Source organism: Halanaerobium saccharolyticum, from assembly GCF_003259895.1.
In the GTDB taxonomy this organism is placed as follows: Bacteria; Bacillota; Halanaerobiia; order Halanaerobiales; family Halanaerobiaceae; genus Halanaerobium; species Halanaerobium saccharolyticum_A.
Map to the genome: position 1 here is coordinate 1 of NZ_QLME01000006.1, position 115,343 is coordinate 115,343.

At 37.4% G+C, this 115,343-nt stretch carries 101 protein-coding genes and 1 pseudogene (1 of these 102 running past the window's edge); 8 read left to right on the forward strand and 94 right to left on the reverse strand.

Translation table 11 applies throughout. The features are described 5' to 3' along the window. Positions 1-282: 282 nt before the first annotated feature. The 21 genes from C7958_RS05635 to C7958_RS05735 form a co-directional block, all read right to left on the reverse strand. Complete coding sequence (locus C7958_RS05635; RefSeq protein WP_243834270.1) at positions 283-1,290, reverse strand: TRAP transporter substrate-binding protein; 1,008 nt, start codon at positions 1,288-1,290, stop codon at positions 283-285. Positions 1,291-1,452: 162 nt separating this feature from the next. After that, entirely contained in the window at positions 1,453-2,742 is a 1,290-nt protein-coding gene (locus C7958_RS05640; protein WP_111571695.1) for a lactate racemase domain-containing protein, read from the reverse strand. Positions 2,743-2,796: 54 nt separating this feature from the next. After that, positions 2,797-3,942, reverse strand: a complete 1,146-nt coding sequence (gene dgoD / locus C7958_RS05645) for a galactonate dehydratase (RefSeq protein ID WP_111571696.1) — start codon at positions 3,940-3,942, stop codon at positions 2,797-2,799. A gap of 284 nt (positions 3,943-4,226) precedes the next feature. Next, entirely contained in the window at positions 4,227-4,853 is a 627-nt protein-coding gene (locus C7958_RS05650; RefSeq protein ID WP_166668476.1) for a GntR family transcriptional regulator, read from the reverse strand. 221 nt (positions 4,854-5,074) lie between these two features. Further along, complete coding sequence (locus tag C7958_RS05655; RefSeq protein ID WP_111571698.1) at positions 5,075-6,007, reverse strand: phosphoglycerate dehydrogenase; 933 nt, start codon at positions 6,005-6,007, stop codon at positions 5,075-5,077. Between the two features lie 39 nt (positions 6,008-6,046). Further along, the gene (locus C7958_RS05660) at positions 6,047-7,339 is read right to left on the reverse strand and encodes a TRAP transporter large permease (RefSeq protein ID WP_111571699.1); all 1,293 of its coding nucleotides are present in this window, start codon (positions 7,337-7,339) and stop codon (positions 6,047-6,049) included. Beyond that, positions 7,339-7,818, reverse strand: a complete 480-nt coding sequence (locus C7958_RS05665; protein ID WP_208320733.1) for a TRAP transporter small permease — start codon at positions 7,816-7,818, stop codon at positions 7,339-7,341. Before C7958_RS05665 ends, C7958_RS05660 begins: the two co-directional genes overlap by 1 nt. A 110-nt stretch (positions 7,819-7,928) precedes the next feature. Continuing rightward, positions 7,929-8,933, reverse strand: a complete 1,005-nt coding sequence (locus C7958_RS05670; protein ID WP_111571700.1) for a TRAP transporter substrate-binding protein — start codon at positions 8,931-8,933, stop codon at positions 7,929-7,931. 237 nt (positions 8,934-9,170) lie between these two features. After that, the gene (locus tag C7958_RS05675) at positions 9,171-9,788 is read right to left on the reverse strand and encodes a GntR family transcriptional regulator (protein WP_166668477.1); all 618 of its coding nucleotides are present in this window, start codon (positions 9,786-9,788) and stop codon (positions 9,171-9,173) included. Positions 9,789-9,870: 82 nt separating this feature from the next. Beyond that, the gene (locus tag C7958_RS05680) at positions 9,871-10,389 is read right to left on the reverse strand and encodes a GrpB family protein (RefSeq protein WP_166668711.1); all 519 of its coding nucleotides are present in this window, start codon (positions 10,387-10,389) and stop codon (positions 9,871-9,873) included. A gap of 33 nt (positions 10,390-10,422) precedes the next feature. Next, positions 10,423-12,273 carry an excinuclease ABC subunit UvrC gene (gene uvrC / locus C7958_RS05685; protein WP_111571703.1) on the reverse strand — a complete coding sequence of 617 codons (1,851 nt, stop codon included), beginning with the start codon at positions 12,271-12,273 and terminating at the stop codon, positions 10,423-10,425. 80 nt (positions 12,274-12,353) lie between these two features. Continuing rightward, positions 12,354-15,773, reverse strand: a complete 3,420-nt coding sequence (locus C7958_RS05690) for a PAS domain S-box protein (RefSeq protein WP_432207103.1) — start codon at positions 15,771-15,773, stop codon at positions 12,354-12,356. 86 nt (positions 15,774-15,859) lie between these two features. Beyond that, positions 15,860-16,438: a transposase gene (locus C7958_RS05695; protein ID WP_111571705.1), complete on the reverse strand. Its 579-nt coding sequence runs from the start codon at positions 16,436-16,438 to the stop codon at positions 15,860-15,862. Between the two features lie 151 nt (positions 16,439-16,589). Then, positions 16,590-19,400: an excinuclease ABC subunit UvrA gene (uvrA, locus tag C7958_RS05700; protein ID WP_111571706.1), complete on the reverse strand. Its 2,811-nt coding sequence runs from the start codon at positions 19,398-19,400 to the stop codon at positions 16,590-16,592. Positions 19,401-19,477: 77 nt separating this feature from the next. Beyond that, the gene (gene uvrB / locus C7958_RS05705; RefSeq protein ID WP_111571707.1) at positions 19,478-21,505 is read right to left on the reverse strand and encodes an excinuclease ABC subunit UvrB; all 2,028 of its coding nucleotides are present in this window, start codon (positions 21,503-21,505) and stop codon (positions 19,478-19,480) included. 324 nt (positions 21,506-21,829) lie between these two features. Next, the gene (locus C7958_RS05710) at positions 21,830-22,375 is read right to left on the reverse strand and encodes a hypothetical protein (protein WP_111571708.1); all 546 of its coding nucleotides are present in this window, start codon (positions 22,373-22,375) and stop codon (positions 21,830-21,832) included. A 55-nt stretch (positions 22,376-22,430) separates the two neighbouring features. Further along, positions 22,431-23,213: a PRC-barrel domain-containing protein gene (locus C7958_RS05715; RefSeq protein ID WP_111571709.1), complete on the reverse strand. Its 783-nt coding sequence runs from the start codon at positions 23,211-23,213 to the stop codon at positions 22,431-22,433. A gap of 200 nt (positions 23,214-23,413) precedes the next feature. Continuing rightward, on the reverse strand, positions 23,414-24,145 hold the full coding sequence (locus C7958_RS05720; protein ID WP_111571710.1) for a glycerophosphodiester phosphodiesterase: 732 nt from the start codon (positions 24,143-24,145) through the stop codon (positions 23,414-23,416). 155 nt (positions 24,146-24,300) lie between these two features. Further along, complete coding sequence (locus C7958_RS05725) at positions 24,301-25,143, reverse strand: carbohydrate ABC transporter permease (protein WP_111571711.1); 843 nt, start codon at positions 25,141-25,143, stop codon at positions 24,301-24,303. 20 nt (positions 25,144-25,163) lie between these two features. Next, the gene (locus tag C7958_RS05730; protein ID WP_111571712.1) at positions 25,164-26,051 is read right to left on the reverse strand and encodes a carbohydrate ABC transporter permease; all 888 of its coding nucleotides are present in this window, start codon (positions 26,049-26,051) and stop codon (positions 25,164-25,166) included. Between the two features lie 95 nt (positions 26,052-26,146). After that, entirely contained in the window at positions 26,147-27,484 is a 1,338-nt protein-coding gene (locus C7958_RS05735) for an ABC transporter substrate-binding protein (RefSeq protein WP_111571713.1), read from the reverse strand. A gap of 311 nt (positions 27,485-27,795) precedes the next feature. On the opposite strand from C7958_RS05735, the gene C7958_RS05740 reads away from it, so the two are divergent. The 5 genes and pseudogenes from C7958_RS05740 (at position 27,796) to C7958_RS05760 (ending at position 33,340) form a co-directional block, all read left to right on the forward strand. Next, on the forward strand, positions 27,796-28,953 hold the full coding sequence (locus C7958_RS05740; RefSeq protein ID WP_111571714.1) for an MFS transporter: 1,158 nt from the start codon (positions 27,796-27,798) through the stop codon (positions 28,951-28,953). A gap of 135 nt (positions 28,954-29,088) precedes the next feature. After that, positions 29,089-29,976 (forward strand): carbohydrate ABC transporter permease, encoded by an 888-nt coding sequence (locus C7958_RS05745; RefSeq protein WP_111571715.1) that lies wholly within the window; start codon positions 29,089-29,091, stop codon positions 29,974-29,976. Between the two features lie 15 nt (positions 29,977-29,991). Next, positions 29,992-30,819, forward strand: a complete 828-nt coding sequence (locus tag C7958_RS05750) for a carbohydrate ABC transporter permease (RefSeq protein WP_111571716.1) — start codon at positions 29,992-29,994, stop codon at positions 30,817-30,819. 298 nt (positions 30,820-31,117) lie between these two features. Then, positions 31,118-32,311, forward strand: a pseudogene (locus C7958_RS15895) (ABC transporter substrate-binding protein). Between the two features lie 195 nt (positions 32,312-32,506). Beyond that, positions 32,507-33,340, forward strand: a complete 834-nt coding sequence (locus tag C7958_RS05760; RefSeq protein ID WP_111571717.1) for an HAD-IIA family hydrolase — start codon at positions 32,507-32,509, stop codon at positions 33,338-33,340. A gap of 160 nt (positions 33,341-33,500) precedes the next feature. On the opposite strand, the gene sdaAA is transcribed toward C7958_RS05760, so the two are convergent. The 16 genes from sdaAA to C7958_RS05840 form a co-directional block, all read right to left on the reverse strand. Then, a complete protein-coding gene (gene sdaAA / locus C7958_RS05765; RefSeq protein ID WP_111571718.1) occupies positions 33,501-34,370 on the reverse strand; it encodes an L-serine ammonia-lyase, iron-sulfur-dependent, subunit alpha in 870 nt (289 codons plus the stop codon). A 10-nt stretch (positions 34,371-34,380) separates the two neighbouring features. Next, the gene (gene sdaAB, locus C7958_RS05770; protein WP_111571719.1) at positions 34,381-35,043 is read right to left on the reverse strand and encodes an L-serine ammonia-lyase, iron-sulfur-dependent subunit beta; all 663 of its coding nucleotides are present in this window, start codon (positions 35,041-35,043) and stop codon (positions 34,381-34,383) included. 49 nt (positions 35,044-35,092) lie between these two features. Beyond that, positions 35,093-36,325, reverse strand: coding sequence for a S41 family peptidase (locus C7958_RS05775; protein WP_111571720.1), 1,233 nt, complete (start codon positions 36,323-36,325; stop codon positions 35,093-35,095). A gap of 93 nt (positions 36,326-36,418) precedes the next feature. Continuing rightward, entirely contained in the window at positions 36,419-37,261 is an 843-nt protein-coding gene (locus C7958_RS05780) for a YitT family protein (RefSeq protein ID WP_111571721.1), read from the reverse strand. Between the two features lie 69 nt (positions 37,262-37,330). Then, positions 37,331-38,065: a WecB/TagA/CpsF family glycosyltransferase gene (locus C7958_RS05785; RefSeq protein WP_111571722.1), complete on the reverse strand. Its 735-nt coding sequence runs from the start codon at positions 38,063-38,065 to the stop codon at positions 37,331-37,333. Continuing rightward, on the reverse strand, positions 38,053-39,123 hold the full coding sequence (gene csaB, locus C7958_RS05790) for a polysaccharide pyruvyl transferase CsaB (protein ID WP_111571723.1): 1,071 nt from the start codon (positions 39,121-39,123) through the stop codon (positions 38,053-38,055). Before csaB ends, C7958_RS05785 begins: the two co-directional genes overlap by 13 nt. Then, positions 39,123-41,084, reverse strand: coding sequence for a DUF5693 family protein (locus C7958_RS05795; protein ID WP_243834271.1), 1,962 nt, complete (start codon positions 41,082-41,084; stop codon positions 39,123-39,125). Before C7958_RS05795 ends, csaB begins: the two co-directional genes overlap by 1 nt. Positions 41,085-41,123: 39 nt before the next feature. Further along, positions 41,124-42,231, reverse strand: a protein-coding gene (gene prfB / locus C7958_RS05800) for a peptide chain release factor 2 (RefSeq protein ID WP_375669760.1) whose coding sequence is annotated in 2 segments (ribosomal slippage) — positions 41,124-42,161 and positions 42,163-42,231 — 1,107 coding nt in all. Because the reading frame shifts where the segments join, the coding sequence is not laid out codon by codon here. Continuing rightward, a complete protein-coding gene (gene secA, locus C7958_RS05805) occupies positions 42,228-44,795 on the reverse strand; it encodes a preprotein translocase subunit SecA (RefSeq protein ID WP_111571726.1) in 2,568 nt (855 codons plus the stop codon). Before secA ends, prfB begins: the two co-directional genes overlap by 4 nt. A 310-nt stretch (positions 44,796-45,105) precedes the next feature. Next, a complete protein-coding gene (hpf, locus tag C7958_RS05810; protein ID WP_111571727.1) occupies positions 45,106-45,693 on the reverse strand; it encodes a ribosome hibernation-promoting factor, HPF/YfiA family in 588 nt (195 codons plus the stop codon). 180 nt (positions 45,694-45,873) lie between these two features. Then, positions 45,874-46,620 (reverse strand): ComF family protein, encoded by a 747-nt coding sequence (locus tag C7958_RS05815; RefSeq protein WP_111571728.1) that lies wholly within the window; start codon positions 46,618-46,620, stop codon positions 45,874-45,876. Positions 46,621-46,622: 2 nt separating this feature from the next. Next, entirely contained in the window at positions 46,623-47,249 is a 627-nt protein-coding gene (sigH, locus tag C7958_RS05820; protein ID WP_111571729.1) for an RNA polymerase sporulation sigma factor SigH, read from the reverse strand. A 126-nt stretch (positions 47,250-47,375) separates the two neighbouring features. Further along, positions 47,376-47,861, reverse strand: coding sequence for a D-glycero-beta-D-manno-heptose 1-phosphate adenylyltransferase (gene rfaE2, locus C7958_RS05825; protein ID WP_111571730.1), 486 nt, complete (start codon positions 47,859-47,861; stop codon positions 47,376-47,378). Next, positions 47,851-48,861: a bifunctional heptose 7-phosphate kinase/heptose 1-phosphate adenyltransferase gene (locus C7958_RS05830; RefSeq protein ID WP_111571731.1), complete on the reverse strand. Its 1,011-nt coding sequence runs from the start codon at positions 48,859-48,861 to the stop codon at positions 47,851-47,853. The genes rfaE2 and C7958_RS05830 overlap by 11 nt, the downstream gene beginning before the upstream one ends. A 9-nt stretch (positions 48,862-48,870) precedes the next feature. Further along, positions 48,871-49,398 (reverse strand): hypothetical protein, encoded by a 528-nt coding sequence (locus tag C7958_RS05835; protein WP_111571732.1) that lies wholly within the window; start codon positions 49,396-49,398, stop codon positions 48,871-48,873. Positions 49,399-49,446: 48 nt separating this feature from the next. Beyond that, entirely contained in the window at positions 49,447-51,642 is a 2,196-nt protein-coding gene (locus tag C7958_RS05840) for a phosphodiester glycosidase family protein (RefSeq protein WP_243834273.1), read from the reverse strand. Positions 51,643-51,931: 289 nt separating this feature from the next. On the opposite strand from C7958_RS05840, the gene C7958_RS05845 reads away from it, so the two are divergent. Then, positions 51,932-53,572 carry a radical SAM protein gene (locus tag C7958_RS05845; protein ID WP_243834274.1) on the forward strand — a complete coding sequence of 547 codons (1,641 nt, stop codon included), beginning with the start codon at positions 51,932-51,934 and terminating at the stop codon, positions 53,570-53,572. Between the two features lie 6 nt (positions 53,573-53,578). On the opposite strand, the gene galU is transcribed toward C7958_RS05845, so the two are convergent. The 7 genes from galU to C7958_RS05880 all read right to left on the reverse strand — a co-directional run bounded on the left by galU (position 53,579) and on the right by C7958_RS05880 (position 63,083). Further along, positions 53,579-54,448: a UTP--glucose-1-phosphate uridylyltransferase GalU gene (galU, locus tag C7958_RS05850; protein ID WP_111571734.1), complete on the reverse strand. Its 870-nt coding sequence runs from the start codon at positions 54,446-54,448 to the stop codon at positions 53,579-53,581. Between the two features lie 126 nt (positions 54,449-54,574). Next, on the reverse strand, positions 54,575-56,455 hold the full coding sequence (locus C7958_RS05855; protein ID WP_111571735.1) for a patatin-like phospholipase family protein: 1,881 nt from the start codon (positions 56,453-56,455) through the stop codon (positions 54,575-54,577). Positions 56,456-56,597: 142 nt separating this feature from the next. Next, positions 56,598-58,343: a phospho-sugar mutase gene (locus C7958_RS05860; protein ID WP_111571736.1), complete on the reverse strand. Its 1,746-nt coding sequence runs from the start codon at positions 58,341-58,343 to the stop codon at positions 56,598-56,600. Positions 58,344-58,453: 110 nt separating this feature from the next. Next, positions 58,454-59,155, reverse strand: a complete 702-nt coding sequence (locus tag C7958_RS05865; protein WP_243834275.1) for a hypothetical protein — start codon at positions 59,153-59,155, stop codon at positions 58,454-58,456. A 134-nt stretch (positions 59,156-59,289) separates the two neighbouring features. Further along, entirely contained in the window at positions 59,290-61,062 is a 1,773-nt protein-coding gene (locus C7958_RS05870; RefSeq protein ID WP_111571738.1) for an LPS-assembly protein LptD, read from the reverse strand. An 85-nt stretch (positions 61,063-61,147) separates the two neighbouring features. Beyond that, positions 61,148-62,080, reverse strand: a complete 933-nt coding sequence (locus C7958_RS05875; protein ID WP_111571739.1) for a hypothetical protein — start codon at positions 62,078-62,080, stop codon at positions 61,148-61,150. A 16-nt stretch (positions 62,081-62,096) separates the two neighbouring features. Further along, a complete protein-coding gene (locus C7958_RS05880) occupies positions 62,097-63,083 on the reverse strand; it encodes a hypothetical protein (protein WP_111571740.1) in 987 nt (328 codons plus the stop codon). 162 nt (positions 63,084-63,245) lie between these two features. On the opposite strand from C7958_RS05880, the gene C7958_RS05885 reads away from it, so the two are divergent. Then, a complete protein-coding gene (locus tag C7958_RS05885; RefSeq protein WP_111571741.1) occupies positions 63,246-63,938 on the forward strand; it encodes a cytochrome c biogenesis CcdA family protein in 693 nt (230 codons plus the stop codon). A gap of 239 nt (positions 63,939-64,177) precedes the next feature. Further along, positions 64,178-65,893: a methyl-accepting chemotaxis protein gene (locus C7958_RS05890; RefSeq protein WP_243834276.1), complete on the forward strand. Its 1,716-nt coding sequence runs from the start codon at positions 64,178-64,180 to the stop codon at positions 65,891-65,893. Positions 65,894-65,988: 95 nt separating this feature from the next. On the opposite strand, the gene C7958_RS15615 is transcribed toward C7958_RS05890, so the two are convergent. From C7958_RS15615 to C7958_RS06135, 50 genes are all read right to left on the reverse strand, one after another. Then, a complete protein-coding gene (locus C7958_RS15615; protein ID WP_166668479.1) occupies positions 65,989-66,138 on the reverse strand; it encodes a hypothetical protein in 150 nt (49 codons plus the stop codon). A gap of 135 nt (positions 66,139-66,273) precedes the next feature. Beyond that, the gene (locus tag C7958_RS05895) at positions 66,274-66,672 is read right to left on the reverse strand and encodes a hypothetical protein (protein ID WP_111571742.1); all 399 of its coding nucleotides are present in this window, start codon (positions 66,670-66,672) and stop codon (positions 66,274-66,276) included. A 118-nt stretch (positions 66,673-66,790) separates the two neighbouring features. Beyond that, a complete protein-coding gene (locus tag C7958_RS05900) occupies positions 66,791-68,695 on the reverse strand; it encodes an S-layer homology domain-containing protein (RefSeq protein WP_111571743.1) in 1,905 nt (634 codons plus the stop codon). Between the two features lie 317 nt (positions 68,696-69,012). Next, positions 69,013-69,426 (reverse strand): Holliday junction resolvase RuvX, encoded by a 414-nt coding sequence (ruvX, locus tag C7958_RS05905; RefSeq protein ID WP_111571744.1) that lies wholly within the window; start codon positions 69,424-69,426, stop codon positions 69,013-69,015. Then, a complete protein-coding gene (locus C7958_RS05910; protein ID WP_111571745.1) occupies positions 69,419-70,729 on the reverse strand; it encodes a DUF3084 domain-containing protein in 1,311 nt (436 codons plus the stop codon). Before C7958_RS05910 ends, ruvX begins: the two co-directional genes overlap by 8 nt. A gap of 21 nt (positions 70,730-70,750) precedes the next feature. Continuing rightward, positions 70,751-72,505 (reverse strand): AAA family ATPase, encoded by a 1,755-nt coding sequence (locus C7958_RS05915; protein ID WP_111571746.1) that lies wholly within the window; start codon positions 72,503-72,505, stop codon positions 70,751-70,753. 81 nt (positions 72,506-72,586) lie between these two features. After that, complete coding sequence (locus C7958_RS05920) at positions 72,587-73,687, reverse strand: LptF/LptG family permease (RefSeq protein WP_111571747.1); 1,101 nt, start codon at positions 73,685-73,687, stop codon at positions 72,587-72,589. A 15-nt stretch (positions 73,688-73,702) separates the two neighbouring features. Beyond that, on the reverse strand, positions 73,703-74,422 hold the full coding sequence (gene lptB, locus C7958_RS05925) for an LPS export ABC transporter ATP-binding protein (protein WP_111571748.1): 720 nt from the start codon (positions 74,420-74,422) through the stop codon (positions 73,703-73,705). 4 nt (positions 74,423-74,426) lie between these two features. Then, positions 74,427-75,080: an LptA/OstA family protein gene (locus C7958_RS05930; RefSeq protein WP_111571749.1), complete on the reverse strand. Its 654-nt coding sequence runs from the start codon at positions 75,078-75,080 to the stop codon at positions 74,427-74,429. 36 nt (positions 75,081-75,116) lie between these two features. Further along, positions 75,117-75,686 carry an LPS export ABC transporter periplasmic protein LptC gene (lptC, locus tag C7958_RS05935; protein WP_111571750.1) on the reverse strand — a complete coding sequence of 190 codons (570 nt, stop codon included), beginning with the start codon at positions 75,684-75,686 and terminating at the stop codon, positions 75,117-75,119. Then, positions 75,679-76,824: a lipid-A-disaccharide synthase gene (gene lpxB, locus C7958_RS05940; RefSeq protein WP_111571751.1), complete on the reverse strand. Its 1,146-nt coding sequence runs from the start codon at positions 76,822-76,824 to the stop codon at positions 75,679-75,681. Before lpxB ends, lptC begins: the two co-directional genes overlap by 8 nt. Continuing rightward, positions 76,812-77,648 (reverse strand): LpxI family protein, encoded by an 837-nt coding sequence (locus C7958_RS05945; protein WP_111571752.1) that lies wholly within the window; start codon positions 77,646-77,648, stop codon positions 76,812-76,814. Before C7958_RS05945 ends, lpxB begins: the two co-directional genes overlap by 13 nt. Positions 77,649-77,657: 9 nt before the next feature. Next, positions 77,658-78,476, reverse strand: coding sequence for an acyl-ACP--UDP-N-acetylglucosamine O-acyltransferase (gene lpxA, locus C7958_RS05950; protein WP_111571753.1), 819 nt, complete (start codon positions 78,474-78,476; stop codon positions 77,658-77,660). A gap of 21 nt (positions 78,477-78,497) precedes the next feature. Next, positions 78,498-78,947 carry a 3-hydroxyacyl-ACP dehydratase FabZ gene (fabZ, locus tag C7958_RS05955; protein ID WP_111571754.1) on the reverse strand — a complete coding sequence of 150 codons (450 nt, stop codon included), beginning with the start codon at positions 78,945-78,947 and terminating at the stop codon, positions 78,498-78,500. Between the two features lies 1 nt (position 78,948). Next, entirely contained in the window at positions 78,949-79,806 is an 858-nt protein-coding gene (lpxC, locus tag C7958_RS05960; protein ID WP_111571755.1) for a UDP-3-O-acyl-N-acetylglucosamine deacetylase, read from the reverse strand. 69 nt (positions 79,807-79,875) lie between these two features. Further along, a complete protein-coding gene (lpxD, locus tag C7958_RS05965; protein ID WP_111571756.1) occupies positions 79,876-80,940 on the reverse strand; it encodes a UDP-3-O-(3-hydroxymyristoyl)glucosamine N-acyltransferase in 1,065 nt (354 codons plus the stop codon). 77 nt (positions 80,941-81,017) lie between these two features. Then, on the reverse strand, positions 81,018-81,371 hold the full coding sequence (locus C7958_RS05970) for a hypothetical protein (protein WP_133960275.1): 354 nt from the start codon (positions 81,369-81,371) through the stop codon (positions 81,018-81,020). 14 nt (positions 81,372-81,385) lie between these two features. After that, positions 81,386-82,273, reverse strand: a complete 888-nt coding sequence (locus C7958_RS05975) for a hypothetical protein (RefSeq protein ID WP_111571758.1) — start codon at positions 82,271-82,273, stop codon at positions 81,386-81,388. Between the two features lie 77 nt (positions 82,274-82,350). After that, complete coding sequence (locus tag C7958_RS05980; RefSeq protein WP_111571759.1) at positions 82,351-82,809, reverse strand: OmpH family outer membrane protein; 459 nt, start codon at positions 82,807-82,809, stop codon at positions 82,351-82,353. 135 nt (positions 82,810-82,944) lie between these two features. Then, positions 82,945-84,675 (reverse strand): BamA/OMP85 family outer membrane protein, encoded by a 1,731-nt coding sequence (locus C7958_RS05985; protein ID WP_111571760.1) that lies wholly within the window; start codon positions 84,673-84,675, stop codon positions 82,945-82,947. A gap of 51 nt (positions 84,676-84,726) precedes the next feature. After that, a complete protein-coding gene (locus C7958_RS05990) occupies positions 84,727-89,148 on the reverse strand; it encodes a translocation/assembly module TamB domain-containing protein (protein WP_111571761.1) in 4,422 nt (1,473 codons plus the stop codon). A 30-nt stretch (positions 89,149-89,178) separates the two neighbouring features. Beyond that, on the reverse strand, positions 89,179-91,101 hold the full coding sequence (locus C7958_RS05995; RefSeq protein WP_111571762.1) for a SpoIVB peptidase S55 domain-containing protein: 1,923 nt from the start codon (positions 91,099-91,101) through the stop codon (positions 89,179-89,181). A 23-nt stretch (positions 91,102-91,124) separates the two neighbouring features. After that, a complete protein-coding gene (gene mreB / locus C7958_RS06000; RefSeq protein ID WP_111571814.1) occupies positions 91,125-92,165 on the reverse strand; it encodes a rod shape-determining protein in 1,041 nt (346 codons plus the stop codon). Between the two features lie 105 nt (positions 92,166-92,270). Beyond that, positions 92,271-93,542: a cation:proton antiporter gene (locus C7958_RS06005; RefSeq protein WP_111571763.1), complete on the reverse strand. Its 1,272-nt coding sequence runs from the start codon at positions 93,540-93,542 to the stop codon at positions 92,271-92,273. Positions 93,543-93,652: 110 nt separating this feature from the next. Continuing rightward, complete coding sequence (locus C7958_RS06010) at positions 93,653-94,933, reverse strand: cation:proton antiporter (protein WP_111571764.1); 1,281 nt, start codon at positions 94,931-94,933, stop codon at positions 93,653-93,655. Positions 94,934-94,999: 66 nt separating this feature from the next. Continuing rightward, complete coding sequence (locus C7958_RS06015) at positions 95,000-95,464, reverse strand: CBS domain-containing protein (RefSeq protein WP_111571765.1); 465 nt, start codon at positions 95,462-95,464, stop codon at positions 95,000-95,002. A 3-nt stretch (positions 95,465-95,467) separates the two neighbouring features. Then, on the reverse strand, positions 95,468-96,421 hold the full coding sequence (locus C7958_RS06020) for a 1-phosphofructokinase family hexose kinase (protein ID WP_111571766.1): 954 nt from the start codon (positions 96,419-96,421) through the stop codon (positions 95,468-95,470). 83 nt (positions 96,422-96,504) lie between these two features. Beyond that, complete coding sequence (locus C7958_RS06025) at positions 96,505-97,785, reverse strand: UDP-N-acetylglucosamine 1-carboxyvinyltransferase (RefSeq protein WP_111571767.1); 1,281 nt, start codon at positions 97,783-97,785, stop codon at positions 96,505-96,507. Positions 97,786-97,844: 59 nt separating this feature from the next. Next, the gene (locus C7958_RS06030) at positions 97,845-98,405 is read right to left on the reverse strand and encodes a YueI family protein (RefSeq protein WP_111571768.1); all 561 of its coding nucleotides are present in this window, start codon (positions 98,403-98,405) and stop codon (positions 97,845-97,847) included. Positions 98,406-98,625: 220 nt separating this feature from the next. Then, a complete protein-coding gene (locus tag C7958_RS06035) occupies positions 98,626-99,057 on the reverse strand; it encodes a F0F1 ATP synthase subunit epsilon (RefSeq protein ID WP_111571769.1) in 432 nt (143 codons plus the stop codon). Between the two features lie 3 nt (positions 99,058-99,060). Beyond that, positions 99,061-100,473: a F0F1 ATP synthase subunit beta gene (gene atpD / locus C7958_RS06040; protein WP_111571770.1), complete on the reverse strand. Its 1,413-nt coding sequence runs from the start codon at positions 100,471-100,473 to the stop codon at positions 99,061-99,063. A 24-nt stretch (positions 100,474-100,497) separates the two neighbouring features. After that, positions 100,498-101,418 carry an ATP synthase F1 subunit gamma gene (gene atpG, locus C7958_RS06045; RefSeq protein ID WP_111571771.1) on the reverse strand — a complete coding sequence of 307 codons (921 nt, stop codon included), beginning with the start codon at positions 101,416-101,418 and terminating at the stop codon, positions 100,498-100,500. A gap of 2 nt (positions 101,419-101,420) precedes the next feature. Beyond that, entirely contained in the window at positions 101,421-103,001 is a 1,581-nt protein-coding gene (atpA, locus tag C7958_RS06050; RefSeq protein WP_111571772.1) for a F0F1 ATP synthase subunit alpha, read from the reverse strand. A gap of 1 nt (position 103,002) precedes the next feature. Then, positions 103,003-103,563, reverse strand: a complete 561-nt coding sequence (gene atpH / locus C7958_RS06055) for an ATP synthase F1 subunit delta (RefSeq protein ID WP_111571773.1) — start codon at positions 103,561-103,563, stop codon at positions 103,003-103,005. Further along, complete coding sequence (gene atpF, locus C7958_RS06060; protein WP_111571774.1) at positions 103,560-104,060, reverse strand: F0F1 ATP synthase subunit B; 501 nt, start codon at positions 104,058-104,060, stop codon at positions 103,560-103,562. The genes atpH and atpF overlap by 4 nt, the downstream gene beginning before the upstream one ends. Before the next feature lie 199 nt (positions 104,061-104,259). After that, positions 104,260-104,517: an ATP synthase F0 subunit C gene (gene atpE / locus C7958_RS06065; protein WP_111571775.1), complete on the reverse strand. Its 258-nt coding sequence runs from the start codon at positions 104,515-104,517 to the stop codon at positions 104,260-104,262. A 38-nt stretch (positions 104,518-104,555) separates the two neighbouring features. Next, positions 104,556-104,963: an ATP synthase subunit I gene (locus C7958_RS06070; protein ID WP_111571776.1), complete on the reverse strand. Its 408-nt coding sequence runs from the start codon at positions 104,961-104,963 to the stop codon at positions 104,556-104,558. Between the two features lie 40 nt (positions 104,964-105,003). After that, entirely contained in the window at positions 105,004-105,261 is a 258-nt protein-coding gene (gene atpE / locus C7958_RS06075; protein ID WP_111571777.1) for an ATP synthase F0 subunit C, read from the reverse strand. 21 nt (positions 105,262-105,282) lie between these two features. After that, positions 105,283-105,942: a F0F1 ATP synthase subunit A gene (gene atpB / locus C7958_RS06080; RefSeq protein WP_111571778.1), complete on the reverse strand. Its 660-nt coding sequence runs from the start codon at positions 105,940-105,942 to the stop codon at positions 105,283-105,285. Between the two features lie 95 nt (positions 105,943-106,037). After that, positions 106,038-106,259 (reverse strand): AtpZ/AtpI family protein, encoded by a 222-nt coding sequence (locus tag C7958_RS06085; protein ID WP_111571779.1) that lies wholly within the window; start codon positions 106,257-106,259, stop codon positions 106,038-106,040. Positions 106,260-106,453: 194 nt separating this feature from the next. Continuing rightward, positions 106,454-107,494, reverse strand: coding sequence for a glycosyltransferase family 4 protein (locus C7958_RS06090; protein WP_111571780.1), 1,041 nt, complete (start codon positions 107,492-107,494; stop codon positions 106,454-106,456). A 108-nt stretch (positions 107,495-107,602) separates the two neighbouring features. Next, positions 107,603-108,214, reverse strand: coding sequence for a uracil phosphoribosyltransferase (upp, locus tag C7958_RS06095; protein ID WP_375669762.1), 612 nt, complete (start codon positions 108,212-108,214; stop codon positions 107,603-107,605). Positions 108,215-108,277: 63 nt separating this feature from the next. Continuing rightward, positions 108,278-108,796: a low molecular weight protein arginine phosphatase gene (locus C7958_RS06100; protein WP_111571781.1), complete on the reverse strand. Its 519-nt coding sequence runs from the start codon at positions 108,794-108,796 to the stop codon at positions 108,278-108,280. Continuing rightward, positions 108,762-109,895 (reverse strand): L-threonylcarbamoyladenylate synthase, encoded by a 1,134-nt coding sequence (locus C7958_RS06105; RefSeq protein WP_111571782.1) that lies wholly within the window; start codon positions 109,893-109,895, stop codon positions 108,762-108,764. The genes C7958_RS06100 and C7958_RS06105 overlap by 35 nt, the downstream gene beginning before the upstream one ends. A gap of 37 nt (positions 109,896-109,932) precedes the next feature. Next, positions 109,933-110,817: a peptide chain release factor N(5)-glutamine methyltransferase gene (gene prmC / locus C7958_RS06110; RefSeq protein ID WP_111571783.1), complete on the reverse strand. Its 885-nt coding sequence runs from the start codon at positions 110,815-110,817 to the stop codon at positions 109,933-109,935. A 1-nt stretch (position 110,818) separates the two neighbouring features. Then, positions 110,819-111,901, reverse strand: a complete 1,083-nt coding sequence (prfA, locus tag C7958_RS06115) for a peptide chain release factor 1 (RefSeq protein ID WP_111571784.1) — start codon at positions 111,899-111,901, stop codon at positions 110,819-110,821. A 40-nt stretch (positions 111,902-111,941) separates the two neighbouring features. Continuing rightward, positions 111,942-112,520: a thymidine kinase gene (locus C7958_RS06120; protein ID WP_111571785.1), complete on the reverse strand. Its 579-nt coding sequence runs from the start codon at positions 112,518-112,520 to the stop codon at positions 111,942-111,944. A gap of 151 nt (positions 112,521-112,671) precedes the next feature. Further along, the gene (gene rpmE / locus C7958_RS06125) at positions 112,672-112,911 is read right to left on the reverse strand and encodes a 50S ribosomal protein L31 (RefSeq protein ID WP_111571786.1); all 240 of its coding nucleotides are present in this window, start codon (positions 112,909-112,911) and stop codon (positions 112,672-112,674) included. Positions 112,912-113,075: 164 nt separating this feature from the next. Next, positions 113,076-113,330, reverse strand: coding sequence for a BsuPI-related putative proteinase inhibitor (locus C7958_RS06130; protein WP_166668480.1), 255 nt, complete (start codon positions 113,328-113,330; stop codon positions 113,076-113,078). Between the two features lie 286 nt (positions 113,331-113,616). Further along, positions 113,617-115,343 carry the 3' portion of a hypothetical protein gene (locus tag C7958_RS06135; RefSeq protein WP_111571788.1) on the reverse strand. 43 nt of this gene lie beyond the right edge of the window, so only the last 1,727 of its 1,770 coding nucleotides appear in the window; the start codon falls outside the window, past its right edge — the gene reads right to left on this strand; its stop codon occupies positions 113,617-113,619.

Consider the following 115,343-nt stretch of genomic DNA (forward strand, 5'->3'; position numbering starts at 1 on the left):
GATTCTATTTTTTTATTCAAAAAAATTTGAACTAGATTTACTGTTTAAAGACTATCATAACTGGATTCGGTATTTTTACTTGCCGAATTCAAGTTAAAGTTAATAAAATAAGAATATATTTATAAATGCTAGCAAAAATTGAACTAAAACTTTTATCTTTCATAATCCACACCCCTTTAAAACTCTACTAAAATAAAATATTTACAAAATAGTTTTAATAAAATTAAAGGGGGAGTAAACTCCCCCCATAATTACAACATAAATTTTAATTTATTATGTTAATTACTGCTGAGCCTGAAATTCTTCTACCTGTGCCTGCACATCTTTGATTAATTCAGCCCCAATTTCGTCTTCAAACTGTTCGTAAACAGGCTGAACTGCTTCTTGGAATGCTGCTTTTTGTTCTGGAGTTAAGATTGTAACAGTCATAACTTCTTTTAAATCTTCTAAGTAAGCGGCATTCATTTCTCTATTGATTCTTCTATTGTGATGTTTAGCTTCTTGAGCTGCATCTCTAACTACCTGCTGTAAGTCTCCAGGTAACTTGTCATAGAACTTCTTTGACATCATAAGTACGAATGGAGAATAAACATGGCCTGTATCTGTTGTATATTCCTGAACTTCATAGAAGTTCTGAAGATAAATTGTACCCCATGGGTTTTCCTGACCATCAACAACACCCTGCTGCATAGCTGAGAATAATTCACCAAATGCCATAGGTGTAGGGTTAGCTCCCATTTCTCTCCAGGCTGCTAAGTGCATTGGGTTTTCCATAGTTCTGACTTTCAAACCTTCAACATCTTCTGGACTTTCAACAGCATTTCTACTATTTGTTAACTGACGGTATCCATTTTCCCAGAAAGCAAGACCAACCAGGCCTTCATCTTCTAACTGCTTAAGTAGATCCTGACCAACTGGTCCATCGAGAACATAGTCTGCTGCTTCATGAGTTGGGAATAAAAATGGTAAATCAAATACTTTAAATCCATTTACAAAGGGAGCGATTGGAGCTGTAGATGGACAGGTCATTTCCTGGACACCCATCTGTAAAGCTTCCATCATTTCTCTATCATCACCAAGCTGGCTGGAGTGATATAAGTTAACTTCGATCTGGCCGTCACTGTTTTCTTCAACTAATTCTTTAAAGAACTCTAAAGACTCATACTGAGCTGATTTGTCGTTAAGTCCAATACCAGCATTAATAGTATATTCAGCCGCCATTGATGATACAGAAAAGGTTAAGACTAATAAAAGAGCAAGTGATAAGTTGATAATTAATTTTTTATTCAAGATAATTTCCTCCTGTAAGGTTAATTTTAGTTTTTTTGAAATAACTAATAAAAGTCTTTAAAATATACACAACAAAAATTCTTAAACCTCGGTTTTTACTACCACCTCCAGCTCAATTTTTTTAAAAGGGCTTATAGGATTATAACCTTGCTCCTGATTTACTTATTTATCTTGATATACCCATAACCCTGTAGCAGGATTATCGATATAAAAGATCTCTTCTCCATTTACTGTGTTAAATCCATTTTTCAATTCATCTATTTTATATTCTGCAATAGTCTGCTGATAATCTAGATAATTAAAATTAACAGCTTCAACTTCTTGGCGGCTCAATTTTGGTGAAGCCAGCGAAATCTTAAATCTGCCTTCAGAAGAACCATGAATTAAATGAGCTGCTGCTGATAAATCTTTCTGTAAATCCTGATTTTGATGGAGATTTTTGAGTGTGTTTTCTGTACCCTGATAACCATATTTGCGAAGCAGCTGGTCAATATTCTGATCTTCTCCAAATTTATGAATACCAGGAGCAATAATAATTAACTCTCCTCCATCTGCAACAGCCATTCTGGTTCTGTAAATAGCCTTGCCACCAATCCAGGTGCTTCTAAATTTATCTTTTTTTAGAAAAACTACAACTTTTTTTAAAGGCTTTTTTACATATATAATATTTTCTTTTTGACTTAAAGCAACTGCTTTTTCGAAACTTTCTCTGCTGCTGCCTGTAAAAATACCTTTAATCTCTGTCAGTCCTGTTTTTTTATCACTGACCGGAGAATTAACTGTCATCAGATAGATTAGAGGCAGCTGATCTAAAAATTCCTGCTGACAGTAATCATAAAGTTCTCTCACAGGTGAATGATCTCTGCCCATTATTTTTTCCATACCTGCCAGAGCACCTAAAAAATGTGATTTATTAATAATCTGATTTCCTCCACAGCCAACAACTATATTTTTTGTATAATTGGCCATTCCCACAACTTCATGCGGTATTACCTGGCCTAAAGAAATTATCAGATCATATTTATCAGAAAATATATTTTTGTTGATTTCTAAAGGGAGTGCTTCAGTTAACTCACCTTCTGAAAACTCCTTCATTTTAGCTGCTGGAATTTCTCCAACTTTTATTGTTTCAGTTCTCCAGTTGTGTTCCAGGAATTTATCAACTGGAATAGTTCCAAAAACTGACTTCAGACATTCAGCATCCATCGGATCATGAGTTCCTGAAGCAGGTAAAATGTCTATATTTTTAATCTCTGCTTCTAATTTGAAATATAGCTTTTCAGTTATAACTCCCAGAGCAGATGACTTGCGTGTATAATCAGGTGGAATTAAAAGTAAATTTTCCGCACCACTTTCTATAATTTCTGCTGCAAGTTCTTTTAAGTAATTTTCAATTTCTGCATCAGTTAAATACTGATCTTGAGTTGTTATTTCGGATTTAATCTCTCTCATTTTTTTCGCTCCCTGTTATAAGTATAGCGAAACTACTGCTGGATAAATAATTTATTACCATTCGGCAATTGTTCCATCCTGATTACGCCAGACCGGGTTCTTCCAGTTATGTGATTCTTTAGCCTTTGAGCGCACAAAATCCTCATCAATTTCAATTCCAAGTCCAGGTGAATCTGGAATTTCAGCATATCCAGCTTTATATTTAAAGACTTCTTTATTAACTAAGTAATCTAAAAGATCATTACCCTGATTATAATGAATCCCCAGGCTCTGCTCCTGAATAAAAACATTAGGAGTTACTGCATCTATCTGCAGACTGGCTGCCAGATTGATTGGACCCAGCGGAGAATGTGGAGCAACTGCAGTATCATAGGCTTCTGCCATAGCTGCAATTTTCCTGACCTCCGAGATTCCACCTGCATGAGATAAATCAGGCTGAATAATATCTACTTTATTTAACTCAAAGACCTTTTTGTAATCCCAGCGGCTGAACAATCTTTCGCCAAGTGCAATTGGAATTCCAAAAGTGTCCATTGTTGCCAGGGCTTCAATGTTTTCAGAAAGTACAGGTTCTTCGATAAACATCAACCGGAAGGGTTCCAGTTCTTTAAATAAGATTCTGGCCATTCCCTTGTGAACTCGACCGTGAAAATCAACCGCTATTCCAAAATCTGGACCGAGCTGATCTCTAATTGCTGCAACTCTGGCCACTGCCTGATCAACTTTTTTATAACTATCTATGTAATGTAATTCTTCAGTTCCATTCATTTTAACTGCTGTAAAACCTGCATCATTTTTTTCCTTAGCTGCCTGAGCAACATTATCAGGTCGGTCTCCCCCAATCCAGGAATAAACTCTAACTTTATCCCTAACTTTACCTCCTAAGAGCTGATAAACAGGCTGATCTAAATATTTACCTTTGATATCCCAGAGCGCCTGATCAATACCGGCAATAGCACTCATCAAAACCGGGCCTCCCCTGTAAAAAGCCCCTCGATATAGAGTCTGCCAGATGTCTTCAATTTTTAAAGGATCTTTTCCAATCAAATAATCTTCCATCTCTTTAACTGCTGCTTTAACTGTTTCAGCTTTACCTTCCACAACTGGTTCTCCCCAGCCGGAAAGTCCCTGATCAGTTGATATTTTAAGAAAAAGCCAGCGTGGTGGCAGCTTAAATAATTCTAATTTAGTTATCTTCAAGCTTATCAGCTCCTACTAAAATGATACATCAAATTTTATACCTAAAATTATATTAACCAGAAATAAATCAGCTTATTAATAATTTTTACTGATATTGTATATCTTCTATTTGATATGTGATATATCAGATGAATTAAAAAAATATTATTTGTTTCCTTAGATAAAAATCCGTCCATTTATTATTGATAAATATTCTTAATTATATTTTAATTTTCTTTCTATTTTTAATATTACAACATTTGGCTGCAGATTGCAAATTTTATTTGCAATTTTTTAAATTCTTTTTAAGCTCTTTTTCTGATTTCAGCATCTTCTGCAATTTGGACTCTATCTAAATGACGATATAAAATTTCCGTTGCCTTTTCCTGTTCCCCATTTAATATACAATCAATTAAATCAATATGTTCCTGACGAGAAGTTTCAGAACGTTTATAATTTAAATAACTAAAAAGCATTGTATAATGATTAATCATTTTTAAATAACTATCAATTAGATAATCATTATCAGCTGCTAAAATAATTTCCTTGTGCAGTTTCAGATCATAACTGGTAAAATATTTTTTGTGCCCATTTTCAAATTTGTCTTTTAGATCAGCAATAACTTCCCTGTCAATATTATTAAAATAATTTTCCAGGCAGTAGAGTTCATGCATTTTTCGAACTTCTAAAATATCATTAACCTCTGCTTCCGAAAAATTTTTGACAAAAAATCCTACCCGTGGTTTGTTTTCTACCAGGTCCTCATTTGCCAGCCGCCGTAGAGCATCCCGAACCGGCATTAGAGAAATCCCATGTTCTTCTGCAATTTCTCGGGTGTTTAACTGTTCCCCCAGTTCAACATCTCTGCTCAATATTTTTTCTTTTAACATTGTATATACCTGATCTGTCAAACTTTTTTTATTTATAACCATCATAACACTTCCTAATTTTCTGTGATATATCAGATGCTCTATATTACATATTCAACACCAGAGCAAAAGTTCCTGCAAAAAATAGAATTAATTCTAAAATTAATTTTCCTTTTTACTCTCTATAAAGATTATATCACAAATAAATCTTAGGTGAAATAGATTTCCAAAGATTATCACAACCCGGGAAGCAATTTATAAAACCACTTCCCACCTGATAAAGTCTATCTTTTTAAATATTCTACTACATTTTTAGCTGCTAACACATCCATTTTAATGAATATTTCTTCGGTAAATGTTCCCACATGAGGGGTGAGAATAACATTCTCAGTATCTTTTAAGACAGAATTAGTTTTTGGTTCTTCATCAAATACATCCACTGCAGCATAAGAAATCAAACCTTCTTCTAAAGCTCTTTTTAAATCTTCATTATTTACAACCGGACCTCGAGCTGTATTAATTAAAATAGGTGATTTTGTCATTTTTGACATAGCCTCATAATCAATTAAGTTTTCGGTATGTTCATTTAAAGGTACATGTAGAGTTATTACATCTGCATTCTCAAATAACTGGTCAAGTTCCTGATACTCAATTCCCAGTTCCTCTTCCAGAGATTTTTTTCGATCTACATCATAATAAATTATTTCCATGTCAAAGGCCTGAGCTTTCCGAGTTATTTCCTCCCCTATATTTCCCATACCAATGATTCCTAATTTTTTACCATCTATACTATGAGCTAAAATTTTATTCCAGTTCCCCTGATGCATTGATTTATTTAAAGGCATAATCTGACGCGAAATATTTAAAATATAAGACATCACCAATTCTGCTACCGGTTTTTCCACTACTCCTAATGTTCTCGCCACTTTTATACCTTTTTCCTCTGCGTATTCGACAGCTACAGAATCCGTTCCCACACCCCGGCGGGCAATAATTTCTAAATTTGGAGACTGGTCAATCACGTTTTTTGAAATTTTCTCTAAATCACAAATAACCGCATTTGCATCTTTTGTTAAAGAAATAATTTCTTCTTCCTTATCTAAATATTTATCATAACGATTAGGTATTACTTCCAGTCCATTTTCTTCAAGAATGTTAAAAGCTTCATTAGAAAATTTACCAAAAAATTCTGAGGTGATTGCAACTTTTTTCGACATGATATTCCTCCTGACAAAATATTTAAATTAAATAGATAGTTAAAATAATAGATATGGATCAAATTTAAGTGGAATATAAAAAGCTATTTCTGGTAAAAAAGCAATAAATAACAGAACAGCAAAAACAACTCCGATGAACATAATTACAGCACTAAATGATTTCTCAATTGACATATTTCCGATTTTGGCCGCGATCATTAAGCAGAGCCCATATGGAGGTGTCACCAGACCAATAGCCAGAGTAATAATTGTCACCATTCCTAATAATACAGGACTAATACCCAGTCTCATAGAAACCGGTAAGATCACTGGAATAAAAAGTATCATGGCTGGTATAGCATCCATAAAAGTTCCAATAAAAAGGAAGAATGCTATCACAATAATCATAAATAAGCCTGCGGAGTCAATATATGTAGTGAAAAACTGTTCTACAGTTGTAGATACCTGATAATACCCTAATAATTCTCCTAAAGCACTGGCAGCAGAAAGAGCAAACAAAGATAAAGAACTTAAAGTTAGCGTGTCAACTAAAATATCTGGTATATCTTTAAACTTAATTGTTTTATAATAAAACATCCCTATAACAAAGGTGTAAAGAGAGGCAATAGCAGCTGCTTCAGTAGCAGTATACCAGCCGGTAATTACACCTCCAATGATAATTATTGGAGTCATTAGGGCGGGAAAGGCTTCCAGACCAAGCTTTAAAATTTTCTTTAAACTTGATTTCTCATATAATGGATAATTTCTTTTTCTAGCTAAAATTGAAATTACAATCATCATTCCCAGACCTGCAAGAATTCCTGGCACCATTCCAGCTAAAAATAAAGAACTAATAGATGTATTGGTCAGCCCCGCATAAATAATCATCGGTATACTTGGGGGGATTATTACTCCAATAGTAGATGATGCAGCCGTAACTCCAACAGCCGTCTCTTTATCATAACCTGTATCTATCATATTTGGAATTAAAACTTTTCCAATACCAGCAGTATCTGCCTGTGAAGCCCCAGAAATACCTGCGAAAATCATTGAAACTAAAACATTGGCATGGGCAAGCCCACCTTTAACAGGTCCTACAATAGCAATAGAGAAATCAATAAGTTTTTTAGAAATTTTGCCGCTGTTCATCAAATTTGCAGCTAAGATAAATAAAGGAACTGCCAGCAGGACAAAAGAATTAAGCCCATTAAACATTTTCATTACAACTGTAACTATGGGAATATGAGGAGCAGCAGTTATACCTGCAAAAGCTATAATTGCTATTACAAAAGCTATCGGGACTCCAATAATCATTAAAACCAAAAATAAGGAAACTAAAAATATCCCTAACATTATTCACCCCTCCTCAATTCTTTATAATTATCAACTAAATGATCTAAACCATAAACAAACATACTTAACCCCATAATTGGAATTGAAATGAACATATATCCCATTTTAAAATTTGTTAGGGAATACCAATTGTAATTCCAAAAATTTGCAGTTGCTATAATACCATAATATAAAATTGCAAGACTAAAAATTAATAAAATAGAATCAATAGAAATTTCTAAAAATCTTTTGGATTTCCCCTCCAGCTTCTCATAAAGCAGACTAAATCTAAAATGACCTCTTCTGTGAATCATAACTGAAGCCCCCATAAAAACTGCCCAGATAAAAGAGTAAGTGGCAACTTCCTCAGTCCAAATTAAAGAGACTCCTATATATCTAACAAACATCTGGAGCACAATCACAAAAAAGAATAAGGAAAGGAAAAAAACCCCCATTTTTAACTGAATTTTTTCAAGGTGATCAGCAATTTTTTTAACCAACTTTTACCCTCCTTCTAGCTAAATCCTATTAATAATTTTACTAAATTCTAACAGGCAGATTATTATAACCTGCCTGTTAGAATTAGATTATTTAAATAAAATATTTCTACTTATTTTAATTCTCTAACCTTTTCTAATAAATCTTCTACACCATATTCTTCTGCATATTCATCCTGAATAGGCACTGCTGCTTCAATAAATGGTTCACGGTCAATTTGATTTACTTCTCCACCTTCATCTATAAGTACCTGCTTATATTCTTCTTCCTGGCTAATGACTTCTTCTCTTTCAGCTTCTATACTAATTCTGGCAGCTTCCATAATAATATTCTGCTGTTCTTCAGTAAAGCTGTCAAACTTTTCACCATTAGTTAACATAAATCTAGTGGTATAATCATGGCCAGTTTCTGTTGTAAATTTACCATTTCTAGTTTTGTGATGGCTTTCCTGAACAAAGAATGGATAAGCATTTTCAGCTGCATCTACAACGCCCTGCTGTAGGCCCTGATATAATTCTCCCCAGGCAACAGATGTTGGAACTGCACCGATACCGCTCCAGTAATCAGCAACTACCCCAGAAGTCTGAGTTCTGATTTTTACACCTTCAATGTCAGAAATATCATTAAGAGGCTTTTTACCATAATAATGTCTGACACCTGCACCCCAGTAACCTAACATTTTGAAGTCATTATTTGATTTTTCATTAACGATTTCAGCCATTCTGTCTCCTACTTCTCCATCAACTACTCTTTCCCAGTGATCATAATTTTCGAACAAATATGGGAAGGCAAATAATTGAATTTCCTGAACTCCGGTTTTGCTCATAAAACCTGGAGAAGCAATAACAACATCAACAGCATCCAGTTTGAGTTTTTCAACTAATTCAGACTCACTTGTACCTAAAGTACCTGCATGAACCTGAACAGTCATTGCGCCATCTGAAAGATCTTCTACTGCATCTTTAAACGCAAGCATCCCAACCTGATAAGGACTTTCTTTAGAAGTTTGATTATGAGCAGCAACTAATTCTAATTCTTCAACCGCTAAAACATTCATTGAAAGAGTTGATAATAAAAATACCATTACTAGCATAATTAATAGTTTGTTTTTTAACATATTTTCTACCCCCTGTTTTTTTGAAAACCTTGAATTGATTAATATATTCGTAAACTTTTTGAAAATTTACCACCTCCAAGATTTATATAAATATAAGGGCTTGTAATTTTATATGCTTATCCCAATTAAAATCAGTTAAATAGATATTTGATATCTAATATATCACAAAAAATCAAATAAATAATTTTCTGTCTATTTTCAATATTATAATACATATTCAGAAAATGCAAATTGTATTTATTTAATTTTGCTTTCACTTTTAATATGAACACTATCCAAATGGCTGTATAAAATTTTATAGGCTTTTTCTTTTTCTTCATCTAAAATAGCATCAATCAAACCTACATGTTCCTGCCTTGATAATTCTGATCGTTTATTCTTCAGATAACTAAACAGCATGGTAAAGTGGTTTACTAATTTTAAATGGCTCTCAATTAAATAATCATTTTGCGAAGCAAAAACAATCGCCTTGTGTAGTCTATCATCATGAACCGTAAAATAACCAGGTTCAACATTTTCAAATTTATTTCTTAGTTTTGAAATCTGTTCTTTATCAATTTGGGAAAAATAATTTTCGAGACAATAAAGTTCGTGCATTTTTCTTACTTCAAGAATCTCATTTATCTCAGCTTCTGAAAAATTTTTGACAAAAAATCCAACCCGTGGTTTATTTTCTACCAGATCTTCATTTGCCAGCCGCCGCAGAGCGTCCCGAACGGGCATCAGACTAATACCCTGTTCTTCTGCAATCTCTCTGGTATTTATCTGTTCGCCCAATTCTATCTCTCTATTTAAAATTTCTTTTTTTATCATAGTATATACCTGATCTGTCAGACTTTTTTTATTTATAACCATCATAACACTTCCTAATTTTCTGTGATATATCAGATGCTCTATATTACATATTCAACACCAGAGTAAAAGTTCCTGCAAAAAATTAATTATTTTTAAGTTTAAGTATTTTTTCAACAAATTCTGATTTATATAATCTGTATAAATTCCGATTATTCCTATATTTTTGGGCTAAAGTTCTTTTGAGTTCTGCATACTCTAAAGCAGTTTCTGAATTATCTTGCAAATAGTTTCTAAAAAAAATGTTATCCTCCCAGTATCTATTTTCATATTCTACTAAATGTAGATGAAAAAGCGTCTCATTGTTTTTTTCTTTAACTAAAAATGTTCTTCCTTTTCTACCACATTCTCCAAAATTTAAATAATTAAGATCTCCTAAGTTTTGAATATATATATTGACCTGTGAATAATCATCTAGCGCAAGCATAATATCAATTATTGGTTTAGCAGGTATTGATTTAATTGCAGTACTTCCAATATGCTCTATTTTACAAAAATAATTATTTATCTGATTCTTGATCCTGTCTTTTTCATTTTCAAAAATAGTTTTCCATTCTTTATTATGAGATTTTAATTTAACCTGTTCATATTTTAATCCTAACATTTTTGTCATTCCTTGCTTTTTTAAAATCTATAATTAATATGCCCTCATATTCTCTCTTAAATAATCATAAATCTTGCGGGCTGTTTTACCGCTAACTCCATCAACCTCTTTTAGCTGCCAGATTTTAGCCTCTCTAATCTTGGCTAATGAGCCAAAGTGCTGCAGCAGAGCGTTTCTTCGGGTTTCACCAACTCCGGGAATTTCATCTAACATTGAATGAGTCAACCGCCGCGACCTCAGCTTGCGGTGGTAGCTAACTGCAAAGCGATGAGCTTCATCTCTAACTCGCTGCAGCAGCTGCAGGGTTGGAGTATGATGAGGGAGAGCTATCGGCTCACTTTCTCCCGGGCGGAAAATTTCTTCTTCTTTTTTGGCCAGCCCAATAATTGGCAAATCTTCTATTCCTAAAAGCTCTAAGATCTCATAGGCTGCACTAAGCTGACCTTTCCCACCATCAATCAAAATTAAATCTGGCAGTTCTCTATCTTCACGCAGCAGACGAGCATAACGGCGCTCAACTACTTCTTTCATACTGGAAAAATCATCCGGTCCCTCTACAGTTTTAATCTTAAAGCGGCGGTAATCCTGTTTGGAAGGCCGTCCATTTTTGAAAACCACCATTGAAGCAACAGTATCCGTTCCCTGAATATTAGAAATGTCAAATCCTTCAATATGATAAGGGTCATTTTCCATTTCCAGAATTTCTCCCAGCTTTTCTACAGCACCAGAAGTTCGCTGTTCTTCATATTTGCTGCGGATATCTTCTTTTTTGAGGTTTTGCTCTGCATTACGCTCAGCCATCTCCAGCATTTTCTTTTTATCTCCCTTTTGTGGATACTGGATACTGACCTTTTTTCCTTTCATATTAGCCAGTCTTTCGGAAAGCAGTTCCTGATAATTAATTTCTGTATTTAATAACAGTTCATCTGGAATTCCAGCTGCCTGCTCATAATACTGCTGTAAGAATGAGGCCATTGTTTTTGCTGCACTTTCTGCTTCTGTTCCCTGAAGAATAAAATATTCCTGTCCGATCAGGCGACCATTTCTTACCAGCAGCAGCTGAGCACAGGCTGTATCTTCCTCTCCCTGGACTAAAGCGACAACATCCTGATCAATGTTTTTATCTGTCATTACCTTCTGGCTTTCACTCAATTTTTCAAATGCCTCTAAAGCATCACGAAAACGAGCAGCTTTTTCAAAATTTCTTTCTGCTGCTGCTTCTTTCATTTTCTCTTCTACCTGTTTTTTTAATTCTACCTGACGTCCAGAAAGAAATAAACAGACCTGGTCAATTAGTTCATGATAATCCTCTTTGCTGACTGCTCCTATACAGGGGCCCAGGCATTTATCAATATGATAATTCAGGCAGGGGCGATCCTCAGGATCATCTGCCTTCAATTCTTTTTTGCAGCTTCTAAGTTTAAAAATATCCTTAATTACATCAAGAGTTTTATAAATAGCATCAACATCAGCAAAAGGACCAAAATATTTTGCTCCGTCATTTTTTACAATCCTGGTCTTGAAAACTCTTGGAAAATCAACATTTTTTGTAACTTTAATATAGGGATAAGATTTATCATCTTTGAGTCGAATATTAAACTTTGGCTGGTGCTTTTTTATCAGATTAGCCTCTAAAATATAGGCCTCTACTTCCGTATCGGTCATTATATAATCAAAATCATCAATATATTTTACCAGCATTCTGGTTTTATATGTCTGATCATTTTTACGAAAATATGATCTTACCCGGCTGCGGAGAGATTTTGCCTTGCCAACATAAATAATCATTCCAGTTTCATCTTTCATCAGATAAACTCCAGGCTGGCGGGGCAACTCCTTCAGCTGAGCTTCAATGTGTTCTTTTCTATTTTCATTGTCTGTCATTTTCTATCACCTTTTGTTTGTGATTTATTTCTTCTGTACCAGGTACAAAAAGGCCTTTTTGTACCTGGTACCAATAATTTTTATAAGCTTTCAATAAATTTATCCACTAACTCCGGATCAAACTGACCACCAGCACAACTCTTGAGTTCTGCTTCTGCTTCTTTTTCAGTCATTGCCCTTTTATAAGGACGACCGCTGATCATTACATCATAAGAATCAATAATGGTCAACATCCTGGAGAGTAATGGTATCTCTTCTCCGGTCAAGTTTTCTGGATAACCGGAGCCATCCCAGCGCTCATGGTGATGTAAGATCTCATGTGAGATATGCGCAAAATCTTCGAGATTAGAAGTGATTCTAAAGCCAGTTTCGGTATGTTTTTTTATTATTTCCCATTCTTCTTCATTTAATTTACCTGGTTTATTTAAAATTTCCTCAGAAACTGCAATTTTACCGATATCATGCATCTGGGTCAGAAGATAGAGCCTATCCTGTTCGGAATTCGATAGACCAACTTTTTCTCCAAATCTTTTTGCCATTTTACTCATCCTCTGCACATGTTCTTCAGTTTCTGAACTTTTCTCTTTTAAAGAAGTTAAAAATGCTGAGAGCACACTGCTGCGGGCACTTTTTCGACTGGCAATTTTATTTTTATACATTCTATCCTCTGCCTTACTTAAGACAGACATTAAATCCTGATCTGTATCTGTTTTGGAAGCTGTTCCCAGTGAAATCGAAACTGCGAGCTCTCCCTCTTCCTGCTCTATCTGCTGATTAATTCTTTTAATAATTACTTCACTTTCCTTTACAGTAGTTTGAGGAAGCAGTACCACAAATTCATCTCCACCCCATCGGGCAATTATATCTTCATCCCGGCAGGAATTATTGATCATCTCAGCTGCACTTTTAATCAGCTGATCTCCGACCTGATGTCCGTAGGTATCATTGATCAGTTTTAAATTATTTAGATCTCCCATAATTATACTGATTGGCTGCTGGCGAGTAGTGTCCACCCTTTTTATTTCTTCTTCCAGAAAAGCTCGATTATATAATCCAGTCAGTTTATCATGAAATCCAAGATATTTAATTTTTTCTTCACTTTCTTTACGTTCTGTAATATCCCAACTAAATCCTTCAATCACAAAGCTTCCATCCTGCTTTTCTTTGCTGACCCGGGCATTCATCTCCAGCCACAAAATATTTTTGTTTTTATCATAGGCCTGATAAACAAAATTATTGATCATTCCTTCTTCTTTTATCTGACTGATAAATTGTTGGCGCCGTTCTGGATTGACATATAACTCCTGACCAAGATTATTATAATGCATTATAGTTTCCTCAATTGAATCAAACCCCAAAATTTTAGCAAGATGGGGGTTAATCATCTGAACTCTACCATTCGAAGTAGTCTTAAAAATTCCAACCGGAGAATTCTCAAATAGCTGTCTGTATCTCTTTTCACTTATTTTTAATTTTCTTTCCGACTCCTGCCGTCTCTGCTCATTTATAATCTTTTCAACTCCCAGTGAAATATCACCGGTCAGTTCCTTTAATAATTCAATTTCCATTTGATCAAAATGATTTTCTTCAGCGGTGCAGAAAGAAAAAACACCCCAGGGTTTACCAAATGCTCTGAGAAGAAAAAAGGCTCTTGAGCCACAATGATTTTCCGGCAGAATGTCCAGTTCATTTAAATTTTGACAGCTGTTGATAACTAAACTGTCTTTTTCCTGATCAATTAATTCTTCTTTGAATTTCAAAACTTGATTTTCCAGCTTTAAATCGTGGCTGTCCCCTTTTTTGATATAGCTGCAGTCATTTTCGATAGTTGTCAGTATTTTAATTTTTTCATTACTCGAATTAATTTTTCCAATCCAGATATTTTGATATTTTCCATACTCAGAGGTTATCTGTGCTGCCTCTTCTAAAAGTTTACTGATCGATTTTTCTCTAACAATCAGCTGGTTAACCATACTTAAAGTCCTATAAATTTTATTTAATTTTTTTAACTCAGCTTCTGCTTTTTTGCGTCGGGTAATATCTACAGCAGTGCTAATCACCAAATTGCGACCATCTTCCCCTATTCCCAGTGGGGCTGTGCTAAATTCCCAAATTCTTTTTTTCCCATTTTTAGTTGTGATTTCAAACTCACCAGCTTTGCCTTTCTGACGAGTAAAAGACTCTTTAATATTTTTTTCAACTTCCTCATTCTCTCCCCTATAAGCCTTTTTTATCCAGCTTTTTATATCAGGTATTTCTTCCTTTTTATAACCACTGATATTTTCCCAGGTATCATTTACAGTTATAACCTCACCATCCTCAGCGTGAACCATAATCGGAAATGGCGACTCATTGATAGCGGTAGAGAACATTTTTCCTCTCTGTTTAATCTTTTCTCTCATTTTATAATTTTTACTAACATCTCTAAAAACCATCACAGTTCCGTGAACATTTCCCTCGTCAGTTTTAATGGGAGCAGCACTGTCTGCAATATGATATTCACTGCCATCTCTGGCTATCAATTTTGTATGATTGGCCAGACCTACAATTTTACCATGTTTTAAGACTTTTTCAACCGGATTTTTCACTTCAAACCCAGTCTTTGAGTTAACAATATTAAAGATTTCTCTGATATCTCTATTTTTTGCCTCATCTATAGTCCAGCCGGTCAAATCTTCAGCTATACTGTTCAATCTTTTAACCCGACCTTTTTTGTCTGTTACAATTAGACCATCACCAATAGAATTAAGTGTTATAGAAAGAAAGCGGCGCTGTTCTTTTATTTCTTTTTCCTGTTCTAAATTTTTTAAAATATTGGTGATTTTAGCTGTAATTGAATTAAGTAAATCAAATTCTTCTTTTAAAAATACTGTTCCCTGGTACTGCACTGGGTGTTGTTCCAAATAAACAACCTCAATTTTTCCTATCTCTTTATTATTAATTTTCAGGGGGAGCTGCTGGCTCCATTCTGTTTCTCTAAAATCAGAAGTCTGATATTTATTTCCCTGATAGATAATTCTGGCCTCACAGTCTTCCGGAAACTGGTAAGATGGTGGAATTCCCTGAACAACTTCATTTAATAATTGATCAAGATCAGTCTTTAAATTTTCAGCTGCCTCGGAAATTCTATAAAGCCCTGTCAGCTCTTTAACTCGTTCGCCGAGTTCAAAATTTAATTTTTTAATACTGGAGGTGCTTTTATAAATATAAAATACTGCGATAATAACTACAGATACTTCAATTAAATACTGGTAAAGACCTATATTAAGCTTATATAAATCCTGAAGGGCAAGTACAGAAATCGCAAAAATAGTTGAATAAACTGCACCTCTTTTTGCAAAATTCAAGCTGCAGTAGATTACGAATAAAATAACAAGTGGTTCTATGACTTCCAGACTGGCCAGTAAGGCAATCAAAATTATGGCTGCAGCCATAATAAATGCAGCAGTTTTTGATTGAAATATTTCTTTGATCCTATTAGATATCTCCAATTTATGCACCTCCATTTAAAATTATATTTTAATTATATCACTTATAGGTACCAGGTACAAAAAGGCCTTTTTGTACCTGGTACAAGTAAAATTAATCACAAGTCTATTTCAAGTTTTATTTCTTTATCTAACTCCTTATTAATTTCATTTGATTCAACAAATTTCTTATATAAATTACAATTATTTTCAAAGAAGTTTAAAATATGATCAGTTTCTACCAACTCACTATCTTTCTGTTCTAAATAAATCGGATAACTACTCCTATTATATTCATCTGCATTTTCAACAATGGAGGCTTCAACTGGATTTAAATGAATATATCTACTGACACCAATATTATAAAAATCATCTTCAATAACCTTTGAATGATATCGCCCCTGGAACACATGCCCCTTTAAATCATATTTATAATTAAAATATCTTGCATAGAATAGATTAATCCGATGCATAATTTCCCAGATTGGATCTTTCTCAGTTTTAATTTGTAAGTGAATATGGTTTGTCATCAAACAATAAGTCAGTAATGAATAATTACATTCCTCTTTTATTTTCTTTAGTATTTCTAAATAAAAAGTATAGTCCCGATTATCTCTAAATAGGTGACCCTGTCGATTACCCCTACTGACAATATGATAAATAGCTCCTGGATACCAGACACGATTTTTTCTTGGCATATTGATATCTCCTTCCATTTATTGGATTTAAAGTAATATTATTATACCATTTTTATCCATATAATGGAAGGGCTAATTTAAACTTGTGAATTTATTCTTCTGTACCAGGTACAAATGGGCCCATTTGTACCTGGTACCTAACGTTTTAACTTTATAACACTTCTTTTAAAAACTTACCTGTATATGAATTTTCATTTTGAGCAACTTCTTCCGGGGTACCGGTGGCTACAATTTCTCCACCTTTCTCTCCTCCTTCTGGTCCTAAATCAATTAGATAATCTGCTGATTTAATTACATCCAGATTGTGCTCAATCACAATTACTGTATTACCATCTTCGCGCAGACGGTGCAGAACTTCCAGCAGTTTTTTGATATCGGCAAAATGGAGTCCAGTTGTCGGCTCATCGAGTAAATAGAGGGTTTCTCCCGTACTTCTTTTTCCAAGTTCTTTGGAAATTTTAATTCGCTGTGCTTCACCACCGGAAAAGGTAGTAGCCGGCTGACCAAGTCTAATATAGCCGAGACCAACATCATAAAGTGTCTGCAGCCGGCGGCGAATTGGTTCGATATTTTCAAAAAACTCAACCGCCTCTTCCACTGTCATATCCAGCACATCAGCTATTGTTTTACCTTTATATTTAATTTCTAAGGTTTCGCGGTTATATCTTTTACCATTACAGACATCACAGGGGACATAAACATCAGGTAAAAAGTGCATCTCTATTTCTTCAATTCCCTGACCCTTACAGGCTTCACAGCGGCCTCCTTTAACATTGAAGCTGAAGCGTCCAATTTCATATCCGCGCTGTTTGGCCTCCGGAGTACTGGCAAAAACATCTCTGATATAATTAAAAACCTTTGTATAAGTTACAGCATTAGAGCGAGGAGTTCTGCCAATTGGTGACTGATCAATATTGATTACTTTATCAATCTGATCCATCCCTTCAACCTCATCGTGTTCTCCCGGGTGCAGAGTCGAATCATGAAGCTCCCGCATCATTTTTCTCTTGAGAGTATTATTAATTAGAGTACTTTTCCCCGAACCAGAAACTCCGGTCACACAGGTAAAGGTTCCCAGTGGAAAATCGACATCTATACTTTTTAGATTATGCTGTCTGGCACCTTTGATACTGAGCCACTTTTCTCCAGCCGGATACCTGTCTTCAGGTACGTGAATCTTCTTTTTACCAGATAAATACTGACCGGTAAGTGAACGCTCTTCCTCTATAATATCAGCCAGAGATCCCTCAGCGACAATTTCTCCACCGTGTTTTCCAGCACCTGGTCCCATATCAATAATATAATCAGCAGATCTAATTGTATCTTCATCATGTTCAACCACGATTACAGTATTTCCTAAATCCCTGATATGCTCTAAGGTGCTGATCAGGCGGTTGTTATCTCTCTGATGCAGGCCAATACTTGGTTCATCAAGGATATATAATACCCCCATTAAACCTGACCCAATTTGAGTTGCTAGTCTAATCCGCTGGGCCTCACCACCTGAAAGTGTTCCTGCAGAACGGTCTAGACTTAAATAATCGAGTCCAACATCCAGCAAAAAACGCAGTCTTTCTCTTACTTCTTTCAAAATTTCCTTACCAATCTTGGCCCGGCGGTCATCCAGTTCTACCCCTTCTATAAATTCGTGGGCTTCTTTAATTGTAAAGGAACTGAATTTTGCTATAGAAATTCCACCAACTGTTACTGCCAGCACTTCTGGTTTGAGACGCTGACCATGGCAGACATGACAGGGAATCTCATTCATATATCTTTCCATCCTTTTATGGGTTCCCGGACTATCAGATTTATCCATTCTTTCTTTTAGATAACCCGTTATCCCCTTAAATCTGGTTGTGTGATCTCTTGTTTTACCATAGCGGTTAGTATAGGGAAAGGTGATTTTCTTGTTATCACCATAGAGTAATTTTTCTAAAATCTGATCATCAAGATTCTCGATTTTTGTCTCCAGGCTGAAATCATACTCATCAGCCATTGCCTCTAAAAGAGCAGGATAATAACGGCTGGATGAACTGGCCCAAGGTATAATTCCTCCATCAGCTATCGATTTTTCTTTATCCAGTATTAAATCAGGATCAAATTCTTTTTTTACTCCCAGACCATCGCAGTTTTCACAGGCTCCATAAGGAGAGTTAAAGGAAAACATCCGAGGTGACATTTCTTCCAGGCTAATATTATGCTCAGGACAGGCAAATTTTTCACTGTAAGTTGTTGTTTCACCATCTATCTCATCAATCATTACCAGGCCTTCAGCATAGTCAAGGGCTGTTTCTACAGAATCAGCCAGACGCTCTCTAATCCCATCTTTAACTACCAGACGATCAACAATAATTTCTATATCATGCTTAAAATTTTTATCCAGCTTTTCCGCTTCTTCTAAAAGAATTGTCTCACCATCGACCCGGGCTCTGACAAAGCCATCTCTCTGAGCCTGCAGAAAAGTACGCTCATGCTCACCTTTACGTCCGCGCACAATCGGTGCCAGAACCTGGATTTTAGTCCTCTCCGGCAGTTCCAGTACCTGATCAACAATCTCATCCACGGTCTGAGATTTAATTTCCTTACCACAGATAGGGCAGTGCGGAATCCCTACTCTGGCGTAGAGCAGACGCAGATAATCATGAATTTCGGTTACCGTACCCACAGTTGAGCGCGGATTACGGCTGGTTGTTTTTTGATCAATTGAAATTGCAGGAGAAAGACCTTCTATATATTCCACCTTTGGTTTTTCCATCTGGCCCAGGAACTGTCGGGCATAGGCAGAAAGTGATTCTACATACCGGCGCTGTCCTTCTGCATAGATGGTATCAAATGCCAGTGAAGACTTACCAGAACCACTTAAACCTGTAATCACAATCAATTTATCTCGCGGTATATCGATATCTACTTTTTTAAGGTTGTGCTCTTCAGCACCTTTTACTATTAAACGTTCTAATCCCATTTTAAAATTACACCTCTTTATTAATAGGTACCAGGTACAAGAAATCGTTTTCGGTACCTGGTACCTAAAAATATTTATTATTTTTCTTCCAATTTTGCTTCTAATTCTTCTATTTCGTCTCTAATCTGAGCAGCAATCTCAAACTCTAAGTTATCTGCTGCTGATTCCATTTCATCTTCTAGATCTATTATTAAATGCTGAATCTCTTTGCGTGTCATATTATCATAATTTTGAGTATTATCATCAGCATCTTGATTATCCTGACTTTTATCATAATAGCGGCTTTTATCTTCGGAAACTACCATCTCAACTGGTTTAACAACATCTCTTACTGGTTTGATAATTGTCTCCGGAGTAATATTATTATCTTTATTATGCTGAATCTGAATTTCTCTTCTTCTTTCAGTTTCGTCAATTGCAGTTTTCATTGAATCAGTAATTTTATCGGCATACATAATTACCTTACCACCAACATTACGGGCAGCACGACCAATTGTCTGGATCAACGCCCTCTGTGAACGCAGAAAACCTTCTTTATCAGCGTCTAAAATTGCAACTCGAGAAACCTCTGGTAAATCAAGACCCTCTCTTAAAAGGTTAATTCCTACCAGGACATCAAATTCTCCCAATCGGAGATCACGAATAATTTCTGAACGTTCAATTGTATCAATATCAGAATGAAGGTAGCGAACTCTAATTCCGGCTTCAGCCAGATATTCGGTCAGATCCTCTGACATTTTTTTAGTCAGAGTTGTGACCAGAACTCGCTCACCATCTCCTACAACCTGTCGAATTTCTTCCAGCAGGTCATCAATCTGACTCTTTGTCGGCCGGACATCAATTTTCGGATCAACAAGTCCTGTTGGACGGATAATCTGCTCAACTATCTGCTGACTGTGCTCCCGCTCATAAGGACCAGGAGTTGCAGAAACATAAACTGATTGAGGCACGACCTGTTCAAACTCTTCAAAATTAAGCGGCCTGTTATCTAAAGCAGAGGGAAGTCGAAATCCATACTCCACCAGCTTTTCCTTACGCGAGCGGTCACCGGCAAACATTCCACCAATCTGGGGAACTGTCATATGGGATTCATCTATAATCACCATAAAATCATCTGGAAAATAATCCAGAAGAGCCATCGGTCTAGAACCTGGTTCTCGTCCTGCCAGATGACGGGCATAGTTTTCAATTCCAGAACAAAATCCCATCTGCTCCAGCATCTCTAAATCATAACGTGTTCGCTGTTCCAGTCGCTGGGCCTCAACCAGACGGTTTTCTGCCCGCAGTTCTTTTAATCGTTCCTCTAGTTCGGAATTTATTGTTTTAATTGCTCTTTCAACCTTATCTTCTGGAGTAACAAAATGACTGGCCGGATAAATTGTCATCTCATCTATTTCAGCCTCGACCTCACCGGTTACAGTATTAATCCGGGTTACTCTATCAATCTCATCTCCAAAAAGTTCGACTCTGATTGCAATATCTCTATAAGCAGGAAAAATGTCTATTACATCTCCCTTAACTCTAAAATGGCCGCGGGATGTATCCATATCATTACGGCTGTACTGCATAAAAGTAAGACTACGAGTAATCTCTTTGCGGTCCATTATCTTGCCTACTTTAAGATCCAGAGATAAATTTAAATAATCATCAGGAGAACCCAGTCCATAAATACATGATACACTGGCTACAATCAGCACATCTCTTCTTTCAAAAAGTGAAGTTGTTGCCGATAGTCTTAATTTTTCAATCTCATCATTGACAGAGGCATCTTTTTCTATATAGGTATCAGTCTGAGGTACATAGGCTTCAGGCTGATAATAATCATAATAACTGACAAAATATTCAACAGCATTATCCGGAAAAAACTCCTTAAATTCACTGGTCAGCTGAGCTGCCAGAGTTTTATTATGTGCAATAACCAGAGTGGGTTTATTAACCTCTTCTACCAGTTTGGCCATGGTAAAAGTCTTTCCCGTCCCAGTCGCACCAAGTAATGTCTGGTGACGATGTCCTTTTCTTATCCCTGCAGCCAATTGTTCTATTGCCTCAGGCTGATCACCTTTTGGTTCAAAAGGGGCCTTTAATTTAAACTGTCCATCCTTCACTAACTATCCCCTCCTAATTTATTAATTGATAATTTAGCAGAACTTTAAAATTCTTTACTAGATCTGTGTTATCATAATTATATTTATTATACTCTTATCCAAAAATAATTTCAGTAAAATTTATGACATTTTTCAAAAAAGTGAATATATGTTTAGGTGCTGTCCTTCTATTATAGCAATAATCATTACTGAATTAAAGTTAAATTTAAAATCAATTTACCATTAATTTGTGAATATACGCACTTTAACCAGGTACAAAACGGCCGTTTTGTACCTGGTACGTAAACTCAAAAAAAAAAGAGCCCAACTAAGGGCTCATAAGTTTTAACTTACTTTAACTTTGCCAATTTCAGTTTTTACTTCATGGCTGTGATTATTAAATGACTCTTCAAGATGTTTAATACTTCCCTGAATTTCAGCCACATCATTAATCAATTTGTCCATTTGATTATTCCTATAATCCTTATTTTCTTCTAATGCTTTTAAAATAAGAATATTTTCTTCAAGCTGTCGACACACAGAATTTAATCCTCCGGTATTTTCATCAACCTTTGTAGCTATAGCAGATATTGCCTCTGTATTTTTATCTACTTTGGTTTCTATAGACGATATTGCCTCTGTATTCTCATCTACCTTGACTCCTATAGCAGATATTGCCTCTGTGTTCTCATCTACCCTGGTTCCTATAGAGGATATTGCCTCTGTATTCTCATCTACCTTGGTTTCTAAGGAGGATATTGCCTCTGTGTTCTCATCAACCTTGGTTTCTAAGGAGGATATCGCTTCTGTGTTTTTGTCTAGTTTCCCTTCCAGGGGAGAAATCTCTTCTTTTATAATCTGCCTCATACTATCAAGAAAATCCTGCTCCAATTAATTCACCACCTGTCTCTTAATAGTTTCCATAATTCTAAATTGATAACCAAATTTACTGCTGCCAGTATTTAATTTCATCATAATGATCGTACAGTTTTTCTTCATAATCACGATGGACTAAATAATCTGTTTTTTCTTCTCTATATTCGGGAGCACTTTTTATCTCTTCTTTTGTTTTATTTACAAATATTTTTTCCTCATTCCAGCTTATAAGCTCTAACCACTCAGGTGCAATTAATACATCCTTACCCGGTAAAATATTACGCGTATCAATTAAGAGGTAACGAATTGCCCAATCTTCCTCATCCACAAATAAATCTTCCAGATGCCCAAATTCTTTGTCTTCTGCCTGGATGTGATAACCTCTGACTTCATTAAAACTGCGCAGATTAGACTCTACATCATTTTCTTTTGTTCTTTTTTCTTCAGCTGTTAACACACTAAAATCAAAGAGTTCTTCTCTAATTACACTACCTGCCTGGATTGCAGGTCCATCAGTAGGATGAGGACTGACCCAGTAAATTGGCCAGTCAAAATGTTTTACGAGTTTTTCTTCCATAACTTTAGAAATAGGTTTATTCTTATCTAAACTTGGAGCCTCTTCTAGTTCATCTGAAGTCAGATCAACTAGAATCTCTTCCTGTTCATAATTTATTTGAATAAAAGAATTTGTGGAAATCAAAGTTTTTTGATGTTTAAGCCAGTTACCCGTATCTACAACAACATACCTCAAGCCAAAACGCTGCTGGTCAAAATAGAAATCCTTAACTTTACCCAAATCATCATCTTTACCATGAATTGTAAAACCTTCGAGATTCTTGAGCTTTCTTAACATAATTGCTCACCTCTCTTCATTTAGCGGCAAAAACAATCCAACAATTTTTTAATAATTTGTTTTTTTAGTCTTCTACCTTCTATCTTAATTATAGTAAATAGCAGCTGGAAATTCAAGTTATAAAATTACAAATAGATTAAAAAAGAGACTTGGATATTGGACTATAATACTAATTTTCAGCAGCCTCAAAAACCCGATTTTTAAGAATTATTATTCTGCTCCCTGATTTCCAGCGCCATCTCAAGATCATCAGTTATGATCATATCTACTCCTTTTTTCATTAAATCAATAACTGCTTCCGGATAATTTACTGTATAAACATTAAGCTGCATCCCCATAAAATGAGACTTATCTATTACTTCCTGATCAGCAGTTAAAAAATGTAGATGTAAAGCATCAAAACCTCTTTTAAAACTATAATCAGCAGGATTAATCATTTTTGACATTAATAAAGCCCCAGTTCTAATTTCCGGCTGCAGTTTTTTTACCGTCTGCAGGCTGTAATGATTAAAAGAAGAGATAATCACCTGATCTCTAATTTTAAATTGATCAACCAGCTTTAAAACCTTTGCTTCCAGGCCGGGATAAAGCAGAAAGTTTTTCAACTCAATGTTGATAACCTCTAAATTCTTAACGATTTCCAGCACCTCAGCTAAAGTTGGTATTTTTTCAGCTTTAAATTCAGGACTAAAAAATTCACCTGCACTCATTTTGCGTAATTCACTCAAAGTATAATCTTTTAGCAGTCCACTGCCGGTCATTGTTCTATCGATCAGTTCATCATGAATAACTACAACTTCTCCATCTTTTGTCAGCTGCACATCAAATTCTACCCCATCAGCACCCAGCTCAACTGCTTTTTTAAAAGCGACCAGAGTATTTTCCGGATAACCCTTTACCCCACCACGGTGTCCAATAATCTTTGTCTCCATTAATAATCACTTCCTCTATCTATCTTTAAAAAACTTTGTTTTTATAGTTGTATAATATAACTTTTAAAGGAGAGCTGCAAATCTGATTGAATAGTCTCGGCAGAAAATTTATATTCCACTTCTCAGCTGAAAATTATTGTATGATTTTTAACTAATCATTCCTTAATTCCCTGAGTAGCTATCCCTTTAACAAAAAACTTCTGGGCCAGCAGAAAAACAACAAGAGTTGGAATTACAACCATTATTGTACCGGCCATAATTAAACCCCATTCTCTTTCGGCTGCACTGGCAAATAACATTCTAATCCCCTGCTGGGAGACCTTCATACTATCTGAATTCAAAATAATCAGCGGCCAGAGATAGGCATTCCACATTACCAGAAAGTTAACTGTCGCCAGCCCGGCTAGAGTTGGTCCGGAAAGTGGAATTAAAATTTGAAACAAAAATCTAAATGGACCACAGCCGTCAAGTTGGGCTGACTCCATCAATGATTTGGGGATAGTTAAAAAATGCTGTCTCATCAGAAAAGTCGTGGTTGCACTTGCCAGGAAAGGCATTACCAGTCCTGTATAAGTATTGGTCCAGCCAAGTTTGCTGACAAAGTCAAAAAGAGGGACCACCCTGACCTGCATCGGCAGCATCAGAGTAAATAAAATTGCAAAAAACAAAAACTTTTTTCCTTTAAATTCAAAATGCGAAAAAGCATAGCCGCTTAAAACACCAAGTGTTAACTTACCAACCATCACAATTACTGAAGCAATTAAACTATTAGTTAAAAGCCGCCCCATATTTACCAGATTCCAGGCTCTAATATAATTCCCGAAGTATAATTGATCAGGTATAAATGAAGGTGGATAAGTAAATACCTGGGAGCGGGTCTGGAAACTTATACTGAATGCAAATAGGATCGGCATAATAACTATAAAACTTAAAATAATTAATAATAGATGGCTGAATATCTTATCCGCTAATTCTCGTTTGTGTTTTGATTTAAACATAATTAAGCACCTCCCCGGATTTATTGATAGTGTACTCCCTTACTGCCATATCTAAAGTGGAAAAAGGTTATAATTAAAACTAAGAAAAGTAAAACTACAGATTGTGCTGCTGCCAGCCCAGGTCTAAAATTAACAAACATATCTCTATACAATTTGTAGATAACCAGATTGGTCGCATTTGCCGGACCACCCTGGGTCATAATATCAATTATTCCGAAGGCCTGAAAAACAGTAAACAGGATATTCATAATAATTAAATAAAAAGTTGTGGGTGAAAGTAAAGGAATAGTTATTTTTCTAAAGATCTGCCAGGAATTTGCTCCATCAATTTTAGCGGATTCATAAACACTGTCCGGTATTGACTGCAGACCTGCCAGAAAGAAAATAATATTAAAACCCATGTTTTTCCAGATAGTTGCTATTATAATTGCAATAAAAGCAAAAAAACCATTTGTAAGCCAGGGCACCTGAAAACCAAACAAAAAATCTAAAACATAATTTACATGTCCGGCAACCGGATTTAAAAGGAAAACCCAGAGTGAACCGGCAACTGTGGGAGAAATCGCATAGGGAATAAAAAAAATTGTCCTGTAAATATGGATCCCCTTTAGTTTTTTATTAAGAAAAGTAGCCAGCACTAGAGAAAATGTCAGTCCACCAAAAATTGTGATCAGCACAAAAACTGCCGAACGCTGCAGACTATCCAGATAAGACGGATCAGTAAATAATTTTTTATAATTATCTAGACCACTGTAAATAACACGAGAACCAAATGGGGCAGTTCTATATAGACTTAAGAAAAATGACTGGAGTGTAGGCCAGTAAAGAAAAAATATCAAAATAATCATTGAAGGAATAATTAATAAATATGGTACTAAAAAGTGAGAATTATAATCCTGTTCTTTCACTGCTGTCTCCCCCCTTGGATAAAAAAACAATTCCCCTTCCAGTTTTTAAGTGGAAGGGAAATCATCTTTTTCAAATCATTTATTTAATTTAGATTTTATTGATAAAGTGAATTATATTCCTGTAGTGACTCATCTACCTGTGCCGCTGCATCTTCCATAGCTTCCTGTGGAGTCATAGTCCCCTGTAAGGTCTCCTCTATTGCACTTTCTACTATCTGTCTTACTTCAGGGAAAGTCCCAATTAAAGCACCCTGAGTTGGAGCACCTTTTTTACTTAACAGAAGCTGTAGGAATGCTGTCATATGATTTGGATTTTCAGCAAAGAACTGATTATTCATTTCTCTTTCTACTGCTGATTTAGTTACAGGGAAATATCCTGTCTGCTCAAACCAGTAAACCTGCTGTGCTTCTTCGGTCAGAAAACTTAAGAATTCCCAGGCAGCTTCTAGCTCTTCCTGTGGATGATCTCTAAGTGCCCAGAGGCTGGCTCCACCAATAATTACTCCACCGCGATCTACACCATCAGGACGGGGTAGAAAAGCTGTACCCAGTTCATAACCTGATGCTTCAGCATTTTCGCTAAAGTTTGTAACCTGGGCGGTAGATTCGATCATCATTGCAGCACGTCCTGATAAGAATGCCTGTTTTGCACCATCCCAGCCGCGGCCAGGGTTTAACATAATCTCTTCCTCAACCATTTCTTTCCAAAGTTCAACAAATCTAACTGCTGGCTCCTGATCTAAATATGATTCAGTTGCCCTACCATCACGGCCGTTGTTGTTATTAACCAATAGTGCATCCTGATTTGCAACCATCTGTTCTACAAACCAACCAACTATACCGAGAGTAAAACCATAGCGTTCAACATCTCCATCTTCATTTCTGATAGTCAGCTGTTCGGCATATTCTTTCAGTTCACTAAAAGTCTGTGGTGGATCATTAGGATCCAGACCGGCTTCTTTAAACGCATCTTTATTATAATATAATATAGGAGTAGATGAATTAAAAGGCATTGAGTTTAACTGCCCATCTACCTGATAATAATTAGAAACTGGTGTTAAAAATTTACCCCAATCAAAACTATCATCCTGAGCTACTTCTCTCCCAAGTTCTTCAATTGGAATGATAATTCCACTATCAACCATTACCTGAGTTCCAATTTCATAAATCTGAACAATATGAGGAGCATCCCCACTTCTTACTGCAGATTCTGTCTTAGTTAAAGTGTCATTATAAGTACCCGTATTTTGTGGCACAACCTCAATATTCGCATGCTGTTCATTAAATCTCTCAACCAGAGTCTCTGTGACCTCTAAATTGTGTCCCCCCATGGCATGCCAGAAATTAATAGTAATCGGATCTTCCTGAGCAGCTGCAGAAAAAGTCAGCACCAAAACCAGTGATAAAGCAAGCAGCATAGTTATTTTTCTCATTAATAATTCACTCCCCTTTAGCTAAAATTCTGTCATATCTTAACCTAACTCTTATTCGTTTTTTACCACCTCCTCTACTGCTTATTATATATTTATTAGAATTATTTGTCAATTAAGAATATTCGATATTATTGTTAAGTTCCTTAATTTCAATATTCTTTCTTTGCTCCAAATACTACCCTATTTATTACTATACAGGAGAGAAGTTAAAACTAGATTTCTAAAAAGTTAAAGTTATATAAAATCACTTATTTTAAAAGATAAACTAATTTGTTAAAACTCTTGCAAAAAGAAAGCAAAATGCTTATACTATGATAAATACATCAGGGAAAGAAGGAATTATCATCTTATTTAAATCATATTATTTTATCTATTATATCTACATAGCAGCTACAACCTATATCAATATTCACATGGAAGAAATCGGACTTTCGGCAACTCAAATTGGAATGATGACTTCAGCTGCCAAAACAGCCGCCATTATGGCTCTCCCGATCTGGGGAATGATGTCTGATTATTTTGAGGCAAATAAAAAAATACTGCTCTTTACTATCTCGGGAACCCTTATTTTTTCCCTCAGTTTTTTATTGAGTCAAAGTTTTTTAGTGATTTTTATACTTTACAGTTTTTTTGTTATTTTTAGCAGCTCCATTGTCCCCCTTTCTGATTCTTTACTGCTCAACTATCTAGGGGACAGAGCCGAACAGTACGGACAATTTAGAGTCTGGGGCTCGCTCGGTTATATGCTCGGAATTATGCCTTTTGGCTGGGTTATTGAACAGACTCAATCAGAAAGTACTTTTATATTAGCTGCTTCCGGCCTTTTTTTATCTTTATTTTTTGCTTATAAACTACCCAAAAGTGACAGAACTATCAAAGTTACAAGTTTAAGCAGTTTTAAACTTTTATTTAAAAATAAAGATCTATTATATTTTTTGATCTTTACCTTTTTCATTCAGGCACCTTTAACTGCTAATTTTGTTTATTTTCCCATCTATTTCAAATCAATTGGAGGGGGAGAAACTCTGCTGGGACTGGGAATGTTTATTGCTGCCGGCAGTGAGCTCGTTATTTTTCAAAAGGCTGATATCTTTTTGAAAAAATTTAAATTAAAAAAAGTTTTATTATTAGCAGCCATGACTTTTGGTCTCCGCTGGTTTTTAATTGCTATCTGGTCCTCACCTGTACTTTTACTTTTGACTCAGATCTTCCACGGCTTAACCTATGCTTTATTTCACGTCACAGCGGTTGGCTATATTTCGAAACTGGTTGGAGAAAAATTTCGTTCGACCGGACAGAATCTTTATGCTTCAATTATTAGTGTCAGCACTGTTGCCAGCAGTCTGATTGGGGGAATGATTTATGATGGAGCCGGTGGTGCAGCAATGTATGCTGTAGGAAGTGCAATTTCTCTGCTGGCCGGTCTTAGTTATTTTTATCTGCTGCATAGAATTGAATATAAAAAATAAAAATAAATTTTAAGCCCTGTTTTATAATTTTAAAGCAGGGTTTTCTACTCTAACAGAGAAATATAAAATTAGAGCTTGTAATTATTTTTTTAGTTTAAAAATTCATAATATTATCACTTTTAGGGGGTAATCAGATTGAACAGTAAGTTTGCTAAAAAATATCACTATTTAGCTTATCTTTTAATTGCACCATCAATTATTATTGTTACAACCTTTTTGATCTATCCTTCTCTACAATCACTCTATTTAAGTTTTTTTCGCTCGACACCTTTTGGTAACAGAATAATTTATGTTGGTTTTCAAAACTTCCAGCGGCTTTTAACTTCTCCTGCCTACTGGAATAGTTTAACCCGTTCCATTGTTTTTACAGGAGTGACCGTTTTCATTTCTATTGCTTCTGCTCTAATCCTGGCAGTAGTGACCAATAAAAAAATTAGAGGCGCAAAAATTTATAAAAGTTTATTAATCTGGCCATTTGCTTTTTCTTTTGCTTTTTCCGGTATTATCTGGGGAGTTTTAATGCACCCCAATGTAGGAATCATGTCCTATTACATTCAGCTATTAACCACTTATGAATTCAACTGGATTAATAATGGAACAGCTGCTTTCATTTTAATTATTATTGCCTCCAGCTGGCGGATGCTCGGCTATAATTTCATTTTCTTTATTGCCGCCCTGCAGAATGTTTCCCCTGAACTTTTAGAAGCAGCTGATATTGATGGTGCCAGTCCTGTTACAAAATTCTGGAGGATTACTTTTCCTTTAATTTCGCCAATTACATTTTTTCTCCTGATTATGAATACTCTGCAGGTCTTCTTTTTAACTTTTGGGGTTGTAGACGTGCTAACTCAAGGGGGGCCGGCTCGAGCCACAGATATTGTTACCTATAAATTATTTAGAGATGCTTTTTTAAGTATGAGAACCGGTTATGCCTCGGCTCAGTCGATTATTCTCTTTGTTTTTGTAGCAGTAATCACCATAATTCAGTTTAAATATGCCGGCGAAAAAGTATTCTATCAGTAAAGGGGAGAATTCAGAATGAAGCGCAAAAAGTCCACTACAATTTTTATTCATCTATTCTTAATAATTTCTGTATTTTTAGTTTCATTTCCAATAATTTATGCCTTTATGGTCAGTACCCTAAATGTAAATGAAGTTTATTCTTCCCCACCAAAACTGCAGCTTGGAAACAATCTAATCAATAATTATCGAGAGGCCTGGCAGCGTTCAAATATGGGGAAATTGCTTTTTAACAGTGCTTTTATTTCAATAGTTACAGCTGTCGGTAAAATTGCACTTTCAATTTCGGCAGCCTTTGCCTTTGTCTATTTTGGAAATTTTCCGGGCAAAAATATTCTTTTTGTCATGATTTTAATTACCCACATGCTGCCGCTGCCAATCAGAATTGTTCCCACCTATCAATTAATGGACAATTTAGGCTGGCTGGATACCTATTATGCACTGACTATCCCATTTTTCGCCAGTGCAACCGGAGTACTTTTATTTAGGCAGTTTTATATGACTGTTCCAGAATCACTGCTGGAGGCCAGCTTAATAGATGGCATTACTCCACTGAGATTTCTCTGGTCAATTTTAATCCCACTTTCTAAAAGTAATATAGTTGCCCTGTTTACTATTGAGTTTATTTGGGTCTGGAATCAATATCTCTGGCCCTTAGTAACTACTAATAGTGCCCGTGTCCGGGTGGTACAGATTGGTCTTAAAATGCTGATCCCATCTGATGCCCAACCGGAATGGAATGTAATTATGGCGGCTTTAATAATTGGTGTTATACCACCACTATTAGTTTATTTAACTCTGCAGAAAAGTCTGGTTGAAGGCTTTGCTATGCAGCAGGATAAATAATAGATACTGATACCTATCAAAGGAGGGATAAACTGCGGTGAGTTTAATTAAATAATTTTTCAATCGGGGGTGAGAGTAAAAAATTCAATCAGGGAAGTTGAATTATAATCTCAGAATTACTCATCTGTCTCAGGTTCATTTTTCATCAAAAAAAGGAGGTGTAATCTTCATTTATTAAGTTAAATGAAGAACATTTATGTTAAAAAAATCTATTATTATTTTAACCTTAGTCACTCTTTTTGCTTTTAGTGCAGCCATGGTCTCTGCTCAAACCATAGAACTCGAATTCTGGCATGCGATGAGCGGTGGTCGTACTGCTGCAGTAGAAAAAATTGTTGATGGTTTTAATGCAGAACACGATGATATTAATGTAACAGCTCAATTTACCGGCAGTTATGCAGAAACTTTAACTCAGGGAATTTCTGCTGTCCGCTCCGGTAATCCTCCCCATATTATTCAGGTTTATGAAGTAGGTACTCAGACAATGTTAGATAGTGAAGCAATTGTACCTGTTTACGAAATAGCAGAAGGTAAAATTGACTTCGGTAGTGTTATTCAGCCTATTTTAAACTACTATAGTGTTGATGGTCATCTTTATTCTATGCCCTTTAACTCCTCAACTGCAATGCTTTATTACAACAAAGATGCATTTGCAGAAGCAGGTATAGCAGCTGTTCCAGAAACCTGGGCAGACATTGAAGAAATGGGTCTGCAGATAATAAACAGTGGTGCAGCAAATCATGGTTTATCTTTTGGCTGGCCGGCCTAGATTTTAGAACAGATGCATGCTTATCACAACAAACCTTATGCAAATAACGATAATGGCCGCAGCGGCCGAGCAAATGAAGTTTACCTTGACCGTGATTTTGCTAAAATGGTTCTGGGAACCTGGACAGATTTGGTAGAAAAAGATGTTGTAGCTTATGGAGGCCGTGAATATTCTGCCAACCAGGATTTCTTAGCCGGTGAAGTTGCAATGTTAATTCAGTCAACTTCTTCTTTAAGTTCAATTATTGAATCTGCTGATTTTGAAGTCGGTACTACCTTCTTACCTCGTATTGAAGGTTATGGAATTGGTAATTCAGTCATTGGTGGAGCTTCTCTCTGGGTAATGCAGGGTCACAGTGATCAAGAATATGCGGCAGTAGTAGAATTTTTTAAATATCTGAGTTCAACTGATGTTACAATTCAGTGGCACAAAGATACAGGCTATTTCCCGGCAACAAATGCAGCCGTTAAAACTCTAATGGATAACCACTGGTTTAGCGACAATCCTAACTACTTAACAGCTTTTCTGCAGGTCTTAAGTGGAGTCCAGTCCCCAGCAGCCAATGGTGTACTCTTAGGAAACTTTGTTGAGATCAGAGATATTGTTGATACAGCAGTAGAAGAAGCATTTACAGGAGTTTCTTCTGCTGACGAAGCCCTAAACAAAGCTGATCAACAGGCTGACAGTGTGCTTCAGGATTATACAGAGTTATTTGATAACTAAGTTTAGCAAAGTAAATAGATTTTTTAATAAAACCCGACTGCAAAATGCAGCCGGGTTTTGCTTTAGTACTTGAATTCATTTAAAAGTACTGATAAATTAATACTAACATTAATTAATTCTAGAATTGGGCAAGTTAAGATCTTTCTGTTTTTCTGAGACAATGAATATAAAATGAGATTTTGAAAGGGGAAACAAATGAGTGATTTAAATGATCTAAAAGAAATAAAATTTTTTATGCTGGATATGGATGGGACAATTTATCTGGAAAACGATATATTGAAGGGGAGTCTGGACTTTTTAGAAAAACTTGAAAAGACAGACAGAGATTACATATTCTTAACTAATAATTCTTCTAAAAATAGAGCTGATTATCAGCAAAAACTGGCTCAAATGCAAATTGAAGTTACAGCTGAAAAGATTATTAACTCAGGTGAGATTACTGCCTCTTATCTGGCAGAAGAGGGAAATAAGAAGGGGAAAAGAATTTATCTTTTAGGAACAGAGTCTTTAAAAAAGGAAATGGAACGTTTTGGCCATCAAATTGTCAATGGAGAAGAAAATATTAAAGAGAAAGCAGAAAGTGTAGATTATGTAGTTCTAGGTTTTGATAAAAGCTTAACTTATCAAAAACTCTGGGATGCCCATGAGCTGATACTATCCGGCGTTAATTATGTAGCCACCCATCCGGATCTGGTCTGTCCTTTAAGTGGGGGCAAAACCCAACCTGATACAGGAGCAATGATCGAACTGCTGGCAGCCACAACGGGTAAAAGACCTCTAATTGTGGGCAAACCATCCAATCTTACTGTTGAATATATTTTAAAAAGATTTAATTTAAAAAAATCTGAGCTGGCAATGGTGGGAGATCGCTTATATACCGACATGAGGATGGCTCATGATGCAGGAATTACAGGAATCTTAGTTTTGAGTGGAGAAAGTAAAAGAGATGACTTAAAAGAGCTGAGTGCTGATCAAAAGTATTATGATTATGTTTTTGAAAGTGTAGCTGAATTAAAAAAAGAGTTATAAGTCAAAACTAAATAAACTATTTAAGGGACAGCATTAATGCTGTCCCTTAATAATTTAGAAGTTAGATTGAGTTAGATTTTACTATTTTAACTTAATCTTTATAATTCAACTTTTTGAATGTTAGAATCTATTTTATTATAACTTATTATCATATTTCTTACTACAGGTCTTGCTTAATCTTTAAAGCAGTAGGAGTTACTGCCAGTCCTCCGCGAGATGTTTCTTTAAGACAGGTCGGCATCTGATCACCAATTTCTGTCATGGCCATAATGACCTCATCTGCCGGAATCACACTTTCAATTCCTGCCAGTGCCATTGTAGAAGCTGTATAAGCATGAGCGGCAGCAAAAGCATTTCGTTTTACACAGGGCACTTCTACAAGTCCTGCTACTGGATCACAAACTAAACCCAGCAGATTTTTTAAAGCCACTGCAAAAGCATCAGCCGCCATCCGGGGACTGCCTCCCCTGAGCTCAACAGCTGCTCCTGCCGCCATTGCAGCTCCAACTCCACATTCAGCCTGACAGCCACCGGCCGCACCAGCCAGAGTCGCTTTTCTGGAGACAACATAACCCAGTCCTGCTGCAGTAAATAAAGCTTCTACCAGCTTCTGATCACTTAAACTATTTTCTTCTCCAATTGCAAGCACCACTGCAGGAACTATTCCGCTGACCCCAGCAGTCGGTCCGGCCACAATCTTACCCATCCCTGCATTAACCTCTGCAGTAGCCAGGGCATAAGTAATCATTTTATTATATATATTATTCTGCTCAGATTTTGAGGCAGTAGTTAGATATTTTTCCAGCTTAAGAGCCTCATCTCCAACCAGGCCACCTCCGGTCTGAATATTATTTTTGCGGCCATAATCAACAGCCTCTTTCATTACATTTAAATTTGCCAGCATTGATTTTCTGACCTCTGCCTCAGTCATTTCTTCCTCTTCAGCTTCAACCTGGAGTACTATCTTCCAGATAGAAGTTTCAGCAGCTTCAGCCAGTGAGACAAGCTCTTTTATTGTAGCATATTCCATCTATTCCACCTCATATCCTCGGCAAATATCGAACCTGAAGAATATCCTCAGAATTCTCTAATTTAGTGATTACATCCTGGTTGGGCTGATCATCCATTTCTATAATACAGGACCCAATCTCACCTTTTCGATTTCTATAAACCTGCATAAAAGCAATATTGATTTTATAACTACCCAGGATAGACGTGATAATCCCAACTTCTCCCGGACGATCCTGATGTAAAATCCAGAGAGTGGGCATTCTACCTGTTAATTCAACAGTGCTGCCGTTAATTTCTGTAACTTTAATTCTGCCACCACCAATTGAAGAAGCAACAATTTCTAAGTTTTTAGTTTTTTCCTTATTATACAATATAATCTGAGCTGTATTGGGGTGGACCTCTCTTAATTTTACCTCTTCTATGGAAAATTCCATACCTTCAGTTTCTGCCAGCTCAAAAGAACTACGCAGACGCTGATCATCAGGTAAAAATCCCAGTAAGCCTCCAATTATTGCTCTATCAGTTCCATGACCAACTGCGGTATCTGCAAAAGATCCGTGCAGCTTAACAACTGCTCGATCTATTTTATCTGCAAATAAGAGTTTGGCCATTCTACCGATTCTGGCAGCTCCCGCAGTATGAGAGCTGGAAGGACCGATCATAGCCGGCCCCATTATCTCAAAAATACTCATTTTATTCAGCTCCTAAAATACCTGTCTTTAATTTATCAGCTTAATTTTTTTATTCACCTGAAGCTTTTTTATCCTGAAAATCACGGACAAAGATCATATTTTCCATTTCCTCAACTGCCTGATCAAGCTGATTATCACTGCCATCTTCCTGAGCAGCTTCCAGGTCTAATTCCACTTTGATATCTGGAGTAATTCCCTTATCATGAATATAATTTCCAGCAGGGGTATAATAACGGGCAGTAGTTAAACTAACTGCAGAACCATCTTTAAGTGGTATTACAGACTGTACCACTCCTTTACCAAAAGTAGTGGTTCCCATCAACTTGCCTCGATCATAATCTTTTACCGCTCCAGCAACAATTTCTGAACCACTGGCAGATCCTTTATTAACTAAAACTATTAAAGGAATTTTAGTATCAGCATTAATATTTTTATTGACTTCTAAGACTCTTTCAGTCTCGTCCTTCTGTTTTACTGAAACAATAACTCCTTCATCTAAAAAGACTGAAGAAACATCAACAGCTTCATTCAGCAGACCACCAGGATTATTTCTTAAATCAAGAATGATTCCCCGGGCTCCCTGCTCTTTTAAATCCGCAACTGCAGTTTCAACCTTTGTTCCGACATTTTCAATAAACTGAGCCAGGCTGATATAACCAATTTCTTCGGTTTTCATCTCTGTCTCTACATAAGGAACCTCTATATCTTCGCGAGTGATTTCAACATCAAAAGGATCTTCATCACCACGATCAATTGTCAGAGTAACATCTGTTCCTTCTTCTCCCCGCATTAAATCCACTGCTTTCATCTGCGACATTTCTGCAGTTTTCTGGCCGTCAATTGCAGTTATTATATCTCCTGCTCTCAATCCAGCTCTCTCGCCGGGAGTATTTTTAATTGGAGAAACAATAGTCAATTTATTATCTCTCATTGTAATAACAATTCCAATTCCACCGTAATGGCCTTCATATTCCTGCTGCATTTCTTCGTATTCAGAAGGAGACATAAAATATGAATAACGATCAACCTCATTTAACATTCCATCTATGGCACCTTCAATCAGAGTTTCAAATTCTACATCTTCAACATAGTAATTTTGCAGCAAAAACATAACATCCTGAAAAGCATCTGCCTTTGTATAATTTTCTTCCTGCTGTGGTTCCTGAGGCAGCTGCCTTTCTACTCCACCATCCTGGGCAGAAACTGCAAAAGTAAATAACAGCACGAATGCTATTGTTATTAACCACAATTTATTATCTAATATTTGTCTAATTTTTTTCATTAACTACGCCACCTGCTTTCTTAATTTTTAAAATATAATTGATAAATGCTGAACATAAAAATTTATTAATCAGCCGTCAATTCCAAAAATAAATTAATGTGCTATTTCTGTAAATCCTTCACCAAGTACTTCATGAACATTACTAATAATTACAAATGCTTCCTCATCTATTTTTGCTACTGCTTTTTTTAGTTCTGATACTTCAGAACGTGAAATAATACAGAGCAGCACCTGTTTTCTGTTACCTGTATATCCACCCTTAGCTTCAAATTCGGTAATCCCGCGGTTCAAATCATTAACCACCATCTGATTGATCTCATCAGCTTTATCAGAGATAATCAGCACACCTTTTTTGAAGTTTAAACCTTCCTGGACAACATCTATAGTCTGAGAGGTAATAAAAATTGTAACTGCTGCATAAAGCGCTACTTCTAGATTAAAAAAGATACCAGCCAGGACCACTACAACTCCATCAGCGATTAAAAGTCCCTCACCAACAGTAATTCCAGTAAAGTAATTGATCAGGGAAGCTATCATATCTGTACCTCCGGTAGTTCCCCGGGAACGAAAAACAATTCCCAGACCAATTCCACCGACCACACCTCCATAAATTGAGGCCAGCAGCAGATCATCAGTCAGAGCTGTCATCTGGGGCTGCAGCAGATCAGTAAAAACAGAAAGAGATATTATTCCATAAATAGTCCGAATCCCAAAACTGGTCCCCATAATCTTAAGACCGGCCAGAAAGAGTGGAATATTGATAATCAACATTGTAATCCCAATTGGAAAAGATGTTATATAATAGATAACAGTTGCCAGCCCGCTGACTCCACCGGCTGCAATTCTATTTGGAACCAGAAACACAGTTAAAGCCAGCGCAATCAAAAAAGAGCCGACTGTGATTCCCAGATAGTCAATGATTGTTCTTTTTTTCAAATTATCTCCCCCTTATAAACTTATTTCCTTGTTTAAAATTTAATTTGTTTTAAAACCATAAAAATAAACTCAGCTAAAATATTCGGATTTTATTACTAAAAATATAAATTTGGGCAGAGATAAGATTCTGCCAAAACGAGAAGGCTCCTGCAGTAATCTATAAAACCATTCCAGAGCAGCCTTCTGCATCCAGAGTGGAGCTCGATTTACCTCTCCAGCCAGCACATCAAAGCTGCCGCCAACTGTTACTGCAGCTCCAACATTTAAATTTTTCAAATTATTATCCAAAAATTTTTCCTGCAGGGGGACTCCCATTCCCACCAGCAGCAGATCAATATTCATTTCATTTATTTCCGAAATCACCTTCTGTTGATTTTTATGGTCTAAATAACCGTGATGATATCCTGAAATATTTAAAGCAGGATACTTTCTTTTTAAATTTGCAGCTGCCTGATCGACAACCCCCGGTTTACCACCCAGAAAATAAAAATTAACATCCTCTTTAGCCATTTGCTTAAAGATTAAACTAATCAAATCAAATCCTGCAACCCTTTCCTGGAGAGGTTCTCTCATGATTTTAGAAGCAATGACCACTCCAATCCCATCTGCAGTTGCCAGATCAGCCGAATTCAAAATTCGAGCCAGCTCCCTGTCTTCAGCCGCCAGGGCCAGCATTTCTGAGTTTGGGGTTACCACTAAAGAAGGTCGACTGTGATCAGCAATTAGTTCTTTAACCCGATCTGCGGCCTGCTCAAGATTGACCCGATCAATATTTACATCCAGTATTTTTATCAGCTCCCGCAAGAGTCAACCTCCTCTAAAACCAGTTCTGCAAAATTTTCAGCTTCAACCGTTTTCTGCTTTAAAAACTCTTTAATTTTTTTGCGCAGACTGTATCTTTCTGCAAAAATAGTTTCCAGTTTCTCCGCTATTTCTGCTGCTTCCAAATCCTCCAGTTTGATCAGCGGCAGATAATCAAGCTCAGTCATTAATCCCTCAATCTTGGGATCATAGCTTAATGCCAGCAGCGGAATTTGATTTAGCAGCGCAAAAATTAGACTATGCAGACGAACTCCAACAAATAAATCAAGCTGAGAAAATGCCTTTAAAGCTTCTCCCGGCACTGCAGGAAGATCACAAATCTCAGTTTCAGCTTTCAATTTACCTTTTAACTCTCTCGAAATTTTTTCGTCTGCACCTTGATGCATCGGAAATAAAACAAATTTAATATTGTTGGTCTGCGCAAACTTGTTTAAGCCTGCTGCAAGTTCTGATAGATAATCAATTGACCAGGGCCTGACCGAAATTCCAACTTCTATTTTACCTTTAATCTGCTGCCTCATATTATTTAAAGGATCATAGAGAGCAAATACAGGATCAACTGTCAGCTCAATTTTCTTTTTGACATCTATCTCCTTCAAAAGATTTTTTGAACCCAGATCCCTCACACCCAGTATATCAAATCTATTCAACGTCAGAGCAGTTATTTTCTGGCTCCACCATTTATTTAGCGGACCAGCACCCTGAGCATAATAGACAGTTTTTGTATTCTGCATTTTTGCCAGCCAGGCCAGCCCCAGATAATAGGGAACAGAAAAACTGCCGGTAACATCCTGCAGCAGGCTGCCGCCACCACTAATAAAAAGATCTGCCTCAGCCAGGGCAGCCAGAATCTGAATAAGTGAAGTCCGGCTGACTGAATTTACATCATAAAGTTCAGCTGTTTTTTGAGGACTGGCTGAAAGAACAGTTATTTTAAGTTTTTCATTTTTATTTTTTAAAAGCGAGGTTATTCCTGCTAAAACAGCCTCATCACCGAGATTGTTAAAACCATAATAACCTGAAATCACAATATTTTTCATTATTTAACCCCGGTAAAATAATATTTTTGATAAAGATAATTAAATAATTTATAAAAACCAATTAAAACTAAAGCCACTCCAAAGCTCAACCAGTAAGCATGAAAAGTTCTAAGCAGTGAAATCATGACCGGTGTGTGCAGATGAGAAAATGTATTAACAGTAGTAATTACTCCCACTGAAGCCAGCATTAAAAGTGGATAAAAGAATAACTCTTTTCTTTTTTTTGCCCCCAGGTAGAGTGCAAAAATAAAGAGCGGATGTCCAATTAAGAATTCTTTAAAACGCGGTCTTACATAAAGCAATTTTTCCAGCAGACTGCGAACAGTTAATTCCCAGGCTGGAACCGGCAGCAGCGGAAAGTTCCCGGTTCTCCCGATATAGATAACTGCAATTAGTGCCAGTCCTCCGGCCAGAATAATGTGCTTTACTTTAATCACTCTTTCCAGCAGCTGTGGAATTTGCTGCCTCAAATTTTTGCTTCCGGGCCGGAAAAGATAATAAAGTGAAATTATGATCAGAGGCAGTAAAAAAGCAAGTTTTACCCCTCTAAAAGCATTAATTTTAAAGATAAATTCACTGCTATTTAAAGCAGCACTTACAAAAACTCCTCCAATCAAAGCGGTTATAACAGCAGCAGTGAAATTGAAAAAGACAAAGGCCAGGCTGAGGCCGCCCTCAAGATTTTCTCCTCCTCTATCTTTTTCAAGCAGAAATATAATTACTGCCAGAGAAGGAAAAATCACCGCCGATCCGAGTGCTGTTATCTGCCTTAACAAAATTCCTCGACCGGACTGTAAAAGAAAAATTCCGCCTGCAGCTGAGGCCAAAAAGAAAATATTCATAATCACTGAATATTTAAACGCTGTAAAATAATTCAAAAGTAAAATGCCGGCAGCTGTTACACCCAGCAAAATTGCTAAAAGATGCCAGCTGGAATTACTGTAATAGGATACAGGTTCTGAGTTTCCGGGCTGATAACCTTCCGCTTCCAGGCGAGAAGTTAAAGTTGAAAGCAGCCCCAGATTTTTCTCTGCCAGCTGATTTCCTTTTAAATAGGGCTTATGATAAAGAACCTTAACACTTCTCTCCCTAACTGAAAGTAAATAACGGCTGATGATTTGCTGATCATCTGCCTTTTCTACTTCTTCCTGCTGCATACTGTGTGTTCGCAGCAGCTGATAATTATTCAATTTAGCCAATTTTTCTGCTCCATTCTGGTCAGCAATAAAAGCTTCTATATTTCCGAAAATCAAATTATGCTCCTCCATCAAAGCAGCAGTTTCTTCGATTCTATCTGGATAACCAGTTATTTCTTCCCCATCAAAAACCAGAAGTTGGGGACTTAATAATTCCAGATTATTTTTTAAGGCAGAAAAGGCATTTAACTTATTATTGCTGCGATAGACAACTTTCAGACCCTGCTTACGAGCTTCCCGAACCTGAGCAGTATTAAAACCTAAATTTAAGTCTTCGAGTTTTTCATGCCAGTTGGGAAAGTAAATAAAATCATACTCAGCTGTATTAATAACTTCTGCTGAGTATTCTGCAGCCAGTTCCGGAGCTAAATTATTAAGCTGTTCTCTTAAAGAATCACTGAAAACTGCAAATAATGCTGAATTTTCCAGCTCACCAATATTTATTTCATTATTTTCTAGCCCTGTCTGCAGTTCGTTTCCTGCTAAAATTATATCCAGAGCTTCAATTCTTTTTAGAGCACCATTATCCAGAAAATCTTCTAAACTCTGCTGATAAACAGCAAGAGCAGTAATTCCATTTTTCTTTAGTTTCTGCAGATTAATCTCTGGAGCAAGAGACTTCAGCTCCGAATAGGCTTCTCCGTCCATTACTATTTCTATACCCGGGCTCTGATCTACCCGGTCAATTCTCGCCGTCAGGGTCCAGGCGGCTGCAATAAATGTTATTAAAATGATCCCAATTAGTATTTTCTTCAAGAAATTCACCTTTTCCTCTTTAATAATTATTACTGTCCTCTATAATGATTACTGAGCACTTTTAAATTTTAAATAGGCTTCTATAAATTCATCCAGATAACCATCCATAACCTTGTCAACATTACCCTCTTCAAAATCAGTGCGGTGGTCTTTAATCATACTATAGGGATGGAAAACATAGGATCTAATCTGACTTCCCCAGGCAATTTCTTTATGTTCTCCACCTAATTCATCAATTTTTTCAGCCTGAGCTTCTTCTTTTAGCTCCAGCAGTTTGGCAGTTAAAACCTTCATCGCTGTGGCTTTATTTTTATGCTGAGAGCGTTCATTCTGACACTGGACCACAACTCCTGTCGGCTGATGGGTAATTCTAACCGCTGAGTCAGTCTTATTTACATGCTGACCACCGGCACCACTGGCCCGATAGGTATCTATTTTTAAATTATTTTCATCAATATCAACTTCTATATCATCATCAATCTCCGGCATTACATCAACCGAAGCAAAGGAAGTATGTCTCCGGCCTGAGGAATCAAAGGGAGAGATTCTAACCAGGCGGTGTACTCCTTTTTCTCCTTTTAAATAACCATAAGCATAATCTCCACTGATCATCAATGTTACACTTTTGATTCCGGCTTCCTCCCCGGGGTTAAAATCCAGGGTCTGCAGTTCATAACCATTGGACTCTGCCCAACGGCTGTACATTCGAAGCAGCATCTGAGCCCAGTCCTGAGATTCCGTTCCTCCAGCACCAGGATGAATAGAAAGAATTGCATTATGATCATCATAGGGTTCATTTAGACGCAGCTTTAGCTCAAGTTTTTCGAGCTCCTTTTCCAGCTCAGTCAAGGTCAGCTTAAGTTCACTGGCTAAGCTTTCATCTTCCTCTGCTGCCAGCTCTAGATAAATTTCAGCTTCCTCAAACTTTTCTTCCAGCTGATTAATAACCTGCATGCGTTTTTTGATCCGGTCCAGCTTCTGCGATTTCTGGCGTGCGTTTTCTTTATCATCCCAGAAACCACCGGCTGCCATCTCAGTTTCTATCTTCTTTTTATTCTGCAGCAGTTTTTCCCGGTCAAAGTAAATCACTCAAATCCTGAAATCTATCTTTTAACTCTGAAAATCGTTCTTTAAAATTATTATTCACTACAATCATCTCCCACAACACTTTTTATATTTTTTACCGCTGCCGCAGGGGCAGGGATCATTACGTCCGGGTTCTTCTTCCTTAACAACAGTTGCCTGTCCAATACTGCCATCACCAGCACTGCTTTTATCATTACCTTTTGATTTCCCTTCTAAAGCAGCCTCCGGAGAAGAATAATTCAGCTGCCGCTGCTTAATCTGCTGTGCTGGCATATTTTCTCTTTCTTCAACCTCAACTTTAAAGGCAGTTTCTACAATATCTTCTCTGATGGAAGAAGTAAGCTCATTAAACATATCAAAAGACTCGAATTTATATTCTGTCAGCGGATCTTTTTGGCCGACAGCTCTCAGGCCAATTCCCTGTCTCAGTTCATCCATATTATCAAGATGAGTCATCCACTTCCGGTCAATTACTCTTAAAGCAAGGAATTTAATTATTTTATTGAAGCGCTCAGAATCAACCTTTTCTCGCTTACTCTGATAGGAACCCAGAGAACTTAAAGTAATTTTTTCTTTAATCTCGCTCCGCTCTTTACCCTCAATCTCAGCAGCTTCTATATCTCTGGCCAGAGCAATTCCATGCAGATATTCGAGCATCCCTTCTAAATCCCATTCATCAGGATGTAGATCTCCGGAAATAAACATCTCCATTACATCTTCCAGGAGCTGTTCCAGCATTCCGGCAATCTTTTCTTCCAGCTCATCTGTAGTCAGCAGAGTTTTACGCTGTCCATAAATAACTTCACGCTGTTTATTTAAAACATCATCATATTCTAAAATTGCTTTTCTAATATCAAAGTTACGGCTTTCGACTTTCTGCTGAGCCCGCTCAATTGAATTAGATATCATCTTATGTTCAACCGGCTGATCTTCATCTACACCCAGTTTATCCAGAATACCGTTAATTTTATCGGAACCAAAGAGCCTTAAGAGGTCATCTTCTAGCGATACATAAAACTGTGAAGATCCAGGATCTCCCTGACGACCAGCACGACCACGCAGCTGATTGTCAATTCGACGACTTTCGTGACGCTCAGTTCCTAAAACATGGAGACCACCGAGTTCTACAACACCATCACCCAGGACAATATCTGTACCACGACCGGCCATGTTGGTAGCAATGGTCACACTTTTTTTCTGTCCGGCATCTTTAATGATCTCGGCTTCACGCTCATGGTTTTTAGCGTTTAGAACTTGATGGGGTACATTTTCTCTTTTCAGCTCGCGGCTTAACATTTCGGAATTTTCTATATCAGCTGTACCGACCAGTACCGGCTGACCTTTTTCGTATAGTCTTTTAATCTCTCCAATAACATTCTTATATTTAGCCTCTTTATTGGTAAATACCAGATCAGGCATATCATCTCTAATCATCGGTTCATTTGTCGGAACAACTACAACCGGCATATCGTAAATTTTAATAAATTCTTCTTCTTCAGTTTCGGCAGTACCTGTCATTCCGGACAGTTTATCATACATCCTAAAAAAGTTCTGCAGGGTAATTTTGGCAAAGGTCTGACTTCCCTTCTGGACCTCTACCCCTTCTTTAGCCTCAATGGCCTGATGTAAACCTTCACTGTAGCGGCGGCCTTCCATGACCCGGCCGGTAAATTCATCCACAATTTTTACTGCTCCATCCTTAACAATATAATCACGATCCTTTTTCATCAAGGTATGAGCCTTTAAGGCCTGATTTAACTGATGATTAAGCTTGAAATTTTCTTCTGAATACAGATTATCTACATTTAATTTTTTCTCTGCTTTTTCAACACCGGCCTCAGTTAGAGTTACCAGCTTATTTTTTTCATCAATCTCATAGTCTTCCTCACGTTTTAAAGCAGGAATAACTCGATTAAATTTTCGATAATCTGAACTTTTTTCCTGGACAGGTCCCGAAATAATAAGTGGGGTCCGGGCCTCATCAATTAAAATACTGTCAACCTCATCTAAAATTGCATAATGATGTTCCCGCTGGACCAGATCTTCTTCTTTATAGGCCATATTATCCCGCAGATAATCAAAGCCAAACTCATTATTGGTACCATAAGTGATATCACAGTTATAGGCTTCCCGCCTTTCAGCAGGAGACATCCCACTTAAAATTACACCAACTGACATTCCCAAAAAACGATAAATCTGACCCATCCATTCACTATCTCTTTCGGCCAGATAGTCATTAACAGTTACTACATGGACACCTTTACCTGTCAGAGCATTTAAATAGACAGGTAGAGTTGCAGCCAGAGTTTTACCTTCACCGGTTTTCATCTCGGCTATTTTGCCCTGATGAAGTACAATACCTCCAATCAGCTGAACATCATAATGACGAAATCCAGCTTCTGTTGCCCTCTGAGAAGCCTCCCGCACAACAGCAAAAGCCTCTACCAAAAGATCATCCAGACTCTCACCATTTTGATGTCTATTTTTAAATTCTTCTGTTTTCGCCTTCAATTCCTGATCACTTAAAGCCTGCATTTCAGGCTCCAGCGCATTAATTTGCTCTACAATTGGTTCTAATTTTTCCAGTTCTTTTTCATTTGCATCTTTAAATAAGTTCTTGAGGAACTCAAACATTTATCTTCCTCCCTAAGGTTTAGAATCTAATGATTTTTTATCCTATTTTAATGGTATTCAGCTATTTAAGTAATTTACTTTACTTTCACTATCTCAATCAAAGTAATTATATCATCTTAAGGTTTAAAACTCAATTAAAGGCAGATTAAAAACCTTAGGTACCAGGTACAAAACGGTCGTTTTGTACCTGGTACTAGTGAAATATGTTACATATAAAAGGGGCTCTCCGCTAAGAGAACCCCTCTGAATCCAAACTTATTCAACTAAATTATTTTAAAATCAAAACTGAAAATTGCTTCTCAGTTATTTATTATCCAAATGTTGGTTCAATCAAACCGTAGTTCCCATCATTACGTTTGTATACCACATTGGTCTCTTCTGTATCAGCATTATGGAAAACAAAGAAATCGTGATCCAGGAGATCCATCTGCATACAGGCTTCTTCTACATTCATCGGCTTCATCGGGAAACGTTTGGTTCTAACTACCTGTGGCTCAAATTCGCCTGTGTCCACATTTTCTGCGTCGTTTCCGAGCTGATGATTTAAAACCTGTTCTTTTCTCTTTTCCTTATACTCTTCTTTATATTCCTGTTTTTTCTCAATGTATCTATCGTGAATTTTAGATTTATACTTTCTCATCTGGCGCTCAAGTTTATCCATCACACCATCGATAGAAGCATACATATCACCTGTAACTTCCTCGCCTCTCAGGATTAAACCTTTAACAAAGGCGGTAACTTCAACAATATGTCTTTCTTTTTCTACTTCCATTGAGATCTGAACTTCCAACGGCTCTCCATTGAAATATTTCTCTAGCTTTTTCTGCACCTTCTCCTCTGCGTGCTTCTTTAGAGCTGGGGTAATATCAATGTTTTTACCATAAGTCATAATTTTCATGAAGCTCACTCCTCTCTTGCAACTATTATTATTATATTTTACTTCTGTATATTATATTATTCTACAAAGTGAAATTAATTCCTGCTTAAAAATCTAATTATTAGAAATATTAATTTGTTTTTAATCTGATGAACAGCTGTCTCCTGCTGCTAAACCACTTTAATAGCCAGAGTTAAAATGTTAGTCAATTTTTACCGGCACCGAGGCAGTTGTCAAAACATAAACACCGGCAGCTTGCATTTCCTTTAAAACAAAGTGAGAAATTTCGGAAGAAGTTGTACCGGTTGTAATTATATCATCAATGATTAAAATATTCTTATCCTTAAAAATAGAAGGATCTACATCATCTTTTAGTTCAAAAGCCCCCTCCAGCTCCAGTTTTCTGGCTTTTTTGGTTAGGGTATAGAGAGGAAGTGAATTTTTCACTCTTAAAAGTACATCCTTATATTCAATATTTATTTTTTTAGAAAGTGCCTGAGCCAATCTTGCTGCCTGATTGTAACCGCGGTAGGTTTTTCGATCCCCATGCATTGGTACCGGAATTAGATAATCAATATCCTGATCCCTAAAATATTCGTCATAGTAGAGAAATAACATCTGCGAAAATGGTTCCGCCAGATCTGGTCGGTGCCCATATTTATATTCTAAGAGCACTTCTCTTGCATAACCGGAATAGGTAAATACACTGCGGGCAAAATTATAAGGAGGCCTCTCCTCCTGACATTCCGGACAGGGCTGACCCTCAATCAAAGCTGCCGGTACCACCTCTCTACCACAGACAGGACAGGCATCTGTGATAAAGGAAAACCGAGCCAGACAGCGGTCACAAATCCCCTCAATTTCAGAATGATCATGTCTTCTTCCACAGGCAAGACAGACAGGCTTTTCAGGATAAACTAAATCTTTTAAAACATCCAGTACTTTCAACTTTAATTAACAACTCCTTTGAGGTTGTAGTGCTCCTTAAGATCATCAATCTTTTTTCTTGCCCGCTGTAGAGCATTATCAACAGTTTTAACATTAATATCGAGATCATCAGATATTTCTTGATAAGATTTACTGTCCAGATAAAGCATAAACACATTCCACTCAAGATCTGTTAATTCTTCTGAAAGTTCATCAATGATTGTTGTTAAGGTTTCCTGACAGATAAATTTTTTCTCCAGGTTTTCTCCTTCATCAGGTAAAATTTCATTAAAAGTTCTTCCTGTTTCATTTCCATAGTCCAGGCTTTTATCCAGAGAAGCTGAGGTGTTTAAAGGCATATGTTTCTGCCTATTTGCCTTTTTAATTGCCGATACCAGCTGTCTGTGAACACAGAGTTGGGAAAAGCCTCTAAAAGAAGCCCCTTTGTCTTCCTTAAAATCTCTGATGGCCTTATATAAACCAACTCTTCCCTCCTGAATTACATCATCTCGATCCAGACCTTTGATAAAAAAGAATCGGGCCTTGGCATATACTATGTCCATATTTTGATCTATTAGATATTCTATCGCAAAGTCATTTCCAGCCTGGGCCATCTCTATAATCTCTTCTTCTTCCTTCTCTTTAAACAAGAATATCCCCCCATCCTGGTCTCAGTTTTCCCTCAAAAACTCATCAAATCCTGAAATGAAATTCCTAATTCCAGCATTGTTACACCTAAAAGTAAGAGGGTCAGCAGAATAAGAATTTGCAGCTGACTATTTTTCATCTTTACTCTGCCTTATCTTTTTGATTATATTTGTTGTTGATTTTCCTTTAATTTCTGTTACTAAAACTATTTTTCCACCGTAGTTGTAGACTGTTTCTGCTTCAGGCAGGTCTTCAATTCGGTAATCTCCACCCTTAACATAAATCTGCGGCTTGAGTTCCTCCAGCAGCTGGCTGGCGTCAATCTCAGAAAATAGAATTAGATAATCAATCATCTCTAAAGCAGCAAGCATCTCCATCCTTTCAGAGTCTGGAACAAAGGGCCGTGCTTTACCCTTCAGTTTTTTAACAGAACTGTCACTGTTTAGAGCCAGCACCAGCTTATCTCCCAGAGAAGCAGCTTTTTTTAAATAACGAATATGACCTACATGCAGGATATCAAAACAGCCATTGGTAAAAACTATTAGCTCTCCTGCCTCTTTATCTGCTTCAATTTCTTTTTTCAAGCTTTCTAAATCCATTATCTTAGCTGTCATTTTTATTCACTTCCCTGATTAATTCTGCTACTGTAACTGAAGCAACACCACTTTTACGGACAACAATCCCGGCTGCATAATTGGCAATCCTAATTGCAATCTCTACCGGGGCACCTGCTGCCAGCGCCAGGATCAGAGTCCCAACAACTGTGTCTCCAGCACCTGTAACATCAAAAACTTCTGTAAAGTTAGCAGCTGGTATATGATCGATACTATCTCCCGGGGCAAAAAGGGTCATCCCATCTCCACCCTGAGTTATCAGCAGATATTGTAATTCCAGTTCTTTTCTCATCTCAAGTCCTGCTTTTTCTACCTCAGCCTGGCTCCTTAATTCCTCTCCATAAATTGCAGAAGCCTCCTCCAGGTTGGGAGTTGCAATTACAGCTCCCCTAAACTGACCCAGCTGATAGCGGCTGTCCACAGCCGAATTTTTGTCAGCTGCAGCTGCAGTTTGAACAAAATCTGTGGTAGTATTTTGATTAAAGATTCCATTACCATAATCCGAAAATAAGACTGCATCACTTTGAGCTACATTCTCTTTTAAATAGGAAAGTAATTTATCTCTCAAACTGCTGCTGATATCAAAACTTTTAACCTTATCCACCCTGACTACCTGCTGGCGGACTATCTGATCTCCACCGGCCAGAATTCTGGTTTTTTCGGCAGTAGGGCGGCTGGCATCCTTAAAAATCCCGGCAGTAATAATCTGACGCTGATCAAGCTCCTCTTTTAAAGCCTCTGCAGCCAGATCATCACCGACAACTCCGAGTAAATCCACTTCAGCTCCCAGGCTGGCAATATTGGCTGCCGCATTGGCTCCCCCGCCAGGAAGAGTTTTTTCCTGCTGATGTTTTAAAATTAAAACCGGAGCCTCCCGGGACAGTCTTTCCGGATCTGCAATAATAAATTTATCGGCAATTAAATCTCCTAAAACCATTATTCGCTTTTCTCCAAATTTTTCAATATATTTTACTAACTCTTCTGCCTGATAGTTTCCCATGTCTTCCCCCTACATTTTATAGCTGATTCCGATATTTAAAACCCTGTTGTCTAAATCCCAGTACTGGTTACCAATACTCAATTCAAAATCACTGCGGGGGCCGATATTATATCTTGCTCCACCACGATAATAAGCGTGATCATCTAAATCATCATCAATAAAATAGTAGGTCTGCCAGAAAAAATTTAAATCAGAATTTAAAGTTGCAGCTGAAATTCCTACACTCTTGCCAAAACTTTGACTGTCAACCTCATCGGTCAGCATCAAATGCAGGTCCATTCTAAACTCTTTTTGAGCAATCATATTTAATCCCATATCTGCACCGATATGAAAACCATCACCATCAAAAGCTAAATTCAGTTTACCCTGCTGGCCTCCATTAAGTCTAAATATTGGTTCCAGCTGTAAAGTATCAATCTCCGATGAATCTCCGGAAATTAAATAATTGACCGACTGCAGTTCAGCTGCACTGACTGCTGAAAAAGATGCGAAAATAATTGCGGCTGTAATCATTAGAATAATTGTTTTTTTATACATTTTATCTCTCCTCATCTAGTAGATTATTTAGGTTGTAACTTAAATTTTTTATTCATCTTTATTGACTATAACTCCATTAGAAATAAGCCTCTCAGCACTGGGACTGTTCATTGTAAAACCTCTGATTACCATCCTGGCTGAAGCACCACCATCAAGATTCATTGCCTCTACTGCACCCAGATCTTTTAGGGTCTCAGCAGTTTCTTCCAGAGTCATCCCAATACTTAAAGTTGACTGTCTGCCGTCAATGGTCAGCATCAGCAGATGATTGTCTTCTGTTAAGCCCAGTGCAGTTCTTGGGGCTCTACCGTTTAATATATCAGGCTGAAATCTTTCTTCTCCACCTGTTATTTTAACTTCCCCATCAGCTAATAGTCTGGGGCCTCCTCCAACTGCATGGAGAATATTTTTTGCCTCTAAATCAGGTGAAAAATTATATTTTAGCTCAGCTGTTTTTCCTTTTAGCTCCGGGATCAAATTAATCAGCTCAGTTTTTTCGGAGCCAACTCGAATAATATAGCCATCAGGTGGGATAGGAGTTTCTATTCCAGACTCTGTTTCTGTGCCCAGGATTTCGCCTGAGCGGACAACTATATCATAATAACCTGCGTTTAAAGCCGGCATTCGAGCTCCATAGTAGCTATTAAAAACTATCACTTCTCCTGCTGTAACTGATCTGTTAACTCCACTTAAGTTAAAGGAGCGCGAAAGTTCTGCAATCTCAAACTCACCCTGCCAGTCCACCTGAGCAAAAGAAAGTTTTTTATTCCGATCAATTAAAAGTGAAGTTCTTTTATACAGTGGTTCACTAACCAGAATTCCATTTAAATAGAGCAAACCAAGAGGCCTGCCGCTGTAGTGAAAATAACCGCCATTAACTCCAGCCAGGGCCGAATTTTTCCGGATTAACTCTCCCAGATCTTCCCGGCCCGGCACAATCTCCTTAGCAAGTACAGGCTTCAGTTTCAATTTGTCAGCTGAGAGATCATAATCAACAACTGTAATCACCCTGGGCCCTGCCCAGCTCATCTGCCTGATTTCCTTAAAGTGCAGACCGCGATCAATTCTGGCAGTAAATTTAAGCTCACTGTCCAGCAGTTCGGGCAGCTCTGCCAGTTCCGCCCGCTCATAATAATAATTTATAATCTCCTGATACTCATAATTGGCCTGAGCCAGAGGAATAATTCCAGCCCGGGGTCTACCTATTTCCTTAAAAGAGAAATCAGTATTATAATAAAATTTATCATTTCTAATTAAGACCTGAGATTCTGTGGCCGCTGCAGCTTCTTTATAAATAGGACTTAACCTGCCAAAGTTTAAACCATTCATATTTCCCAGACGGGCTCCCTGACTTTCCAGCTGATAGAGAAGAGCGGTTCTATAAAGTACTGCCTGGGCTTTTAAAGCCGCCTCCGGAGCTCCAGGATTAAATGAACTCTGCAGTAGATGGGCAGTTAAATCCTCCAGATCAGTTTTATAGCTAAATAAAACTGAATTAGCAAGCGGTCCAAATTGATATTCACCCTGCATTTTTTGATCATTAACCTCAAATTGACCCTTTATTTTGAAAATATGAGCCTCTCTTATTTTTTCGCCCTCAGAATTATAAAAGTTAAGCCCCTCTCCAACTTCCTGACTACCTGATTGGACAGCAGCTAAATTCTCTCCTGGTTCTGCAGCTTCTGGCTGGCTCTCGTTTTCGTCAGCCTGCAGTTCGATTTCTCTAACCCAGCCATTATAACCGGCTTCCTGCAGCTGCTGCTTAAATTCTGCAGCTTTTTCGCGCTCATTAAAAGCACCGGCCAGGACTTTAAACAGTTCAGCCTCTTTTTTGACAACTACCTGTACCTCAAAATCCAATTCTGCCTGGTTTTTATACTCCAGTGCATTTTCCTCAGAAGAACTGGCCATAATCTGAACTCCCCAGCCATCTTTCACTTCCGGCTCTCTACTTTTTTTTGCTTTTTGCTGAACCCTGATTTCACCCTGAGTAATATAATATTCTTTTCCGGCCTCCAGTTTAAAATCAGCAGCTCCAGCAGCCATTAAAACGGTATCTGCCTCAGCTGTTAAAGTGATTTCCCTGGCTGGAGAAAATATGGGTACAGTTATCTGGTGTTTACCCTGAATAAAATCGACAAGTCCTGACTGATAAAATTCTGCCGCAGCCGGCAGTGCTGTTAAAATTAAGATCACTAAAATAAAACATAAAATTTTGGGATTTAATAATTTCAGTTTAAACACAATTTTCATCTCCATTTAAATAATCAAATTATATTAATCAAACCTGTTAATTACAGCAGCTAAAAACAACTTTTTTCTCTACTTATATATATTTTATCTCAAACTTCCAAATCCTGCTTTAAATTCTGATTTATTCGCGTATTTTTCGTAAAAATAAGCTTTATGTTATAATAAAGTCAGCAGACGTAATAATTATTTTATTAATTCCACTTTTTAGTCTATAAAATGCTCTTTTAAATTCTTTTTGAGAACTTAAAACAGCAAATCAATATATCTTGGAAAGGAATTTATGATGAAAAATACTCAGTTGAAAATTACAGTTATCGATGGATATTTAGATGAACCCTCCTGTCTGGGAGTCCCTCCTTATGTCTCACCCCATATTCGTTATCTCTGGGGAGCATTACTCGAATCAAATGTTAGCGCAGATAATCTTAGTTACTTAAGTATTGATGACTTTAGAGCCAATAAAGAAAATGAGTTTAAAAAATTGGAAGCTGTAGATATAGTGATTGTAATTGCAGGTACTACAGTTCCCGGCCATTATCTGGGTGGACAGCCCGCAACAGCCGCCGAAATTAAAGAAATCGGAGAAAAAGTATTTTATCCAACCAAAGTTTTAGGTGGACCGATAACTTTAATTGAAAAAATGAAAGCCAAATTTAAGGATGATTATGATATCCTGACAGCAGAAATTGCTGCAGTTGATATCTTTGAACGATTAAATGAAGTAGAAATTTCAGCCCCAGAAATTGAAAAATATATTAATCAATTTGCCCTAGGTGGAGCCCAGCTGCTCAAAAGGCATCCCAATTATCCCAAAATAGTTGCCGAATTAGAAACATTTAGAGGCTGTCCCCGTTTAAGCCACTGTGCTTTCTGCAGTGAACGGTTAAAGAAGCTGAGCTACAGCCGCAGTCCGGAAGCAGTAGCGGCTGAGGTTAAAGCACTGGCAGCAGCTGGAATCCATCACTACCGTCTGGGCAGTCAGACTGACCTCCTGCTCTATGGAGCTGAAATGGACAGCGGCAGCTTTATCTTAAATCCGGCTCAGATTAGAGATCTCTACCAGGGTATCCGCCAGGCTGATCCGGGGCTTAAAGTACTGCATATGGATAATATGAATCCGGCCGAAATTGCCCGCAATCCGGAAAAAGCAGCCGCGATCATAGAAATAATTAGCAAATATAATACTGCCGGTGATACTGCAGCTTTTGGACTCGAATCTGCTGATCCTGAGGTGCTAAAGAAAAATAATATAGACAGCAGCAGCCGGGAAAATTATTTTGCCATTAAATTAATGAACGAAATAGGCGGCAGACGGGAAAATGGAATCCCCAAATTACTGCCCGGTCTCAACTTTCTGCACGGACTGATCGGTGAAAGCAGAAAGACTCTGGAGCACAACTTTCAATTTCTAAATAAATTACTTAGGGATGATTTACTGCTCAGAAGGATCAATATCCGGCAGGTTGTCCGCCTGGGCAGCTATCCTGAGATAAAATACTCTCAGAGAGAATTTAAAAAATATAAAGAAAAAGTTAATAAAAAGATCAACCATCAGATGCTGAAAAAAGTATTTCCCAGAGGTGTTATTTTAAATGATCTTTATTCGGAAAAGAAAAAAGGGAGCCTCAATTACTGCCGCCAGCTGGGAACCTATCCCATTTTAACCGCAGTAATCGATCAGCCAGACGATTTTTTCGAAAAAGCAAAAGTTGTAGACCACGGCTACCGCTCAATCACTGCCTTAAAATGGCCCCAGAAATTTAGTGATCTAAGCAAAAAAGAGCTGGAAGCAGTACCGGGAATAGGCAGTAAAAGAGCTTCCCGACTCATTCTGGAAAAACCTGAAAATATAGAAGAATTAAAAACACTTCTGACACCAGATTTTGATCAGGAAACTCTTGCTCAATTTTTCAAATTCTAATCTTATCTAAAAATCTTCAGTTAAATCTTTTAAGTACTGTTTAAATTCAGGTCCCAGGTCTTCTCTGGCCAGAGCCAGCTCGACTGTAGTTTTTAGAAAACCCATTTTATTACCGACATCATAACGTTTACCCTCAAAATCATAACCATAAACAGCTCTTTTATCGAGCATAGTTTTTAAAGCATCAGTCAGCTGGATTTCTCCACCTTTTCCGGGAGGAGTATTTTCTAAAATATCAAAAATTTCCGGGGTAATAATATAGCGACCTAATATTGCAAGATTGGATGGTGCTTCTGCAAGCGAAGGTTTTTCGATCATATCTTCAACCTTATAAACATCTCCATCTCTGCGGCTGTAATTAACAATCCCATACTTGCTTACATCTTTTTCGGGAACGGTTTTACAGCCTAAAACAGGTGCTTTTTTTTCCTCATAAACCTCTATCATCTGCTGAATAACAGGTTTTTTAGAATGAATTATATCATCACCTAATAAAACCGCAAAAGGATCATCACCGACAAAAGTTTTCGCACAATAAATCGCGTGGCCCAATCCTTTTTGTTCCTTCTGTCTGACCGAGTGAATAGTGATCATCTCAGAGATATCTTCTACCATCTTTAACAGCTCGGTTTTGCCCTGCTTTTCCAGAGCATCCTCCAGAGCCTGAGATATATCAAAGTGATCTTCAATACTCTGTTTATCTTTGGAGGTAATAATTAAAATATCTTCAATTCCTGCTGCAACAGCTTCCTCAACAATATACTGAATAGCTGGTTTATCTACAATCGGCAGCATTTCTTTGGGCTGAGCTTTAGTTGCTGGTAATAACCTGGTCCCCCAGCCAGCTGCCGGAATTACTGCTTTTTTAATTTTCATATTACCACTCCTCTTAGTAGAAAGTTTGAGATAATAAAATTCTGGTGTTTAAAACTTAGTTTTAAACCATTTACTTTATTCAATTTTATATGCTCATTAGTATTATAACATTAAACTTTATAAATGTTAAAAACTATAGGAAAACTGTAATCCATAACGCTGATCCTGTATTTCAAAATCATGGGCTGCAAATAATTCAACTTCTATCGGTTTTAATCCCAGCAAATAAAGGCGTGAATTAAACCCCGGCCCAACTGCCAGACCTTCTTGATCCCGATCCCTGTCATGATAATAATCAGCAAACAGATAACCACCAATATCAGTCAGCTGCAGAAAATTTAAAAGCTGTAGGGGCAGCCGTAGATTGTAATTATAATTAAAATTGAGCGAGGCCTGCAGATCAGTATATTCTGCAAGTTCCTGACCCCGATAAATGAGTGGCGATTCCACAAAATCACTGCTGTTGTAGACCACTTCAGCCCCAATGCTCCAGGCTTTTGTAAAATCATAATTTATCAGCTGTGAACTCAAAAGATTCAGAGTCTCTTCCTTTCTGGTAAAAAAGATATCATTTTCTGACTGCCACTGCAAATTTTCGCCTAGATAACGGAAATCATTTCCAAAAAGATAATATTCTTTTCCTGCCCGGCTGCCATAACCTCCGGATAAGTTAAAACGCCTGCCGAAGTATTTAAGTTCAGCTTCATACTCATCATCTGTAGCAGAATCATTATCATTTTTATATTTTAAATACAGATCAAAACTATCTCCAATTTTTTTAACTCTAAGAGCTGCTGTATAACCATCTGACCAGCTGTCATCCCCTAAAAAAGATAATCTTGCCCGATTGTGATAAAATTCTATTCCTAACTGCAGTCTGTCCAGAGGAGTCCGAAATAAATCCTGGTTAAATGGTGAAAAATCCCTTCCATAATAAATTAAAGGATTGATTCCACTTTCCTCAACTATTAAACGGTCAAATTCCAGGTCCCGCAGTTCATCATCGAGGTTAAAGGTTTCTCTTTCCTCAGAAGCCCGAAGGGAAATATTTTCTGCTGCCAGTGCTTTTTTTAATTCAGGCATCCGTTTTAAAGTTTCCTGATAGCCGATTTCCACAAGTCTGGCCGCATAATTAAAATCCATAAAAGTATAATCCTTTACATCAGCAGTAATAATAAAATCAGAATATCTATCCAGGATCTGTCCGGAATATCTATTTTGAATTATCTCTAAAAATCGGCTGGCTGACTGAAAAGCACCACCATAATCATAACCGCTTCTGCTTTCTGGAGTGTGAGTTGCAATAACAAAATCTGCCCCCAGCAAAGCAGCTGACTTAGCAGGTGTTGACTCCAGTACCCCTGCATCCATAAAATAATGTCCTTCGCGAGAGTGTATGGGGAAATATCCCGGGATAGAATAAGATGCCTGCAGCACTTCGGAAATTTTCCCTTCTGTTGCCAGATATTTTTTGCCGGAAGCCAGATCGAAACTGAGCTGGGCTGTAGGAATCAGAAAATCTTCCAGCCGTTTTTGGGGAGCAACTGACTCAATAAAAATGTTTGCTTTTTTACTGTTAAGTAAGGCTCCACCCCCAAAGTTAAAAAGACTGGCAAAAGGAGTATCTGTTACAATTTCTTCTATTTGCGTAACAGAAAGACCACTTCCGTAAAGTGTAGCAATGATTGCTCCCATACTTGTTCCCGTCATCAGATCAATGGGAATATCATTTTCTACCAGGGCCTTCACTACTCCCAGATTGGCAATCGCTCTGGCACCTCCACCTGATAAAGCAAGAGCTACTGTGGGATGTTCCAGATTATCAATTTGGTTTTTGAACTTCTGATAGTTTTCTACCAGGTAACTTTCTCCATCAAAGGCAATATTTGATAAATTGATGGCATCAGCTCCAGCAGGGGTTTTCAATTCTGCTGCCAGAGAACTGCTCAAACTAAAAACGATGGTGAAAATAATAACTAAGATTAAAATCAAAAAATATTTTTTCATAATAACACCTCAATTTTGCAAAGAAGTCCAATAATACAGTAAAGGGAGGCAGAGCCCCCCTTTTTAATTTTCCCAATTCTACCAGTTATTTTATTCAATAGATTAAAGATTCTATTTTATAGTTAAATTATTTATAGTTAAATTAAAAGTTACCCATTATCTCTTCGACCTCAGCCATCAATTTTTCTTTAAACTCTGCCAATTCTGACTCTGCAGCTGCCTGATTTTTTTCACGTACGGCAAAATAAAATTTAAGTTTTGGCTCAGTACCTGAAGGTCTAATTGTCAGTTTAGCACCACCTTCAAGTAAAAACTGTAAAACATTTGATTTGGGAAGCTTAATCTCTTCCTCTCTATCTTCTTCTAAATAAGTAGTTTTAGCCAGTTTGAAGTCTTTAGCTACCTTAACCTGGCGGCCAGCAATTTTGTCGGGGCTTTCTTCCCTTAGACTGGCAATGGTTTTAGTAATGACTTCCTGTCCTTCTTTACCTTCCAGACGAATTGATTCTAAATCTTCGAGAAAGTAGCCGTATTTTTCTCTTAATTCTGCCAGGCGCTGAAGCAGATTTATTCCTTCTTCCTTATATTTCAGGGCCATAACTGCAACAAGTCCGGCTGCAACAGCTGCATCTTTATCACGAGCATGTTTCCCAATTAAATAACCAAGGCTTTCTTCAAAACCCAGTATAAATTCTTTTTCACCTGTTTTTTCAAATTCAGTAATTTTTTCTCCGATAAATTTAAACCCTGTTAGTACATCAAGCACCTCTACCCCATAATCAGCTGCAATATCTAAAACCATATCTGTAGACACAATTGATTTTACAATTACACCATTATCAGGTAGATTACCAGCTGCTTTAGCCTCTCTTAAAAGAAAATCAGCAAATAAGACACCTGTTTCATTTCCATTTAAAAACTGATAATTACCCTCAGCATCTTTAACTGCGGGTGCCATCCGATCACAATCTGGATCAGTTGCAATAATTAAATCAGCATCTTTTTCCCCGGCCAGTTTTAAAGCAAGTTCAAAGGCCGCTCTGTCTTCAGGATTAGGGCTCTCTACAGTAGAAAAATCCGAATCTCCATCTGCCTGTTCTTTAACAACATGCAGATTAGAAAATCCTAAATCACTTAAAAGCTTTGGAATAACTGTACTCCCGGTTCCATGTAAAGGAGTATAAACTACTGATAAATTGCTGCCCTTCTCTGCTGTTAATTCTGTATCCGGTAAAATATCAATTAAAGTTTTTTGATAACTTTCGTCAATCTCAGATCCAATATAATTAAGCAGCTCTTCATTTACTGCCTCCATCTCATCCATTGTCTTAACAATGGAAAAATCATCAATTTCATCAATCTCAGCAATAATATCTCTGGCCTGCTCGGGAACTACCTGACCACCATCTTCCCAGTAGACTTTGTAACCATTATATTCTGGTGGGTTATGGCTTGCAGTTACAACAATCCCCCCAATTGCATTTAGTTCCCTAACAGCATACGAAAGTTCCGGAGTGGCTCTCATTCCGGTAAATAAATAAGTTTTAATTCCATTTGCTGCAAGTACAAGTGCTGCCTCCAGCGAAAATTCTGGAGAATTATGTCTGGAATCATAGGCAATTACTACCCCTTTTTCCTGACCATCATCACTGTAATTGATTATATAATTTGCCAGACCCTGGGTTGCTTTGCGGATTACATATTTATTGATTCTATTGGTTCCGGCACCCATTTTACCTCTCATGCCACCTGTACCAAAATCCATATTTTTATAAAAACGATCTTCAATTTCTGCTTCATCATCCTGAATGGCTTCCAGTTCCTTTTTAGTTTCTTCGTCAAAATAATCACTTACAAGCCAATCGCGATATCTGGACATATAACTCAAAATTGATCAACTCCTTTGTTGATAAACGATCTAAATTATTTGTTATACTCATTGAAAATATTATATCACAAATAATTTTTATTATAAAGTTTTTAAAGAATTAAGAAAAATTAGAGTTTATATTTAAAATTAAGAGATATTTTACGGCCGCTCTTATCTGTTTTGCCGGAGTTCTGATCGTTAATCTGGCGGTCAAACTGAATTTTAGTGTCCAGGTCAAGTCTCTCACTTAAATCCCAGCCCCATTTTAATGAAATTCGATTTAAACTGTAATCATTTTTGGGAGTGATATCGTATTCAGTCCACTGCCGCTGAAGTATAAGTTCGTAATCATGTTTTTCGTTTAACTCATACTGTAAGGTGTACTGCAGTCTGGCCAGCTGATAATCCTTGCTTTCTGCTTCCAGATAATCCTTATCCCGCAGCAGCAGCTTAAATCTATTGCGCAATTTATCAGTTAAATAAAAAGTGTAATTGGCCTCTGTTTCTAAATTTAAATTATCATATGTTTCACTTTGCTCATAAATTCTCTGCTGCCGCTGAACTTTAAGATAATAATATTCCCCCACTGCAAGCTGCTGTCTGTAGCGCAGCCACTGCTTATCAAAGCGGTAATAATCCACTACCTCATCCTCATCGTCTTCTAAAATACCGGGGTCAGTATATAACTTATCTCCACTCTCAAAACTGCCGCTGATTTCCGGCTGGTAGCTTTTAGCTGCCGTTTGAGTCGGAAAAAGACTGAGGATAATTAAAAAGATCAGAGTCAAATTAATGAAGGCAGTTAAAATAAATGATGTGTTCTTTTTCACAAAAATCATCCTTTTTCTTTTTATTTTATCATGATAAAAAGAAAAAGTCCTGCAATTTTGTGGAAATTTATCCAATTGTCTGAAATTTATTTAAGTGGGGCTTAAAAATCATTTGTTTTAACTGGAAAAATAATTTAAATAGAAAGCCCAAAATTGATACTCTGATCGATAAACTCGTAACCTATAAAAAAATCAAAACAATCCTCTTTTTTGCGCAGACGCAGATTGATCTCATCCCATTCTTCCTTTTCTAAATCATAACTGCCATCACCTTCGATGGCCCAGACTGAATCCGGATAGTCTCCCTCAATATCAAGTGAGAGAGATGGATTAAGCAGCCGTTCTTCCTCTTCTCGGTCATCAGGTAATGGTGATCGACCGCGAATAGTGTCCTTTTTATAAAAAAGACCTGACTGCAGCAGCAATTTATCATTTAAATTTTTGCGGTAGCGAAAACCAGTATTTAAAACAGAAAAGTGATAGTTCTGATCATAGCCGCTGCGGTAATGGTCCAGACGATAATTATGACTCAAATGATAGGAAAAACCAGCCGGCAGCTGCCAGCTGTTATTATAATTTAAATTGAATCTGTGTTTATTTAATTCCACTCCGCCATTTTCTACCCGACCGGTACCAACCGAGGCTTTAAAGGAATAAACTGCTGGAAAAGAAAGATCCAGATAGGGATAATAATTATAATCTTCTCCCTCTACATATTTTAGATTCCAGTTAACTGCAGTCTGGCTGTGGCTTAAATTATATTTTTCTTTAATTAATTCTTCCCTATTATATTCTCGCCTTAAAGAAGCTCTGACTCCAGTATCAAAAGTATAGCCGGCTGTATAAACTGTTTTAACAATATCCTTAATCTCCGGGTCATATTCTTTACGAACTCCGGTATTTAAACCATTCTCAAAGCGGTAATCTGCATCTACAAAATATCTGTCCACAGCTTCCTCAGGTAATAAATCCCTGAGCAACCCTGTTTCCAGACTCAAATTTCCGGGAGTATAGAGCAGAGAAGTACTAAACTCTTCTTCCTCATCATCTAACTCTTCATCCTCAAAATCATAATCATAAAGGTAATAATAGCGATTTTTAAAACTCAAATCAGCAGTTATTTGATGGTTATTAACAAATTCCCGGGTTTCATCCCGCTCTTCTCCAGAACCGGCCTTCCAATAATAAATTTTTCCACTATTTTTACTGCCAATCTGATAGGGATAGGAAAACTCAACTGTCATTCCCCGGTCATCATAGCCAAACTGGGGTACAGGAAAAGCATCCCGAAGTTTTTCGCCATTTTCCGCTTCCGGGTCATATGTGACTGAATAATAGGGAAGATAAAAAACAGGAATATTAGCTATATGAGGTACAATATGATGAAAAGTTATTGTATTATCGGGATTAATTCGGACTTCTTTTGCCTCAAGATGATAATGCGGCTCTTTGCGAATACAGGGAGTAATAACCGCTGACTGCATAGTTCCTTCAACTGGAGAAGTTGATAAAATATCAAGTCTGGCACCGGAAAAAAACATCTCACCGACCCTGCCTTCAGCTCCATATAAAGTTCCCTCTTCAGTCTCATAATTATAGTCTAAACTTTCTCCCCTCAGATCATCCTGTTCTGATTCAAGCACCACATTATCAAAGGCCTTTAGCTCCTTACTTTCCGTATCAAGCTCAAATTTATCGGCCCGCAGAGTAAAATCAGCCGTCTTAAAAACAGGCGAACCTTCAAAAATCACAATTCCGGACTGCTGCATAAAAGTTATCTCTTCACCCTGGACTGTGTAATCAGCCGCTCCTACAGAAACGCTAACAGCAAAAAGAAAGAACCCAATAAGTAAAATAAATAGCCCAGATCTATTTAATTGAAATGAATTATATTCTGTACTATGCAAAATATTAACTCCTTCATAATTATATACTGCCAGTATATTTTATTAAAAAGCGAAAAAACCCGCCTTCTGGCAGGTTAGATATCAACTATTCTAAGACTAAGCCTCTAACTTTTTTCCTTTCGGTAACCTGGATGTATAATTCTGAACCTGCAGGAATTGTTTCGTCTTCACCCTCAACAAAATAGCCGACAACAACTCCGGGTAAACCTAATAATGCAGTACCCAGCACACTGGCTCCAATAGCCAGTTTCTGTGACTCATTTTCCTCCTGAGCCTCTTCTTCAATGGCTACTTCCAGTGAAGTACCATCAATCGTTGTCAACTTAGGAAAACCAATTTTTATATCCCCATCCTGGCCCATTTTTCCGGCTTCCTTAATTTCAGTAACTTCAAGCTGACCAGTAGTTCCAGCAGGAATGATTAAAGTATCATCTATTTTTATATCTTCAACGACCTGATAGGCTACTTTTTCGCCTCTACTGGCTGTATTAGAATTAATTTCTTCCTGTAATGCAATCCTGATCAGCTGATCAGTTCTGCTTTCTACAAGCTTAACAGGCATCTCTCTACCGCTGATAGTCAGCTGATGAATTTCTTTGATCCGCTCTTTGAGTGGACCTTCATTCACTTCACCACTGATCATCTTCTCTAAATTACTAATTCTCTGCAGCAGATTTAAACTGCCAATTTCTCCACTTACAGCCCACTCGACTGTATTAAAAAGAAAAACTAAAGAAGGAGATTTTTCGGTTGTTTCAAAGAGATCAGCAATTATCTTCTCTGTTCTTTGAACAATTGACCCCGACTGCTTAGACTGATAAAGACTCTGTTCCACAGCAGCAACTCGGTCTAAAATGGGCTCATTTGAGACTGAACCATACAAAAGTTTTTCAGCTTCTGCCAGACCATCCAGTGGAATAATTCCTGCAGCCTGCAGTTGATAAAAGGGCATCAAAGGTGTTAAAATTATTGAAAATACTATAATCAAAACTATAATGTTTTTCATTTTTAATGACAAATTAACTACACCATCCTTAAAAATTTATTTCGAAAGAAGCACTAATATTTCTTTCGCTATCCTCTTCCTCATTTTCACTCTGGATTATTTCATAACCAAGATTTAATCCATAGTTTTCATTTATATTAACTCCCAGTCCCAGATCCCAGGCAGTTTGTGATCTCAAGGTCGACTCCAGATCTGCAGGGTCCAGAAGTTTATAGGAAGCGCTGAAAGTTGCCAGATTATTAAAATCAAGCTCAACCCCGGTTATTCTCTGGGTTAGCTCATCATTTAAGTCAACCTGATAACTGGCTCTAATTGTTCCCCTCCGATCATTATACTGCAGACCAAAAACTGTAGAGTTAGCATTTAAATCAAAATCATTATTAAAACTATTTAAGTCATTATTTTCTATAAAGTCAGCAGATACTGTAAAACGGTCACTGGTCTGATAGGCAACTCCCAGGCTGCGGCTGACTTCATTTTCCTCTCTAAATACTCTTTCTGAGTTATTATTGAGCAGTGATGACTGATCACTATTTATACTCAAATTTGGCTCCTGCCCGGCCGCTTCCGCTTCAGTTTGAGGCCGCTGAACTTCCCACCATTCTCGATTGGCCAGACTGTAACCGGCTCTAATTAAAGCACGCGAGTTAATTGCATATTCTAACTGCAGTTGAGTTTCACTTACTATTTCGTCATTGATAATTTCTTGGTCATAATCTGTATTAAAATTTAAATCAGATAAAAGCTGTAAACCAGGATTTGCCTGAGTTCCATTCCCGGTTAAATTAAAACTGCTGTTATCTATTTCAATGTTTTCTATATTAGTTGGACTTTCATACTGAGAAGCAATCCCCAGTAATTCCTCCCTTGCTGAATCGGAAAAAGATTTTCCTTGAGACAGGTCCAGACTTTCTAAATTTTCGCTTTCAAGATCTGCAGACTCGGCTTCCTGAGCTGCAGCACTAAAACTAAATAACATTATAATTATTAAAGAAAATACAAATATTTTTTTCATCTTACCCTGCCTCCTTTCTTTTCTAGTTACACACTATTAGTATAACAGATATGAGCCGAATAATCCAGATGGTGATGGCTTTTATTTTATTAAATATTATATTTGTCTATCTGGATATAGTATTATATAATTTAATCAACACAAATAAAACGAGGTGGTCAAATGACAGCAGATCTCAGCTTAATAGCAGCACTTTCGGCAGGACTATTATCTTTTTTTTCACCCTGTATTTTACCGCTGATACCAACTTATCTCTCCTATCTTGTAGGTGATTATGCAAAAGCAAAGCAAAATAAAAATGAGCTTTCTATAATTATTACTGCTCTGAGTTTTATTGCCGGTTTTACAGTAATTTTTGTTTTTCTGGGACTTTCTGCTACATTTCTGGGCAAGTTTTTAATTAGAAACCAGCGTTTACTGATGCAAATTGGAGGCACTGTAATTATTATTTTTGGTCTTCACTTAACTGGAATCCTGGAAATTAATTATTTTTATCGAGAAAAAAAGTTTGAGCTTCCCAATTCTCTGACAGGAAATTTAAGAGCGTTTATCATGGGAGTAATTCTGGCAGTTGGTTGGACCCCATGTATTGGACCAATTTTAAGTTCAATTTTAATTGCCGCCAGCACCAGAGCTAATATTTTTCAGGGAGGACTGCTGCTTTTCGTTTATGCAGTCGGTCTGGCTCTACCATTTTTTATCACAGCATTATTTATGGACTATCTGCTCCCCAAATTGAAAGCTTTTAATAAATTTCTCCCAATTATAAATAAAATAACAGGTACTCTGCTGATCATTTTTGGACTGCTGATGGTTACCGGTTATCTGGAAGTAGTCAATAGAATCTTATTGTAAATCTGCTCAAAAAATTTAAAATAAGTGATAACCCCCCTTCTGTTTGAGAATTATATAACTAATTTAAAAGTTATAATACCTTTCTAAACAGTAAAGAAAGCGGGTAAAACAGAGAGAATAAATGATAACAATTACTGAGGGACAAAACAGCCTCGTTTTGGAATTTATTTTTTATCGAATATTGTCGATAATACCTCCAAGACCACTACACTATTAAATTCTACAACAGGAGGGGTTAAATGAAAATCAAAAATTTATCAATTAAGTATAAAATATTATTGATAGTTATCGTCGGTATTATTCTGATGACAGGAGGCATTATTTTCCGCATCAGAGGTGTTTCAACTGAAGAAGCAAAAAATGCAGCTGCCATCAAAGCCAACGCTGATCTTGCTACCGGTTATGAAATTATCGATCTGCAGTATCCCGGAGACTGGGAATTAAGAGGAGATCAATTATATAAGGGTGAAACCTTAATCAATGGTAATTTTGAAATAGTTGATCGGATAGGAGAATTAACTCAGGGAAACACAGTTACAATCTTTGCCGGAGATACCAGAGTAACAACCAATGTGATGGTAGATGGCAGTCGAGCAGTTGGCACTCAGGTTTCCAGGGAAGTTAAAGAAGTAGTTCTAAGGCAGGGAAAAGAATTCCACGGTGAAGCAAACGTTGTTGGAAAACGCTTTCAGACAGCCTACCAGCCAATTCGAAATACTCAGAATGAGATAATTGGCATCTGGTATGTGGGGACCTCAATGGCCTTCGTTAATCAGATGGTAAATGGAGTTACAGTTAATACAGCTGTCTTTGCTCTAATTGCCGGTTTGATTTTATCTTTAATAATCTTTATTTTTGTACTCAAATTGACAAAACCACTAAAAGATTTAAGCTCATATGCCGAAGAAATAGCAGACGGGAATTTAACAGTAAAAATCAAAGAAAAGTATTTAAATAAGGAAGATGAAATTGGAAAACTGGCAGGTTCTTTTAAGAAAATGATAGAAAGTTTACAAAGTGTAATGATGGGGATTAATAATACAGTAGATGAGTTAAGCAGCTCCAGTCAGGATTTAACTGCTACAGGAGAAGAATTATCAGCCTCAGCCGATGAAATTGGCAATTCTGTTCAGCAAATAGCTTCCGGAGCTGAAGAACAATCGGCCCAGGTAGAAGAAGTATCTTCGATAATTGATACCCTGGCTGAAGATATTACTAAAGTCTCCAATAATACCGAGTCGATGGCCGGACAGTCAAAAAATGTAATGAAAAATATCAAAGAAGGTAATCAGTCCCTTAAAAATTCCGAACAGAGTTTTAAGGAAGTCAGCGAAAACACCCGTTTAACCTCCCAGGTAATTGATTCACTGGGCCAATCCTCCGAAAAAATTGGAGAGATTGTTGATTTAATTAATAACATTGCAGCCCAGACAAATTTACTGGCCTTAAATGCTGCCATCGAGGCAGCCAGAGCCGGTGAAGCTGGAAGAGGATTTTCTGTAGTAGCAGATGAAATCAGAGAACTGGCAGAACAATCTGCTGCAGCTACTGGAGATATTTCAAATTTAATTGTCTCCATTCAAAAGGATGTAAAAAATACTGTAACTAAAATGAATGAAAATGAAACTAAGGTTAAAGAAAGTGTGACAGAAATTAATACAACTTCTACAGCTTTCACAGAAATAATAAGTGCTGCAGAAAGCCTAGATCAGTTAATCCACGAAATTGAAAGACAGAGTCAGCGGATGAACGAAAATAGTGAAGTAGCCAAATCTGCAGTTAGAGAAATAGCGGTTGTAAGTGAAGAAGCCGCTCATAATGCAGAAGGTGTAGCTGCTGCCAGTGAGGAACAGTCCAAATCAACTAAGATTATTGCTCAAGCCTCAGAAGACCTTGTTGAAACCGCAAGTACTCTTGCTGGACTGCTTAAGCAGTTTAAGCTGAATAACAATTAAAAAGTTAAGTATTTATCGCTAACAGGTAAAATATTGTTTGCTTTTAAAAACCCCCATTTTTCTAAAAATGGGGGTTTTGTTTAATAGATTTAATTTTAGAAACTATATGTTAAACCAGCAGTATAAGAAAATCCATTACTGTATACATTACCTTCTTCATCATCATCCATTTCTAAATATAAATAATCTAAACCTGCATTAAAATCCCAGTTATCAGCAAAAGATCTTTCATAACCAACCCCCATACGATAACTAACTGCATCTAAATCAACTTCTTTATCTACTAAACCAGAAGCAGCAAAAGCTTGTCCTTCAAAATTTTTATCTTTTGTACCTTTGTAAAATGCTACTCCACCACCAACTGTCCAACTTTCATTTAATTAATAATCAGCTAAAAATGCAAGTCCATTCAATACTACATCTATTTCTGCTGATCCACTACCTAAAGCTGAGTCGAATTTAGTTTCTACAGCACCAAAAATACGCTCATACTGAACTGTAGTTGTCCATTTATCATTCAAATTCTTTTTAGCACCAACATAAATCATTGGAACTCTATCTATATTTTCCATTTCTTCAATATTGCTTGTTGGAATTGCTCCTCTAAAATCACTCGCAACTAATGTATTTAAATCATCAATTGTAGAATTCCATTTATCTAGTGTAACATTGGTAATAGCCATTCCACCAACCGCTTTCCAATCAGATGCTGCTGCACTACCTGCCATCAGTCCTACTATCATTAAAGCCATCATTAACACTATAATTTTATTCTTCACGTTTTATATTTCCTCCTTGTGTATTTACATAATTTTCCTTATAACATAGAAAACCCGAGGGATAAATCCCCCGGGTTGTTTTTGTATCTTGTTTGTATCTTTTAGCTATAAGCTATATTTAGAAGCTTACGGATAAGGAAGTAGTAAGTGCAGAACCTTCGCCTTCTACTTCGTTAATACCAACATCACCCATGATATACTTCGCTTCTGTATTCCATGTCATGTTGTCAGCTAATTCTTTGTCTAAAGTACCTTTTAGATAGTTATAGTTAATTACGTTATCTCCATTTTCGTCTTCTTCGTTCTTGTTAACTAAAGCAACACCAAGTGTAGTTGTTTCGTTCCAAGCATACTCAGTACCTAATTCGATAACCATTGTAGTATAATCTTCTAAATAATTATCATTCATTGTATATGATACAGAAGCATTATTTGTGAAGTCACCATATACATTTTCAAGACCTAAGTCTACAGTACTCTTATCTTCATCAGCATTTACTGCATAATAAGCAGAATCTCCAGGCTGAACAAATGTATAAGCACCTGTTATAGTGTTATTTTCATTTAATACATACTCAGCACCAATGTTAAATAAGTTGTAATCACGGTCTTCTTCGAAATCAGGATTATATCCATAGAAATTCTCTCCAACTGTTTCTGCTTTAGCATCTAAAGTAAGCTCTTCAGTTGCAGCGAATTCACCATTAACCATTGCATAAATGTCACTTTCGTCTTGTGCAGTGTTATCATTGAAAGCAACTTCTCCACCAACAGTTACTACATCTGTTAATACTACGTCTTCAATTCCTATACCTACAGTAGAAATTTGATCTCCACCTAATCTAGCTTGGTATAAGTTACCAGTTACTGTACCGAAGTCCATATCTTTTGCAGCTGTTACACCATAAACATCAGTTTCAGAACCATCATCAGTATCTTCACCTGCTGCTAAGAATGTCCAGTCGATATCATAGTAGTTTTTAGCAACTTCAAGACCTCTTAAGTCTTCTTCATCATTGAAGTAACGAGCTACACCATAATCAGCGTGGTCTCCAGCTTTCATTGTAGCACCATAATATTCTACAGTCAGAAGAGCAGAATCCATTACAAAATCCTTGGAATCTAATTCTTGATAACCAAAGGCACTATCTTCTTCAGAGAACATGTTTGTAAATGTATCTACATCTAAGTTAAACTTAGCTTCACCTAAGTTACCATTAATGTTGAAGTCATATTCCTGCCAGAATCTCTTTTCAGATGGAAGAGCATCTCCGTCTTCCCAATCTTCACCAGTTTGTGGAAAATTATTTGCTGTCAATCTATCAATATATCCATCTGCAGTATTTGCAAGATCATTTGCATCATAAGCATTGTTAGCTACAGGCATATCTAAATCTAAAGCATCACCATCAGCCCAAAGTAACATAGAAGCAACTAATTTTTCATTAGTTTCGTCTTCATAGTTAGCTACTTCAAAGCTAGTTGTTACATCCATACCAAATTCAATGTTATCTTCTGGTACGTCCATAGCGTCTACCTTAGCAGCTAATTCGTCTACGTCTTTGCCTAAAGCATCGATGTCTGCACCTAATACTTTAAGTTCAGCTTGTAGTTCGAATGTTAAAGCATCAACGATATCTGCTACTTCTTCAGCTTGAGCATCGCTTAAGCTGTCCTGAGTGTTCTTTTCCATTAAAGACTTAACGATAGCAGTTACGTCTTCAGCCTGACCTGTAGTTAGACCTTCGCCCATTTCGTCAACCTGGTTTGCTAGAGCTTCTTGCTCAGCAACAATGTTGTCTAATGCGCGGCTAACCATAACAGCCATTTCGTAACGAGTCATGTTCTGGCTACCTTTGTATTCGCCATCAGGATAACCTTCGACGATACCAGCAGCAACTAATTTGTTAATTGCATCATATGCCCAGTGATCACTTGGTACGTCAGAGAATGACTGACCAAATGCAGGCATAGCTAATGCTACGACTAAAATTAAAGCAATTGTAATTGTAAGTTTTTTCATTATTAAAATCCCCCTTGATTGTTTTCTAACTTTTTCTTTTCAATATATAAGTTCTAATAACTTATACAATCATAGAGGACATCCGAGCGAGTTACCTAGTTTCCTCTTCAGCTGTCCAAAAGATTTAAGATAAGTATCTTAGAACTCTCATAACTCTACCACCACGCAGCTTCGGGGGGCACCTCCTTTCTGCCGCATTTTAGCGTCGAGTTTATAAGCATTATTAAATTATCAATTTGCAAATTAAATTATAACAGCAAATTACTCTTCCTGTCAAATTTAATTTTTGTGTATCCTCAATCCCAATTATACAGTATTTAATCATCTTCGTCAATCTTTTTAAGATATTTTTCACCAATTATCAAGGCTGCGTAGTCATCAAGCGGTTTTTTTACCTTCCAGCTGACCATTTTCCGCAGCAGTTTTTCGTAATTGGACATTGGCTTTTCTTCTAAATACCGGGTCTGAGCCTCTTCGGTTGTGTATTTTTCTTCTATTAGAGTAATCTCCAGATCAGGATAGGCACTGCTGATCATTTCTTTTACAGCTTCAGCCCCGGTTCCATTACCGATTACAATCTCTTCTATCTGATAGTGGCTGAAAATTTCTTTTAAATGATCCAACAGCTCTTCTTTTTTAACAATAGTTTTTTCTCTCTCATCCTTAGTAAAGCTCAAAACTGCAGTCCCAACTTTATCACTGCCGGGATCAAGCGCCAGTAAATCACTCATTACTATCTACCTCCCCGGCAGCTGAACTATCAGCCGAATTATCTTCCAGTTCAAATCTTAGGTTATCACTTAATCTATCCTGGCGCCAGATGTCTGTATCCGCATAAATGTTGACCTTTACTTTACCACTGGCAGAACGAACTTGATTAACCAGATCATAAAACTGACTAAAGTTAATACTTCCTACCTGACCAGAATTGTCAGGTAATAAGCCCTGGTTAATAGCTTTTTCGTTAATATCCTGCAGCAGTGCTTCCAGTTCAGTCTCGATTTCTTTACTGTTCTGTTCAGCACTGATTTCCCGGCTGCTGATCAGCTGTCCCTGTTCAAATACTTTAAAGTCCTCGTAAAGCTGAAAGTTTGCATAAAGCCAGTCATTTTGAGGAACATTAACCCTGGCTATCAGAGAAACAATTACTCTACTGCCGGAATCCATATTATAAATTATCCGGGCAGCATTTAAAATATCCTCTGTCTGCAAACGCAGAGCCATCCCAGTTTCTTCGTTTACTTCAATTTCTTTTTCTCGGGCCACCTCATTTGCTGCCTGCAGATATCTGTTTAAAGCAGAGATAGTTTCCTGTTCACTGCGCCCACCTTCAAGTACATCGGTGTAAACTACATCACCTTTTTGATAAACCATATCCTCACCCATATAATAAATCACACCGGCCTGCAGCTGATTTGCAACCTCACGCAGTTCATCATAATCTGCTTCCAGTTCGGATATCTGATTGTCGAGTTCAGCAATTTGGGATTCCAATTCCTCTCGCTGAGAACTTAATTCATCAACCCGATTCTGCAGCTGATCCCGATTCTGGGTTAATTCTTCCAGTTCATTTTCCACAGCTGCTATTTCCTTATCTTTTTGAGCTATTTCTGCTTCCCGGGCCTCGATTTCAGCTTCTTTGCTGGCAATCTCTTCTTCTCTTGCTTCAATTTCCTGCTGCAGCTCTGACAGCTCCTGGTCTTTGGATTCCAGTTCCTGATCTTTAGCCGCCAACTGTTGATCTCTATTTTCCAGTTCTTGATTTAAATATTCAAGTCTTGTTAAAACATCATTAATATTAAATAAAGCCTGACGCAGTTCAGAATAAACTGCAAGTAAAATAGTAACTGATAAAACGGCGATTAAAATTCCGGTAACAATGGTAATAATAATTGAAGAATAACGGGGGCGGAGACCAAATAAAGAAACACGCCTTTTACCCATTTTCATCCCAATCCGATCACCAAGATAGGCGATTAAACCACTTAAAACCACTACTGCTCCTATAATTACAAATGCGTTAATAATCTCCACCTCCTATTGTGTTATTCTAAATTATTCAATCTCTGTTTTCAATGCCAGTTCCTTACCTTTAAAACCAATTCCCAATTTATATACTTTCTTTAAACCCTGCTTTTTTAAAGCCTCTGCATATTTTTGTTCATTTATCTGCTGCAGTGCTTTTTCAGCTGCAGCTGCAGCTGAAATATCAGAAGTCGTATACTCATTTTTAAATTCCATCACAAAAGCATCCTGATCCGTATCTTTCGGCAAAAGTACTACATCGGCTCTCCCCAGCCCATACTCTTTGTTGCTTTCTAAATAATACTTATCAGATAAATAGGTCATCAGCCCTAAAATCAGGCCGTGATAAAAATTTTCCTGTTTTTCTTTTTCCTGACCTATTTCTGAAAGAACCCTGGTAGAAGCAGCTGCATCATAATAGCTGCTGCTGACAAGTATTAAATCCTGAAGATGAATTTCAAAACTACTCAAATCACCTTTGATTAGAGAATTTAACATATCCACAATTAAATCTCCACTCTGCTCCTCAAAATTAAACCAGTTGGCCAGAATGTTTTTGAAAATTAGCCTGATTTCCCGATTGGGAATGCTGAGGCTATATTTGGGATATGCTTGACCTTTCTTCTCGGCCTTTAAATAACCGCTGTGCAGTAAAAAACTCAAAGCTTTATCAACATCATTAAATACATAATCATAGATAATATTGCTGTCAACTTCTACTTCCAGCGACTGCCCCTGATATAGTTTTTCTAAATACTCTTTTCCTTTTTTCTGATCCAGCTGCAGTGCTTCTTTAATCAACCCCGGATCACCCGTATTATTCCAGTATGTTTGGGGCTGTTGGGGGTTGGACTTAACAAAATTAAGAATACTCCAGGGATTATAGATCACAACTCGATCACCGAAAAGATAGCCATTATACCAGTCACGAACGATATCCAGCTGATCGCTAATTGAATAATAAGCAAGCATTTCTTTGACCTCTGCTTCAGTGAAACCAAATTTATCCGCACAAAATGAATCAATAATTGTATTTGTTTCCGGATTATTAAAAGCACTAAAAATACTTTCCTGTGAAATTTTCATAATACCGGTAACCACACCTTTTTCCAGGCTGTCATTACCTTTAAGACCATCAATCATTAAAGCTCTCATAAAATTTAACATTTCATCATAATAACCATTGAGTTTAGCATAATGCAGAGGGGTATCATATTCATCAATTAAAACAATACTTTTTTCGTTAAAATATCTTTTTAAATAATCAGTTAGTTCCTTAATTGCAGAACTATAGTTGAAAATCTGTGCTTCTTTCCGCATCAGTTTTTGATATTCATCTTTTTCGAAATCTGTCAGCAGATTAGAATCCAGTAAATAACGGTGCCGCTTGTATTCTCTTGCGATTTCTTCTTTTAGAAGATAGGCAGCCTCCTGCCAGTTATTAGCCTTAATTTTTTTGAAAGAAAAATTGAGCAGAGGATAGCGGCCCTGATGTTCTGCAAGCAATTCCTCTTCTGAAGCAATATCCAATTTTTTAAAAAGATATTTATAACTTTGATCCTGATTATCAAACTTTCTGCATTCCGGTTTTTCTAAAAAACATTTCAGCATCGAGAAGTTTAAACTTTTGCCAAAGCGGCGGGGACGGGTAAAAAGCATTATTTTACTTGTATTATTAATCACTTCTTTAACAAAAAGTGACTTATCAACAAAATAAGCATTTTTATCCAGCAGCTCTTTAAAATTATCTATTCCAAGTGGTATTCCTTTTAAAACTTCAGCCATTTTTACCCATCCTTTCTATAAATATAATTTAAGATAAACTAAAAGATAAACTAAAAACCAATTAACTCCTGATTAGTCAGCTTACTGTCTGGCAGTCTTAATCAGCAGTCCAACTCCAACAATAAAGATTACGATATTCTGCAGCCAGGCTCCTAACCAGGGCTGGATGCTGCCCTGACTGCCCAGGGCATCGCCAACTGTCATTAAAATATAGTAAATAAAAATAATAATAATACTGATTCCAAATCCGGTTGCCGAACCGGCAGAGCGCTGAGGTTTAATCCCCAGCGGTGCTGCCAGCAGGGCAAAGATAAAGCTGGCCAGAGGTATAGAAAAGCGGTGATGCAGTTCCACCCGTTCCTCATAAGCTGTCCTGCCCTGTTCCTCTTTCAGCGCAATATGCTCATTTAATTCTCTAATATTCATCTCATCTATATTTTTACCCAGCTGTCCGGCCTGAGTCGGAGAATGAATTTCCTCCCGGGAGCGGTAAGTACTGAACTCTAAGGCCGGCTGCCGATTATTCCTGTCCAGAAAATAAACCGTCCCATTATAGAAGTGCCAGCCATCACTCAGCCATTCGGCTCTCTCTGCTTTGAGTACACTATCCGGCTCACCATCCTCAAAACTCTGAACAACCACATCTTCCATCATCCCGGTATCTCCATTAAATCTGTAGGCATAAAGCATATAATCCGGACGGCGGGTGCTGCTGTCCATCGGTGTTAAAAATAAATCATACTGGGTTTCCGGTCTCTGTTCACCATGACGGGCCTGATACATAATCTGCTCAACCTGATAGTTGGCATTGGGGACCAGAAACTCCGTAATTGCAACTGTAACTCCACTGGTCACCAGTCCCATAATTAGTGCAGGCAGCACAAGCGAAATAATGCTGACTCCTCCGGCTCTCATGGCAGTAATCTCGCTGTCTCCGGAAAGCCTATTATAGGCCATAATCGTCCCCAAAAGTGAAGCCATAGGGAAAGTAAGTACTATAATTTCCGGCAGGTTTAAAAAGAAGAGCCGGATTAAAGTAAAAACATCTACTCCCCACTCAGTATAAAATTCTGTCAGCTCAAAAATTAAATCCGTACCGATAAAAATACCGGTAAAGGCTGCCACCCCAAAGAAAAAAGGTGCGATCAATTCTTTATAAATATATTTGTTAATTGTTTTCAAAAAAGATGCACCTCACTATATTTTGAATTTATCGCCCAGATAAAACTTGCGGGCCTGCTCATTTTCTGCTATCTCCTCTGACGTTCCTGAAAGTAAAATTTTGCCCTCATGCATAATGTAAGCTCGATCGGTAATCGAAAGGGTTTCGCGCACACTGTGATCGGTAATTAAAACCCCAAGTCCGCGGTTTTTTAGATAGCGAATTATTTCCTGGATATCATTAACTGCTATCGGATCAACTCCGGCAAAAGGTTCATCCAGCAGAATAAAGTCCGGATCAGCTGCCAGAGCTCTGGCAATTTCTACCCGCCTTCTCTCACCACCGGATAACTGAAAGCCCTTACGGTCTCGCAGACCTTCCACATGGAATTCCTGCAGCAGTTCTGTGATGGCAGCTTCAATTTCCTGACTGCTTAAATCTCTATATTCCAAAATTGCTTTCAGATTCTCACCCACTGTTAACTTACGGAAAATCGAGGCCTCCTGCGGCAGATAACCGATCCCCAGTCTTGCCCGTTTATAAACGGGTAGATTGGAAATATTATGCTGATCAAAAAATATCTGACCACCATCAGGATTAATCAGCCCCAGAATCATATAAAAGGTAGTAGTTTTACCAGCCCCATTGGGACCCAGAAGACCCACAATCTGGCCGCGGTCAACCTGTAGATCTACTTCGTTAACAACTCTTTCTTTATTATATTCTTTAATTAAGCCCTGAGCTTTAATAGTCATTCAATTATTCCTCCACTGTCTCACTGTCACTGCTCTCAGGATCCTGAATTTCCTGATCCTCACTAAAACGCAGAGTAGCCTGACCCCGCAGCTGAACCTCTTCTGTCTGCTGATCAATCTCTGCTGATTGAGAGCTAAAACTTTCTCCATTCCGCTCACCGCGGACATTACCTTCTAATAGAATTAATTCCTGGTCCAGATGATAGGTTATCTGATCAGCTTCAGCCCAGAAATCATTATATTCCAGATAGCCATTACCTCTAACTTCTATTCTATCTTCTGCCCGATAAATATCAATTTTATCTGCTCTCAGCAGAGAATTTTGGCCTCTGACCTCAGCTTCTTCAATCAAATGAAAGACTTCTGCTTCCAGGTTTCCCGTCAACTCAACCGCCTCAGCCTCAAATTCCTGATAAAAAAGTTCTACATTGTTTCTGAATTCAATTTCTCCATTATAGCGGCGGTAAATCCCTTCATCTGCGGCAGTGATTCGGAGCTGATCATAGATCAACTCCACATTACCGGTTGCTGTAAAAATCTGACCCTGCTCAGTCTGCTCAAATTCCAGATTGTCCCCGTTCAATTCTCTAACAGCACTCGCATTTGCAGTCAGTGCTAAAATAAATATTAATAAAAAAAATAAAATTTTTTTCTGCATTTTTATTGCTCCTCATCTGAGTTGGTCGACCTTAAATCATTCGTCAAAACTATCAAATTTTACTTCAGCCCGGCCATTATTTCCGGAAAGTTTTAAATTATTAAGATTAAGATCAGAATTAAAACTTTGAGCCCGAGAATTAAAATCACTGCCAGTAATTTTAACTGAGCCCCTGCCCTCTAAATAATTGCGGCTTAGATAATAATCCAGTTCCTCTGATTCAATCTGATAGCGATCACTATCTATCAGAACATTACCCCTGATTTCAAGATAATCCTGATTGGTGTAGTAAATTGCAAAATCACCAGTTAAAGTATAAAGAAGTTGACCACTATTGGTTGAATAAACTTCAGCTTCAATGGGTCTTAATTCCATTCGGTTTTCATTTTTATAGTTCTGCAAATTTTCGCTTTCTAATTTAAGTTCATGTTCCTGCTGGTCATTAAAGATACTGAAATTTACATTTTCCAGCTCTTCTTCCGGCAGTTCTTCATTTTCTGCTGCCGGCTCCGGAGGAGTAACCGGATTTTCCTCTAGAGTAAAATAGAATGAAAAAGCTATGATAATAAAAATAAAGAGCGCTAAAAAAATACCTTTTCTATCCACTATTTTTTAGCCCTCCTTCTCTAAGCAGTAAGTCTGCTGTTTTTTCCACTGCTCCTCCTCCACCAAGTTTTTGGCGGACAGTCTGCAGTTTCTCTTTTATTTTATTAAGTTCTTCTCTGTCATTTAACCAGTTTAAAGCAAGTTCAGCAATCCTTTCTGCCTCAAAATCATTCTGCAAAAGTTCGGGTACAACTTCCTCTCCGGCAATAATGTTGGGTAATCCCACAAACTCTACTTTAAATACATATTTCGCCAGCAGATAGGTAGTCAAAGCTGCCTGATAGGCAATGATCTGCGGTGTGTTTAAAATCGAAGCCTCCAGAGTTGTAGTCCCTGAAGCAGAAATTATGAATTCTGAAATCTTCATCAATTGATAATTTCTTTTTTGAACAATTTCAAGCTCGAAATCAACTTTTTCGGTAAAAGATTTTAAATAGTCAATCTTAATTCCTTCTGCCGCTGCAAGTAAAAACTTAAGCTCCGGTTTCTCTTTTTGTATTTTTTGAGCTGCCTTCAGCATCTCCGGCAGCAGAGATTCGATTTCTCCCCTGCGGCTGCCCGGGAAAAGCGAAATTACCGGCTGTTCCGGTTTCAAATCCAGCTCTTTTTTGATTTCGGCTTCTGATTTTTCAACATCTACCAGATCTACCAGCGGATGGCCGACAAAAGTCACCTCAGCTCCAGCTGCCTGATAAACATCTCTTTCCATGGGAAAAACTGCTGCAATATGGGTTCCATAAGCAGCCATTTTATCAGCCCGGCGCTTATTGTAGACCCAGGCAGAGGGAGGAAAATAATTAACTGCCTTAATTCCTTCCTGACTGCAGGCTTTTGCCAGCTTCATATTAAAGGCAGAATAGTCTACCAGAAATACCAGATCCGGCTGTCGCTGCCGCAGCAGCTTTTTCATCTGCTTAAGATGTTTAAAATGCTGTCTAATATTCTTTAAAGCTTCTATATAACCGATAGTACTGATTTCGGTGGGGTCGATTAAAATCTCTGCCCCCATTTCTTTAAGGGCAGTTGAACCCATCCCGAAAATTTGCACACTATCATTTTTTTCTTTTACTTTTTTCAGGACTGCTGCAGCATGCATATCACCAGATACTTCACCTGCAGAAACCATTATTTTTGCCAAGGTAGGATTAACTCCCCTTCTTTATATTCTGCAGCAGCAATTACAATTCCGTCTGCAGCTGCTCTGCGGCAGAACTCTTCTTTATTTAAAATAAATGTATTCCCTGCCTCAATCATTAAGGCTGCCGCCTTATTTTCAATTAAATTTGCCAGGGTTTTGAGACCAACTGTAGGAAGATCAAAGCGAATATCCTGCCCCTGTTTGCTGCATTTGGCCATTACAACCCCCGGGCCACCATATTTAGCCGCCCGTTTTATTGCCTGATCTGTGCCTTCAATTGCCTCCAGGGCCATCACAGCTCCATCTTTTACCAGAGCCGTCTGTCCGATATCAAAGCGCCCCAGGTTATGGGCAGTCTCGAAAGCAAAGATTAAATCCCTTTTTAACTCAGTCTTAATTTCTCCTGCCAGGACACCGGCCTCTGCCAGCTGATCTTCTAGAAGATAGGTCTGAGGCAGTAGCTTAACTCCGGAATTTATAAATTCTAAGGCCAGGGCCATCAGAATTGTATCATCATTTAAATCAGCCAGCTGGGCCAGCAGCTGCTGTAATTTCTGATCAGGATTAAAGTCATCAAAAAGATGTGCTTTCTGTATTTTACCCAGCCAGATAGCTTCTTCAATTTTTTCTTTTTTTAAAATCTCAAGTATTTCTCCAAGCTGAGTTAACTTAACCGTATATTCTGCACAGTCTAAATCAGAGAATTCAGCTGTAATTTCTTCGGCAATTTTAATTACAATAAAGTCTTCTCCTACAGCCTGAGCTTTTTCGGCCCAGATTCGCGGCAGCTCACCCCAGCCTGCAATTAAAGCTTTTTTAGTCATTAATTACACCTACCGGCAGATTCCGCGGCTGGCATTACGCAAAAAACGTAAGAAATGTTCAATTTCTTCACTGGCATCCAATTCCTGATCCATTTTTTCTATTGCTTCATCTATATTTAATTTAGAGCGGTAGAGAGTTTTATAGGCTTTTTTAATTTCTCTCCGCATATCAGGACTAACCCCATTGCGTCTTAAACCAACGACATTGATTCCATTAACTCCGGCCGGATGTCCATCAACCAAAATATAGGGAGGTACATCCTTTACTACCTTAGAATGAGCACCAACCATACTCATTTTACCAATGCGTACAAATTGGTGTACTCCAACCATACCGGCAATTACGGTATAGTCTTCAATAACTACATGGCCTGCTAAATTTGTTGCATTTGACATCACAATATGACTGCCCAGCTGACAGTCATGTGCTACATGACAGTAGGCCATAATTAAATTATCATTTCCAATTCTTGTCTCCCCTCCGCCTTCGGCGGTCCCCCGGTGGATAGTAACATTTTCTCTTATCGTATTATCATCTCCAATAAAGAGATAGCTTTTTTCTCCATCAAATTTTAAATCCTGGGGTTCAAAACCTATAGAAGCCCCGTGAAAAACCTCATTATTTTTACCTATCTGAGTCCAACCCTTAACCACTACATGAGGTCCGATTACTGTACCTTCCCCAATTTCAACATTTTCACCGATAATAGCATAAGGACCAATTTCAACATTTTTACCTATTTTGGCTCCAGGAGCAACAATTGCAGTATCGTGAATATTGCTCATGTGGAGCACCTTTCCCTTTTTCTCTGCTGCCAAGACTATCATTCCCCTTCCCAAATTATCAATTTATTTCTCTTCAAAAGTAAACATCATTTCTGCTTCTGCAGCAAGATTATCGCCCACATAAGCTTCTCCTCTAACCTTAGAAATTCTCTTGCGTAATCTCACCATTTCCACTTTGATTCTTAACTGATCACCTGGTTTAACAGGTGTTCTAAACTTTGCTTTATCAATACTTGTAAAGATGGGAAGCCTATCTTCCATCTCTTCAAAGCTATAATAAATTAAAATTCCCGCTACCTGAGCCATTGCTTCTACAATCAAAACTCCCGGCATTATTGGATGATCAGGATAGTGACCCAGGAAAAACTCCTCATTTATTGTTACATTTTTTATCCCAACAATCGATTCCTTTTTATGTACTTCTTCTATTCTATCTACTAATAATAAAGGATAGCGATGGGGTAAAATTGACTTGATTACACTAATATCAATGATCTCATTTAACTTACTCAAATTAATTTTCCTCCTCAATCATTTTTGCTCTGATCTTCTCCGCCAATTTAACATGGAGCCTGTGGCCAGATTTAATGGCTATAATATGACCCATTATTCTGCCATTTAAAAACATATCCCCAATAACATCAAGAATTTTATGTCTTACAAACTCATTTTCAAATCTGAGTGGATTAACTGTCTGATTATTTTCTATTAATACAGCATTCTCCAGACTACCTCCCAGAGCAAGTCCCTGTTCGTGCAGTCTTTCCACCTCTTCGGCAAAACCAAAGGTCCTGGCCTTTGCAATTTCTTCGCCAAAATCTATTTTTTCAGCATCGAATTCAAAATAACTGCTTCCGATTACAGGATGCTGGTAATCTAAAGTATAGGAAATCTTAAAACCAGGATAGGGCAAAATAGTAATATAAGCATCATCCTGTCGGACATAAATTGGAGACTCAACTTTAAAAACTATTCTCTGCTGCTGCTGTTCTTTAAGGCCGCTCTCCAGAATCCGCTGATAATAAGGATAAGCACTACCATCAACAACTGGTATCTCCGGCCCGGAAACTTCAATTTCTAAGTTATCTATTCCACTACCCCAGATAGCTGCCATTAAATGCTCAACTGTACTTACTTTAGCTTCCTTAATTTCTCTGCTGCCAATAGTTGTATTTCTGACTAAATTAACAACTGATCCTGGCTCTGCTTTCAGCTTTATTTTTTTATCTAAATCAGAACGATAAAATATAATTCCTGTATCAGCAGGAGCAGCTTTCAACCTAATTGCCGCTTCCTTACCGGAATGCAGGGCAATACCCTCAATTAAAATTTCTTTTTTTAGTGTCTTTTGTTTTTCCTTTTCTATATACAAAATTGTCATCCTTTCATTAAAAGCCTTTCAATAGTTTATTATATATTTATTGGCTTTATAATTCAAGGATTATTTATTTTCAAGTTCCGCCAGCCGCTTTTCCAGCTGCTTTATTTTATCAATATATTTTGGCAGCCGCCGCAAATAAGCCTGTTCTTTAAGAGCTTCCCGGTGAATCTGGGCTGGAGCTCCCGAAATAAAATCACCTTCGTTAGTTGGTGAAGTAACCATTGCTCTGGCTGCTGCAGTAGTGTTATCAGCTAATTTAATATGACCAACAACTCCGGATTGTCCACCCAGTGTCACCCGGCGGCCCAATTTCGTACTGCCGGCAATCCCGGTATGAGCAATTAAAAGTGATTCTTCGCCAACTTCAACATTATGTCCAATCTGAATTAAATTATCAAGTTTACTTCCCTGCCTGATAATAGTTGGTCCACTTGCTCCCCGATCAATTGTAACATTGGCTCCAATCTCAACTTCTGATTCGATAATTACATTTCCCTGCTGGGGAATTTTATGATGACCATCTTTGTCTGTTGCAAAGCCAAAACCATCAGAACCAATTACAGCACCGGATTGGATTATAACCCGATCCCTGATTATTGTACCTCTTTCAATAATAACACCTGGATGTAATAAGCAGTTATCACCAATTTCTACATCCGGTCCTATAATTACTCCTGGTGCCAGAACAGTATCATTTCCGATTTTCACATTCTCGGCAATTACTACCCCTGGATGGATAGAAATATTTTTCCCTTTTTTTACTGATTCATCAATTACAGCTTTATTAGAAATTTTCCTGTTTTCATAAGGTCTGGGTGTTAATAAATCAGCAATCTGGGCGTAAGCCCGCCTCGGATTATCTGTCAGCAAAAATGTTTTATTTGTCTCTGCAGCCGAATCCAGCTGTTCATAAATTTCATAACCGCTGACGATCACTGCTGCCTCAGAATTTAAGGCTTTAATTAAATATTCTTCCTGATCAGCAAAGGTAACTGATTTTTGATTACTTTCTTCTATCCCCCGGGCATTATCAACAGATATTTCTTGATTCCCTCTGATTTCGGAAGCTGTAATTTCTGCTAATTTCTGCAGCTGATAATTAATTTCTGGATTATTTTCTGTCAATTTTATCTTATCCTCCTTAAAAACTATCACATTTATTTGATGTTATTCTAATTATTATTTTTTTCTATTCTTAATATTTACCTGTAATTTTCATCTATCCGGGCAGCCAATTCCCGGGTAATATTCTTACCACCCTGATAAATTGATTGATCAATTAAAATACTGCTGTAGCTTTTTTCTGCTGCCAGTTCTGCAGATTCAGATCTCAAAATTTCCATTATTTTATTTTCTGCCTCTGCTAAAGAGATTTCTTCCACTTCTGGATCAGCTGAACTCTCAGCTTTTATCTGGCTGAGATGAGCACTGGCAGCAATTACCTGTTCTAAATTGATTACTGCTGTTTCCTCTTCTTTTTCCAGAAAAAGAGGCAGCATTAATGCCATAATAATAATAAATACCGCAGCAGCCTTTCGATAATAATACATCGCCATCAAACCCTCCCGAATTAGTAATACTTCTCGCGTGTGTTTTCTATTAATTGTTCCATTTCAGCCGACTTTTGTTCCCGTGTGGAAGCTAAATCACTTTTTATTTCTTCTCTGGCCTGAGCCAGCTCGTTTTCAATTTCCTGTCTCTGCTCAGAGAGAATTTGCTGATGTTCAGCTCTTATTTGTTCCCTGTAAGCTGCATACTGCTGATTAAAATTCATAATCAGGGTACTGGTCCGGCTGGAAATAGACTCATTTAACTGAGAATTTTTTTCGGCCATCAGTGCCTGCTGTTCCGCCTTTACTTTCTCCAGCTGCTGTTGATATTCTTTTCTTTCACTCTCAGTCCGGGCAATAAATTCAATTTTAAGTCTAAGATTAATCATCTCCAGATAATTGTCTCTGATCTGTTCCTGATTAAAGTCAGAATATTGATTTCTTATTTCCTGCCGCAGCTGCTGTAATTCCTGAGAAAGATCCGCTTCTAACTGCTGCCGTTTTTCCTGCAGTAAGTTATCTTCTCTCTCAGCCAGGCGTCTTTGTTCAGCTTCCAGGGTCAGCATTCTTTCTTCTCTTAAACCATTCATTCTTTCTAAGTGGTTGGCACTAATAACTGCCAGCATGCTTTCTCTGCTCTGCTGCATTAGTTCAAAACTTCTCTCTCTTAATTCTTCCTGAAATCTCGACTTCTCAGCCGCCATTGCTACCTCCATAGTTTGAGGATCAGAATCAAAAATAACGGGGCTTTCTGGAAAACCCAGTTCTCTTTTCTGGAGACTATAAGTCGAATATTCTTCTCTCTGCTGAGGGGTAAACACATAGATAAAGAGAAAAGCAAAAATTAAAGCCAGTAGAATTGCAGTCAAAAACTTTAATGAGATAAAATGATAATCATGTTTATCCATCTGCTTTTCTCCTTTCTTTGCCAAAGATTAAAGACTTCTTTTGCTGGACTATTAATCAATGATTTGAGTTTAGCCTGTTATTTTTCCCACTCTGCCTTTAGTTTTTCCAGAACATCATCAGTTAAATTATAGCCGCCATATAAAACCTGCTCTTCTTCTAAAACAAATTTTACCTTTTGCTCTGCTGCGGTCTCCTTAATTATTTTTTCTACTTCTTCGGTAACTGAAGTTAAAAGCTCGGATTCCAGATTCTGCAGCTGCTGCTGATATTGGACTAACATTTCTTTTTGTTCAGTACCTGACAGTTCTTCAGCCTCTAATTCCAGCTGCTGCTGATACTCCGCTGCTTTTTGATTTAAGGCCTGCTCAGCTGCTGTTCTTGCCGGATGTTCTGCAAAGACCCGCTCTAAATTAACATAGGCGGCTTTATCAACAGATTCATCTTCTGTCAGCACTCCGAGAATAATTACTGCAGCCAGAATTGCTGTTAATAAAAGCAATGCTGCAAATTGAAATTTGCGGTCACTCCAATTCATCTTTTAATTCCCCCAGGTGGTTTTATTTATTATTAAATACAAATGGTATCTCTTATTAAATATTAAGTCTAAATTGGATGATTGTTTTAGCTAAGAACTTAATAATTAACTTCAGCCAACCCTCATAATTTAACTCTAAAAGGTATTACCGATACTAAAGTGCAGCTGACCATCCTGATCTTCATCCCAGCCGTAATCAAGGCGGAGCTGGCCAACAGGAGTGTTCATTCTCATCCCTAAACCATAACCATACTTTAAATCATCAAGGGAAATACTGTCTCTATCTTCCCAGACATTACCGGCATCTGTAAATAGAACTCCGGTAAAGCTCTCATTAAAGGGAATTCGATATTCTAAGTTTAATAACAGAAGATTGTTGTTTGCTCGATCAGCAGAATCAAAGTCACTACGTTCATAGCCACGCAGGCTATCTGAACCGCCAAGGTCATATTCTTCCCCTCCAAGTGGAGTTCGCGGATCACTTAAGCCCAGCTTCATCCGGGCAGCTACTGCATGGTCGCTAAAGCCGGGGAAATATCTGCGGCTGTCCCAATTAAATTTAGTGAAATCCATATTTCCTCCCATAAAACCTCCTGCATATTCTACACTAAAGTTATTAATAGAACCACTGGTAGGATGGAATCGATTATTGGAAGTATCCCTGTTAAAGGAAAGTGTAAGTGATCGCAACTCAGTATCAGTAAATTTTTCTCCTTCTATAACATCACTATAATCGGGATTGGTTTCATCCCAAACCTCTTCTGTATCTTCAATTCTATATCTTAAAGACGTGCTCCAGTCTTTAGGAAGTGGGTGTCCCAGGCTTAAACTACCACCTTTACTCTTCCTGATATAGTCTAAACTTTCATCTGATCCTGAATAAGAGGTCGTTCTATCTGTTTCACGATCATAAACACTAAAACCAAATGAATAATTAGTATCCATCAAATATGGTTCATAGAAATTTAAAGAATAGGTTGTGGTGTCACCAAACTGCCACTTAGCTCCAATATTCTGGCCATTACCAAATAGGTTTTTCTCACTCGCTTCTACAAATCCTATCCAACCATCTGTAGAACTGTAACCTCCACCAAAATTAAGGCGCCCGGTATTGGCCTCATCAAGATTAATCACCAGTTTAGCAAGATTATTCTCACTGTCTACCCGCTCCAGCTCAGGGTTAATATTTTCGAAGTACTCGAGACGATATAAATTCTGATAACCCCGCTGAATTTTATTGATATTTATTATCTCTCCAGCTTCTATCGGCATTTCTCTTAAGATAACATCATTATCTGTTTTAGTATTACCACTAATTTCGACAGTATCAAGACGCCCCGGACTAATCTCAACTGTCAGTACACCCTCATCTGAAATATTAACATTTTTATATCTGGCTAAAATATATCCATCATCCTGCATTTTTTCCTGAAAAGATTTTAAGTTTTGATTCATCTTTTTAACATTTAAAACAGTACCTGTCTGTAAATCAAGTTCATTTTTTATTGAAGCTGCTGTATATAGTCCTTCATAGCCGGAAAGTTCAATTGCTTCCAGGACAGGATTTTCAACAACTTCAAAAATAACATTTAGGCCACCTTCAAAATTTTCAAAAACTATATTTACATCAGAAAAATAACCCAGATCAAAAACTGACTGCATATCAGCCCGCAGTGCTTCCTGATCTGTCTGATCACCAACCTCAGTTTGAACTGCATTTAAAATTTCAAAATCACCGACGTAATCATTACCCTGTACAGTAATTTTTGTAATCTCATTAATTGGGATATTTTGAGCTGCAGCTGCACTGGAAAAGCTCAGTAATAATGTTAAAATAAGTAGTGCTGACAATAAACCTTTTTTCATTTCCTTGGCCTCCTAGTATTTTATTCAAATTATAGAGATTGATCAAACTAACTAAAATTCAATTTCTGTTTCTATACTGATTTGATATTCCTGATCACCAAAATAAGTACCCTTGAGAACAGTTGGTTCTGTTAAATTATATTGAAAAGATATTTCTTCTTCTCTGCCTTCCTGATTAAAATAGTTTGCATATTCTAAATACAGTCTATCTGTAATATTTTTACCTAAATAAATTGTAAACTCTCTCTCTGTACCATACTGAAAAGCATTTATTTCTGCTCTATCAAGTGAAAATATTGTTTCAAAATCAGATTCAAGATCGGAGAGTACTCCGCGCTGTAAAAATGAATTTACAACCCGCATCAATTCCTGCCAGATAATATTTTGAACACCTATCTCTTCCCCTCCGATAATCGCAGACCCCAGAGCTCCCTGAGTTGAAAGCAGGTTTAGAATTTCCTCTTCTGTAAGATCAGTATTTGAACTGAGGGTAATTCTCATATCATCTGCAGGGCCGGTCAGATTAATAGTGATCTCGTTCCCCCCTGCATAAGTTACCGCATTAACACTGAGATCCGGAATATCGTTTTCATTCACAGGAGTAAAAATGGCTTCTGCATTTTCAAGATTAAACCGAGAATTATAGTAAGCAAATTCGCCTTCCTGACTGCGTAAACGCCCCTGCATTCTAAGGGGATCATCCAGAGTGTGATCAAACTGCAGATTAAGAGTTCCTGTTTCTACAATAATTTCCATATTTTCATTTTCTACCCTTACATTTTCTCCCGGTCTAATATCCAGGTTTATTTCTGGAATAAAAGCATCTGGATCAGCTTCATTTTGGGGCCATTCAAAGGGAATGCCAATTACAAAATCATGAGTTACTAAATCCCCCTCTAAAACTGGATTCAACAGGGGACCAACAAAAGCCAATTCTGCATCAAAGTTTCCTGCCAGTGAACCCTGTTCAAAATATAGCTGTTGACCATTTAAAGATAAATTCCAGAAATTTTCTAAATCAAAGAAATCCATACTGCCGCTGGCAGCAAAATTACCTTCTGCAAAAAGTCCACTTAAATTTTCTACTTCAGCACTTCCCTGATTAAGATTGATTGAGCCCCTTAAATCCTCAATTGGATGAGTGAGTCCAAGTTCCAGATTTTCAGCCGCCAGTTCAAGCTCTCCTCCAAGCTGGGGAGACTGCAGACTGCCTTCCGCTCTAAAGGCACCATCAATGCTGCCGGAAGCGGAATAGCCCTCTCCCAGAAAAGAAATCAAAAAATCTAAAGGTAAAGCTTCAAGATTAGAACTTAAATTTAACTGATCATCGACCATAGAATAACTTCCATCTACTGTCAGTTCCCCACCACCACTATAATTAATGCTTTCGGAAGCTGAAAATCTTCTGTCGCTTTCCAGAAGTATTTCCCCTTCCACTAATTCCACACTATTGCCATTAACACTTAATTCCCGCAGCTGGTGGGTGAGCCTCACGATGGGAGCTTCCAGACCGCCTTCAATACTACCACTAAAGTCTAAAAGACTACTTAAATTAAAATTAAAATCATACTGTCTGGAACTAAAATCAAGCCTCAGCTCTGAAGCCTCAAAATCAAGAGCCAGATTTTCATCAACTGTACCAGTTAAAGTTAAATTGCCCTGATTTGCCTCAGACTCTGCCCTGAGATCTACCTGAGCCTGATAATCCAGACCCTGAGAGTTTAAATCTACAGCCCCGGCAAAAATCAAATCCTCTGCCAGGGGATAAAAATCAGCAAACTTAAGGCTTAATTCTCGAGTTGAAACTTCCAGCAGCTCCAGCTTTAATTCAGTTTTAACTTCATTATTTAAATCAAAAACTCTACCATTTAAATTATAGCTGCCGGAATCAACAGCAAAATTAAACTGCTCAATTGAAATTGTATTTTCAATCAAATTATAGCTGAATGAGTTATCAGCAATCTCAATTCCCAGTTCAGCAAAACTCAAATCCTGAGAACCAAGTTCAAAATCAAAAACTGTATTTTCCAGATCACCGCTGAGATTTCCTGTTAAAGATAGACTCCCATTCAGATTATTGGCAGCATACTGATAATTATTTAAATAACTGGCAGGTTCAAAGTTATCCAGCTCTAAATCTATATCAAATCCCTGAGTAAAATTAAAACGTCCAGCAGCATTTAATTGTACATTCTGCTGTTTAGCAGTTAAATTATTGATTATAAAATCTCCATTGGCTCTGCTAATTTCTGCCATCAGATTGGAAAATTCAATTTCCTGACCGTCAAATTCCAGAATACTGTTGGGGGCATCTAAGCTCAGATCAAGATTATAATCAGCAATTTGGCCGCTAAGAGCCGCCTGAAGCTGAACTTCTCCGCTTAAAGGCAGAGGCTGACCACTAAAAGCTGCTAGATCTTCAAAATATAAATCCTGACTGTTAAAAGTCAGCTTAAGTTCTGCCTCTTCCAGACGGGAAAGATTGTTTATCTGGCCTGAGGCAGCAACTGAAGCCTGTGCAATTTCTGCCTGCAGATCATTTATATTTAAATTGTCATTTTCATAGACTGCAGAAAATATAAGATCTTCCAGAAGATAACTATCATATTCTAGCTGCTTCATCTCTAACCTGATATTTACTGTCGGGTTTGTAAAACTATTTAAAATCGAACCTTCCAGATAATCAATATTGGGATTTAGCTCAGTTAAAATTGGCGCCTCCTGAGCCAGAAATTCATTTGCAATTTCCGGCTCCAGATTATGAGCTGCATAGCGAAGTTTTACTTCTTTGCTGTCCAGATCCAGCTCTCCCATCAGATCCAGGCGGCCGTAATCCGAAACTGCTTTAAAAGAATTGAGCAGCAGCTTATTATCTGTATACCAGAAAGAGCTGTCTATTTCAAAATCTGCTCCAGCTGCAGCTGTTTTAAAAGATAAGTTTAAGTCACCATTAGCTGATAAGCCCTGTTCTGGACCATAAAGTCCGGCTGCATCAACTCTAAAATCTAGACGCTCATCCCGGATTTTGCTAAGATGGGAAAGATAATCATTTTCTGATAATAATTCAATCTGATTTAAATTTGTAATTAAAGTTTCTGAGAGGCGAAAGTTTTCTGCCTCTGCAGATAAAAGGTAATTTTCTTTTTCAAAATTATAACTTCCAGTTAAAGAAAGTTGATTTCCAGCAGCCAGTGAAAACTGGGCTCTATTTAGAAATAATTCTTCCTGATCAAGCAGAAAGGAAATTTCGGCTGAATTCAAAGCTGTATATTCACTGCTTAAATCGCTTGCAGAGATTTCTGCAGCAGCGATTTCGAGCTGGTTGCCGGCTCCACTGAGATTAAAATCAAAGTCAAAAAGACCCTCGTTTAAATAAGGAGCTGCAAATTGATAGTCAAAATTAAAGTCTGCAGCTGCTGCTTTTAATTGATAATTTAAAGATTGATCAATTTCTAGACTTAAATCAACAGCTTCCTGATCTATAAAAATTCTATTCTGATTAAGAACTAAACTCAGTTCAGGACCTGCTGCCTGAATATTTAAAACTGGAGCAGATAAAGCTATGTTTTCATTTTCTCCTTCAGCATAATTATAGCTGCTCTGGAGACCAAAATCATCAATGGATAACTGACTCTGATAGCTGCTGATCCTATTGTTGCTAAAGATAACTTCTCCGCTAACAGAAGCCAGGCCAGCAAGAGTCTGCAGGTCAACTTCAAAATCCTGATAATTAAATTCGTTAAGCGGCAGGTTGGCTGCAGCTGATGCCAGATCAAACTCTTCTCCTGCAAAATATAAATCAGCATCAGCATTATCTTTATTAAATTTTAAATCTAAATTACTTAAATTAAGATTATTGAGCTCCAAATCATTTTCCAGCTGCAGCTGTCTGAGCCTTACCCCAGCCGAAAGATTAAGCCTATAATTATCAGTGCTGTCTGTTTCCAGACCGAGCTGCAGATCTGATAGTTCAAGCTGCAGAGCGGCTGTATTTAAAATTAAATTTGAATTTCTAATATTCACATTTAAGTCAGCAAAAAAATCAGGCAGACTGAGTGCAGATAAAAGGTCAGCATTACTAAAATCACTTTCCCCATTATTATCTGCAGCAGACAAACTCTGATTTAGATTAATAAAATCTCCCTGAACTTCAATCTCTGCCCCGAGCAGTTCTATAAAATCAACTCTAACAATTTCTTCTTCGTTAAAGTTAAGGCTGTAATCAAGATTTAGACTTTCAGTTTTAAAAGAAGTACCATCTTCGGCAGTAAACTCAAAGTTATTAAGTCGAATCCGATTAAGAGGCCATAAAGAGACAGAGCTGAAAGAAATATCACCTGAAAACCTCTCTTCCAGAAAAGCAATAATATCCTCTTCAAAATATTGGGGTAAGCCTACCAGCAGACTTAAAAAATAAGCTGAGATAAGCAGTAAAACTAATACTCCCAAAAGATATTTAATTTGCTTATCCATTTAAAAACCTCCAGAAATCATTGAGTATGCTTACTGCCGGGATTTTTTATCTGTTTCTGGTGCAGTATTTGATTCTGCTTCTGCATTTGCACCTGTTTCTGCAGCTAAATCATTTTCAGGTGGAACCAAAATTTCAAGGTCGAGATTTAAACTACCTTCCAGCACATATTCAGTAGAGTAGCGCTCTTTTATTTCTTCATCCATATTTTCGGGCTCCACCGGCTCTTCTCTCAGCTGCTCGTTGTTTTCCGGATTATCATTTTCCGGATTATCATTATTTTCTTCACCCTTGCCAAAGTTCTGCCCGGCCTGTCCGGGTGGGGCCTCACTGCTTTCCTGATAAATTGGAGCTGCATAAGAAGGATAAAGCTGCAGGATCAGATCATTATTGTCCGGAGAATCCAGATAAGCATCTAACATGGACTCAAAACTTTTATGACCGGAAATTTCAGCTTCATTCAAACCACCCGCACTCTGCATTGGAGCAGTCTCCTCCGGCCTCATTGCTTCTCCGGTATAGCCTCCATCAACAAAAAGAGTGGCTATCCCTGGTTCCACATCTTCGGGAACTTTCATCCTGATTATTTTTGTTTCAGTACCATTCCGATAGCGGTGCAGGGTTACCTCAACCTCCAGCTGATCACCGGGATAAATCTCTTCGTTTAAAACTTTTGCTTCCTGGATCAAAGCCACACTATCACTCCGATCAAAATCTAACTCCAACCTGATATCAATCAGATTAACTTCTTTAAACGGATTGCTCAGAATTAAGTCTAATAACTGAGAAAAATCGTATAAAGCCATACTTCCGATATCATTCTGACTGTAATACATATTGCTGGATTCTATCTGCAGCTCAGGCAGTCCTCTGCCCATAATTTTTAGTCTGGACTCTGCCGAACCTGGTCCAATTCTATCCAGTGCCGAATCAACGGCCTGCAGGGCAGCACTATTAGAAAGAGATGAAAATAAATATTCATCATTAATAATCTGCAGACTTACTTCTTTGAGCAGTTCCCCATTTTCGGAAATAGAAATATAAAGAGGAGTAATTCTGGGATAGGTATCAATTCTACCTGCAATGCCAGCACCTCTATCCTGAGTTACTGATCCTAAAAGTCGATTATAGGGTGAGCCCAATTTAAAAGGCTGCTCTGTACTGGGGATAACTGCATTAATATGAGCTCGACTTAAAAGATAATTTACCCGCCCGCGATTGGTAAAAGGATGACCAAAAGCTAAAAATTGTCCCTGGTCTACATAAGTTAAAGTACCAATGGAAGCGACACTAATATCACCTCTGACCAGCTGAACGGCAATCGCCTCTCCTGGCTCGGGTTTTTCATCACTTTTATCGACCTCTTCAATTCCTGAGCCGGGAATAACATCCAGATTTAATTCGGATAAGTTCCTTTCCAGTCTATCTAAAGCTCTACCACTAATCCCGCTGACCATAATTGGACTTTCAGATCTGATAATATTTTCTCCCGGTGTGAATTCTTCCAGATCCAGATCAAAATCACTAATATTACCGCTGCTTTCTTCAAAATCATTATCTTCCAGAAGTTTAAGCATTCTTCCAATAGGTGTCACCAGTCCATAACGATGATCACTATTACTCCAGCCGTAACCAATGGCTCCAATTATGCGATCCTCAAGATAGATAGGACTGCCGCTCATTCCGGCAGCTATTCCACCATACTCTTCAACTTTATCACCGGTTAATTTAATCAATATTAAATCTTCATCCAGACTGCGGTTGTCGAGAATATCTATTATTTCCACTTCAAATTTTTCGATTTTATTGCCAGAAAAAACAGTTTTCCCATAGCCTGTCATTCCTGCTTCTACTTCATCTAAAGGCATAGTATTTTCTACAGCAAGTACTGGGGTATTAGTAAGAATTAAGACTATTAAAATATAAAATAAAACTTTTTTTATAATTTTTTTCAACTTTATTCACTCTCCAGTTACTTTTACGATAAAATGCCCTGATCACCTGTGCTTAATACATTTGAAATTTTATCTAATTCATTTAGAGCCTGTCCTGTTCCTTCAGCAACACAGACCAGCGGATCATCAGTTACAAAGGCTCCAACCTCTGTCTGCTGACTGATAAATTTATCAAGACCTTCCAGTAAAGAACCACCACCAGTTAAAATAATGCCTTTTTCGACTATATCGGCAGATAGCTCTGGTGGTGTTTTTTCTAAAACTCGTCTGGCTCCCTGAGCAATATTATCCAGTAATTCTTTAAAGGCTTTATTGGTTTCCTGGGCTGTTAATTCTATATGTCTGGGCAGTCCTGTCATTAAATCTCTACCTTTAACTTCATAGGTGGCAGAATAATTGGGATTAGCACTACCAATATTTATCTTAATTTCCTCAGCGGTTGATTCCCCAATAACTAAGTTATAATTTTCTCGAACATAACGGACCAGAGCCTCATCAAACTTATCACCACCAACTCTAATCGACTCCCCGACAACAATTCCCCCTAAGGAAAGGACAGCAATTTCTGTTGTTCCTCCACCAATATCAATTATCATATTACCTTCTGCTTTTTCAATTCTGAGACCTGCTCCAATTGCAGCTGCTACCGGTTCTTCAATCAAAAACGCCTTGCGAGCTCCAACCTGAACTGCCGCTTCCAGAACCGCACGGCTTTCAACTCCGGTAACTCCAACAGGTATACAGACCATAATCAAAGGTTTAATAAATCTACTTTTAACTCCGACTTTTTTCAAAAAACTCTTAAGCATCATTTCCGCGACCTCAAAATTTGCTATAACACCGTCTTTAAGTGGCCTAATAACTTCAATATTCCCGGGAGTTCTTCCCAGCATCCGCCGGGCTTCTTCTCCAACCGCAATTATCTTGTTTGTATTTGTATCAAGAGCCACAAAAGAAGGTTCCTGGAGAACAATTCCTTTATCACTCTCATAAATTATCACTGTAGCTGTCCCTAAATCAATTGCAATTTTTTTACTAAATCTATTAAAAAAATTCAATAGCATACTCCTCCCTGTTAATTGCCTGTCCTGACAGGTCAATTTAATTACTAAGCTGCTATAATAAGATTTCTCTAAATAATCATTAATTCCTGCAGCTGTCAAAATGATTTATGCTTCTGCTTCTCCGGATCTGATAACTGCTTCTTTAGTAAATAACGGACCAAAAATTTCAGTTAAAGCAGCAGTTAAAATAACCATATTGAAAATCATTAAAGATGTATCTGGAATCTGAGTAAACTGCTTCTGCACAGAAAACGCAAGGGCAATAGCTACTCCCCCCTGGGGAAATAAGCCCAGACCAATATATTTTTTGACTACAGGAGCTGCATCCGAAAAATGGCCGGCCAGGATTGCTCCTCCATATTTACCAATAATTCTAGAAACTAAAAACACAAGAGCTGTAAGCAGAAAAACCGCAGAACCCATCTGAGTAAAGCGAATTTCAGCCCCCGCAAAAATGAAAAACATGGCATATAAAGGAATAGTCAATGTGTCAAGATATTCAGAAATTTCCAGGTTCTTTTCAGCAAAGTTTCTGATGGCAAAACCAAGTGCCAGATTAGCAATCAAAGATGACAGTCCAAAAACCAGACTGAGAGCCGAGCTGAGTACTATCGAAGTCAGAATCGATACAACTTTTTTAGTTTTATCATCAACCAGACTAATGTAATGCTGGGTTAAATAGCCAAGCACCAGACCGATCATAATTGCTGCCGAAATTTCGAAAACTGGTACTAATAAAAGCTGGATCGAAAGTGACTCTCCTGTACCAATAAACATCATAGCAATCGGGCTGATCAGGGCAAAAAGAATTAAAGCCAGAGTATTATCCAGACCAACTACTGCCATCAGGGTTGAACTTAAAGGTCCTTCCGCATTATATTCTTTTAAGACCATAATTGTTGAAGCTGGCGCTGAAGCAGCGGCGATTGCTCCCAGCAGCAGGGCCATATAGATCGGTGCTCCTATAATATAAACTGCCAGACCTGAAATAAGAGCAGCCCCCAGAGCTTCAAAAATAGTGATTATGTATATATTTTTACCAAGTCGTTTAAAAGTTCTTAAAGAAAGTTCACTCCCGATAGTAAAGACTATAAAAGCCAGTGCAATCTGGGTGATATAATCTAATTTTATAATTAGAAATTCATACCAGCTGTGAAATTCACTTTCCAGAAATGGAATCAAATTTAAAATATCAGGACTGATCACAATCCCAAATAAAACATATCCTACTACTATCGGCAGACTGTATTTTTTTGAAACTATTATTGCAATCATTGCCAGAACTAGAAAAAAAGCAATCAAATAAATAGCCCTGGTCTGCAGCTCATTGACATGAAACCATTCCTGCAGTTGATGCAGCTCTATATTATTTTCCATTCTTATCCCCCATTATAAACTATCAATCTTAAAATAAAATTAAAATATTACTACAGTTTTTTCGTTATATTAGTCTTTAGCTGCTTTTTTTCGTTTGTTTTATGTTAATCTTAATCTTTTGACTCTCCTGCATTTACTACCGCATATTTTGTTAACAGCGGACCAAAAACTTCTGTGATAGCTGCAGTCAGTAATAAGGTGTTAAATATTACAAGTCCAACCTCTGGAGCCTCGACATACTGTCTCTGGACAGAATAAGCCAGAGCAATTGCTACTCCACTTTGCGGTAAAAGTCCAAAACCAATGTATTTTTTTACTGCCTCAGGAGCTCCAGAAAGCCTGGCAGCCAGTGTTGCCCCCCCCACCTTACCGATGATACGCGCAGTTAAATAAATAAATGCTATCAGCAGAAAACTAAGGGAACCCATCTCAGAAAATCTAATTTCTGTACCAGCAATTATAAAAAATACGGCATAAAGTGGTATAGTCAGTGTATCCATTTCTTCTGAAATTTGAAGGTTCTTTTTGGCAAAGTTCCTAACAGCAAAGCCAACTGCAAGATTGGCAATTAAAGGTGAAAAGCCCAGAAAAATAGAGACTGAAGAACTTAAAGTGATTGTGGTTACAACAGTTAATATTTTTCTCGTTTTTTCATTAAATCTAGTTAACAGATACTGAGCTGTATAGCCAAAGGCTAAACCAATAATAATGGCTCCAAATATTTCGATTAAAGGAAACACAATTATTTCACTTATATCAATCGCTCCGCCGCCGCTGTACTGTAAATAAGCAATTGGATTGATCAGCGAGAAAATTATTAAAGCAAAAGCATCATCCAAACCCACAACAGCCATAATGGTTGAGGTTAAGGGCCCTTCAGCATTATATTCTTTTAAGACCATTACTGTTGCAGCTGGTGCAGTAGCAGAAGCAATGGCACCTAAAAGCAGAGCCATATAAAGCGGCCATCCAATTAAATAAATAGCTGTAGTAACAACTGCAAATGCTGCCACAGATTCCATTAAGGCTATCGCGAAGATACTTTTACCCAGGCGTCTCATTGTTTTAAGTGAAAGTTCACTCCCGATAGTAAAAGCAATAAAGGCCAGAGCAATATTGGTAATATAATCTAAATTAGCCAGAATTAAAGTATACATATTTGACATTTCTTGATCAATCAGCGGAAAAAGCGAAATGATATCCGGACTCAATAAAATTCCCAGAAATACATAACCTACTACAATCGGAACTTTATACCTTTTAGCAAGTAATACTATTAAAAAAGCAAAGAGCAGGAATAAAGAAATCAAATAAATTTCTTTATTCGCTATATTATTAATAACCAGCCATTCTTCCACCTGATGTGGAGCTAAAGACATTAAATCATCCATGATTTACACCTCATTTCATTCTATTTTGCTTATATAAATTATAAAATTATAAATAGATAATGATTATCAATCAGCTTTACCATTCCCAGCCTCATCTAATAAGTAATGCAGCAGGTTAGATCTTTCGATAAAACCTCTTAGAAAACCATTTTCATTAATTACAAAAAGCAGGGATTCTTTATTGTTAAGCATAATGTCAGCCAGTTTTTTCATATCACTGTCTTCTTTAACCGCATCCCGGTTGCGGGACATATACTTCTCGACCTTTTCGTCCTTAACATATTTTAAATTCTCTACAGCTTCATTAACCTCATAAAAAAGACGGCTGCTGTCTAGAAAACCAAAACTCTCTGGAATTATGTTTTTAAGTATATTATTACTATAAATAGTTCCCACAAATAGGTTTTGATTATCAACCACAGGCAGTACAGACTGCTCTGATCTATACATTAAAATTATTGCCTTGCGAATACTGTCCTCCGGAGTAACTGAATTCATAGTCCGGACCATATAATCTCTTACATTACTCATTTTTTACACCTCCAGCTTATTGATTTCCAGTCGATCAAGACAGGCATTATAATTTTCTCTATCCTTTAAATAAATTTCTTTATTCTCTGCTATCCACAGAGCAGCTGCTCCACCGCGTCGATTGGCCTCTAAAAAGTCAAAATCATCTGTTTTAAAAGCATAATCAAGATAGCCTGTATTATAAGCATCACTGGAACCAAGCCAGTTAACAATACAGTATCCTTTAGGTGAGAGCTGATAGACATCTCCATTTCTATCAAAAAGCAGACGGTCACAGTGAAAGGGAATCATTACTCTTTTTGCTCCCCTTTTTTGAATTTCTTTTCCTGCTTTAATGTAATCTTCTTTATCATTCATTTCCATATCCAGAATTGTTTTGTGGTGCTTAAAATAAGGTGTCACTACATCGGGATTTGACTCTAAGGCCAGCTTTAAAGCTTCACCACTCGCCTGCAGAAATACATGTTTACCTTTATCTTTGGCAATTTTTATCAAGCGCTGATAGATATCAAAATCTACTCCCTCAGGTACTGAACCTGAAATTAAAATACAATTACTCTCGGAAATTGACCTTTTAAAACGAACAATTAATTCTTTTACATCTTCTTTTTCTACCCGGTAAGTATAATCGTTATACTGGGTATAGGTTGCAGGATCCCGACCAATTATTTTAACATTATTTCTAATTTCACTTTCAGTATAAATATAGTTGCTGATAATATCCTGTTTCTGCACCATTTTTTCGAAAAACAATCCCTGTTTGCCGCCAACAAAACCAATATTTTGCACATCCTTATAGCCCAGAGACTTAAAATTAATTGCACTAATTAAGCCTTTTCCACCCGGGTAAATCTTTAAGTCTTGATCATTATAAATAAACTGGTTTTTCATGACTTCATTTTTATCAACAAAATATTCGCGGTCAATAGCTGGATTCAGCGTTACTGTTGTAATCATTTTTTTCACCACCTTATTTTTTTGAAAAGCAAAAATTGACTTTTAAAACAGAAAACCGCTGAAATATCAGCGGCAGGTTTTATTTACTCAGATACTTTATTTATTGAAGCTCCAACTCCTCGCAGCTTCTTCTCTATATTTTCATACCCACGCTCTACATGATAGATATCCTTGACCTCTGTTTCTCCTTCGGCAGCCAGCCCGGCCAGAATAAGTGCAGCTCCTGCCCGCAGATCTGTAGCTTTTACTTCGGCACCAGTCAGGCGGCCCGGTTTGATGAGAGCACTGTGTCCATCAATTTTGATTTCTGCTCCCATTCTCTTCAGCTCATCTACATGCATAAAACGATTTTCCCAGACTGTTTCGATAATTAAACTCGTCTCATCAGTTTGAGTCAATAAAGCCATCATTTGAGACTGCATGTCTGTAGGAAAACCCGGGTAAGGCAGTGTTTTAACATCAACCGCCTTTAAGTCATTCCCTGCTTTAACCCTGACACCTGCTATGTCTTCTTCTACAGTAATGCCCATCTCATGCATTTTAGCAATTAATGGTTTTACATGTTCAGTCAGTACATTGCGTACAAATACATCTCCACCAGTGATAGCAGCCGCTATCATATATGTACCAGCCTCGATCCGATCAGGTATGATTCGATGTTCAACTCCATGCATCTCATCTACACCTTCAATTTTGATGATATCTGTACCTACACCTTTAATATTAGCTCCCATCACAGTCAAAAAGTTTGCCAGGTCGACAATTTCTGGTTCCCGGGCAGCATTTTCGATAACTGTTTTACCCTCAGCCCGGCTGGCAGCAATCATAATATTAATAGTAGCCCCTACACTGGGATAATCAAGATAAATCTCTGCTCCTTTTAATTGATCAGCCTTTACATCCACAACTCCATGGTCTAAATTAACCTCTGCTCCCAGAGCCCTGAAACCCTTAAGATGAAGGTCGATAGGACGATTACCAATATTACAACCTCCGGGAAGGGTGGTTCTGGCATGACCTGATTTGGCAAGCATCACTCCCAGTATATAGTAAGAAGCACGCAGTTTCCTTGCTAAATCATGATCTGCTTCTGTTTTAATTTCTCCAGTTGGATCAATCTGAATCCTATTTTTATTTCTTTCTATTTTTGCACCCATATCTTCAATAATACTGCATAAATTGGTGACATCTCTAAGTCGCGGAATATCATCTAGCACAACCTGAGAATCAGCAAGTAAAGATGCAGCTATAATTGGTAAACCTGCATTTTTTGATCCCCCAACTTTAATTTCTCCTGCAAGTGGATTTAAACCCTGAATAATATACTTGTCCACTTCTAAAAGCCCCTTTCTAAAATAAATCATTCCTTTAAATACTATAAAATCGAATTAAATTTCATTATTTAATCATTGATAAATGTCAGTTATTTATTTTGACAGCCTATACAATCTGTACCAGTTAATTTATCGAATATGCCGGCCTTTTTGTAATTTATTTTTTCTTCCGGCGCTTTTTCCATTAATTCCTTCCAACAATCACTGCAGAGCAAAGAGCCTGCATTCCTTATAATGTTATCAGATAAACCTTTTTTTTGCAACTTTTCTTGTCGATCAGGAATCCGTCCAAACTGCTGGGTTACTGCATCTTTCCCGGCAACTGCCAGAGCTACATTTCCCCGGAAGTCGGGAGAGTTTTTTCTATTAAATCGAAGCCCTTCTTCCCGGGCCCATTTTATATAATCTGAGATACATTTTTTATCAATATCTCCTCTAATTATCAGCTTATTTGCCTCTTTACTTTTTAAAGCATCTTTTACCTCAGGGTATAAAGCTCTTTCTTTAATCTGATCCTCTGTCAAATAAGCAATAACTCGTTCTGCATATTCACCCAGAAATCTATTTTTTTCACCTTTTTTAATTTCAGTCGGACCAAAAGCTCCCTCACGGGCTTTTCGCTCTAATTTACTTTCATTATTGTTTGGCATAATTATACCCTCCTCTTAATATTTTAACACTTTCAGTTCGAGATGTACACCTACCGTTTACCGAACCAATATTCGGAAATAAATAAAGTAAATAGAAAGAGAAAAGAGCCCTGGTTAGGGCCCTTTAATTATACAATAAATATTCTATTTAAAGCCTCCCGACTTTTTTCGACATAAATCGGGCGGTTCACGGTGCGTGCACATAAACGAACATTTTCAGTTATAAACGATCATAACCGTGATCATGGTGCCCGGCTGCTTTGAGACGCGCCAGGGCCCGATCATAGGCTGCTTCGGCACGGGCAAAATCAACATTTTCGTGACCTTTTTCCAGCTTTTCTTCCGCCCGTTCCCGGGCAGCTTCTGCCCGCTCAATATCAATTTCTTCCGGCAGCTCAGCTGTTCTGACCACCAGATTAATCTGATCAGGCTGAACTTCCATAAAACCGTTACTGATAGCTATCTGAGTTTCCTCACCCTCTTTAACAACTCTAACAGTTCCAATTTTCATTGCTGTTACTAAGGGAGCATGTTTGGGCCAGATACCGATCAATCCATCAATAGCTGGTGCTTCTATCAAGTCTACCTGTTCACTGTAGACCAATTTTTCCGGAGTTACTACATCAAGCTTAATTTTTGGTGCAGCAGCCATTGGCTACTCACCTTCTTCCAGCTGTTTAGCTTTTTCTACTGCGTCTTCGATTGTACCTACCATATAGAAAGCTTCCTCCGGCAGATCATCATAACGCCCTTCTAAAATTCCTTTAAATCCGCGAATTGTATCATCCAGTTCTACATACTTACCTGGAGTTCCTGTAAACTGCTCAGCAACAAAGAAAGGCTGAGATAGGAAACGTTCAATCCGACGAGCTCTATTTACAACAATTTTATCTTCTTCAGATAATTCATCCATACCCAGAATGGCGATAATATCCTGTAAGTCTTTGTATTCCTGTAAAATCTCCTGTACCTCACGAGCAACATTATAATGTTCATCTCCCAGAATTCTGGGATCAAGAATATTAGAAGTTGAATCAAGTGGGTCAACAGCAGGATAAATTCCTTTTTCCACAATATCTCTTGAGAGTACTGTTGTAGCATCTAAGTGAGCAAATGTGGTTGCAGGAGCAGGGTCAGTCAGGTCATCTGCAGGTACATAAACTGCCTGAACAGATGTGATTGAACCTTTCTTGGTTGAAGTAATTCTCTCCTGTAAGGTACCAACATCATAAGCAAGTGTTGGCTGATAACCTACCGCTGAAGGCATTCTACCTAAAAGTGCAGATACTTCAGAACCAGCCTGAATAAAACGGAAAATATTATCAATAAATAATAATACATCCTGACCGGCCTCATCACGGAAATATTCAGCCATTGTCAATCCTGTAAGACCAACCCGCATCCGGGCTCCAGGTGGCTCATTCATCTGACCAAAAACCATGGCAACCTTATCTAAAATATCGGCTTCCTGGAATTCCAGCCAGAGGTCATTACCTTCTCTGGTTCTTTCTCCTACACCGGAGAATACAGAATAACCACCGTGCTCTGTCGCTATGTTATTAATTAATTCCTGGATAAGTACCGTTTTACCTACACCAGCACCACCAAAGAGACCAACCTTACCACCACGAGTATAGGGCGCTAAAAGGTCAATAACTTTAATTCCAGTTTCGAAAAGTTCTGTTGATGATTCCTGCTCTTCAAACTTTGGAGCAGGCCGGTGAATAGGCATTCTTTCGTCTGTCTCTACCTCACCACGATTATCAATTGTCTCTCCTAAAACATTAAATACTCTTCCGAGAACTGCTTCACCAACCGGGGTACTGATTGGATCTCCTGTATCTACAGCTTCCATTCCTCTTACAAGTCCATCTGTGGAAGACATAGCAACTGTTTTTACTCTGTCATCACCCAGCTGCTGCATTACTTCACAGGTTAAATCTATGTCATTTTCTTCATTTTGTATTTTGATAGCATTGTAGATCTTAGGTATATTACCATCCGGAAATTCGATATCAACTACCGGTCCGATAACCTGAACTACTCTACCAATGTTCTGGTCACTCACGCAAATTCCTCCTTTAATAAAACTTTATTTAAGTGCCTCTGCTCCACCAACAATTTCTGTGATTTCTTTAGTGATTTCTGCCTGACGGGCTCTGTTATATTTCAATGTCAATTTATCGATCATTTCGTTTGCATTTTCAGTTGCAGAATCCATGGCAGTCATCCGGGCACCAAACTCACTTGCTTTAGACTCTAAAAGAGCTGAATAAATTACATTAATTAAATACTGCGGTAAAATATTAGCAAAAACTTCAGCCGGGGAAGGTTCAAAAATATAATCTACATATTTTTTTGCTTCTGCTTCCTCTCCCGCTGTTTCCGCATCCATCTGCTCCTGCTCCTCAACTTCAGCCGCCTCTGCCTCTGCTTCTTCCTCAAATTTTTCTACAGGTAAAAGCTGCATAGTTTTTACTGACTGACTGATAGCGGAATTAAAGTGAGTATAAACTAGTGATACCTTATTAACATCTTCTGCTTCAAAATGATGAATAATCTCGTCAGCGAGATTGTTGGAAAAACCATAACCTGGATAATCATCAAGCTGAACATATTCGGCCATGATATCTGTCTCAAGGCGGCGGAAATAGTCACGAGCCTTACGGCCGAGAACCATTAAAGAAACCTCTTCTTCTGTTTCCACAATCTCTTCAGCTGCATCAATCACCTTATGATTATAGGCTCCACAGAGACCTCTATCACCTGTAATAACAATTACTAAATGTCTGCCGCCCTCTCTTTCTGCTAAAAGTGGATGAGTCGCTTCTTTAGTTCTGGTAAACACACCTCTTAAAACTTCCACAGTTTTATTGAAAAAAGGTCGGGCATCTTCTGCTCTATCCTGAGCATTTTTCAGTTTGGCGGCAGCAACCATTTTCATGGCTCTGGTAATCTTTTGAGTGTTTTTAACACTCCCTATCCGCCTCTGAATATCGCGCATATTCTGCATTGTTATTTCACCTCAGCTTCCTCTGCTTCGGTATCAGCTTCGCTAGAATCCATATCTACAATAGTATTTTTTTGAATCTGGAACATATCTTTGAATTCTTTAACCATCTCATTTAATTTTTCTTTCAGCTCATCAGATAATTTTCCTGATTCAACAATTTCTTCTTTTACTTCAGCATAATTGCTGTCGATAAAGTTAAGATATTCTTCTTCAAATCGTCCTAAATTATCAACTGGAAGATCATCTAAATGACCATTTGTTACAGTATAAATAATGATAACCTGTTCTGCTACCGGCATTGGTGAATACTGGTTCTGTTTTAGAATCTCTACAATTCTTTCTCCACGGGCCAGTTTCTGCTGAGTAGCTTTGTCAAGGTCAGATCCAAACTGGGAGAAAGCCTCAAGCTCACGATACTGAGATAAATCCAGTCTCAATGTACCGGCAACATCCTTCATTGCCTTAATCTGAGCATTACCACCAACACGAGATACAGAAATACCTACGTTAACAGCCGGTCTTACACCTGAGAAGAATAACTCACTCTCAAGATAAATCTGACCATCAGTAATCGAAATTACGTTGGTCGGAATGTAGGCGGAAACATCTCCAGCCTGAGTTTCAATGATCGGCAGAGCAGTTAAAGAACCTCCACCTAAATCATCATTCAATTTAGCTGCACGCTCTAATAACCGGGAGTGTAAGTAGAATACATCACCAGGATAAGCTTCACGTCCAGGTGGTCTTCTTAAAAGAAGTGACATGGAACGGTAAGCCACCGCATGTTTGGAAAGATCATCATAAATAATCAGCACATCTCTATCATCTTCGTACATAAAATGCTCACCCATAGCACAACCGGCATAAGGTGCAATATATCTAATTGGAGCTGGCTCACTTGCAGTAGCAGAAACTACTATAGTATAATCCATTGCTCCTTCTTCTCTCAGTCTTTCTGTAAGCTGAGCTACGGTTGAATTTTTCTGGCCGATAGCCACATAAATACAGATTACGTCATTATCTTTCTGGTTAATAATTGTATCAATACCAATTGCTGTTTTACCAGTCTGACGGTCACCGATTATTAGCTCACGCTGACCTCTTCCAATTGGAGTCATCGCATCAATTGATTTTAAACCTGTCTGCAGTGGTACTTCTACAGGCTGACGCTCAACTACACCAGGTGCTTCCGATTCTACTGGACGATATGTATCACTGTCAATTGCACCTTTTCCATCAAGCGGCTGTCCAAGTGGATTAACAACTCTTCCTAAAAGAGCATCTCCAACCGGAACCTCAACCACCCGACCGGTGCGTTTTACATCATCACCCTCTTCAATTAATGTTTCATCACCGAGTAAAACAACCCCGATATTATCTTCCTCTAAGTTCAGTGCCATTCCGAAAACTTCATTGGGAAATTCCAGAAGTTCTCCGGACATAGCATCCTTAAGACCGTAGACATGAGCGATACCATCACCAACATCTAATACAGTACCGACACCCACGGATTCTAATTTTTGTCCGTAATTTTCTATTTCTTTTTTTATAATCGAACTTATTTCTTCAGGTCTCAGTTTCAAATTAATTCACCCCTAACTTACTTACTGGAATCGATTTTAGCTTCTGATTTAATGAGTTAAGCTCATTGCGCAGACTGCCGTCAATAATATAATCTTCAATTTTTAATACAATACCAGCAATAATTTCTTCATTTACATTATTTTTTATCTGAATATTATAGTCTACCAGTGAATCTAATTTTTCTTTTAATTTATCAAGTATAGAATCATCTAATTCTACAGCTGATGTAACTTCTACATGCATAATACTTTCCGCATCATCAACAAGTGTGTCAAATTCTTTAATAATTGATTCCAGAAAAAATTCTCTTCTTTTATCAATTAAAATATACAGAAAATGCAAAATATCCTCGTCAAGTTCTTCAGCAAAGATCTTCCCCAGAATCCTCTTTTTATCCTCAGGAGTTATCCGCTGATGAAAAAGAAGTTCATTTAAATCTTCATTATCCTCTATCAGCTGCCAGAACTCAGACAGATTTTCTTTTAATTCTAAAAGATTATCATGGTCTTTACCCAGCCCAAATAAAGCTCGACTGTACTTAGACGCTACTTCATTTCTCATTGCAGCTCACCCAGTTTCTCTTTATCCAGCTGATCTATAAAGTTCATAATCATCTGCTGATGTTTATTCTCGTCTAATTGCTCCTGGATTAGTTTGTTTGCTGCCTGAACTGTGTAATCAGCAATATCGTCTCTAAGTTCAGCTGCTGCTTCTTTTTTCGCCTGTTCAATTTCTTCTAACTTTTTGGCCTTTAAATTATCAGCCTTTTCTTCTGCGTTATTTATAATATCTTTAGCTTTTTTGTTGGCTCTACTTTCTGCTTTATCTACAATTTTTTGAGCCTCATTATGAGCATTTTTAAGTTTCTGCTCGTATTCTGCTTTAATTTCTTCCGCTTCTTTTCTTGTCTCTTCGGCTTCATCCAGATCACTGTTGATCTGATCAGCTCTTTTATCCAGTATTTCTTTTACTGGAGAATAGAGATATCTTTTTAATAAAAACATTAAAACAAAAAAGTTTAATAACTGCCATAACATTGTAGTGTTAATATTAACCAAGAGTACATTCACCTCCTGAAAGATAATTCAGGCTTAATTTCCGCCCAAAATATTTATACTCAAAATTTTATAAAAATCGGCAGCAAAATATGCCGATTTTATTAACGGCCCATCATTTAAGATGGGCTATCAAACAAATAATATAGTAAGCACTATTAAGTCAGGAGAATTACTCTCCCGACTTAACTACAGACTTAAACTATATTGTAAAGATTAAAACAATGGCAATAACCAGAGAATAAATGCCTGTTGACTCAGCAACAGCCTGACCTAAAAGCATAGTTGTAATAATATTACCTCTTGCTTCAGGATCTCTAGCTACAGATTCTACAGCTTTACCAGCAGCATAACCCTGACCAATACCAGGACCAATACCTGCAATCATTGCAAAACCTGCTCCTAAAAGTGCGGCTGCTCTAATAATTGTGTCAATAACTTCTGGTGAAAATTCTACCATTATAATTTCCTCCTTTCAATATTAAAAAACAAGAATTCTTATTTATACTCATCAATTTTACTTTGAAAAGTATCTTTAATTAAATCAATAACTGACCAAGAAATCACAACAAATTTAATCATAAATAAACCTACTGCAGCTGCCAGAAAATTGAGCCTGGCATGTCTAACGGCAGTAATCAGTACCAAAAAATAGAGGGCATATTCTAAAAAATATCTGTTTCTGATAAACTTCTCAGCTGATTCTTCTTCCATACTTAATGCCCTGATTATGTTATTATATTTTAATCTGAGCAGAAGAGTGGCAATTACCAGGCCAAAAACAAAACCCAGGGTAATATCATATTCTCCTGCCAGTAAAGAAGATATAATTGGCAGTAAAGAAATCAAATAAGTTTTTTTCAGGATTTCTTTCTGTACTTTATGTGGATTATCAATATCTTTCATCTATTACTCCTTAATTATTTAGTCCTCGCTTATTCGGGAACTAAATTCCAAAAATCAAAAAGATCGCAATAACCAGAGAATAAATACCAGTTGAAGCTGATATTACCTGTCCCAGCAGCATAGTTGTAATAATTGGACCTCTAGCCTCAGGCTGTCTTCTGACAGCAGATGTTGCTTTACCGGCAGCAAAACCCATTCCAACTCCGGGACCAACTCCTGCAATCATCGCTGCCCCTGCAGCAATATAAGAGACAGTTGTAATAACTGTACTGGCCACTTCGGGTGAAAATTCTATCATGATTTGCCTCCTTTCTCAAGACTAAGACTTAGCAACTGAAATATAGGCAATAGCAACCATCCCAAAAATCAGAGCCTGAATCGCACCAACAAATATCCCAAACCAGGCATGCAGTGGTACCGGAATTAAAGCCGGGGCCGCCTGATAAATAAGGGTAATAATTATACCTCCACCCACAATGTTACCAAAAAGACGGAAAGAGTGAGAAATAGGTTTTGCTAATTCTCCTATAATATTAATTGGAAGCAAAAAGATTACCGGTTCGGCAAAACCTTTTATATACCCCCAGACACCATACTCTCGCATGCCTTCGTATTGAGTTACAACAAAGACCACCAGCGCCAGTCCCAGGGTAGTATTTAAATCTCCAGTCGGGTTGGTGACACCCGGTACAACTCCAATCAAATTACCCACACCGATGTAAATAAAAATAGTGGCAATAAAAGGAAGGAATCTCCAGCCTTCTCCCGGCAGCATAGGTTCAATCTGTTTATAAATTATCTCTATTATAAACTCAGCTACATTTTGCTTGCCATTAGGACGGAGAGTCAAACTGGTAGTTAAATACTTAGCTCCTATCAAAATAATAATTACAGAAACCCAACCTACAATCAGGGTGTCCGTAATCGGTAAATAATCTTTTCCAAAAAGATAAAATAATATCTGTGGACCTGGATTCAAAATTCTTCCTCCTCTCATAAAAATAGTTTAAAAATAATAAAAGTTAATTTATCTAAAATAACTTTAATCAACCAAAATTAGTAAAAAATATTAATTTAATCATCAAAAGTTGAAATTAACAATTTATAAACAGAATAAAAACCAGCGGCAAGACCAACAAAAAGCCCACTTAGTTTAAAAAATAAATTAAAATTGAAAAAATTATCAATTACATAACCAAGACCGAAACCAATTCCTGCTGAAATAACAATTACCAGTCCAACTTCGGTCAGCAGTGATAAAGCACGCATAATTTGATGCCAATTTTTGTTATCCATTTTTATCTTACCTTTGTCATATTTTATTATATAAAGACTAAAGTTGCAAGCTAAATTGTGAATTTAACAACAAAGTTTTTAAAAGAACAAGTTTTTTACTACAGTCTCTATTTTATATTTTCAGCCAACTAGATTCTGTAAAAAACCAACAAATAGTTGAGTAATTTGCTCATATAAATTAGCTTTCAATCCAATTAGCCGTCTTCCAGAGAACAACCTTCTTTGGGAAGTTTAACAGAAAAAATCCCCAGTTTTTTGGCTCCATAAATAATTATTAAAATCACTGAAACAAAGATAATTAAAGCATGATCAAATTTAATCCCGTTAATGACAAAAGCCACTGTTCCCAGGATTGCACTGATCACATAAACTGAGATTACAGCCTGTTTCTGGTTCATTCCAATTGCCAGCAGCCGATGATGAATATGTCCATGGTCAGCCTCTCCAATTGGACGATCATTAAAAATTCTTCTGATAATAGCAAAGGTAGTATCCATAATTGGAATTGCCAGAGCCAGCATCGGCACAAAAATGGTCACCGCTGCCGCACTTTTTAAGGCCCCGGTAATCGAGACAGCTGCAATAATATAGCCGATAAACATGGAGCCTGTATCCCCCATAAAAACTTTAGCGGGATTAAAATTGTATTTTAAAAAGCCAAAACAGCTCCCGGCAAGTAAAACTGCCAGCATTGGAGCCACAATTTGATTTTCCTGCAGCGCAACCGCAAAAAGAGTTAAAACTGCGATAATCGAAACTCCTGCTGCCAGGCCATCAAGACCATCAATTAAATTAATAGTATTAATGATACTGACAATCCAGAAAACTGTAAAAGGAACTGTATAAACACCAAGATAAATAAAGCCGCCAAAAGGGTTAGTGATAAAATTAATTTTCACACCATAATAAATTAAGATTAAAGCCCCTATTATCTGACCAATAAATTTTAAAGGAGCAGAAATTTCGAATTTATCATCCAGCAGACCTAAAATCAGCATAAAAGTTCCACCAATAATGATGCCTTTAATTGTCTGATTGGCAGGCAGAAAAAACCTGAGAGGTATCATAAAGGCAAGATAAATTGCCGTTCCTCCTGCTGTAGCAATAACCTTTTTGTTTATTTTTCTTTCTCCAGGCTGGTCAATAAAATTAAAGCGATGAGCCAGCTTGATCACAACTGGAGTTATTGCTAAAGATAATATTAAAGTGATTATAAAAGCAGCCAGATAAAGCAATTAACTTACCTCCTTTTCTACGGTACCGGGTACTTGTAAAAATATTCCATTGATTAAACAAATAATTTTTTTGGGATATTTTTACAAGTACCCGGTACCTACATTTTTTTACTTAGTACCGTAAAGTCTATCCCCTGCATCACCAAGACCGGGAACAATATAAGCATGATCGTTTAATTTTTCGTCCAGAGCACCTGCCCAGATATCAATATCAGGATGTGCATCCTGAATTTTCTTAACTCCCTCCGGAGCTGCAACCAGAACCATTAATTTAACACTGCGCGGATTTCTATCTTTAATAAACCTGATTGCTTCCATAGCTGTATTACCGGTGGCCAGCATGGGATCAACTACCAGTAAATCTCTTTCCTGAACATCAGTGGGAAGTTTACAGTAATACTCAACAGCTTCCAGGGTTTCTGGATCTCTATATAAACCAATATGACCAACCCGGGCAGCCGGAATCAGCTTCAGGACACCATCAAGCATCCCCAGACCTGCTCTTAAAATAGGCACAATCCCCAATTTTTTACCAGCTATCATCTTAAATTTACCTTTGGTAATTGGAGTTTCAATTTCTACATCTTCTAAAGGCATATCTCTTGTTACCTCATAGGCCATTAAAGTTGCTACCTCATCAGCCAGCTCTCTAAATTCTTTGGGCCCGGTATTTTTGTCCCTCATTATTGCAATTTTGTGTCTGATTAACGGATGGTCCATTACATGTAATTCACTCAAAATTATTTCTCCCTTCATATATAATATTATTCTACTAAAAGAGGCTTAGTCCTCCTCAATTAACTCAATATTTTTTAGTTTTTTCAATGAAAACCTTAAATTCTCCTGGATTTCATCTCTAGTTTTTCGATATACTGCTTCGGAAAGACCAAAAGGATCCTGAATGTCTCTGGAATCAGTATCCAGCTCACTTAATTCTTTTAAAGTAAAAATCTTATCGGCTAAATCTGGATGCCTCAGAACCAGAGCCCGACTGTGCTTGCGGGTCATAGTTATTATTAAATCTTCCTGACCCAGTTCAATCTCATCTATATTATGAGAAATATGCTCTGAAAGATCAATATTTAGTTCCTTCATCACAGAACTTGCTTTTTCATTGGCTTCAGCACCTTTAACAGCCGAAATTCCAGCTGAAAGAACTTCCCATTTTTTCAATTTGAGTTCTTCATTTTCTGAGATCAAGTCTTTTAATAAATACTCTGCCATTGGACTTCTACATGTATTTCCCGTGCAAACAAATAAAATCTTTTTAATTGTCTCCACCTCCTGGCTGAGAATAATCATCAGCAGCGGCAGCCTTATAAATCCTGTTCATTACGGCTTCACCGATACCTTTTGTCTCCAATTCTTCAATGTAAATTTCTTTGACACTCTGATCAGCATCAAGTTTTCTCAATAAATCAAAAAGTTTCTGGGCCAGTTCTTCCGGTTTTGCATGATTGAAAACTTTTAAAATCTTTATTTTTTTATCTGCAAGTTTTTTTCTATCAATTTTGCTTTCTCTGGCTGTTATCAGAGCAATCTTTTTGCTTTCTGCTCTTTTTAAAGCCTGATTTAAGACTGAAATTTTATCTTCAAAATTAAAAATATATAATTTTTTCTGAGGAGCATAATGCCTATATTTCATTCCTGGAGATAAAACCTGCCGGTCTTTAAGTTCAGCCGCTAATATTACATCTTCTCCCAAAACTCTAGAAATTTCTCTGCGGCTGACACCTCCCGGACGCAAAACTTCAGGCTGCTCTCCCCGGAGATCAATCACTGTTGATTCCACCCCGAAATGAGAGGGGCCTCCGTCAAGAATTAACGGTATTTTTCCTTTTAGGTCATTATAAACATGTTCAGCTCGAGTTGGACTGGGAAAACCAGATGTATTGGCGCTTGGGGCTGCCAGTGCCAGACCCGAACGTTCTATTACGGCCAGCATCAGAGGATGAGCCGGCATCCGGACTGCTAAAGTCTGCAGCCCAGCAGATGTTACAGCAGGCACCTTCTGATTTTTAGAAAAAATTATAGTCAGAGGGCCCGGCCAGAATTTTTCCATTAATTTTTCTGCTCTATCCGAAATTTTAGCTGCTGTCAGCTGCTGCAGCTGTGATTTATCAGCAATATGAACAATTAAGGGATTATCCTGAGGACGTCCCTTGGCTTTAAAAATTTTTTTAACAGCTTCCGGATTCATGGCATCTGCAGCCAGACCATAAACAGTTTCTGTAGGCAGAGCAACAATTTCGCCATTTTTTAAGAGATCAGAGGCCTCAATAACTGCCTGATCTTCTTTTAATTTATTTCTCAAAACAGAATCAAGGGCATGTTTTTCAATACTCTCAGACTGAAATTCTTCCCCGTATCCTGTTTTTTTGATTTCGGTTTTAAACTGCATCAGCTTCACCTAACTTTATATAGTGCAGTAATTATTTTTAATTATTTTCAGTCTCAGTTTTTTTAACTGCTTCAAAAACTGCTGAAACAATTCTGTCATTCTCTGCATAATCCTTTTTCACTTCCAGCTGAGACCAGTTTTCAGCAAAAAGTTTGCTGACAGCCTCAGACTGCTGATAACCTATCTCTAAAAAGATTTTCCCACCATTTTTAAGTACTTTTTCGGCTTCCGGTATCAGACGCCGATAATAGTCTAAACCGTCTTCTCCAGCTTCCAGAGCAGTTTTGGGTTCTTTTTTGACCTCAGGCGGCAGTTCTTCCATTTCTGTTTTCGAAATATAAGGGGGATTAGAGACAATAATATCAATCTCTTTAATCTCCCTTTTAATAAACTCTGCCAGCAGATCACTTTTTAGAATACTCATCCGCTCACTTAATTCGTGTTTTTCCATGTTGGAGCGGGCAATTTTCAGAGCCTGAGGCGAAAGATCAACTCCTACAACTTTAGCTTCAGATAAGTAGTGAGCCAGACTAACTGCGATAGCTCCACTACCTGTGCCCACATCAATAATCTGGGGACTCTGCAGCTCATTCTGACGGCAGTATTCAATAACTGTCTCCACCAGATTTTCTGTATCAGGCCGGGGAATTAAGACCCCTTCCTTTATTTTAAATTCTAATGACATAAATTCCTTTTTTTCAGTAATATAGGCTACAGGAATTCTCTGTGCCCGCTTTTTTATCATTTCTCGATATCTGTCAACTTCAGAACTTTTAAGGGGATAATCATATTTAACATAGAGATTAATTCTTTCCATATCTAAGAGATCTGCCATCAGCACCTCAGCATCCAGACGGGAGCTTTCGATCCCTCTATCAGCCAGAAACTGATCACTGCGTTTAAGAAGTTCTTTAATATTCATTTTAGATCTTCTCCAATCTCTTGATGTTATCCTCCTCAATTAAGGCTTCAACTACCGGATCTAAATCTCCATCAAGAATTTTATCCAGCTGGTGGACAGTCAGATTAATTCTATGATCACTTACTCTCCCCTGTGGAAAATTATAGGTTCTAATTTTTTCGCTGCGGTCACCTGTACCAACCTGAGATTTACGAGCTTCAGCTCTTTCCTTTTGTTTTTCCTGCTCTTTTTTCTCCTGCAGGCGGGCCCGCAGAATACGCATTGCCTTGGCTTTATTTTTATGCTGAGACTTTTCGTCCTGACAGGAAACTGTAAGTCCGGTTGGCTTATGGGTAATTCTAATAGCAGAATCAGTTGTATTTACACTCTGACCACCTGGACCACTGGAACGAAAGGTGTCAATAGTTAAATCATTAGTATTGATATCTACATCGACTTCTTCTGCTTCCGGTAAAACGGCAACAGTAGCGGTAGAAGTATGAATCCGGCCGCTGGACTCAGTCGAAGGAACACGCTGTACCCGGTGAACACCACTCTCGTACTTTAAATATTTAAAGATATCTGTGCCTTCAATTGTGAAAATAATTTCCTTAAATCCACCAGAAGCAGACTCATTGGCACTCATTATTTCTACCTTCCAGCCCTTATTTTCTGCATAACGAGAATACATTCTGTATAAATCGGCTGCAAAAAGTGCAGCTTCATCCCCACCAGCACCAGCTCTGATCTCTACAATAACGTTTTTCTCATCATTGGGATCATCAGGCAGCAGCATAATTGGAAGCTTTTCTTCCAATTTTTCTTTTTTAGGCTTCAGTTCCTCAATTTCTTCTTCAAAAAGGGCCTGCATTTCCGGATCATCTTCCAGCTCCATCATTTCTTCGGCCTCTTCGATACCTTTTTTGGCTTCTTTATATTCTTTATATTTATCTACAATCTTTTTTAACTTGGCATGTTTTTTTAAAAGTTTTTGATATTTGTCACTATCATTGATTACCTCTGGATCACTGAGTTTAGAATTTAATTTTTTGTAATTATCAACCAGTTTATCCAGTTTTTCTTCTAAGTTTTCTAAATCAAACATTTATATTTCACCTCATATTATCTTTAAAATTGGCAGCAGATTATTCCCCTTTAATTGCGTGACAGCTTCTACAGCGAGCCTCATAAACCTCAGATGCTCCAACTAAAATTACCGGATCATCTGCTGCTGCTGGCTCTCCATCAATTAAGCGCTGGGTTCTGCTTGCAGGTTCTCCACACTGGATACAAATAGCATGCAGTTTGTCAACATATTCAGCTCGGGCCATTAATTCCGGCATCGGTCCAAATGGCTGATTGCGAAAATCTCTATCCAGACCAGCTAAAATAACTCTGATCCCTCTGTCAGCCAGATTTTCACAAATTTCTACTAAATCTTCATGAAAAAATTGAGCTTCATCAATACCTACTACATCAACTGCAGCATCGATTCTTTCTAAAATTTCTTCCGGATGATCAACTGGTACTGCTTCTATACTGTTTCCACTGTGAGAAACAACATCTTTTTTGCTGTAACGGTCGTCTAAAACAGGTTTAAAAACCTTTACCTTCTGTTTAGCAATTTTTACCCTGCGCAATCTGCGGATCAGTTCTTCACTTTTTCCACAGTACATGGGGCCTGTAATTACTTCGAGCCAGCCGCTTTTTGTAATTTTATACAATTATTCCACCTCATCATTATTATGCTGATCATTATTCTTTAAAATTTCAACTCAAAAACTTACTATTTTATAGCCAGTTAATGAAAATTTTTCTAAAAAAAAAGCAGAGCAATTAAGCCCTGCAGCAGAAAAAAAGGATTTCTGTTCCGTTCTACTCAGCATCTTTCTCAGATTCTTCTTCTGAGCTTTCATCTGAAATCCCATATTTTTTATTAAATCTTTCGACACGACCACCTTTTTTGGCTTTACGCTGTTTTCCTGTATAGAATGGATGACAGCTAGAACAAACTTCAACCCTGATATCTTCTTTAGTTGACTTAGTTGTATAAACCTCGCCGCAGGCACAGGTTATTGTGGTTTCTTTAACGTCTGGGTGGATTCCTTCACGCATCTATATCACCTCTCTTGCATACATAATTATTGTTACACCGATTATTTTATGTCTCAAAAATCGGGCTGAAGACATAAATCTTCACGCTAAGATTTATTATAACACAGGCTTTTTGGCTATGCAAGGAAAAAAGTCAGCTAAATTTCTGCCTGCTTTTGAAACTTCTATTTTTTTATTTGTATATTTATCTCATTTGTTCTTATTTGTTCCTTCGTTGTAATTATACCTGAAACAGTATACTTGCCCTCAGCTAAAGAAACATCTGATTTACCATTATATTCTTTTGTTTCACCTGGTTTTAATTCTAAATGACCTAAAACTTGATAAAACCCTTTATTATCTGACCAAAACTTAACAGTCTCATTTTCTTCATTTTTGATAATTACATCATTCCTCTGGTTAATAATATTTGCTTCCACTTCATCTATCTACTGTATTTACACTTCATATCTTGAATAGTTTTGAACTTCGTTTTGTTCAGCAAACACACCCACAGGATTGTGCCTTTTATACAGTTCGTATTCCTCAGAGCAAAGCTTTGCCTCTAACTTACTGCAGATACACCTCAGGATGTACACCCCTGTCTTCAACTAGCGATTAGCACTATTAACCCCCACATCAGATTTTCACTGAGTAGCGAATATTCATGCCAGATAAACTGATAAAAGCCCCTGAGTTAGCAGGGGCTAATTAATATTAAATGTTTTAATTTACATAATCATAAAGGAAAGTTATACTACCAGTTTCAGCATAAAACTCTTCGGCTACTTCTCCCTCTAACTCTACATTAAACAGACCCGGAATCTTCTCGTCTGTTAGCACAGAACCAGCTGCAAAAGTTTTGTAACCGTCTACATCTTCTATATATTCATTAAAACCAGTAATAGTGTCATTTAAAACCTTCTTATTGGAATCAAGATAAGCAATATCAGAAGTTATCGAATCGCCTGAATTATCAAGAATACTAACACTTTTACCTTCTAGACTATTAGCTGTATCAACTTCAGGAGACTCGTTAATTGAAGCTAAAACCAAACTATCATTCTCAGTAATATCTGTATATGCAAAAATTTCATCAATTTCTTTTTCCGTAAATAATTCTATCACTCTGGTGACTATATTAAATTCAACTCCCAATTCAACCACAGAGGAAACACTGGTGCGATAACCTTCTTCTATAGCTTTCCAGTAATAATTACCTGCATCAAGTCCGGTAAAGAAAGCAAAATAGGCATCATCAGGTGATTCAAACAAATTATCTGCTTTGAATAATAAGTCACCATTATATCCATTATATAACTCAACTTCTGCTTCCGGTAATGGTATGATTTCAGAATCATCATAGGAAGCAATTAAAACACCAAACATATTCTTTGTTATTTTAATATCATAATTATTGATGTGGGACTGGTCCACTGATACTGGCTTAGGATAATGTCCATAAAAACCAATTTGTTCGGTTATATTAACAGTATCATCTCTATTGAATAAATCAACATCAATTTTCCCGTTTCCATTTTCATCATCGTAGGCAAGAACATAATAATCTTTATCTGGATCAACATCATCAAAAACATAACGGTTCTGACTGTCTAAAGAAGATCTGGCATCTGCCTCAGATGGATCTAAGGCTGCTATCTTTTTCTGTGAATCCACCAGTAATACTTCTATTTGCTCACTATCTTTTTCAGCTTCTACAGTACCTGAAATTGAATTAGTAGAAATTATTTCTTCATTATTTCCTAAACCATTATCCTCAACAGTAACATCAGCACCCTCTTTTAGTTGAATAGAATTATTATCACCATTAACTACTAAATTAACTGAATTAGTTTTTGCTGTTAACTGGATTATTACTCCATTACCACTTACTGTTATCCGATTACCATTAAGGCTTCCAGTTATTTTAACTACAGAACTAGTTACGGAAGAAGAACTAATTTCTATATCACCATTAATAATACCTTCATTATTGAATGTAATACCATCACTATCTGATATATTTACTTCTGTAATTTTTCCTTTATTATTAAAGGTATTTTCTGCTACATTCTTAATAGTAGTAGCTCCCTCCACTGTAACATCTTCAGCAAGTGTAAAAGACACTGCCGGATCATTAATAGTTAAATCTCCATCGATAGTACCTTTTTGAATTGCAAATGTCCAAGGATTATTGTTAGAAGGCTGATTCAATAATAAACTACCTATTAAAGTATTATCACTTAGATTAAGTACTAAATCATCTTCTCTATCATTAATTTCAGCATCACCTTCAATTTTGTTCAAAAAATCAATACCTGTAACATCTGAGTTTAAAGCTGCATTTAAATCATCACTATTTTCCACTTCTGTTGTCACCGAAACTGGTATAAGATCATCACTTCCGCCACTATCACAACCTGCCAATAAAAAAGTAAAAGTTATTAAAACAA

Excerpts from the sequence above, each read along its gene's own strand:
- atpH (WP_111571773.1), bottom strand. The coding sequence starts at position 103,563 with ATGAGAAATGAAGTAGCGTCTAAGTACAGTCGAGCTTTATTTGGGCTG.
- C7958_RS05985 (WP_111571760.1), bottom strand. The coding sequence starts at position 84,675 with ATGAAAAAAGGTTTATTGTCAGCACTACTTATTTTAACATTATTACTG.
- mreB (WP_111571814.1), bottom strand. The coding sequence starts at position 92,165 with ATGCTATTGAATTTTTTTAATAGATTTAGTAAAAAAATTGCAATTGAT.
- C7958_RS05735 (WP_111571713.1), bottom strand. The coding sequence starts at position 27,484 with ATGAGAAAAATAACTATGCTGCTTGCTTTATCACTGGTTTTGGTGCTG.
- sdaAB (WP_111571719.1), bottom strand. The coding sequence starts at position 35,043 with ATGAGTATTTTTGAGATAATGGGGCCGGCTATGATCGGTCCTTCCAGC.
- secA (WP_111571726.1), bottom strand. The coding sequence starts at position 44,795 with ATGTTTGAGTTCCTCAAGAACTTATTTAAAGATGCAAATGAAAAAGAA.
- galU (WP_111571734.1), bottom strand. The coding sequence starts at position 54,448 with ATGAAAATTAAAAAAGCAGTAATTCCGGCAGCTGGCTGGGGGACCAGG.
- lpxA (WP_111571753.1), bottom strand. The coding sequence starts at position 78,476 with ATGATAGTCTTGGCAGCAGAGAAAAAGGGAAAGGTGCTCCACATGAGC.
- C7958_RS05655 (WP_111571698.1), bottom strand. The coding sequence starts at position 6,007 with ATGTCGAAAAAAGTTGCAATCACCTCAGAATTTTTTGGTAAATTTTCT.
- atpG (WP_111571771.1), bottom strand. The coding sequence starts at position 101,418 with ATGCAGAATATGCGCGATATTCAGAGGCGGATAGGGAGTGTTAAAAAC.
- upp (WP_375669762.1), bottom strand. The coding sequence starts at position 108,214 with ATGGACCATCCGTTAATCAGACACAAAATTGCAATAATGAGGGACAAA.
- C7958_RS05930 (WP_111571749.1), bottom strand. The coding sequence starts at position 75,080 with ATGCAGAAAAAAATTTTATTTTTTTTATTAATATTTATTTTAGCACTG.
- C7958_RS06020 (WP_111571766.1), bottom strand. The coding sequence starts at position 96,421 with ATGATTACAACAGTAACGCTGAATCCAGCTATTGACCGCGAATATTTT.
- rpmE (WP_111571786.1), bottom strand. The coding sequence starts at position 112,911 with ATGCGTGAAGGAATCCACCCAGACGTTAAAGAAACCACAATAACCTGT.
- C7958_RS05900 (WP_111571743.1), bottom strand. The coding sequence starts at position 68,695 with ATGAAAAAACTTACAATTACAATTGCTTTAATTTTAGTCGTAGCATTA.
- C7958_RS05640 (WP_111571695.1), bottom strand. The coding sequence starts at position 2,742 with ATGAGAGAGATTAAATCCGAAATAACAACTCAAGATCAGTATTTAACT.
- C7958_RS05740 (WP_111571714.1), top strand. The coding sequence starts at position 27,796 with ATGATAAATACATCAGGGAAAGAAGGAATTATCATCTTATTTAAATCA.
- C7958_RS05830 (WP_111571731.1), bottom strand. The coding sequence starts at position 48,861 with ATGGGAAACTATCAGGCAGAAGAGTTAGTAAAATATATTGAAAAATTT.
- C7958_RS05695 (WP_111571705.1), bottom strand. The coding sequence starts at position 16,438 with ATGCCAAGAAAAAATCGTGTCTGGTATCCAGGAGCTATTTATCATATT.
- C7958_RS05670 (WP_111571700.1), bottom strand. The coding sequence starts at position 8,933 with ATGTTAAAAAACAAACTATTAATTATGCTAGTAATGGTATTTTTATTA.
- C7958_RS06070 (WP_111571776.1), bottom strand. The coding sequence starts at position 104,963 with ATGAAAGATATTGATAATCCACATAAAGTACAGAAAGAAATCCTGAAA.
- C7958_RS05915 (WP_111571746.1), bottom strand. The coding sequence starts at position 72,505 with ATGGCTGAAGTTTTAAAAGGAATACCACTTGGAATAGATAATTTTAAA.
- atpE (WP_111571775.1), bottom strand. The coding sequence starts at position 104,517 with ATGGTAGAATTTTCACCAGAAGTTATTGACACAATTATTAGAGCAGCC.
- C7958_RS05680 (WP_166668711.1), bottom strand. The coding sequence starts at position 10,389 with ATGTTAGGATTAAAATATGAACAGGTTAAATTAAAATCTCATAATAAA.
- C7958_RS06005 (WP_111571763.1), bottom strand. The coding sequence starts at position 93,542 with ATGGAAAATAATATAGAGCTGCATCAACTGCAGGAATGGTTTCATGTC.
- C7958_RS06100 (WP_111571781.1), bottom strand. The coding sequence starts at position 108,796 with ATGATTATTCTCAGCCAGGAGGTGGAGACAATTAAAAAGATTTTATTT.
- C7958_RS06025 (WP_111571767.1), bottom strand. The coding sequence starts at position 97,785 with ATGATTTATTTTAGAAAGGGGCTTTTAGAAGTGGACAAGTATATTATT.
- prmC (WP_111571783.1), bottom strand. The coding sequence starts at position 110,817 with ATGAATATTAAAGAACTTCTTAAACGCAGTGATCAGTTTCTGGCTGAT.
- C7958_RS05775 (WP_111571720.1), bottom strand. The coding sequence starts at position 36,325 with ATGAAAAAAATTAGACAAATATTAGATAATAAATTGTGGTTAATAACA.
- C7958_RS05715 (WP_111571709.1), bottom strand. The coding sequence starts at position 23,213 with ATGTTAAGAAAGCTCAAGAATCTCGAAGGTTTTACAATTCATGGTAAA.
- C7958_RS05845 (WP_243834274.1), top strand. The coding sequence starts at position 51,932 with ATGATGAAAAATACTCAGTTGAAAATTACAGTTATCGATGGATATTTA.
- C7958_RS05750 (WP_111571716.1), top strand. The coding sequence starts at position 29,992 with ATGAAGCGCAAAAAGTCCACTACAATTTTTATTCATCTATTCTTAATA.
- C7958_RS06035 (WP_111571769.1), bottom strand. The coding sequence starts at position 99,057 with ATGGCTGCTGCACCAAAAATTAAGCTTGATGTAGTAACTCCGGAAAAA.
- csaB (WP_111571723.1), bottom strand. The coding sequence starts at position 39,123 with ATGAAAAATATTGTGATTTCAGGTTATTATGGTTTTAACAATCTCGGT.
- C7958_RS05835 (WP_111571732.1), bottom strand. The coding sequence starts at position 49,398 with ATGTATAAAAAAACAATTATTCTAATGATTACAGCCGCAATTATTTTC.
- C7958_RS06030 (WP_111571768.1), bottom strand. The coding sequence starts at position 98,405 with ATGCCAAACAATAATGAAAGTAAATTAGAGCGAAAAGCCCGTGAGGGA.
- prfA (WP_111571784.1), bottom strand. The coding sequence starts at position 111,901 with ATGTTTGATTTAGAAAACTTAGAAGAAAAACTGGATAAACTGGTTGAT.
- C7958_RS05660 (WP_111571699.1), bottom strand. The coding sequence starts at position 7,339 with ATGTTAGGGATATTTTTAGTTTCCTTATTTTTGGTTTTAATGATTATT.
- C7958_RS05675 (WP_166668477.1), bottom strand. The coding sequence starts at position 9,788 with ATGGTTATAAATAAAAAAAGTCTGACAGATCAGGTATATACTATGATA.
- ruvX (WP_111571744.1), bottom strand. The coding sequence starts at position 69,426 with ATGAGTGATTTACTGGCGCTTGATCCCGGCAGTGATAAAGTTGGGACT.
- atpE (WP_111571777.1), bottom strand. The coding sequence starts at position 105,261 with ATGATAGAATTTTCACCCGAAGTGGCCAGTACAGTTATTACAACTGTC.
- C7958_RS06085 (WP_111571779.1), bottom strand. The coding sequence starts at position 106,259 with ATGGATAACAAAAATTGGCATCAAATTATGCGTGCTTTATCACTGCTG.
- C7958_RS05725 (WP_111571711.1), bottom strand. The coding sequence starts at position 25,143 with ATGTTTAAATCAAAACACAAACGAGAATTAGCGGATAAGATATTCAGC.
- C7958_RS05980 (WP_111571759.1), bottom strand. The coding sequence starts at position 82,809 with ATGAATTGGAGTGACCGCAAATTTCAATTTGCAGCATTGCTTTTATTA.
- C7958_RS05880 (WP_111571740.1), bottom strand. The coding sequence starts at position 63,083 with ATGAAAAAAATATTTGTATTTTCTTTAATAATTATAATGTTATTTAGT.
- C7958_RS05970 (WP_133960275.1), bottom strand. The coding sequence starts at position 81,371 with ATGGCGATGTATTATTATCGAAAGGCTGCTGCGGTATTTATTATTATT.
- rfaE2 (WP_111571730.1), bottom strand. The coding sequence starts at position 47,861 with ATGACAGCTAAGATAATGGATTTAGAAAGCTTGAAAAAAGAAATTGAA.
- sdaAA (WP_111571718.1), bottom strand. The coding sequence starts at position 34,370 with ATGGAATATGCTACAATAAAAGAGCTTGTCTCACTGGCTGAAGCTGCT.
- C7958_RS05975 (WP_111571758.1), bottom strand. The coding sequence starts at position 82,273 with ATGGATAAACATGATTATCATTTTATCTCATTAAAGTTTTTGACTGCA.
- uvrA (WP_111571706.1), bottom strand. The coding sequence starts at position 19,400 with ATGGGATTAGAACGTTTAATAGTAAAAGGTGCTGAAGAGCACAACCTT.
- C7958_RS05945 (WP_111571752.1), bottom strand. The coding sequence starts at position 77,648 with ATGACTAAAAAAGCTTTAATTGCAGGCTGGGGTGAGCTGCCGCGAATC.
- C7958_RS15615 (WP_166668479.1), bottom strand. The coding sequence starts at position 66,138 with ATGGGGGTTGGTTATGAAAGATCTTTTGCTGATAACTGGGATTTTAAT.
- C7958_RS05855 (WP_111571735.1), bottom strand. The coding sequence starts at position 56,455 with ATGAAAAAATATTTTTTGATTTTAATCTTAGTTATTATTTTCACCATC.
- C7958_RS06015 (WP_111571765.1), bottom strand. The coding sequence starts at position 95,464 with ATGAGTAATGTAAGAGATTATATGGTCCGGACTATGAATTCAGTTACT.
- C7958_RS05990 (WP_111571761.1), bottom strand. The coding sequence starts at position 89,148 with ATGGATAAGCAAATTAAATATCTTTTGGGAGTATTAGTTTTACTGCTT.
- uvrC (WP_111571703.1), bottom strand. The coding sequence starts at position 12,273 with ATGACAGACAATGAAAATAGAAAAGAACACATTGAAGCTCAGCTGAAG.
- C7958_RS06010 (WP_111571764.1), bottom strand. The coding sequence starts at position 94,933 with ATGGATGATTTAATGTCTTTAGCTCCACATCAGGTGGAAGAATGGCTG.
- C7958_RS05885 (WP_111571741.1), top strand. The coding sequence starts at position 63,246 with ATGACAGCAGATCTCAGCTTAATAGCAGCACTTTCGGCAGGACTATTA.
- lptB (WP_111571748.1), bottom strand. The coding sequence starts at position 74,422 with ATGACTATTAAAGCTCAGGGCTTAATTAAAGAATATAATAAAGAAAGA.
- C7958_RS05760 (WP_111571717.1), top strand. The coding sequence starts at position 32,507 with ATGAGTGATTTAAATGATCTAAAAGAAATAAAATTTTTTATGCTGGAT.
- C7958_RS05650 (WP_166668476.1), bottom strand. The coding sequence starts at position 4,853 with ATGGTTATAAATAAAAAAAGTTTGACAGATCAGGTATATACAATGTTA.
- C7958_RS06105 (WP_111571782.1), bottom strand. The coding sequence starts at position 109,895 with ATGCAGTTTAAAACCGAAATCAAAAAAACAGGATACGGGGAAGAATTT.
- hpf (WP_111571727.1), bottom strand. The coding sequence starts at position 45,693 with ATGAAAATTATGACTTATGGTAAAAACATTGATATTACCCCAGCTCTA.
- C7958_RS05720 (WP_111571710.1), bottom strand. The coding sequence starts at position 24,145 with ATGGAGACAAAGATTATTGGACACCGTGGTGGGGTAAAGGGTTATCCG.
- C7958_RS05890 (WP_243834276.1), top strand. The coding sequence starts at position 64,178 with ATGAAAATCAAAAATTTATCAATTAAGTATAAAATATTATTGATAGTT.